Source organism: Streptomyces sp. NPDC048269, from assembly GCF_040652395.1.
GTDB lineage: Bacteria > Actinomycetota > Actinomycetes > Streptomycetales > Streptomycetaceae > Streptomyces.
On the sequence record NZ_JBEZLW010000005.1, the window covers coordinates 173,767 to 284,129 of the forward strand.

General features: G+C 71.1%; 110 protein-coding genes, 3 tRNA genes, 2 pseudogenes and 1 riboswitch (2 of these 116 only partly in view). Of the genes and pseudogenes, 28 read left to right on the forward strand and 87 right to left on the reverse strand.

The annotated features are described in order from the left end of the window. The 3 genes from AB0D48_RS07935 to AB0D48_RS07945 all read right to left on the reverse strand — a co-directional run. Window positions 1–389 carry the 5' portion of a lytic polysaccharide monooxygenase gene (locus AB0D48_RS07935; RefSeq protein WP_362392305.1) on the reverse strand. The gene continues 205 nt to the left of window position 1, outside the view, so 389 of the gene's 594 nt are visible here — the first part of the coding sequence; it begins with the start codon at window positions 387–389; its stop codon lies off the left edge, out of view. Between the two features lie 250 nt (window positions 390–639). Next, the gene (locus AB0D48_RS07940) at window positions 640–3,120 is read right to left on the reverse strand and encodes an SPFH domain-containing protein (protein ID WP_362391982.1); all 2,481 of its coding nucleotides are present in this window, start codon (window positions 3,118–3,120) and stop codon (window positions 640–642) included. An 11-nt stretch (window positions 3,121–3,131) separates the two neighbouring features. Continuing rightward, on the reverse strand, window positions 3,132–4,442 hold the full coding sequence (locus AB0D48_RS07945; RefSeq protein ID WP_362391984.1) for a peptidoglycan-binding protein: 1,311 nt from the start codon (window positions 4,440–4,442) through the stop codon (window positions 3,132–3,134). 216 nt (window positions 4,443–4,658) lie between these two features. On the opposite strand from AB0D48_RS07945, the gene AB0D48_RS07950 reads away from it, so the two are divergent. Then, a tRNA-Lys gene (locus tag AB0D48_RS07950) sits at window positions 4,659–4,732 on the forward strand. An 87-nt stretch (window positions 4,733–4,819) separates the two neighbouring features. Here the strand turns inward: AB0D48_RS07950 and AB0D48_RS07955 are convergent. The 8 genes and pseudogenes from AB0D48_RS07955 to AB0D48_RS07990 form a co-directional block, all read right to left on the reverse strand. Next, on the reverse strand, window positions 4,820–5,479 hold the full coding sequence (locus AB0D48_RS07955) for a class F sortase (protein ID WP_362391986.1): 660 nt from the start codon (window positions 5,477–5,479) through the stop codon (window positions 4,820–4,822). A 128-nt stretch (window positions 5,480–5,607) separates the two neighbouring features. Continuing rightward, entirely contained in the window at window positions 5,608–6,216 is a 609-nt protein-coding gene (locus AB0D48_RS07960; RefSeq protein ID WP_362391988.1) for a hypothetical protein, read from the reverse strand. Between the two features lie 82 nt (window positions 6,217–6,298). Then, window positions 6,299–7,078 carry an HAD-IIA family hydrolase gene (locus AB0D48_RS07965; RefSeq protein WP_362391990.1) on the reverse strand — a complete coding sequence of 260 codons (780 nt, stop codon included), beginning with the start codon at window positions 7,076–7,078 and terminating at the stop codon, window positions 6,299–6,301. A gap of 129 nt (window positions 7,079–7,207) precedes the next feature. After that, on the reverse strand, window positions 7,208–7,522 hold the full coding sequence (locus AB0D48_RS07970; protein ID WP_362391992.1) for a hypothetical protein: 315 nt from the start codon (window positions 7,520–7,522) through the stop codon (window positions 7,208–7,210). Between the two features lie 494 nt (window positions 7,523–8,016). After that, window positions 8,017–8,178, reverse strand: coding sequence for an alkaline phosphatase family protein (locus AB0D48_RS07975; RefSeq protein WP_362392308.1), 162 nt, complete (start codon window positions 8,176–8,178; stop codon window positions 8,017–8,019). A 65-nt stretch (window positions 8,179–8,243) separates the two neighbouring features. Beyond that, window positions 8,244–8,881, reverse strand: a pseudogene (locus AB0D48_RS07980) (GntR family transcriptional regulator); the annotation flags it as partial. Between the two features lie 20 nt (window positions 8,882–8,901). Then, complete coding sequence (locus tag AB0D48_RS07985; protein ID WP_362391994.1) at window positions 8,902–9,648, reverse strand: hypothetical protein; 747 nt, start codon at window positions 9,646–9,648, stop codon at window positions 8,902–8,904. A 630-nt stretch (window positions 9,649–10,278) separates the two neighbouring features. Then, window positions 10,279–11,391, reverse strand: a complete 1,113-nt coding sequence (locus AB0D48_RS07990; protein WP_362391996.1) for an ROK family transcriptional regulator — start codon at window positions 11,389–11,391, stop codon at window positions 10,279–10,281. Between the two features lie 56 nt (window positions 11,392–11,447). Between AB0D48_RS07990 and AB0D48_RS07995 the strand changes: the two genes are divergently transcribed. Both AB0D48_RS07995 and AB0D48_RS08000 read left to right on the forward strand, forming a co-directional pair. Further along, a complete protein-coding gene (locus AB0D48_RS07995; protein ID WP_362391998.1) occupies window positions 11,448–12,560 on the forward strand; it encodes a Gfo/Idh/MocA family oxidoreductase in 1,113 nt (370 codons plus the stop codon). 96 nt (window positions 12,561–12,656) lie between these two features. Further along, complete coding sequence (locus AB0D48_RS08000) at window positions 12,657–13,868, forward strand: ALF repeat-containing protein (protein WP_362392000.1); 1,212 nt, start codon at window positions 12,657–12,659, stop codon at window positions 13,866–13,868. Between the two features lie 259 nt (window positions 13,869–14,127). On the opposite strand, the gene AB0D48_RS08005 is transcribed toward AB0D48_RS08000, so the two are convergent. From AB0D48_RS08005 to AB0D48_RS08020, 4 genes are all read right to left on the reverse strand, one after another. Next, the gene (locus tag AB0D48_RS08005) at window positions 14,128–14,985 is read right to left on the reverse strand and encodes a fumarylacetoacetate hydrolase family protein (RefSeq protein ID WP_362392002.1); all 858 of its coding nucleotides are present in this window, start codon (window positions 14,983–14,985) and stop codon (window positions 14,128–14,130) included. A gap of 122 nt (window positions 14,986–15,107) precedes the next feature. After that, the gene (locus AB0D48_RS08010) at window positions 15,108–15,833 is read right to left on the reverse strand and encodes a YidC/Oxa1 family membrane protein insertase (protein ID WP_362392004.1); all 726 of its coding nucleotides are present in this window, start codon (window positions 15,831–15,833) and stop codon (window positions 15,108–15,110) included. A 114-nt stretch (window positions 15,834–15,947) separates the two neighbouring features. Then, window positions 15,948–16,355, reverse strand: coding sequence for a DUF6412 domain-containing protein (locus AB0D48_RS08015; protein WP_362392006.1), 408 nt, complete (start codon window positions 16,353–16,355; stop codon window positions 15,948–15,950). Window positions 16,356–16,461: 106 nt separating this feature from the next. Beyond that, window positions 16,462–17,259 carry a class E sortase gene (locus tag AB0D48_RS08020; protein WP_362392008.1) on the reverse strand — a complete coding sequence of 266 codons (798 nt, stop codon included), beginning with the start codon at window positions 17,257–17,259 and terminating at the stop codon, window positions 16,462–16,464. 56 nt (window positions 17,260–17,315) lie between these two features. Between AB0D48_RS08020 and AB0D48_RS08025 the strand changes: the two genes are divergently transcribed. The 3 genes from AB0D48_RS08025 (at window position 17,316) to AB0D48_RS08035 (ending at window position 19,685) form a co-directional block, all read left to right on the forward strand. Next, window positions 17,316–18,332: an SEC-C metal-binding domain-containing protein gene (locus AB0D48_RS08025; RefSeq protein ID WP_362392010.1), complete on the forward strand. Its 1,017-nt coding sequence runs from the start codon at window positions 17,316–17,318 to the stop codon at window positions 18,330–18,332. Between the two features lie 95 nt (window positions 18,333–18,427). Then, window positions 18,428–19,228 (forward strand): NaeI family type II restriction endonuclease, encoded by an 801-nt coding sequence (locus AB0D48_RS08030; RefSeq protein WP_362392012.1) that lies wholly within the window; start codon window positions 18,428–18,430, stop codon window positions 19,226–19,228. Further along, on the forward strand, window positions 19,203–19,685 hold the full coding sequence (locus AB0D48_RS08035) for a very short patch repair endonuclease (RefSeq protein WP_362392014.1): 483 nt from the start codon (window positions 19,203–19,205) through the stop codon (window positions 19,683–19,685). Before AB0D48_RS08030 ends, AB0D48_RS08035 begins: the two co-directional genes overlap by 26 nt. Here the strand turns inward: AB0D48_RS08035 and dcm are convergent. From dcm to AB0D48_RS08055, 4 genes are all read right to left on the reverse strand, one after another. Continuing rightward, window positions 19,682–20,890, reverse strand: a complete 1,209-nt coding sequence (dcm, locus tag AB0D48_RS08040; RefSeq protein WP_362392016.1) for a DNA (cytosine-5-)-methyltransferase — start codon at window positions 20,888–20,890, stop codon at window positions 19,682–19,684. The genes AB0D48_RS08035 and dcm overlap by 4 nt on opposite strands. A 123-nt stretch (window positions 20,891–21,013) precedes the next feature. Beyond that, complete coding sequence (locus AB0D48_RS08045; protein ID WP_362392018.1) at window positions 21,014–22,843, reverse strand: DEAD/DEAH box helicase; 1,830 nt, start codon at window positions 22,841–22,843, stop codon at window positions 21,014–21,016. After that, window positions 22,840–24,255, reverse strand: coding sequence for a transcriptional regulator (locus AB0D48_RS08050; protein ID WP_362392020.1), 1,416 nt, complete (start codon window positions 24,253–24,255; stop codon window positions 22,840–22,842). Before AB0D48_RS08050 ends, AB0D48_RS08045 begins: the two co-directional genes overlap by 4 nt. An 83-nt stretch (window positions 24,256–24,338) precedes the next feature. Then, on the reverse strand, window positions 24,339–25,022 hold the full coding sequence (locus tag AB0D48_RS08055; protein WP_362392022.1) for a hypothetical protein: 684 nt from the start codon (window positions 25,020–25,022) through the stop codon (window positions 24,339–24,341). A 226-nt stretch (window positions 25,023–25,248) separates the two neighbouring features. Between AB0D48_RS08055 and AB0D48_RS08060 the strand changes: the two genes are divergently transcribed. Next, window positions 25,249–26,067, forward strand: coding sequence for a hypothetical protein (locus AB0D48_RS08060; protein WP_362392024.1), 819 nt, complete (start codon window positions 25,249–25,251; stop codon window positions 26,065–26,067). On the opposite strand, the gene AB0D48_RS08065 is transcribed toward AB0D48_RS08060, so the two are convergent. After that, the gene (locus AB0D48_RS08065; protein WP_362392026.1) at window positions 26,050–27,075 is read right to left on the reverse strand and encodes a hypothetical protein; all 1,026 of its coding nucleotides are present in this window, start codon (window positions 27,073–27,075) and stop codon (window positions 26,050–26,052) included. The two genes, AB0D48_RS08060 and AB0D48_RS08065, sit on opposite strands and share 18 nt — an antisense overlap. A gap of 903 nt (window positions 27,076–27,978) precedes the next feature. Further along, window positions 27,979–28,515, reverse strand: a complete 537-nt coding sequence (locus tag AB0D48_RS08070) for a GNAT family N-acetyltransferase (RefSeq protein WP_362392028.1) — start codon at window positions 28,513–28,515, stop codon at window positions 27,979–27,981. A 210-nt stretch (window positions 28,516–28,725) separates the two neighbouring features. On the opposite strand from AB0D48_RS08070, the gene AB0D48_RS08075 reads away from it, so the two are divergent. Together AB0D48_RS08075 and AB0D48_RS08080 are read left to right on the forward strand one after the other, a co-directional pair. Next, entirely contained in the window at window positions 28,726–28,905 is a 180-nt protein-coding gene (locus tag AB0D48_RS08075) for a hypothetical protein (protein WP_362392030.1), read from the forward strand. Between the two features lie 54 nt (window positions 28,906–28,959). Further along, the gene (locus AB0D48_RS08080) at window positions 28,960–29,259 is read left to right on the forward strand and encodes a hypothetical protein (RefSeq protein WP_362392311.1); all 300 of its coding nucleotides are present in this window, start codon (window positions 28,960–28,962) and stop codon (window positions 29,257–29,259) included. Between the two features lie 729 nt (window positions 29,260–29,988). On the opposite strand, the gene AB0D48_RS08085 is transcribed toward AB0D48_RS08080, so the two are convergent. From AB0D48_RS08085 to AB0D48_RS08105, 5 genes and pseudogenes are all read right to left on the reverse strand, one after another. Next, window positions 29,989–31,245 carry a DUF445 domain-containing protein gene (locus AB0D48_RS08085; RefSeq protein ID WP_362392032.1) on the reverse strand — a complete coding sequence of 419 codons (1,257 nt, stop codon included), beginning with the start codon at window positions 31,243–31,245 and terminating at the stop codon, window positions 29,989–29,991. Window positions 31,246–32,078: 833 nt separating this feature from the next. Next, window positions 32,079–32,708: pseudogene (locus AB0D48_RS08090) on the reverse strand (DUF1707 domain-containing protein); the annotation flags it as partial. A 202-nt stretch (window positions 32,709–32,910) separates the two neighbouring features. Beyond that, window positions 32,911–33,876, reverse strand: a complete 966-nt coding sequence (locus tag AB0D48_RS08095; protein ID WP_362392314.1) for an ATP-binding cassette domain-containing protein — start codon at window positions 33,874–33,876, stop codon at window positions 32,911–32,913. A gap of 11 nt (window positions 33,877–33,887) precedes the next feature. Beyond that, window positions 33,888–34,658, reverse strand: coding sequence for an ABC transporter permease (locus tag AB0D48_RS08100; protein WP_362392316.1), 771 nt, complete (start codon window positions 34,656–34,658; stop codon window positions 33,888–33,890). A gap of 91 nt (window positions 34,659–34,749) precedes the next feature. Next, window positions 34,750–35,553 carry an ABC-2 family transporter protein gene (locus tag AB0D48_RS08105; RefSeq protein ID WP_362392034.1) on the reverse strand — a complete coding sequence of 268 codons (804 nt, stop codon included), beginning with the start codon at window positions 35,551–35,553 and terminating at the stop codon, window positions 34,750–34,752. A 234-nt stretch (window positions 35,554–35,787) separates the two neighbouring features. Here AB0D48_RS08105 and AB0D48_RS08110 point away from each other — a divergent pair, with 234 nt between their 5' ends. After that, window positions 35,788–38,262, forward strand: coding sequence for a transglycosylase domain-containing protein (locus AB0D48_RS08110; RefSeq protein ID WP_362392036.1), 2,475 nt, complete (start codon window positions 35,788–35,790; stop codon window positions 38,260–38,262). 29 nt (window positions 38,263–38,291) lie between these two features. Here AB0D48_RS08110 and AB0D48_RS08115 read toward each other — a convergent pair whose 3' ends face one another. The 3 genes from AB0D48_RS08115 to AB0D48_RS08125 all read right to left on the reverse strand — a co-directional run bounded on the left by AB0D48_RS08115 (window position 38,292) and on the right by AB0D48_RS08125 (window position 39,481). Next, complete coding sequence (locus AB0D48_RS08115) at window positions 38,292–38,612, reverse strand: multidrug efflux SMR transporter (protein WP_362392038.1); 321 nt, start codon at window positions 38,610–38,612, stop codon at window positions 38,292–38,294. A gap of 31 nt (window positions 38,613–38,643) precedes the next feature. Further along, window positions 38,644–38,715, reverse strand: a riboswitch (guanidine-III (ykkC-III) riboswitch). Window positions 38,716–38,775: 60 nt separating this feature from the next. Further along, window positions 38,776–39,117: a co-chaperone GroES gene (locus tag AB0D48_RS08120; RefSeq protein ID WP_359942254.1), complete on the reverse strand. Its 342-nt coding sequence runs from the start codon at window positions 39,115–39,117 to the stop codon at window positions 38,776–38,778. 46 nt (window positions 39,118–39,163) lie between these two features. Then, window positions 39,164–39,481, reverse strand: a complete 318-nt coding sequence (locus AB0D48_RS08125) for a DUF3618 domain-containing protein (RefSeq protein ID WP_362392041.1) — start codon at window positions 39,479–39,481, stop codon at window positions 39,164–39,166. Between the two features lie 109 nt (window positions 39,482–39,590). On the opposite strand from AB0D48_RS08125, the gene bcp reads away from it, so the two are divergent. The 4 genes from bcp to AB0D48_RS08145 all read left to right on the forward strand — a co-directional run bounded on the left by bcp (window position 39,591) and on the right by AB0D48_RS08145 (window position 41,672). Next, a complete protein-coding gene (gene bcp / locus AB0D48_RS08130) occupies window positions 39,591–40,058 on the forward strand; it encodes a thioredoxin-dependent thiol peroxidase (RefSeq protein ID WP_362392043.1) in 468 nt (155 codons plus the stop codon). Window positions 40,059–40,206: 148 nt separating this feature from the next. After that, window positions 40,207–40,857, forward strand: coding sequence for an HNH endonuclease signature motif containing protein (locus AB0D48_RS08135; RefSeq protein ID WP_362392045.1), 651 nt, complete (start codon window positions 40,207–40,209; stop codon window positions 40,855–40,857). After that, entirely contained in the window at window positions 40,854–41,546 is a 693-nt protein-coding gene (locus AB0D48_RS08140; protein ID WP_362392047.1) for an HNH endonuclease, read from the forward strand. Before AB0D48_RS08135 ends, AB0D48_RS08140 begins: the two co-directional genes overlap by 4 nt. 42 nt (window positions 41,547–41,588) lie before the next feature. Continuing rightward, window positions 41,589–41,672 (forward strand) — tRNA-Leu (locus AB0D48_RS08145). 58 nt (window positions 41,673–41,730) lie between these two features. On the opposite strand, the gene rdgB is transcribed toward AB0D48_RS08145, so the two are convergent. From rdgB to AB0D48_RS08165, 4 genes are all read right to left on the reverse strand, one after another. Beyond that, window positions 41,731–42,345, reverse strand: coding sequence for an RdgB/HAM1 family non-canonical purine NTP pyrophosphatase (rdgB, locus tag AB0D48_RS08150; RefSeq protein ID WP_362392049.1), 615 nt, complete (start codon window positions 42,343–42,345; stop codon window positions 41,731–41,733). Window positions 42,346–42,461: 116 nt separating this feature from the next. Continuing rightward, a complete protein-coding gene (locus AB0D48_RS08155) occupies window positions 42,462–42,857 on the reverse strand; it encodes a hypothetical protein (RefSeq protein ID WP_362392051.1) in 396 nt (131 codons plus the stop codon). A 101-nt stretch (window positions 42,858–42,958) separates the two neighbouring features. Beyond that, window positions 42,959–43,684: a ribonuclease PH gene (rph, locus tag AB0D48_RS08160; protein WP_030717976.1), complete on the reverse strand. Its 726-nt coding sequence runs from the start codon at window positions 43,682–43,684 to the stop codon at window positions 42,959–42,961. A 109-nt stretch (window positions 43,685–43,793) separates the two neighbouring features. Next, window positions 43,794–44,129: a PTS glucose/sucrose transporter subunit IIB gene (locus AB0D48_RS08165; protein WP_362392053.1), complete on the reverse strand. Its 336-nt coding sequence runs from the start codon at window positions 44,127–44,129 to the stop codon at window positions 43,794–43,796. Window positions 44,130–44,343: 214 nt separating this feature from the next. Between AB0D48_RS08165 and AB0D48_RS08170 the strand changes: the two genes are divergently transcribed. Both AB0D48_RS08170 and AB0D48_RS08175 read left to right on the forward strand, forming a co-directional pair. Then, window positions 44,344–45,582 carry a PTS transporter subunit EIIC gene (locus AB0D48_RS08170; RefSeq protein ID WP_362392319.1) on the forward strand — a complete coding sequence of 413 codons (1,239 nt, stop codon included), beginning with the start codon at window positions 44,344–44,346 and terminating at the stop codon, window positions 45,580–45,582. 392 nt (window positions 45,583–45,974) lie between these two features. Beyond that, the gene (locus AB0D48_RS08175) at window positions 45,975–47,186 is read left to right on the forward strand and encodes a PTS transporter subunit EIIC (RefSeq protein ID WP_362392322.1); all 1,212 of its coding nucleotides are present in this window, start codon (window positions 45,975–45,977) and stop codon (window positions 47,184–47,186) included. 78 nt (window positions 47,187–47,264) lie between these two features. Here AB0D48_RS08175 and AB0D48_RS08180 read toward each other — a convergent pair whose 3' ends face one another. Then, window positions 47,265–48,017, reverse strand: coding sequence for an MBL fold metallo-hydrolase (locus tag AB0D48_RS08180; protein ID WP_362392055.1), 753 nt, complete (start codon window positions 48,015–48,017; stop codon window positions 47,265–47,267). Window positions 48,018–48,222: 205 nt separating this feature from the next. On the opposite strand from AB0D48_RS08180, the gene AB0D48_RS08185 reads away from it, so the two are divergent. Both AB0D48_RS08185 and AB0D48_RS08190 read left to right on the forward strand, forming a co-directional pair. Then, entirely contained in the window at window positions 48,223–48,642 is a 420-nt protein-coding gene (locus AB0D48_RS08185) for a hypothetical protein (RefSeq protein ID WP_362392057.1), read from the forward strand. Next, window positions 48,639–48,986: a DUF488 family protein gene (locus tag AB0D48_RS08190; protein ID WP_362392059.1), complete on the forward strand. Its 348-nt coding sequence runs from the start codon at window positions 48,639–48,641 to the stop codon at window positions 48,984–48,986. The genes AB0D48_RS08185 and AB0D48_RS08190 overlap by 4 nt, the downstream gene beginning before the upstream one ends. A 228-nt stretch (window positions 48,987–49,214) precedes the next feature. Here the strand turns inward: AB0D48_RS08190 and AB0D48_RS08195 are convergent, their stop codons facing one another. The 8 genes from AB0D48_RS08195 to clpS all read right to left on the reverse strand — a co-directional run bounded on the left by AB0D48_RS08195 (window position 49,215) and on the right by clpS (window position 54,590). Next, window positions 49,215–50,165 (reverse strand): cysteine synthase, encoded by a 951-nt coding sequence (locus tag AB0D48_RS08195; protein ID WP_362392061.1) that lies wholly within the window; start codon window positions 50,163–50,165, stop codon window positions 49,215–49,217. Beyond that, entirely contained in the window at window positions 50,165–50,452 is a 288-nt protein-coding gene (locus tag AB0D48_RS08200) for a MoaD/ThiS family protein (RefSeq protein WP_362392063.1), read from the reverse strand. The genes AB0D48_RS08195 and AB0D48_RS08200 overlap by 1 nt, the downstream gene beginning before the upstream one ends. A 91-nt stretch (window positions 50,453–50,543) precedes the next feature. Then, window positions 50,544–50,651, reverse strand: coding sequence for a putative leader peptide (locus AB0D48_RS08205; protein WP_312847437.1), 108 nt, complete (start codon window positions 50,649–50,651; stop codon window positions 50,544–50,546). 77 nt (window positions 50,652–50,728) lie between these two features. Further along, window positions 50,729–51,151 (reverse strand): M67 family metallopeptidase, encoded by a 423-nt coding sequence (locus AB0D48_RS08210; RefSeq protein WP_362392065.1) that lies wholly within the window; start codon window positions 51,149–51,151, stop codon window positions 50,729–50,731. A gap of 89 nt (window positions 51,152–51,240) precedes the next feature. Then, window positions 51,241–52,683, reverse strand: coding sequence for an amino acid permease (locus AB0D48_RS08215; protein ID WP_362392067.1), 1,443 nt, complete (start codon window positions 52,681–52,683; stop codon window positions 51,241–51,243). A 356-nt stretch (window positions 52,684–53,039) separates the two neighbouring features. Then, window positions 53,040–53,486 (reverse strand): hypothetical protein, encoded by a 447-nt coding sequence (locus tag AB0D48_RS08220; protein ID WP_362392069.1) that lies wholly within the window; start codon window positions 53,484–53,486, stop codon window positions 53,040–53,042. Window positions 53,487–53,676: 190 nt separating this feature from the next. Continuing rightward, window positions 53,677–54,276 carry a DUF2017 domain-containing protein gene (locus tag AB0D48_RS08225; protein WP_362392071.1) on the reverse strand — a complete coding sequence of 200 codons (600 nt, stop codon included), beginning with the start codon at window positions 54,274–54,276 and terminating at the stop codon, window positions 53,677–53,679. Further along, entirely contained in the window at window positions 54,276–54,590 is a 315-nt protein-coding gene (gene clpS, locus AB0D48_RS08230; RefSeq protein WP_362392073.1) for an ATP-dependent Clp protease adapter ClpS, read from the reverse strand. Before clpS ends, AB0D48_RS08225 begins: the two co-directional genes overlap by 1 nt. A gap of 80 nt (window positions 54,591–54,670) precedes the next feature. Here clpS and AB0D48_RS08235 point away from each other — a divergent pair, with 80 nt between their 5' ends. Together AB0D48_RS08235 and AB0D48_RS08240 are read left to right on the forward strand one after the other, a co-directional pair. Then, window positions 54,671–55,999 carry a nicotinate phosphoribosyltransferase gene (locus AB0D48_RS08235; protein WP_362392075.1) on the forward strand — a complete coding sequence of 443 codons (1,329 nt, stop codon included), beginning with the start codon at window positions 54,671–54,673 and terminating at the stop codon, window positions 55,997–55,999. Between the two features lie 234 nt (window positions 56,000–56,233). Next, on the forward strand, window positions 56,234–56,839 hold the full coding sequence (locus tag AB0D48_RS08240) for an isochorismatase family protein (protein ID WP_362392077.1): 606 nt from the start codon (window positions 56,234–56,236) through the stop codon (window positions 56,837–56,839). Between the two features lie 26 nt (window positions 56,840–56,865). On the opposite strand, the gene AB0D48_RS08245 is transcribed toward AB0D48_RS08240, so the two are convergent. Then, window positions 56,866–57,171 carry a hypothetical protein gene (locus AB0D48_RS08245; protein ID WP_362392079.1) on the reverse strand — a complete coding sequence of 102 codons (306 nt, stop codon included), beginning with the start codon at window positions 57,169–57,171 and terminating at the stop codon, window positions 56,866–56,868. 112 nt (window positions 57,172–57,283) lie between these two features. Then, window positions 57,284–59,638 carry an immune inhibitor A domain-containing protein gene (locus tag AB0D48_RS08250; RefSeq protein WP_362392325.1) on the reverse strand — a complete coding sequence of 785 codons (2,355 nt, stop codon included), beginning with the start codon at window positions 59,636–59,638 and terminating at the stop codon, window positions 57,284–57,286. Window positions 59,639–60,110: 472 nt separating this feature from the next. Here AB0D48_RS08250 and AB0D48_RS08255 point away from each other — a divergent pair, with 472 nt between their 5' ends. Further along, on the forward strand, window positions 60,111–60,440 hold the full coding sequence (locus AB0D48_RS08255; protein ID WP_362392081.1) for a hypothetical protein: 330 nt from the start codon (window positions 60,111–60,113) through the stop codon (window positions 60,438–60,440). Window positions 60,441–60,477: 37 nt separating this feature from the next. Here AB0D48_RS08255 and AB0D48_RS08260 read toward each other — a convergent pair whose 3' ends face one another. Together AB0D48_RS08260 and AB0D48_RS08265 are read right to left on the reverse strand one after the other, a co-directional pair. After that, the gene (locus AB0D48_RS08260) at window positions 60,478–61,209 is read right to left on the reverse strand and encodes an RDD family protein (protein WP_362392083.1); all 732 of its coding nucleotides are present in this window, start codon (window positions 61,207–61,209) and stop codon (window positions 60,478–60,480) included. 87 nt (window positions 61,210–61,296) lie between these two features. Next, complete coding sequence (locus tag AB0D48_RS08265; protein ID WP_362392086.1) at window positions 61,297–62,745, reverse strand: RDD family protein; 1,449 nt, start codon at window positions 62,743–62,745, stop codon at window positions 61,297–61,299. 258 nt (window positions 62,746–63,003) lie between these two features. Between AB0D48_RS08265 and AB0D48_RS08270 the strand changes: the two genes are divergently transcribed. Further along, the gene (locus AB0D48_RS08270) at window positions 63,004–63,483 is read left to right on the forward strand and encodes an SsgA family sporulation/cell division regulator (RefSeq protein ID WP_362392088.1); all 480 of its coding nucleotides are present in this window, start codon (window positions 63,004–63,006) and stop codon (window positions 63,481–63,483) included. Window positions 63,484–63,488: 5 nt separating this feature from the next. Here AB0D48_RS08270 and AB0D48_RS08275 read toward each other — a convergent pair whose 3' ends face one another. Continuing rightward, window positions 63,489–64,871 (reverse strand): FAD-linked oxidase C-terminal domain-containing protein, encoded by a 1,383-nt coding sequence (locus tag AB0D48_RS08275; protein ID WP_362392090.1) that lies wholly within the window; start codon window positions 64,869–64,871, stop codon window positions 63,489–63,491. A gap of 125 nt (window positions 64,872–64,996) precedes the next feature. Between AB0D48_RS08275 and AB0D48_RS08280 the strand changes: the two genes are divergently transcribed. Next, complete coding sequence (locus AB0D48_RS08280) at window positions 64,997–66,535, forward strand: tetratricopeptide repeat protein (protein ID WP_362392092.1); 1,539 nt, start codon at window positions 64,997–64,999, stop codon at window positions 66,533–66,535. 437 nt (window positions 66,536–66,972) lie between these two features. Here AB0D48_RS08280 and hppD read toward each other — a convergent pair whose 3' ends face one another. Then, entirely contained in the window at window positions 66,973–68,118 is a 1,146-nt protein-coding gene (gene hppD / locus AB0D48_RS08285; RefSeq protein WP_362392094.1) for a 4-hydroxyphenylpyruvate dioxygenase, read from the reverse strand. Window positions 68,119–68,251: 133 nt separating this feature from the next. On the opposite strand from hppD, the gene AB0D48_RS08290 reads away from it, so the two are divergent. Further along, entirely contained in the window at window positions 68,252–68,728 is a 477-nt protein-coding gene (locus AB0D48_RS08290) for an Lrp/AsnC family transcriptional regulator (protein ID WP_362392096.1), read from the forward strand. 26 nt (window positions 68,729–68,754) lie between these two features. Here the strand turns inward: AB0D48_RS08290 and AB0D48_RS08295 are convergent, their stop codons facing one another. From AB0D48_RS08295 to AB0D48_RS08320, 6 genes are all read right to left on the reverse strand, one after another. Further along, window positions 68,755–69,552 (reverse strand): S16 family serine protease, encoded by a 798-nt coding sequence (locus tag AB0D48_RS08295; protein WP_362392098.1) that lies wholly within the window; start codon window positions 69,550–69,552, stop codon window positions 68,755–68,757. A 236-nt stretch (window positions 69,553–69,788) separates the two neighbouring features. Next, a complete protein-coding gene (locus AB0D48_RS08300) occupies window positions 69,789–70,430 on the reverse strand; it encodes a helix-turn-helix domain-containing protein (protein ID WP_007264382.1) in 642 nt (213 codons plus the stop codon). A gap of 349 nt (window positions 70,431–70,779) precedes the next feature. Beyond that, complete coding sequence (locus AB0D48_RS08305) at window positions 70,780–72,564, reverse strand: DEAD/DEAH box helicase (protein WP_362392100.1); 1,785 nt, start codon at window positions 72,562–72,564, stop codon at window positions 70,780–70,782. A 136-nt stretch (window positions 72,565–72,700) separates the two neighbouring features. Next, the gene (locus tag AB0D48_RS08310) at window positions 72,701–73,075 is read right to left on the reverse strand and encodes a type II toxin-antitoxin system death-on-curing family toxin (RefSeq protein WP_362392102.1); all 375 of its coding nucleotides are present in this window, start codon (window positions 73,073–73,075) and stop codon (window positions 72,701–72,703) included. 9 nt (window positions 73,076–73,084) lie between these two features. Next, the gene (locus AB0D48_RS08315; RefSeq protein WP_362392104.1) at window positions 73,085–73,282 is read right to left on the reverse strand and encodes an Arc family DNA-binding protein; all 198 of its coding nucleotides are present in this window, start codon (window positions 73,280–73,282) and stop codon (window positions 73,085–73,087) included. Window positions 73,283–73,342: 60 nt separating this feature from the next. Beyond that, entirely contained in the window at window positions 73,343–74,800 is a 1,458-nt protein-coding gene (locus AB0D48_RS08320; protein WP_362392106.1) for an MFS transporter, read from the reverse strand. A 172-nt stretch (window positions 74,801–74,972) separates the two neighbouring features. Here AB0D48_RS08320 and AB0D48_RS08325 point away from each other — a divergent pair. Further along, window positions 74,973–75,044, forward strand: a tRNA-Cys gene (locus tag AB0D48_RS08325). Window positions 75,045–75,127: 83 nt separating this feature from the next. Here the strand turns inward: AB0D48_RS08325 and AB0D48_RS08330 are convergent. The 17 genes from AB0D48_RS08330 to AB0D48_RS08410 all read right to left on the reverse strand — a co-directional run bounded on the left by AB0D48_RS08330 (window position 75,128) and on the right by AB0D48_RS08410 (window position 86,198). Beyond that, window positions 75,128–76,402 (reverse strand): site-specific integrase, encoded by a 1,275-nt coding sequence (locus AB0D48_RS08330; RefSeq protein WP_362392108.1) that lies wholly within the window; start codon window positions 76,400–76,402, stop codon window positions 75,128–75,130. Between the two features lie 81 nt (window positions 76,403–76,483). Beyond that, complete coding sequence (locus AB0D48_RS08335) at window positions 76,484–76,717, reverse strand: excisionase family DNA-binding protein (RefSeq protein ID WP_362392110.1); 234 nt, start codon at window positions 76,715–76,717, stop codon at window positions 76,484–76,486. A gap of 469 nt (window positions 76,718–77,186) precedes the next feature. Continuing rightward, window positions 77,187–78,662, reverse strand: a complete 1,476-nt coding sequence (locus AB0D48_RS08340; RefSeq protein ID WP_362392112.1) for an ATP-binding protein — start codon at window positions 78,660–78,662, stop codon at window positions 77,187–77,189. Window positions 78,663–78,664: 2 nt separating this feature from the next. Next, on the reverse strand, window positions 78,665–79,513 hold the full coding sequence (locus tag AB0D48_RS08345; RefSeq protein WP_362392114.1) for a bifunctional DNA primase/polymerase: 849 nt from the start codon (window positions 79,511–79,513) through the stop codon (window positions 78,665–78,667). Continuing rightward, window positions 79,510–80,196, reverse strand: a complete 687-nt coding sequence (locus AB0D48_RS08350; protein WP_362392116.1) for an SAM-dependent methyltransferase — start codon at window positions 80,194–80,196, stop codon at window positions 79,510–79,512. The genes AB0D48_RS08345 and AB0D48_RS08350 overlap by 4 nt, the downstream gene beginning before the upstream one ends. A gap of 84 nt (window positions 80,197–80,280) precedes the next feature. Continuing rightward, a complete protein-coding gene (locus AB0D48_RS08355) occupies window positions 80,281–80,469 on the reverse strand; it encodes a hypothetical protein (protein ID WP_362392118.1) in 189 nt (62 codons plus the stop codon). A 14-nt stretch (window positions 80,470–80,483) separates the two neighbouring features. Beyond that, a complete protein-coding gene (locus AB0D48_RS08360; protein WP_362392120.1) occupies window positions 80,484–80,726 on the reverse strand; it encodes a hypothetical protein in 243 nt (80 codons plus the stop codon). A 153-nt stretch (window positions 80,727–80,879) separates the two neighbouring features. Next, window positions 80,880–82,943: a cell division protein FtsK gene (locus tag AB0D48_RS08365; RefSeq protein WP_362392122.1), complete on the reverse strand. Its 2,064-nt coding sequence runs from the start codon at window positions 82,941–82,943 to the stop codon at window positions 80,880–80,882. A gap of 94 nt (window positions 82,944–83,037) precedes the next feature. Then, window positions 83,038–83,268: a DUF6257 family protein gene (locus AB0D48_RS08370; protein ID WP_362392124.1), complete on the reverse strand. Its 231-nt coding sequence runs from the start codon at window positions 83,266–83,268 to the stop codon at window positions 83,038–83,040. Between the two features lie 71 nt (window positions 83,269–83,339). Continuing rightward, window positions 83,340–83,531, reverse strand: coding sequence for a hypothetical protein (locus AB0D48_RS08375; protein WP_362392126.1), 192 nt, complete (start codon window positions 83,529–83,531; stop codon window positions 83,340–83,342). A gap of 15 nt (window positions 83,532–83,546) precedes the next feature. Beyond that, entirely contained in the window at window positions 83,547–83,702 is a 156-nt protein-coding gene (locus AB0D48_RS08380; protein ID WP_362392128.1) for a hypothetical protein, read from the reverse strand. Between the two features lie 88 nt (window positions 83,703–83,790). Next, window positions 83,791–84,168: a DUF6251 family protein gene (locus AB0D48_RS08385; protein WP_362392130.1), complete on the reverse strand. Its 378-nt coding sequence runs from the start codon at window positions 84,166–84,168 to the stop codon at window positions 83,791–83,793. Then, window positions 84,165–84,554: an RRQRL motif-containing zinc-binding protein gene (locus tag AB0D48_RS08390; protein ID WP_362392132.1), complete on the reverse strand. Its 390-nt coding sequence runs from the start codon at window positions 84,552–84,554 to the stop codon at window positions 84,165–84,167. Before AB0D48_RS08390 ends, AB0D48_RS08385 begins: the two co-directional genes overlap by 4 nt. Then, complete coding sequence (locus AB0D48_RS08395; RefSeq protein ID WP_362392134.1) at window positions 84,551–85,393, reverse strand: DUF2637 domain-containing protein; 843 nt, start codon at window positions 85,391–85,393, stop codon at window positions 84,551–84,553. The genes AB0D48_RS08390 and AB0D48_RS08395 overlap by 4 nt, the downstream gene beginning before the upstream one ends. Continuing rightward, on the reverse strand, window positions 85,390–85,665 hold the full coding sequence (locus AB0D48_RS08400) for a hypothetical protein (protein ID WP_362392136.1): 276 nt from the start codon (window positions 85,663–85,665) through the stop codon (window positions 85,390–85,392). The genes AB0D48_RS08395 and AB0D48_RS08400 overlap by 4 nt, the downstream gene beginning before the upstream one ends. Then, window positions 85,662–85,931, reverse strand: coding sequence for a DUF6284 family protein (locus AB0D48_RS08405; RefSeq protein WP_362392138.1), 270 nt, complete (start codon window positions 85,929–85,931; stop codon window positions 85,662–85,664). The genes AB0D48_RS08400 and AB0D48_RS08405 overlap by 4 nt, the downstream gene beginning before the upstream one ends. A 96-nt stretch (window positions 85,932–86,027) precedes the next feature. Then, window positions 86,028–86,198 carry a hypothetical protein gene (locus tag AB0D48_RS08410; protein WP_362392140.1) on the reverse strand — a complete coding sequence of 57 codons (171 nt, stop codon included), beginning with the start codon at window positions 86,196–86,198 and terminating at the stop codon, window positions 86,028–86,030. A 434-nt stretch (window positions 86,199–86,632) separates the two neighbouring features. Between AB0D48_RS08410 and AB0D48_RS08415 the strand changes: the two genes are divergently transcribed. Both AB0D48_RS08415 and AB0D48_RS08420 read left to right on the forward strand, forming a co-directional pair. After that, the gene (locus AB0D48_RS08415; protein WP_362392142.1) at window positions 86,633–87,391 is read left to right on the forward strand and encodes a GntR family transcriptional regulator; all 759 of its coding nucleotides are present in this window, start codon (window positions 86,633–86,635) and stop codon (window positions 87,389–87,391) included. Then, window positions 87,361–87,915 carry an ATP-binding protein gene (locus tag AB0D48_RS08420; RefSeq protein WP_362392145.1) on the forward strand — a complete coding sequence of 185 codons (555 nt, stop codon included), beginning with the start codon at window positions 87,361–87,363 and terminating at the stop codon, window positions 87,913–87,915. The genes AB0D48_RS08415 and AB0D48_RS08420 overlap by 31 nt, the downstream gene beginning before the upstream one ends. A 332-nt stretch (window positions 87,916–88,247) precedes the next feature. Here AB0D48_RS08420 and AB0D48_RS08425 read toward each other — a convergent pair whose 3' ends face one another. From AB0D48_RS08425 to AB0D48_RS08480, 12 genes are all read right to left on the reverse strand, one after another. Beyond that, the gene (locus AB0D48_RS08425; RefSeq protein ID WP_362392147.1) at window positions 88,248–88,796 is read right to left on the reverse strand and encodes a hypothetical protein; all 549 of its coding nucleotides are present in this window, start codon (window positions 88,794–88,796) and stop codon (window positions 88,248–88,250) included. Further along, window positions 88,796–91,105, reverse strand: a complete 2,310-nt coding sequence (locus AB0D48_RS08430; RefSeq protein ID WP_362392149.1) for a hypothetical protein — start codon at window positions 91,103–91,105, stop codon at window positions 88,796–88,798. Before AB0D48_RS08430 ends, AB0D48_RS08425 begins: the two co-directional genes overlap by 1 nt. An 11-nt stretch (window positions 91,106–91,116) precedes the next feature. Beyond that, complete coding sequence (locus AB0D48_RS08435) at window positions 91,117–91,539, reverse strand: hypothetical protein (protein WP_362392151.1); 423 nt, start codon at window positions 91,537–91,539, stop codon at window positions 91,117–91,119. Window positions 91,540–91,579: 40 nt separating this feature from the next. Continuing rightward, the gene (gene mycP, locus AB0D48_RS08440) at window positions 91,580–92,755 is read right to left on the reverse strand and encodes a type VII secretion-associated serine protease mycosin (RefSeq protein WP_362392153.1); all 1,176 of its coding nucleotides are present in this window, start codon (window positions 92,753–92,755) and stop codon (window positions 91,580–91,582) included. Window positions 92,756–92,776: 21 nt separating this feature from the next. Further along, window positions 92,777–94,201, reverse strand: a complete 1,425-nt coding sequence (locus AB0D48_RS08445) for a hypothetical protein (RefSeq protein ID WP_362392155.1) — start codon at window positions 94,199–94,201, stop codon at window positions 92,777–92,779. Next, complete coding sequence (locus AB0D48_RS08450) at window positions 94,201–94,698, reverse strand: hypothetical protein (RefSeq protein WP_362392157.1); 498 nt, start codon at window positions 94,696–94,698, stop codon at window positions 94,201–94,203. Before AB0D48_RS08450 ends, AB0D48_RS08445 begins: the two co-directional genes overlap by 1 nt. 174 nt (window positions 94,699–94,872) lie before the next feature. Continuing rightward, window positions 94,873–97,173 (reverse strand): xanthine dehydrogenase family protein molybdopterin-binding subunit, encoded by a 2,301-nt coding sequence (locus tag AB0D48_RS08455; protein ID WP_362392328.1) that lies wholly within the window; start codon window positions 97,171–97,173, stop codon window positions 94,873–94,875. A 35-nt stretch (window positions 97,174–97,208) separates the two neighbouring features. Beyond that, window positions 97,209–99,179, reverse strand: coding sequence for a 2Fe-2S iron-sulfur cluster-binding protein (locus tag AB0D48_RS08460; RefSeq protein ID WP_362392159.1), 1,971 nt, complete (start codon window positions 99,177–99,179; stop codon window positions 97,209–97,211). Next, window positions 99,176–100,066 carry an FAD binding domain-containing protein gene (locus AB0D48_RS08465; protein WP_362392161.1) on the reverse strand — a complete coding sequence of 297 codons (891 nt, stop codon included), beginning with the start codon at window positions 100,064–100,066 and terminating at the stop codon, window positions 99,176–99,178. Before AB0D48_RS08465 ends, AB0D48_RS08460 begins: the two co-directional genes overlap by 4 nt. A gap of 247 nt (window positions 100,067–100,313) precedes the next feature. Next, a complete protein-coding gene (locus tag AB0D48_RS08470; protein ID WP_362392163.1) occupies window positions 100,314–102,002 on the reverse strand; it encodes a beta-N-acetylhexosaminidase in 1,689 nt (562 codons plus the stop codon). Between the two features lie 147 nt (window positions 102,003–102,149). Beyond that, window positions 102,150–102,434: a DUF3039 domain-containing protein gene (locus tag AB0D48_RS08475; protein ID WP_030010729.1), complete on the reverse strand. Its 285-nt coding sequence runs from the start codon at window positions 102,432–102,434 to the stop codon at window positions 102,150–102,152. A gap of 28 nt (window positions 102,435–102,462) precedes the next feature. Then, a complete protein-coding gene (locus AB0D48_RS08480; RefSeq protein ID WP_362392165.1) occupies window positions 102,463–103,023 on the reverse strand; it encodes a YqgE/AlgH family protein in 561 nt (186 codons plus the stop codon). 263 nt (window positions 103,024–103,286) lie between these two features. On the opposite strand from AB0D48_RS08480, the gene murA reads away from it, so the two are divergent. Then, window positions 103,287–104,630, forward strand: coding sequence for a UDP-N-acetylglucosamine 1-carboxyvinyltransferase (gene murA / locus AB0D48_RS08485; protein ID WP_362392167.1), 1,344 nt, complete (start codon window positions 103,287–103,289; stop codon window positions 104,628–104,630). A 386-nt stretch (window positions 104,631–105,016) separates the two neighbouring features. Here murA and AB0D48_RS08490 read toward each other — a convergent pair whose 3' ends face one another. From AB0D48_RS08490 to AB0D48_RS08505, 4 genes are all read right to left on the reverse strand, one after another. Further along, the gene (locus tag AB0D48_RS08490) at window positions 105,017–105,298 is read right to left on the reverse strand and encodes an HU family DNA-binding protein (RefSeq protein WP_007264399.1); all 282 of its coding nucleotides are present in this window, start codon (window positions 105,296–105,298) and stop codon (window positions 105,017–105,019) included. 385 nt (window positions 105,299–105,683) lie between these two features. Next, complete coding sequence (locus AB0D48_RS08495) at window positions 105,684–107,087, reverse strand: NAD-dependent malic enzyme (protein ID WP_362392169.1); 1,404 nt, start codon at window positions 107,085–107,087, stop codon at window positions 105,684–105,686. Window positions 107,088–107,525: 438 nt separating this feature from the next. Beyond that, entirely contained in the window at window positions 107,526–109,832 is a 2,307-nt protein-coding gene (locus AB0D48_RS08500) for a UvrD-helicase domain-containing protein (protein WP_362392171.1), read from the reverse strand. Between the two features lie 93 nt (window positions 109,833–109,925). Beyond that, window positions 109,926–110,363, reverse strand: partial view of an ABATE domain-containing protein gene (locus AB0D48_RS08505; RefSeq protein ID WP_362392173.1) — the 3' portion only. It continues 108 nt past the right edge of the window; 438 of the gene's 546 nt are visible here — the last part of the coding sequence; the start codon falls outside the window, past its right edge; its stop codon occupies window positions 109,926–109,928.

Sequence of the window (110,363 nt, forward strand, 5' to 3'; positions counted from 1 at the left end):
CATCCGTTCTTGGTGACGTAGTACTTGAAGTCGGTGGTGGAGTGGTTGGCGGTGAACTGCCACCGGAAGCCGTAGCTCTGCCCGCTGGTCACCTTGGTGGTGGGCCAGGCGCCGCCGCGGGGGTCGTCGAGTTCGGCGAACTGCGGCAGGCCGGCGGAACATATCCTGCCGTCGGCGGGGCCGGCGGCCGGGAACCCCTTGGGGCCCTCGACGCTCTGCGGCTCCCACTGGATGGCTCCGCAGTTCAGGACGGTCTTGTTGGCGCAGAGCTTCTGCCGGCTGATGGGGGTGTCGGTGTAGCCGTGGCTGCTGGCGCTGGGGGCGCCGAGGAGGGTGATTCCGGCGACGAGGCCGAGGCCGAGCGCGGCGGCGCCCGCCCGTCGGGGCATGCGGAGGTTACGCATGATGCTCCTTGAACGTGGGGGGAGTTCGACGAGAGCGTGCGCACGCGTGGGGATATTTCAGGTCTAGACCAAGTCCCAGATTATTGACGCGAGTTGGCCATGTCCATACCAACGGAAGAACGGGTGGTCCGGTCCGTTCCGGCCACCCGTTCCCGTGTCCCCCGTGTCCCTTGCCTCTCCTACACCCCCCGCTGTCCCCTGTTGTCGCTCGCTGTCCCTTGCTGTCCCCGCGGCCCTACTCGGAGCGCCCCGTGTAGAAGGCGACCGTGAGGTCCTTCACCAGCGCCTTGCGCTCGTAGTCGTCGAGCTCGACGAGCCCGCGCGAGGTCAGCCGGTGGACGGTGTCGTCGACGGCGTCCACGACCGAAGTCAGCACGGTGTCCCGGTGCTTGGCGTCGATCGCCGCGACCCGGCGGCGGCGCATGGCCTCGGCGACCTCGGCCGCGTACTCGATCCGGGTCGGCTGGGCCGAGAAGACCTCGATCCCGACGGCCTCGGTCTCGGCCGCCAACATCCGGGTCAGTGCGTCGCCGACGGCCTCGGCGTCGCGCAGGGTCGGGGCGTCCTCGTGGAAGGCGTCGGCGGGCAGCTGCGACAGCACGCGGGCCATGGCGGATTCGACCTGTTGGGCCAGGTACTCCACGTGGTCCTCGACGGCGAGCGTGGCCCTGGCCGTGTCCTTGACCTGCCAGACGACCTGGACGACGACTTGGAGGGCGAGCCCGCCGGAGTCCACGGCGGGCATGGGGTCGCTGCGCCAGTGGCGCAGCCGTACGTCGACCCGGCGGCGCAGGAGGAGGGGGCTGACCCAGGTCAGCCCGGTACGGCGGACCGTGCCGCGGTAGCTGCCGCAGAGGGTGAGCACCCATGCGTGGCCGGTGCGGATGCGGCCGAGGCCGCCGAGGGCGAGGAGGGCGACGATGCCGAGGAAGGCCAGCGGCGGCCAGTGGGTGGCGCGCAGGCCCTGGTAGGCGCGGGGGGCCGCCCCGAACGCGGCTAGGAGCACCGGGGGGACGACCCCGGCCCGCCAGAGCACGGCCGCGCAGCCCGCGAGGGCGAGGCCGCCGACGCCCACGCCGATCCAGCCGGGCAGCACCGGGCCCCGGTGCTCCCGGAGCCGGTCGTCGCCGCGGGGGGCCCGGCGGCCGGGGGCGGGGCGGGGGGTGACGGATCGGGCGCGTGCGGCTGCGCCTGCGGCGGGCTCGGCGGGGGCGGGGGCGGGCGTGCGGTTCGGCCCGCCGCGGAAGGGGAGGTGCACCGGCACCTCGGTGACCGCGGCGCCGCGTCGCCGTCCGAGGCGGGGGGTGTCCTGCGTGCCGCCCTCCACCGGCTTCTCCAGCCCGCGCGCCACGGCCTGGGCGACGATCTCGGCCACCCCGGGACCGGGCACCCCGGAGCCGGGCACCCCGGTCCCGGAGCGCGGGGCCACGGGCTGGGGCTCGCGCCCGGCCTCGCCCACGCCCCCCGCCTCGGCGGGCTCGCGCTCCGGCTGCGAGCCGGTGCCTTGCGGATGGCTCGGCTCCGGCGCCCGCTGCCGGCCGGGGCCCTGCGGAGGCGCCGCGGTGATCCGGGCAGCCCCCGGCTCCGGCGCCCGCTCCGGGCCGGGGCCCTGCGGAGGCGCCGCGGCGGCCTCGGCTGTAGCGACCCACATGCGCAGGGCCGCGGCGGCCTGCGCAGCCTCCGACTCCGCGGGCTCGGGCTGCGGCACGGCTACGCCGACGACCTCCGGCTCCGCTCGCTGCGGCTCCGCCTGCGGATCGGGGGCCTGCCGATGGGCCGCGGCGGCCCCGGCTTCAGCGGTCCGCATGCGCAGGGCCGCGGTGACCCGGGCAGCCTCCGCAGGCTCGGGCTCCGGCACGGCTACGCGGACAGCCTCCGGCTCCGCTCGCTGCGGCTCCGCCTGCGGATCGGGGCCCTGCGGATGGGCCGCGGCGATCCGGGCAGCCCCCGGCTCCGGCACCCGCTCCGGGCCGGGGCCCTGCGGAGGCGCCGCGGCGGCCTCGGCTGTAGCGACCCACGTGCGCAGGGCCGCGGCGGCCTGCGCGGCGTCCGACTCCGCGGGCTCGGGCTCGCGCTCCGGCACGGCTACGCGGACAGCCTGCGGATCGGGGCCCTGCGGACGCCCCACAGCGGCCTCCGCGCCGGCCATTCGCGGGTGCAGGGCCGCGGCGGCCCCGGCAGCCCTCGGCCCCGGCTCCGCGGGCTGCGGCTGCGACGCCCGCTCCAGGCCGTGGCCCTGCGGACGCGCCGCGGCGGCCCCCGCGTCGGCGATCCGCAGGCGCAGGGTCGCCACCCCGGCATGGGCCGCCTCGTCCTGCGGGTCCGGGATGTCCAGGCTCGTGTGCGCCGGTTCGGGCTCGGCCTGGGCCCGGGCGGCCGGTACGTCGAACGCCTGCGGCAGCGGTGGTACGGCCTGCTCCACCGTGCGGACCGCCGGCACGAAGGCCCAGCCCGTAGAGGTCTCGGCCGCGGCCACCGGTTCCGGCTGCGCCGCGACGGCGGCGCCCACCAGCACCGGCGGGGCACTCGGCTCGAACGCCTCACGGGGCGCGGCGACGCCCCGCACCGGGGCCGGGGCCGGCTCCGCGGTCTCGTAAGCCGGTCCCGTCGGCGCGGTCGGCGCGGCGGGCGCGGTGGGGACGGCCAGGGCCGTGGGGGCGGCCACCGGTGGTACTCGGAGGGTGCCCGTGGTCGAGGTGGTGCGCGTGGGGTACATGCTTGCCTCCGTCATGCGAACAGCCGGCGCCAGGTTTCCGGGCCCGGATAGCCGTTGGCCGAGGCGCCGCGCCAGCCCTGCGCGCGCTGGAAAGCCTCGACGTTGCGGCGGTCCGCCTCGCCCCAGCGGGGCCCCGGATCGGATGTGTAGTAGTTGCCGAAGCCCTTCTTCACCAGTTGGCGGCCGAGGGCTGCGATGGCCGTGTGCGACTTCCCCGGACGGAACACCGAGGCCCCCGGGTAGGCCCGTACGCCGCCCGGCCCGGGCGCGGCGTCCACCGTCGGCGGGATGTCCTTGCCCTGGCGTTCGACCAGCAGGCGCCAGGTCTCCGCGCCCGGGATGCCGTCCGCGTCGACGCCCGTCCAGCCCTGGGCGCGCTGGAAGGCCTGGGTGGCCAGCCGGTCGGCGTCCGTCCAGGTGCGACTGGCCCCCTTCGGGTAGAAGCGGTACGCGCCGCGCTCGATCAGCATCCGGCCCAGCTGGGCCACGTGGTCGTTCGTCGCGCCCGGGCCGAACTTCGCCGCGCCGGGGAACGCCGTCGAGTCCCCGGGCTTCGGGCCCGGCACCGGCTCCTCCGGCAGGATCCCGCCCGTGACCCCGTTGAACCGGTAGGGGAGGTACTTCGTCGCGTTGGCCCAATAGCCGTAGGGCGTGGCCAGCTTCCGCGTCGTGGGCCGCGTCTGCTCGTAGGCGATGTAGCTCGTGCGGGTGTCGTCGACCCAGCCGCCGAAGATGACCACGTGCGAGCCGTTGTTGGGGTCCGCCGGGTTGTGGAAGAGCAGCATGTCTCCCGGCAGGAGGTCGTTCTTGGCGATCTTGGTGGCGAACTTGTCGAGGCTGCCGGTCCACTCGTTCGTACCAAGGTTCCAGACCATGGAGACGAAGCCCGAGCAGTCCTGCCGGTAGCCGTCCGCCCAGTACTCGGACATGCTGTACGGGACTTTCGCGTCCAGCCACAGCTTCGCCCGGTTGATGATCGTCGTCCGATCGATCCGCTTCACGGCGGCCGGCGCCCCGGGCAGGCCGACCGGCCCGCCCTTCGGCCCGTGCAGCGGGGTCCGGCCGCCCTGCGGGGAACCGGGGTCGTCCAGGGCCACGGGCCCGGGTGCCGGCGTGGTCACCGCCACCGCGGCTGCGCCGCCTCCGCCGAGGACCACTCCGGCGGCGGTGGCCAGGACCAGCGCCCGGCGGGCCCCGCGGGCGGCGGGGTGGCCCCCGTCCCGCAGCGGTATGGCCCGGGCGAGGGTGCGGCGGCGTTGGGCGCAGCCCCGGCACGCACAGTCACCCGCGGGCTCGTACTCCTGAAAAACGGGCATCGGCATCGGCACATGCGTCGGAGGCTGCATCGTCATGCGGTTCCGTCCACTCCCCTGCTCGTCCACTGGTCAGCCGGGACCGAATCTGGCGGGCCATCAGATTCGGTACAGCGCAGACATATCGTGCACGATAAACCCGCCAAACATGGGTTAATCGGACAAGGCGGGCGTGGCTGGTCACGAGCACCCGCAGAGGTGGGGTAGAGTTTTCCCTGTCAGCAAGCGCCGCTAGCTCAGTTGGTTAGAGCAGCTGACTCTTAATCAGCGGGTCCGGGGTTCGAGTCCCTGGCGGCGCACAGACGGAGGAAGCCCCTCGCAGCGAAAGCTGTGAGGGGCTTCTTCGTTTCCGCTGCATTTTCGCCCGTACGGAGGTGCCCCGCCGGCTACGCCACCGCGCCCGTCCGGACTCCCGCGCCCGTCAGGTAGGCGGAGACCACCACGTTCGCCGTGTACTCCTTGGCCGCCTTGTCGTAGGAGCCCCCGCAGGTCACCAGCCGCAGCTCGGCCCGGCCCTTGACCCGCTGGCCGTAGGCCTTGTGCGGGTCGAAGTCCGCGCGCTCGTAGACCCGTACGTCCTCGATGGTGAACTCGGCGACCGAACCGTCCGCCCGGACCACCCTCACCTTGTCGCCCGGCTGCGCCGAGCTCAGGCCGTAGAACACCGCCGGCCTGGACTTCGTGTCCACGTGCCCGACCATCAGCGCGGCCCCGGCGGCGCCCGGCCGGACACCGTTGCCCCACCAGCCCACCGTGCCCGGGCTGCCGAACGGGGGCGGCTCGATCGCCCCGTCCGCGTCCAGGCCCCGGGATATCACCGGGGCCTGGACGCCTATGGAGGGCACGTCGACGCGCTGGGGCAGGACGGCGGCCAGGGGTGCGTGCGCGGCGGGCAGCCCGGGGCCGACCGCACCGCCGGCCTGGCCGGTGAGCGGGGCCGGGACCCCGGTGATCTGGCGGCCCCACAGCCACAGGCCCAGCACCAGCACCGACCAGGCGGCGAACGTCAGCAGCCGGCCGCCCCCGGAGGTCTTCCCCTCACTCATCCGGCGCCCGCCCGGTCGCCACCCGGCCGGCCACCACTCGCCCGGTCGCCACCTGCCCGGTCACCTTTTGCCCACCCTTTCGCCCCGTCGCCACTCGCCCCGTCGCCACTCGCTCAGTCGCCATTCACTCAGTCGCCACTGCGGCGGCGGCGCAGCGTCAGCGCCCGGCCGGCGACGGCCAGGGTGGCGGCTGCGGCCAGGATGGCGCCGATCAGCGTGTGGGGCAGCCCCGGACCGTCGTCCCCGTGGTCCTTCTTCGCCGCCGCGACCAGCCGGGACGACTCCGCGATTTCGGCCGACATGCCGCCGCCGCCCGCGTGGACCGGCCATACGGGCGAGGCGTGGTGGGACGGCTGGTGGTGGTGCGAGATCTCGATGGAGCCGGTCACCCTGTCGTGGCCGTCGCAGGTCACCCGGATGGAGTGGGAGCCGGGCGACGCGTGCGAGCTGATGATCGCCTCGCCGTAGAGCGGGCTGCGGCCGCCGTCGCGGCCGTACAGCTCGACGTCCGACGTGAAGACGGCCGACTTGGCCGAGCCCCTGGTGCCGTCGCAGCCGTTGACGCGCAGCTTGACCTGCGCGCCCGGGGCAGCCGGGTTCGGATCGACCGAGACGCTGCCGCCGCGGTCGCCACGGTCCTCCTCGCCCGCGAGGGCGGTGGGCGCGGTCACCCCGGAGAACGCCGTCAGGGCGACGGCCACCCCGGCGGCACGGAGAGCGATCTGGACACTGCGCATGGTGAACCTCCTCAACAAGGAGATTCACGCGCGGGGCGCCGCTCCGCATCCGGAGCGGCGCCGTACGTGTCAGCCGTACGCGTTACACGAGGTCCACCAGGTCGGCGATCGAGTCGACCGTCTTGGTGGGCCGGTACGGGAACCTCTCGGTGTCCGCGACGGAGGTCAGGCCGGTGAGGACGAGGAACGTCTGCATGCCCGCCTCCAGGCCGGCCAGCACGTCGGTGTCCATCCGGTCGCCGATCATCGCGCTGGTCTCCGAGTGCGCGCCGATGGCGTTGAGGCCGGTGCGCATCATCAGCGGGTTGGGCTTGCCGGCGAAGTACGGCTTCTTGCCGGTCGCCTTGGTGATCAGTGCGGCGACCGCACCGGTGGCCGGGAGCGGGCCCTCGGCGGACGGGCCGGTCTCGTCGGGGTTGGTGCAGATGAAGCGGGCGCCCGCGTTGATCAGGCGGACCGCCTTGGTCATGGCCTCGAAGCTGTACGTCCGGGTCTCGCCCAGGACCACGTAGTCCGGCTCGTGGTCGGTCAGGATGTAGCCGATGTCGTGCAGGGCGGTGGTCAGACCGGCCTCGCCGATGACGTACGCGGTGCCGCCCGGGCGCTGGTCGTCGAGGAACTTCGCGGTGGCCAGCGCGGAGGTCCAGATGTTCTCGACGGGGACGTCCAGGCCCATGCGGCTGAGGCGGGCCTGCAGGTCGCGGGGCGTGTAGATGGAGTTGTTCGTCAGCACCAGGAAGGGCTTGCCGGATTCGCGCAGCCGCTTGATGAAGGCGTCGGCACCCGGGATCGGGATGCCCTCGTGGATGAGGACACCGTCCATGTCGGTGAGCCAGGATTCGATCGGCTTGCGCTCTGCCACTGGACTGTTCTCCGCTCTCGGTGGCCTGTGACCTCTGACCACTGACGTCTGACCTCGTGGTCTGTACACCCTATCGGGGCCGGGCCGGGGACGCTCCGTGCGTCCACAGCCCGGACCCGGGGGCCCGGATCAGCCCAGGCGCACGTCGTCGACGGTCCAGTCCCAGTTGTTGCCGCCGCTGTAGCGGAAGCGGATCTGGACGTCGGTCGCACCGGCCGGGACCTGGAGGTTGAGGGCCTCGGAGCTGGCCACCGCGTCCGCGGTGTAGTTCTTGACGACGGTCGGCGTACCGCCGTCGTAGGAGACCAGGACCTGGGCGGTCTGCCCGGCCTCGTGGTGGTAGTGGGTCTGGAAGGTCAGGGTCCGCGTGGTGCCGCCCGTGACGGGCCACTTGGGGGGATCAGGGTGGAGTCGAAGGCGCCGGTGTGGCTCTTGTCGTCCCACTCGCCGGAGTCGGCGACGGCGAAGACGTCACGGGAGCGGACGTTCAGCTCGCGCCACTGGTCACGCTGGGCCCGGCTCCAGAACTCGTCGGTGGCGAAGGCCCAGCCGGCCCATTCGGTGACACCGCCGTGCCCATCTCGGAGTTGTCGACGGACCAGCCGGCCGGCGGGGTGTGGGTGAAGCCCTTCACGCCGGCCGGAACGCCGCTCTCGTCCACGCGGGCCTGGAGGTTGGGGCGCAGGGCGTCGAACGGGTCGTCGTCGTCCGGGGCGTTCAGCGGGAAGCCGCCGATGCCGGGGCGCTGACGCCGAGGTGCGCGAGCGCGGTCGCGGCCACGTCGACGAGCTTCACGTCGTCGCGTACCCAACCGGCCGCGATGCCCGCACCCTTGGCGATGACGAAGGTGCCGCGCTCCTGGGCGGTGGAGCGCCGTGGCCGCCGGAGTCGGTGTGGCCGTGGTCGGTGGTGACCAGGACCTTCCAGGCCTCCTGGGCTTACGTCGGGGGGTTCTTGACGGCGGTCAGCACCTGGCCGATCAGCGTGTCCACGCGGCCGACGGCGTCGAGGTACTGCCGGCTGGCGGCGCCGTAGGAGTGTTCGGCGACGTCGATCTCGCCGAGGTAGACGAAGGCGGCGTCCGGGTTCTGGTCCCGCAGTTCGGCGGCGACCGCGGCGGCGGCCTTCGGGTCCTCGCTGCCGTAGCCGTCGCGGTCGTCCGTGACAGCAGCGCTTCGCGGGGCGTCGCGAGGACCGTCTCCGCTTCTCGTCGGCGTCGCCGAAGGAGATGCCGAGGCTGTCGCGCAGGTATCCGTGGAAGGAGGAGTCGGGCTGTAAATCGCTGTCGAGGCGAGGGGCGCGGGCCCCCCGGATGTACGTGCTCTCCAGGCCGACGCGCTCGTCGTCGGCCGGTAGGACGCGCTCCAGGTGCCAGACCGGTTCGCCGGGTTCGGCGCCGATGCCGGGGGCGAGGTCGGGCGGGCAGGGGAACTGCTCCAGTCCGATGAGGTTCCGGCCGGGCGTGCACCCTTGGCGCCGTACCCCTTCCGTATGGCTGGCGAGGGACAGCGGCTGCTCCAGCTTCGGTCCCGCGACGACGGTCCCGCGGCCGGAGCGGCGCAGCCGTCCTTCCAGCAGCAGCTCGCGCAGGCCTTGGCGGACGGTCTCGCGGGACACCTCGTACCGCTCGGCGAGATCGCGCTCGGTGGGCAGCGATCCGCCCTCGCCGAGCTCGTCGAGGAGCTCGGCGATCCGGACCTTGACGTCGTAGTACTTGGGGATGCGGCCGTGCTCGGGGATCCCGGAGCGGACGGGCGCGCCGGGGCGGTGGCGCCGGGTCTGTTCTTCACGCCGGGACCCCATGCGGGGCGGATGTACGGAGATCAGCGCGAGGGTGTCCGCAGCCGCCGGGCAGCGATCAGGAGACCGCTGCCCGCGATGAGCGCGGCGCCTGCGCCGGTCCCGTACGCCCAGTCGCGGGGGCCGGTGTGCGCGAGGGAGCCGGCTTCGACCGGGTCCTCCGGGCCCTCGACGGAGAACCGGTAGCCGCCGGCCTCGCCGATCCAATCGCCGTCGTCGCCCTTGCGCTGGACGAGCGCGGCGTCGGCGAGGACCTCACCGGTGGGGGCGTCGGGCGCGAAGGCGAGGGCGACCTTGACGGTCAGCGACCCGCCGGCGGCGACGGTGAAGCCGGGGAAGGCGTCGCCGCCGTCGAAGACGGCGATGATCTCGTCACGGTCGGACCGCTCCAGGCTGACGGGGAGGGTGCCGCCCGGAGCGTCGAACTCCATCCGCAGGTGGGCGGGGCGCAGGGCGCGGGCCTTGTCGGTGAAGACGACGACGGGGTGGATGGCCTTGCACTCGGAGTTCGTGGTGTTGGTCAGGTCCAGGTACCAGGTCTGCGGCCCGCCCCCGGTCCGGTAGACGGCGGGGCCGCCGCGGATCCGGGCACCGATCGGGAAGGCGGTGCTCTTCCCGTCTCCACAGGTGGCCTTCGCCCGGGAGGGTTGCGCGGGGGCGGGACGGGCCCCGCCGCCGGTGCCGACGTCCGCTCCGGCGGTGGGTGCGGTGGTGGCGACCAGGGCGGCGGAGAGTACGGCGGTGAGGGCAAGGGCTTTGCGCAGTCGCATGGAAGACCTTCGCTGCTCGCCGGACGGGACGATGATCGGACGAGGTGACAATCACCCCGGCCTGCCCGCACCGTCCCACGCACGCGCGCCCCCGAGCCGCGCACCACGCCTGAGTCGCTCCGGTTTACGCCCGAACGGCGCACGAGGTCAAGCCGGACCCTACAGACCGCGCCCGATGCAGCCCCGCCGGCGTTCGAGGCGCGGGGCCCGGGGCGGAGCCCCGATCCTTGAGCCGCACCGGCTCATCCAACACGGCCCGGCCACACCCAGCCCCGCCGGCGCTTGAGGCGCGGGGCGCGGGGCAGAGGCCCGACCCTTCAGCCGCACCGACCCACCCAGCCCCGCCGCCCCCAGCCTTCGCCGTTCCAGCCCCGCCGACGCTTGAGGCGCGGGGCCCGGGGCAGAGCCCCGATCTTTCAGCCGCATCGGCTCATCCAGCACGGCCCGGCCACATCCAGCTCGGCCGCACCCAGCCCCGCCGGCGCTTGAGGCGCGGGGCCCGGGGCAGAGCCCCGATCTTTCAGCCGCATCGGCTCATCCAGCACGGCCCGGACATATCCAGCCCCGCCATTCCAGCCCCGCCGGCGCTTGAGGCGCGAGCCCGAAGCCAGAGCCGACGGCAACGCCCGTTCACCCCGCCCGCCCAAAGAAGGGGGCAAGGACGAGCTCCGCCGCCCCCTCCGCCACCCCGACCTCGGCAAGGCCAACCACCGGCGGCTCCGAAGCCAGCGCCCGAGCCACGAGCACCGCCCGCACCCCGTCCACGAAAACCTCCGGCGCGGCATCCACCACCCGGCCGCCCAGCAGCACGCGGTCCACATCCAGCAGCGCGACCACGTTCGCCGCACCCTCGCCCAGGATCCGCGCCGCCCCGGCCAGATCCCCGCGGTCCACCGCGGCCAGGCACAGCACCTCCGCGCACCCCCGCGCCCCGCACCGGCACGGCGGCCCGTCGAGCCGGAGCACCTGATGCCCGAACTCCCCTGCCCCCGACCGCGCCCCCCGGTAGACGTCGCCGCCCAGCCGCAGCCCCGCGCCGAGCCCGCTGCCGACGTGCAGATACACCGAGGTCCCGGCGGCCTCGCCGCCGACGCCCCCACACCCAGCCCCACCCGCACCCGCGGCCCCGGCATTCGTGTCCTTGTCCAGCACCACCGGCACCCCCAGCCGCCCCGACAGCACCTCCCGCAACGGGAAGCCCTCCCATTCCGGGAACCCCGTCACCCGCCCCATCACCCCGGCCCGGTGGTCCAGCGGCCCCGGCGCGGCCACCCCCACACCCAGGAGCGGCGGCCCGGCCGGGTCGCGGACCCGCGCGAGCGCCCGTACGACCGCCTCCACCACCTCATCCGGACCGGCCCCGAAGTCCAGCGGGCCCCCGCTCTCGGCGACGACCGAGCCCGCCAGGTCCACCCGTACCGCCCGGAGCTCGTCACGGTCCACGTGCACCCCGACCGCGTGCCCCGCCTGCGGCACCAGCCGGAGCAGGGTGCGCGGCTTGCCGCCGGTGGACGCGGCGCGGCCGGCCTCCGCGACCAGCCCCTCCCCGCCCAGCCGAGCCGTGATCTTGCTGACGGCCTGCGGGGTGAGCCCCGTACGGGCGGCGAGTTCGGCACGGCCCAGCCCCGCGGGCCCGGCGCCGCGCAGCAGATCCAGCAGCAGCGCCTCGTTGTACCCGCGCAACGCCGGCAGGTTCACTCCGCCGCGGCCGCCGTCCCCATTGCCCCTGGTGCCCCTGTTCACCCGCCCATTGTCCACCTTCCTTGCACTTCGACAACACTGTTGCCAAAGTAGTGTCCATGAACGCCACCGCCCCCGCCACCCCGCTCCGCGTCGGCCTCGTCGGCTACGGACTCGCCGGTTCCGTCTTCCACGCCCCCCTCGTGGCGGCCACCGACGGCCTCGCCCTCGACACGGTCGTCACCTCCGACCCGGGCCGGCAGGCCCAGGCCCGCGCCGAGTTCCCCCACGTCAGGATCGCCGCCTCCCCCGACGAGCTGTGGGCGCGCACGGGCGGCGCCGACGCCCTCGGCCTCGTGGTGATCGCCTCCCCCAACAAGACCCACGTCCCGCTCGCGACGGCCGCCCTCAACGCCGGGATCCCGGTCGTCGTGGACAAGCCGCTCGCCGCCACGGCCGCCGAGGCGCGGGAGCTGGCCGAACTCGCCGAACGGACCGGAACGTTCCTGTCCGTCTTCCAGAACCGCCGCTGGGACAACGACTTCCTCACCCTGCGCCGCCTCCTCGCGGACGGCGAACTCGGCGAGATCCAGCGCTTCGAGTCCCGTTTCGAGCGCTGGCGCCCGCAGCTCAAGGGCGGCTGGCGCGAGTCGGGCGCCCCGGAGGAGATCGGCGGGCTGCTGTACGACCTGGGCAGCCACGTCGTCGACCAGGCGCTGACGCTGTTCGGCCCGGCCGTACGGGTCTACGCGGAGGCCGACGTGCGCCGCCCGGGCGCCGAGGCCGATGACGACACCTTCATCGCGATCACGCATGCGAACGGGATCCGCTCCCACCTCTACGTCAGCGCCACCACCGCCCAGCTCGGGCCGCGCTTCCGGGTGCTGGGATCCCGGGCCGGCTACGTGAAGTACGGCCTCGACCCTCAGGAGGGTGCCCTGCGCGAGGGGCTGCGCCCGGGGACGGGCGCACCGTGGGGCGAGGAGCCCGAGCACCTCTGGGGCCAGCTGGGCTCCGGCGAGTCCCCGCTGACCGGTGGCGGGGCCCCGGTTCCGACGGCGCCGGGCGACTACCCGGCGTACTACGCGGCGGTGGCCGCCGCGCTGCGCGAGGGCGGGCCCAACCCGGTCACGGCGTACGAGGCCGCGCGGTGTCTCGACGTACTGGAGGCGGCTCGCAGGTCGTCCCGGGACGGGGTGGTCGTCAAGATCGCCGAGGTCGTCGAGCTGTGAGCCACCCCATTGCGAAAATCGGGGCTCAGGGACCGATAAACGATCTATCCTGCACGGGTTGCCGATCATCACACATGTGAAGAATGGACCCACTCTGTGAAGCTGCCCCGGATCGCGTCGGTCGTGGCCGCCGCCGCGATGGCCCCGGCCGTCCTGCTCGCCTCTCCCGCCTTCGCGGCTGACGCCGCGTCGCCGTCCACGCCGTCGGCCCCGACCGCGCCCGACCAGGCGCCGGAGGGCGCGAAGCCGCCGGAGAAGGCAACGGGAAAGACGGACGGGAAGGCGGAGGAGAAGCCTGCGGAGGACCCCCAGGCAGCGAAGGACCGGGCCGCGATCGAGGCGATCCTGGCCGACCCGGCGAGCGGGCCGGGCGTGCGCGAGGCGGCCGGCAAGGCGCTCAAGGGAACGGCCGCGGACATGCGGCACTTCCTGGAGGTCGTCTGGCAGCAGGAGCAGTACATCGACGACCAGGTCCGGGTCAGTCAGATCCACAGCGCCGGCGGCGTCGCCGTGAAGCGCGAGGCCCAGAAGGCGCTCAAGGCGGGAACCCACGCCGCGCTGAAGGAGTTCCTGACGGTCGGGCAGCACAAGGCCCGGTACGAGGACGACCAGGTGGAGCTCTTCCGCATGCTGAACGGCGCGGGCAGGGGCATCCACGACGCCGTGGTGAAGCTGCTGCGCGACGGGACTCCGGAGCAGGTGCGCCAGTTCATCGAGACCGGCCAGCACCAGGTCCGTGCGAGCGACGACCGCGTCGAGATCTCGCGGATGCTCCTGGACGCCGGCCCGGGCCTGACGGCCGCCATCAACGCACTCCTCGACGGGCACCCGTCCAACGCGGAGCTGCGCGAGTTCGTGAAGACCACGCAGCACGCGCTGCGCGACGAGGACAACAGCGTCCTGATCTGGAGGATGCTGAACCACGCCGGCCCGGAGCTGAAGAAGGCCGCCATCGCCGCCATCAACGGAACGCCCGAGGAACGCGTCGCGTTCCTGAAGACCGGTCAGCACGAGGCGCGCGCGAAGGACAAGGCCGCCGAGGACGCGGCGCACAAGACGGGCAAGGACGAGTCCACCGGCACGGGGACCGGGACCACCGGCACCGGCACCGGCACCGGCACCACTCAGGCCGTCTCCCGGAGCACCGGCAACACGAACGTGACCCCGGCCGGCGGATCCACCTCGCTCGCCGACACCGGCGCCGGTTCCGAGAACGCCTGGATCGCGGGCGGCAGCGCCGCCGCGCTCGCCGCGGGCGCCGGCCTGGTGCTCACCAACCGCCGTCGCCGCACTGCGGCCGAGGGCTGACGGGACCGCGACCGTTCGCGAAGGGGCGGGACTGCCACCGGTAGCCCGCCCCTCGCGCATGCTCCGGGCGGCCCAGGGCCTGTCGTCAACGTAGCCCGGTGCCGTGCGCCGCAAGGCGGAGGGGCACCCGAGTACTGGACGTACGCGGGTGCCGCGACGACGCGGCGAGGCGCGGCACCGGACGCCGGGGCACTGGAGGCCGGGTACCAGAGGCCGGGCACCGGACGCCGCGGCCCAGCCGGGACCGTGACGTCAGGGTCTAGGCGCCCTTGAACTCCTGGCGCTGGCGGCCCAGGCCCTCGATCTCCAGCTCCACGACGTCACCGGCCCGCAGGTACGGCTTCGGCTCCGGCTGGCCCATGGCCACGCCGGCCGGCGTACCGGTGACGATGACATCGCCCGGGTACAGGGTCATGAACTGGCTCAGGTACCGGACGACCTCGCCGACCGGGAAGATCTGGTCCGCGGTGTTGCCGTCCTGCTTGAGCTCGCCGTTGACCCACAGCTTCACGTCCAGGACCTGCGGGTCCGGGACCTCGTCGGCGGTGGCCAGCCAGGGGCCGAGCGGGGTGAAGGTCTCGCAGTTCTTGCCCTTGTCCCAGGTGCCGCCGCGCTCGATCTGGAACTCGCGCTCCGAGACGTCGTTGACCAGCACGTATCCGCCGACGTGCGCGAGGCCCTCCTCGGCGGAGGCCAGGTAGCGGGCGGTGCTGCCGACGACGACGCCGAGCTCGGCCTCCCAGTCGGTCTTCACACTGCCGCGCGGGATCAGCACGGTGTCGTCCGGGCCGACCACGGTGTCCGCGGCCTTCAGGAACAGGATCGGCTCGGCCGGCGGCTCCGCGCCGATTTCGGCCGCGTGCCCGAAGTAGTTCAGCCCGATGCCCACGATCTTGCCTATGCGGCCGACCGGCGCGCCGATCCGCTGCCCCCCGGCGTCCAGGACCGGAAGCTCGCCCGCTTCCGCCGCTTCCCGCACCCGGGAGAGTACGGAGTCGTCGGCGAGGAGAGCGCCGTCCACATCCGTGATCAGGCCGGACAGGTCACGCAGGACCCCGTCCTGGTCGAGCAGCGCGGGGCGCTCCGACCCGACGGGTCCGACACGCAGCAGCTTCATGGGCATTCTCCCGTGGTCGTGGGTGGTCGGCTCATGGACGTGCCACGGGCCGGCCGATGGGTTGCGGCCATCGGAGGATTGGCTGATCCTCCAAGATGTCCGAACAATCCGCAAGACCCTGTTCACAGGCTGGAACGCTTCGCTCCGGCGTCCGAGGCCGAGGCCGCTGCCCCCGCCGCGGCCCGGTGCTGGAGCCAAGCGCGCTCAGCCACCGACCACGCCGTGGTCGTCAGCAGGTAGAGCCCGGCGGCCAGCGGCACGACGGCGGCGGTGATCAGCGTCCCGAACGACAGCAGGGGCAGTACGCCGCCCAGCTTGCGCATGACCTCCTGCTGCTCGGCACTCACCCCGGCCACCACTTGGCCGCCGGCCTTGGCCTTGGCCTTGGCCTTGCCGTTGCCGTTGCCCCGCCCGGCCGTCGGCACCACCGGGGCCGAGGCAGCCGCCAGCGCCGCAGCCCGGCGGCCCCGTACCGCACTCCACGCGGCCACTACCCCGATGGCCGCGAACAGCCCGATGAACACCAGCCCCTGCGCCCCGAACAGGCCGCCCTCCCCCAGCGCCTCGACCCACCGGGCCCCGAGCGGCGCGGCGAACAGCCGGTGCGCCAGCAGCTCGTCCGCCGAGGAGAAGGCCTGGTACATCAGGAAGAACACCGGCAGCTGCAGCAGCACCGGCAGGCAGCCCGCCACCGGGGTCGCCCCGCGAAACGCGGCTCGGCTCAGCGGGTGCAGGGCGAACCGTACGAGCACGGTGAACAGCACGATCGCGGCAGCGGCCGCGGACTCGGCCAGTACCGGCTCCAGCAGCTGGCCCAGCTCAACAACAAGATGGGTGAAAACGGACACGCGGGCCCTCCGAGGGGTCTCGTCGAACGTCGAAAGAGATGCGTTTCGGCGTGACGACCCGCGAGGGGCGACAACAGTGATCAGTCAGCAGAAGGCGGGAGGTACTGCGCGCCCCTACGCGGCCGTCGGAACGGGACGGCCGGGCGCCCTGGGCCGCGACCGGCCCGAAGCGTCGGGATCGCGCTGCGGCAGGAAGGCCGTGCGCTGCTCGCGATCACGGATCGCGGTGCGTATTCGGTGCGGCGGCACGGGCCGCACCAGCCGTGTGACAGCGGCGAGAGCCTCGGCTCCCACGGCGACGGTGGCGGCAAGAGCGACTACGACCGCTCCCAGCCCACCCCCCTCGCCTGCGAACAACCCGAGGACTCCCCCTAGCAGCACCAGCGCCGGCAGCAGCAGGGCCGCCACCCACGAGGCCCGGGAGGCCGGGAATGCCCGGGAGGCCCGAGAGGCCCGGGCGGCCTGGGAGGCGCAGGAGGTCAGACGCGCCCGGGAGGCGAACAGGAGGAAGCGCCGAGCCATGCGGACCTCCCCCTTCCACTCCCGCGCACGAACCTCCGTACGAGATCCGCTACTTGCGATCGATACTAACCGGCCCCACTGACAACGGAACGGAACGGGGGCGGGGTCAGGACTTGAGGGTCCCCCACACCACCAGCCGGTACTTGGAGGTGTACTCGGGCGTGCAGGTGGTGAGCGTGATGTACGGGCCGGGCTCGCTGTACCCCTGGTCCGGCTTCACCACGCTGCGCGGCACGGGCGCGATCACCCCGGTGTCGCGCTCGGTCGTCTCGTTCAAGGTCTTCCCGACCACGTACGTGTAGCGCCGCCCCTGCACGTCGACGATCAGTTCGTCCCCGCCCCGCAGCCGGTTGATGTACCGGAAGGGCTCCCCATGCGTATTGCGGTGCCCGGCCAGCGCGAAGTTCCCCTGCGCCCCGGGCCGGGCGGTCCCGGGGTACTGCCCGGCGTACCCCTTGTCGAGCACGGCTCGCTTGTCGACCCCCTGCGCGACGGGGACGACGAGACCGAGCCGGGGGATGCGCAGGACGGCGTACGCCTGATCCCGAGCCGGCCGGGCCGCGGTCCGCGCGGTGGCGGCGGCCGAGCGCGGGGGTGACGGCGGCGCGGCAGGCTCCGCGTCCCCGGAAGGAGCGGACGGAAGGCCCGAAGGCGGGACGCCGGACGCTTCCGCAGCGGGCCCGCCAGGGGAGCCGACCCACTCCCTCTCCAAGGCCCTGACCTGCTCACGCGCCGCGGCCACGGCCTGCCGGTTGGTCCACCACACCTGGTGCACCACCAGGAGCGCCACCACCACACCCACCGTAGTGATCACCTCGGCGCACACCCACAGCGTCCGCGCGATCACGTCCCGCCGCGCCGGCCCGCCGCGCCCCTGCACCACCCCAGTTATGTGATCCCGCACGGGCCGCACCTTAAGTCCTCCCCCCTCAACTGACCAGCGGCAGTACGCTGCAAACCATGCGCCCCGACACGCCTGCAGAGCACATCGCCGAAGCCGAGCGCCTCATCCGCACGGCGACCCGCTACCCCGAGGACCAGGAGCCGTTGCTCCTCCAGGCCGCGGCCCACCTCGAGTTGGCCGACGCACGCGATCGGGCGAGCACCCTGTACGACCAACTCCTCTCCGCCTCCCCCGCCAACCTGCACCTGATCAAGGCCCTGCAGGCGGCGAACCTCTGGGAGTACGGCCACGAGGCCGAGGCCCGCGCCCTCATCAACGGCATCCGCGCCGCCGCGCCGAAGGACCCGGCGCCGTGGGAGGTCATCGCGGAAGCCCTGGAAACCCACGACGAGCTGGAAGCCTCGCACGACTGCTTCACCGAGGCGGCGACCCTCCTCATCACGGAGGACGCCCCGCTGACCCCCGCCACGACCGCCCTCCTGACGGGCCGCCACCGGGTACGCCGCCTCCTCGCCCTCCCTCACGACGACTGGGACATGGTCGCCGACACCCGCCACATCGGCCCGATCCCGCTCGACGAACTCCACGACCCCAAGCGCATCTGGGCCCTGGGCTCCGACGACCCGGCCGAACTCCGCGCCGAGATCGCCCGCCTGCGCGCCGAACTGGGCGACCGCCGCGCCGCCCTCTCCCGCCCCTTCCCGGTGGCGCTCCTCCACTGGCCCCAGCGCGAACTCTCCGAGCTCCTGACCAGCTACCCCACCCTCGCCGCTGAGTACCCCTCGCACGAGGTCCACCTGACGCAGGTGGAATCCTCCCTCCGTGCCCTCGCCGCCTCGGGCACGACGAACCTCGGCATCGTCACGGGCAGCGTCCCGTCGTACGAGGCGTTCGCGGCCTCGGAGAAAACCTCCCCGGCCTCCCCGTCCCTCCTGGCCGAATACGCCACCACCCTCGCCGCCCGCGGCAAGGCCACCCCCTGGCCCCCGACCCCCACGTCCCCCTGCTGGTGCACGTCGGGCAAGCCGTACGCGGAGTGCCACGGCGAGGCCAACACCTCTGGCAGCAGATGAGCCGGGGCCGACTCGTCCTCCAGGTACCGGGAGAGGTCTGCACGGGCACCGGTACGGGTGAACACGTCCTGCACGCACCGGCTGAGGACACCGAATTGCAGAACGTCCTCGGCTGGCTGCGTCAGCATGACGTCGCCGGGCTGTACACGGGAGCCATCGCGAACGCGATTGACTATGTCCTCGACGGCGCCAGAACAGGCCGCTACGACCTGCAGTCACGCGAGGTGCATCCCGGCGAGAGGGCTTCGGTGGGTGCCAAGCTTGAGTACGAGGTTCTCCGCTCGTTCAGCCTTCCGAAAGCGGCACCGCTCGACACGCTGATCACTGGCGTTCCCGTCGATATCAAGGCGACCGTCGGGTCGAACTGGGCCATTCCATCCGAGGCGCACTGCCAGGTCTGCATATGCACCCAGATACAACTCGGCCAGAACCGTCATCGTTCATGGCTCGTCCGTGCGCACACGTCGTGGCTCTACCGTGGCAAAGGGAACCGGGATGGCAAACGAGGTCTGGCGGTCTACGCACGTGATCACTGGAGCGTTGCCCTTTACGACTGGACCCCTCTGCCAGTCAACCCGCTGACGCTGCTGACCCCGGCGCAGGCCAGCCGTGTCCTCGCGAAGAAGCCCGGACAGGAGCAGCGTTTCACTCTTATGTTCCAGTACCTCGCGGGGCACATCATCCCGCGAAGTGTGATCTCGACTGTGGGCGCCGGAAGACACGATCCGCTGCGAAGGGCGCGGAACGTCAGGAACCGACTCGCCCAGGATGGCCTCACCCTGCTCTGCGGCAAGTTCCCGCAGCAGCGGGACACCGCCGCGGCCCACGCGATTACCCTGGGGCCAGAGGACTGGATTGCGCTGAGGACTGATGGAGAGCACGAGAGTGCAAGATGAGACGCCCTGGCAGCCACCCGAGGGCTCCTGGGCTTCCACTGCGGCGCGTCGGCGCAACATGCAGGCCATCCGGAGCCGCGATACCAAGCCGGAGAAAGCCATCCGACGCCTCGTGCACGCGCAGGGGCTGCGCTATCGCATCGCCGCCCGGCCCTTGCCTGATCTCCGCAGGACGGCCGACATGGTCTTCCGGCCGGCGCGGGTAGCCGTCTTCATTGACGGCTGCTACTGGCACGGCTGCCCAGAGCACTACGTATCGCCGAAGACCAATCCGGGCTACTGGTCGGGAAAAGTTGCCGGGAACATGGCCCGGGACCGCGATACGGACCGGAGACTGGAAGAAGCCGGCTGGCTCGTACTCCGGTTCTGGGAGCACGAGGAGCCTGCCTTCTGCGCTGAGGGCATCGCCACTGCGATCCGGGAGCGGAGTCACCGCCCCCGGACCGCGGAAGCCTAGATGCCGTCTTCCCGTTCACCTACGGTCATCGGACCGGCGACGCGGAGAACTTTCGCGATCTCTTCACCTACGGCCCGGGCTACCGGCGGCGGGAAGGCATTCCCCACCTGCCGGTACTGAGCCGTCTTGCCCGGGGTCTTTTCCAGTTCAGGATCGCCCTCGAAGTCCCACTCCGCAGGAAATCCCTGAATGATCGCGGCTTGCTTGACAGTGAGCATCGGGCCCTCAGGCCTAAAAAGATCACGGTCTTCGCTCTGCTTCTTCTTGCACTCCACAGGAGAGTTGGCGACACCGAGCGCGTTGACACCCAGCTGCTTCCAGGCCGCCTTGGCCCGGCTCGGCCCCAGATCCGCGCCCCCGTGCTTCTTTGACCCGCCCACAAGGGTGGGCGCGATTCCGCCGCTCTTTCCCTGCCAGCGCGCGAGTGCCTCCTGGGCTTTGATCTTGACCTCGCCGCCCTGGTCCAGGAAGGGCTGGTACCTAGCAGTCATCGTCTCGTCGAGAGCCTCACGGACGGTCCAGGCCGTTTCCTGCGGGACAGGCCACTGGAATACCTGATCACCAAGGACATCCTTGTGGATTGCCACGAGAATCGCGCGGGGGCGGAGTTGCGGAACGCCGAACGTACTCGCTTCCAGGACCCGCCATCCACACACCTTGTAACCGGCGCCCTTGTAAAATCGTTCAATCCCGGTCTCGGGATCAACCGCATCACCGCCCTGCAAACGGGCTTCTACCCAGGTGCGGTATTCCTCGAACTTGTCATCCTTGATACCGCGAACATTTTCGATCATGACCGCGTGAGGAAGTACTTCATCCACAAGGTCAAGCATGCGCGGAAACAGGTCGCGCTCGTCATCCTTCCCCAGCTGCTTGCCAGCGTGCGAGAAGGGCGGGCACGGAACGCCACCGGCCAGCAGGCTCAGTTCACCTCGCTGGAGGGGGCGCTTGAAATACTCAAGCGGCTTTTCAAGCTCCACCATAGGCTTGAAGTCATTCACATCATTATGAATGATGTCGCAATACTTCCGCTCAAATTCCCAGCCGTCCCGGTACTCGACGTTGCGCCGCAGCGTCGCCGCAGCGTGCTGGTCGATCTCAACGAGCGCAAGGTGCCTGAAACCAGCCTGGTGGAGGCCGATGGCCTGCCCCCCGGCTCCCGCGCAAATCTCAATCGAGGTCAGCGTGTGGTCGCTGGCTCCCATCGAGTCCTCCTGGTGTGGCAGATGCAGACAGGCAAGTGTCGCACCTGCCACCGACACCGGCTGCACCTCCGCCCATCCCGACCCACCAGCCCCCGGCCGGCACGGCGGTTGTCCACGAGCCCGTCACACCCGGGCGCCTCGCAAGTGATTCAGTAGCGCCTGCACGTCGGCTTCATCCATGCCTGCTGCCACAGGCCGCTCTTCCTGCAGATCGCCCAGCTGGCGTACAGCAGGGTCATCAAGGATGGCGCCCATGAACTCAAGTTTTTCAGCCAGGCGGAGCGTCACGACCTCATCGATGGTCCCGCCGGAGGCAAGCACCGTGACACGCGTCTCAGTGTCCGGGGCCAGCCCGAGACGGTGGATCCGGTCGAGGCTCTGAAGGAAGCGTCCCGCCATGAAGTCGCGGTCCACATAGACGGCATCGTGACAGTCACGGTGAAGGCTGATGCCCTCTCCGAGCGTGGCCGGGTTCGAGATCAGGACGTAGCAATCGGGGTCTTGCCGGAAGCGCCTGATCTGCTCCTCGCGGTCCGGCGTCCCTCCGTGCACGACAGCTGGCTGGTACGCGCTGAGCAGCTGTTCAAGGCTCGTGATGTTCCGGACGAACGTCGACCACAGCAGAGTCTTGCGCCCCGCTGCCGCATTCCGTGAGACGATGTCCTGCACCGCCTGATATTTCGGCGGGATTTCATGCTGGGGAAGATTCTGCAGCAGCGTGAATAGCGACTCATCCTCCGCGGCCTCCAGGGGCGGCACCTGGAAGCTGAGCGGCTCGTATCTGGTGCTGCCTTCCACCAGCAGGGCAGGGCTCGTCGCAGCCATAAGCAGCCGGAGCATCGCCTTGCCCAGGGCGTCGAAGTCATCCCTTGATGCTTCTGCCCGCGTCGTGAAGCGTCCGACCAGCGCGTCATAGATCTCACGGTGCAGGCCGGTCAGCTCTACCGTCCGGATGACCGGCTGGAAGGGCGGCAGCCCGAGCTCATTCTTTGTCGTCCGCGTGAAAAGCGGCCTCAGCACCGAACTGGCGTGCGCGAGATCACCTCCTGCCACGGCCTGCTTGACCACGCGTCGGCCGTGACCGGGCCAGACGAACGACAGCAGGTTCTCCAGATCGCGCGCGCCATTGGGAGCCGGCGTGCCCGTAAGGATCAGGCGGCGGCGGCTGAGCGGCCCCAGCGCCATACAAGCGCTGCCGTACGTCCCCTGCGCCCCCAGCTTCATCCTGTGTGCCTCATCCAGGATGACCATCGAGGGCACTGCGCGCAGCCATCCCGCGAGCCCGGTGAGCGACCGGTCCAACCGCTCATAGTTGACCACAAGGATTTCTGCGTGCGCATCGGGCAGCCTGCCCATGACGCGGATGGCTGGAGGTGTGCCGAAGCATTCCTGGCTCTCTGTCAACCACGACTCGTATGCGGACTTAGGACTCACGACCAAGAGGCGCCGTGCCAGCCCGCGCTCCTTCATCGCTGCGTAGACTGCCAGGCCAACCCGTGTCTTTCCCGCCCCAGGAACGCTGAAGTTCGCGCCGTGCCGCATGGACAGCAGACGACCGATGTCCCTGAGCTGGAATGACGTCAGGCTAGCTCGCCAGTCAGGACCCAGGGCAGCCTCCACGGATTCGGTTCCGGGAGCAGCAGACTCCGCAGGGCCTCGGCCAAGGTAGTCCTCGGCCTGGTCCGCGTCATCAAGTACATCGCTGACCAGCGCGAGGAGATCGTCGTCCCACTGCACTGAATCAGCCGCTGGCCAGTCCGACAACGCGTCAATTCCCGTGAGGAATTCATCGAGCGGAACCTCAACCATCAGCAGGCCCAGCCGGACGCCTTCCGGAAAGCTTGCTGCCAGATGGGTCAGATCGGCGCCGTACGGTGCAGCCGCCTGGAGCACGGCCTTGGTACGGGAGACGTCGAGGCCGAGCCGGAGTGACGGTTCTGCCAGCTCGCTCACGCCTCCTCCTGCCGCATGGCGGCAAGCAGCCAGGCCACTCCATCACCTGGCTCCTCAATGCTGCGCGAGACCTCCCGTGCCAGCTTGAGCAGGCTCGCCTTGAGAGCCAGTACCGCCTCGTCGAGGTTCTCCTCATCGAGGCTGCGCGACGCGCGCGCCAAGGCCATGTCCGTGACGCACTGGTCGATGTCCTGGACCGCATCGTGCAGGCGGTCCGGGGCTGCCTGCTTGCGCTTGCGTACCCGTGCGTCCTTCCCCGCCGGCACCAGTGCCTCCTCGACCGCTTCCTTCGCCTGCTGCCAGATGGCGGCAGCCTCATCAGCTTGCGCCCGGGGTACCGACTCTGGAGCCCTCTCCACAGCCTTAGCTTGCAGCAGCGCATTGGTAAACGCCTTGGCGGCTGCCACCTGCGGGCTTTCGGCCCCCACAGTCCGGTTGAGTCCCGGGATGACACGCGCAGCGGGAGCCGCCGGAGTCTGCTTCAGCTGTTCCGGCAGATGACGGTGCAGATAGCGTGCTCGGAAGTCCACGTCGGCGAGACGGACGTCCGTCTTGGAGAACTCAAGGACGATCAGGGCCAGTTTGTTTTCCTTGAGCAGATCAGCTTGCCCCGGGTTCTGCTTGGACTCCTTGGTGAAGGCTCGGTGCAGCTCACGGAGCTTCTCCTGCTGATCCTCGAAATCCATCAGCTTGAGCTGAACAGCTCCTGTCTTGGAACGGTTCACCAGGTCCTTGAGGGTCGACAGGACCCACTGGTCCTGCTTCGCCGTTTCCGGCCTGATCCGGAAGTCTTTCGCGATATCGGCGAGCGGCCGGCCACTGCCGACCTGCTCTTCAATCGTGAGGAGCCTGTTGATGTACGAGTACGGCCTGCGGGTGTCATGGCGCAGCTGCAGCGAGAGCTCGACCGAGTTGATGTCAGCCCATGTGCAGGTCTCCGGCAGCACGCCCACACGGACACTGCTCACTCCCAGCTCCCGGAGAGCGGCCACACGTGTGTTGCCGTTGACGAGGATCCCGTCCCGCGTGATGAGCCCCGGCTCGTTCTGGCGGTACTCCTTCAGGCTGGACTTGAGGTCATCGAAGTCACCATCGCGCTTGGCTGGGTTAGAAGGCAGCGCCTGCAGCAAGTAGCGAAGGTACTCCTGGCTCTCCTCGCTCCACGCGTCAGCCGTGAGCAAGAGGTCACGCTCGGGGTCGAAGCTGCGCTGCGCTCGAATCCTGTGAGTGGAGGGGTTGAAGTACACCTGGTCGATGGGCATGTCGATGACCTGGACCACCATCGGCTTGGTCCGCCACTCAATGGTCAGCGTCTCCTGGAGTCCCTGGCCGGCGCTGACTTCCTCCAGTCGCTTCGCAACCAGCTCCTGGTTCTCAACGGCGCGGGGCGGCCGGCCGAAGTCCATGCTCACAGTGTGTTTCCTCCAGTACGAGTGCGTGGGTATGCGGGGCCGGGGTGGGGGCTGCAGGCACGGCCCCCACCGCTTGCTCAGCGTCAGGCCGGCGGCAGTGCCAGGGCTTCGCGGACCTTACCCCGGGCGTCAGCCGGCAGAGTGCGGATGTCCGCCCACAAGCGCTCCACCTCTGCGAACTCCCGCGTGTCCGCAAGGATCCAGTCACTGATCGTCTTGCGATCCATGGCGCCGAGCCGGCCCAGCCGGTCAAGAACGGAACCCAGTTCGGCGGTCAGGCCCCGGCCGCCCACCCGGCAGCGGTTGCATTCAGCCACGAGTTCCACGGTGCAGCTTCCGTCGGGCAGCGTCACCGGGCGCCGCGCGATGTCGAGCTGAGCCGACTCGTACGTGCCAGCAAAGGTCTCACCCGGCGTGATCCCGCACGACCGGCAGTGGTGTCCGTCCCGGGCCAGCACCTCGCGGCGGTGGGTGTCCGTGATCGAGCTGGCCGGCCGCGTTCCCTTGCCAGGCTCCCAGACCGGTTCCCCCTGGGCCACAAAACGCTGTTCGTTCTGTCCCAGACTGGCGTCCTCCCGCTGGGTGTCGATCCTCCACCCGAAGTCACGCAGATCGCGCACCCGGCGGTCGGCCTGGCTCACCCCGGGGAATGCAGCCTTTACATCCTCCTTAGTAAACGGATTCCCCTCCCCCACCACGGTGACGAGCCACAGCGCCGCACGCTTCATCGTGCCGAGCTTCTGATCCGTCCACGACGGAAGACCCATTGCGTATCTCCTAGATCCGGTCAGACAAGAACCGCCCAGCTGGACCCGAGGACCGATCCCCCCACCGGCAGCTTCAGCGGATGGCTCAACTCTTGCCGACGCACTAGGCCGGAAGCCAGTTCCAGCCGCATATCGAGGTCAGGAGAAAACCCCGGACGGTTCACCAACGGGCCCGCATACAGGAAGACTTCAGTCTGTGATGACGCCCAGCGCGAATGGAGAAGCGGTGCAGCGCAAGACCAGGTGGAAGGAGCTTCCAGAGCTGCCCGAAGACCACCGGAAGCTCGTAGAGATGCTGCGCAGACTGCGCGAGTGCACACCACGGACCCAAGCCGGGATCGCCGCTCAGGCGTACCTCGTAGCTTCCAGCCTCTCCAACCACCTCAACGGCGGCCGTATACCGGAAGAGTCGCTGCTCAACGCCTTCTTCACCACCGTACAGGCCGATGCCTCCGCTCAGGGTACGGAGCTGCCCTGCACGCTGGCGGAGCTTCTGGAACTGCGCCGCTTGGCCCGTATCCAGCACTGTGACTGCCCGTCTCACACCACCACCAGGCCGACCTCAGCGGGATCGGATGATGATCCGCCGGCTTCAACACTGCCGAGGACCCGCTCTACGCACCCGTCACACTCCGGGAAAAAGCGCCGTGCTGGCCGGTCCGGGGCACTTTCACGATCCGCATTACTGACCGCGTTAAACGGGAGCAGGGTGCCGGTCCCCCCTGGGGAGGGGGACCGGCCGCGTGCGGGACTCGCCAGCGCGGCATGGACGGAACTGGAGAGGGTGACTCGTTTCCTCGCCGAAGGCAGGAATCGGGACGCTGGCTTCCTGCTGTGGCGTGCCGGTAGGACGCTGAACGCGCACCAGGTCATCGAAGCGGTGACTTCATGCAGGGACGCCGGGCTGGACGAAGCCGCGGACTCCGTGCTGTCGGGTGTGAGTGAGCGTGCCGACAGACAGGCGGTGCTGAACATCACCGCAGCCTTCCAGAGTGCGGGTCGGCATGAAGACGTCGGCTTTCTCCTGTCAGCCGCGGTCAAGTAACGGGTATGGCAGAGGGAGCTGTTGGTGGCCGCGGGCTTGGGCTGTGGGTGGGGCGGCGCGGGTGGCGGCCAGGGTGAGGAGGGTGCGGAGGGCCGCGATGACCTCCGTGGGGGTGTCGCGGATCATCGACGGGGTGGCGCTGACCACCAGGATGCCGTGGGACTCCAGGCGGAGGCGGCGGCGGAGGGTCGCGTGCCAGGCGTCGCGGGTGTAGTGGTACTCCGCCGAGTCGATCTCCAGGGCGACGCCCTCGTCGGGCCAGTAGGCGTCCGGGCTGGCCAGGAAGGTGCCGTCAGGGGTGTAGAGGCGGGCGTTCCACAGGGGGGTCGGGAGGTCCGTCGTGATGAGGGTGTCGCGGGCTTGGGCCTCGGCGATCGAGCGGACTCCGGCGAGGAGTTCGGCTGCGGCGGCGCGGATCGGCGGGCGGGTGAGGAGGCGGGCGGCGCGGAGTTCGGCGTGCAGGTCGTCCGGGTGGCACCAGCCGGCCTGGACGACGTGGGCCAGGGTCGACCGGATGCGGTCGGGGTCCTGGGTGCGGGCCGCGAAGTCGGCCGCCGCGCGGACCGGGCGGGTGCTCGGGATTCCGGAGACCGTCATAGTGCGCGGCCAGCGCGAGGTGGGGAGCGGCCGGACTTCCGGGGTGCCGGTGAGTCGGCGCGGGGCGCGGATCAGGACGTCGGCCGGGGTGTCCGGGGTGTGCCCGGTGTACGGGGCCTCGCGGATGCCGAGGAGGGCGAGGGCGGCGCCGCCGGTGAGGGCGGCCGTGTCGCCGGACAGGGGGTCGGCGGTGGGCTCGGCGGCGTACAGGACGGCGGCCAGGGCGCGTTGGCGGTGGTCGGGGGGCCCGGTCTGGAGGAGGTAGACCCGGGGCAGTAAGCGCTGCCAGGGGCCGCCCGTACGGCTCCGGGAGGTGATCGTGCCGTCGGGGACGCCGGCGGCGGTGAGCTGGTGGCGCGTGGCCAGGTTGAGCTGACGGCGGGGCGCCGGGGTCTGCTGGACTGTGATCATGCGGCCGGTATGCCCGGCCGGCATCTACCGGACACCCGAGCACTTGTCCGGTCGGTCGGGCTGGCTGCCAGCTGGGGTGGCTCGTCGGCCGGGGTGGCTGGCTGGCTGGGGTGGCTGTCCGGCTGGGATGGCTGGCTGGGGTGACTGGGTGGCCGGGGTGGCTGGCTGGCTGGCTGGGGTGGCTGTCCGGCTGGGATGGCTGGCTGGGGTGACTGGGTGGCCGGGGTGGCTGGCTGGGATGGCTGTCCGGCTGGGATGGCTGGTTGGGGTGGCCGGATGACCAGGTGCCGGTCGGCCCGCCGGGGTGAGGGTCGCCGGGTTGCTGGTCGCCGGGTGGCTGGCCGACTGGGGTGGCCCGTCAGCCGGGCGGCCGGTTGGGGTGGCCGGCTCAGGTGGCTGGATGACCGGGTGCCGGTCTGCCCGCTGGGGTGGCCGGGGTGCCGGTCGGCCGGGGTCCTGGCTGACTGGGGTGGCCCGTCGGCCGGGGCGGCTGGATCGCCTTGGGACGAGGGAGTGCGTCGTGGGTCTCCTCAGGCCCGTAGGGGCCAGGAGAAGATCGCATAGCCGGGGGGAGTGGCCCGGCGACGGCGGGGGCGGGCCTCGGTGGTCGCGAGGAGGTGGCGATCACGCCGTCGGGCGAGGGGTACTTCATGGGCACGGAGGTGGACGGGCACTGGCGGTGCGCCGCTGAGGGGCTCGGCCGGGCCCGCCCGGGGCAACTGGTGGGCCTGCGCTGGGGGCACCTCCCAGTAGTAGCTGGGCGACGGGACGAAGGGGATCGTCGACGACGTGGGGGCACCTACGTGCGGGGCTCCCGGGCGAAGTCCGGGGGCGGGGGGACGTAGTGGGGGGCTTGCCCGTGGGCCCACGGGCCCCTGGGCACGGCCTGGTCCGCCGGCTGGCCTAGCGGTTCGGGTGGTCCGGGGACAGGAAGACGATCACGCCCGTCTCCGTGCCGGGGCGGGCCGCGACCTCGTGCCAGCCGAGGCGGCGGTACGTGGCCACGGTGTCGGTGGCCAGGCGGGAAGTCAGCAGCCAGGCGCGCCGGTCCGGGGCGTCGGCTGTGATCTCGGTGAGCAGGGCCCGGCCGGTGCCGTGGCCGCGGGCGTACGGGCGTACGGCGAGTTCGTCTATCTCCAGGGCCCCGGTCAGGAGCTCCTTCACACGGTGCGGGCCCAGTTGTGCCGCGACCTGGGCGTACGCGCGGTCCTTGGGGAAGGCGGCCGGCGTGATCCAGCCCGTGGCGAAGCCGTCGATGCCGGTCGCGGACTGGGCGAGGGCCGTACGGAATCCACGGCGCCGGGAGTCGGCCTGGAGGCGGGTGGCGAACTGGCGAATGGTTTCTTCGTCCTCGTTCCACGGTGGGGCGGCGAAGACGTCGGCGTAGGCGTCGACCAGTTCGTCCGCGAGGTCGAGGACGGCCTGTCCGTAGCAGATCACGATGTCCTGGCTCCTGTGGGTGATAGCGGGTGCGGGTGTGGGGTGGGGTGGGATGGGGGCGGGGGAGTGGGAATTTCCCCTTTGGGTGAGGAGAGCGAATTTATGCGATTCGGGTTCCTGGGGCGGACATCGCACGGATCCGGCGAGTGTGCGACAAATCCCCTCCCCGCCCTCCGTGTCGGCAAGCCGGGCACCCGCGTTGAGCAGCCCGTGGACAGACTGCTTCGCGCGGCCGGCCGGTGCGCGCTCGCTTTTCTTCTCGTCCTGGGCGTCGTGGCGTTGCTGCCGCGCGCGCTGCGGGACGCGGTGCCTGATGCCGTGATCGGCGGAGCCGTGCTCGTGCTGGGGTGGGCGCTGGGCGCCCGTCGGATGGCCGGGCGGCCGCGTTAGCCTCGTAAGGCATTCGATATGACGAAACGAGAAGACAGACCCGAGGAGTTCGACATGGCGCGCGTACCGAGTTCCGTGGTGGCGGCCGCCGGGCTGGTCGGCGGATACGCCGTCGCCCGGTGGACCAAGAAGCGGCCCCTGGGCGGTGTCGTCCTGGGCGCCGCCGGGCTCGCGGCCGGACGGGAGTGGCACCGCCGGGGCGGCGCGCCCGCCGCGGCCGGGCTCGGGGCGCTGTACCTGGCCGGGTTCGCGGGAGCGCACCCGCTGGCCAAGAAGGTCGGCGCGTGGCCGGCCGTCTTCGGGGCCGCGGGGGTCGTGGCGGCGGCATCCTGGGCGGTCGCCGACCGCGGCTGAGCCGCCGGGGCCGTGGCCACCGCGGCCGAGCCGTCGCAGCCTGGCCGTCTCCTACACCGGTCCGAGCCGCCGGGCGGCGCGCCCGCCGCGGCCTGGGCCGTCGCAGCCTGGGCCGCCGCCCACCCCGGCCGAGACGCCGGATCGTGCTGCCGCAGCCCGGGCCGCCGAGCCCACCGCAGCCGATCGGCGAGACGGACGGCGCGTAAGCGGACGGCGCGGGCGACCGCACGACGGCCGGCGGACCTGCGCCCGCCACCAGGTACCCGCCCACCGCAGCGGATCGGCGAGACGGGCGGCGCGTAAGCGGGCGGCGCGGTCGGCCGCGCGACGGTCGGCGGACCTGCGCGCGCTCCCGGGCGCCCGGTCCGACCGCCGAGGCGCCGGGAACGTGCCGCCGCAACCTGAGCCGTGGCAACCCGGGGCGCCCCCCAGCCCGGTCCGGGCCACCAAGATCCCGGCCGCCGCACCCCGGGCCGTCGAGCCCACCGCAGCCCATCGGCGAGACGGGCGGCGCGTACGCGGACGGCGCGGGCGACCGCACGACGGCCGACGGACCCGCGCCCGCCCCCGGGCGCCCGGTCCGACCGCCGAGGCGCCGGGAAGTGCCGCCGCGGCCTGGCCGCCGCAGCCCGGGCCGCCGCCCACCCCGGTCCGAGCCACCACGTTCCCGGCCGCCGCAGGCCGGGCAATCGCCCGCAGCCGATCGGTGCCCGGTCCGACGAGCGGGCCCTACGCCCCGAGTGCCCGCGACACCGTGTAGATCAGCAGGCCCGCCAGGGCGCCGACCACCGTGCCGTTGATGCGGATGAACTGCAGGTCCCGGCCGATGTGGGCCTCGATCTTCCGTGAGGTGTGCTCGGCGTCCCAGGCCGCCACCGTGTCCGTGATCAGCGAGGTGATCTCGGTCCGGTAGGTGGTGACCACGTACACCACCGCGCCCTCGATCCAGCCCTCCACCTTGGCCTGCAGACGGCCGTCCGTGGCCAGCCGCGCCCCCAGGGCCATCAGCGAGGAACGGACGCGCAGGCGCAGCTCGCTCCGCTCGTCCTCCGCCGCCGAGATGATCATCGAGCGGATCGCGGTCCAGGCGGAGGCGATCACCTCCTGGATCTCGCCGCGCGCCAGCAGCTCGGACTTGAGCCGTTCGACCCGGGCCCGGGTCTCCGTGTCCCCCTGGAGGTCGGCCGCGAAGTCCGTCAGGAAGCGGTCCACCGCGCCGCGCGCCGGGTGCTGGGGCATGTCCCGCATCTCCGTGACGAAGCGGAGCAGCTCCTTGTACACGCGGTCGCCGACCTTGCGGTCCACGAACCGCGGGGTCCAGCCTGGCGCCCCGCCCTGGATCGCGTCCACGACCGACGCCCCGTGGGTGACGAGCCAGTCGTGGACCTTGGCGCACACGAGGTCGACTGCGCGGTGGTGGCCGCCGTCCGCGACGACCCGCTCCAGGGTCTTGCCGATGCCGGGCGCGATCTCGGCCGTCTCGGCGCGCCGGGTGATCGCCTCGCCGACGACGGCCTGCACGTCGGAATCGCGCAGTACGGTCAGGGCTCCGCGCAGTGCGGTGGCCAGCTCCGCGGTGACCCGGTCGGCGTGCGCGGGTTCGGCCAGCCAGGTGCCGAGGCGGCCGCCGATGCCGAGGGCATGGAGGCGGGCCTTGACCACGTCGGAGGAGAGGAAGTTCTCTCCGACGAACTCGCCGAGGGAGATGCCGAGCTGGTCCTTCTTGGTCGGGATGATCGCGGTGTGCGGGATGGGCAGGCCGAGGGGGCGCCGGAAGAGGGCGGTGACGGCGAACCAGTCCGCGAGCGCGCCGACCATGCCGGCTTCGGCGGCCGCCGCGACGTAGCCGGCCCAGCCGGCGGCGCCGGCGTGCTGCGCCCACGTGGCCAGTACGTAGATCAGCGCGACCAGGATCAGGAGGCTGGTCGCGGTGGTCTTCATCCGGCGGACGCCGCGGCGACGCTCCTCGTCGGCGGCGCTGAACACGAAGGCTCCGCGAGTGGGCGGGGTCGGGGTCTGTGCGGTTGCCGCTGCCGCGTGGGGTGGCGGTGGGGCGGCACCTCCGACTGTGGGGCGGTTGTCCACGAGCTCCTGCCTTCCCCCGGGGGCGCCGGTTTTGTCTGCATAGCATCCGACTATTGAGAGGCGCGAGGAGTTCCCGGCACGCCGTTTCGCTCCCGCGAGGGGGTACGGGTCCCACTGCCGCGGCCTCGCCGACCCCGGCGGCCGGCACCGCGCCCGCGCCCGCGCCGGGGCCCGGGCGGGTCTGGCCCGGGCGGCTCTGGCCCGGTGGCCATGGCCCGTTGCAGCCGGGCCGCGGGCCGACATGCCCGGGCTGGCCCGGAAACCCAGCCCCCGCGACGTGTAGCCAGGCAGAACGGCCGCAGGCCGACATACCGAGGGCCGCCACCCGCCACACCACCCGGCTCAACCACACCCGACGTCGAACCGCCCCCAGGCCAGGCCCGTATACCCGCAGGACGAACGCAGCCCGAGCCACCGCAGGCCCCGGGTCCCCCGACCCCAGGCCACCCCCGTACGGCCGCAGACCCGAAGGGGCGAAGCCACCCGAGGCCCCGACTCCCCCAGCCGCCGCCCACGCCGTACCTGGGCCCAGCCCTCCGGCCGCGGCCGGCGTGGTCTGCCCGGTCCCAGCCCCCCGCCCCGCGGGTCGAGCCACGCTCCGTCCAGGCCCCCCGCCCCGCGGGTCGAGCCACGCTCGTCCAGGCCCCCGACCACCCCCGGCCACCCCCGCGCCCGAGCCGCGCTCGGCCCGCGCGAAGGCAGCCAGGCTCCCGGCCATCCCGCTACAGCTGCTTGCGCAGCTTCGGCGACTTGGGAGGTTTGACCTTGATCTCCACACCGCCCCAGAAGGCGAAGCCCGTGACGGTCACGCGGGGGGCGCCCGGCTGCGTCGGGCCGCTGGCGACGCGCTGGTCGAAGGCGCCCATGACGCCGATGCCCCGTACGTCGACCTCCACGCCCGGCGGGACCGTGATTTGGATACCTCCCATGATCGCGACGCAGTTGATCACCACCTCGCGCTGCGCGAAGTTCGCCTCGCGCAGGTCCAGCTCGCCTCCGCCCCAGAACGCCACCGCGTCGAAGCGGGCGGGCACCGTCCACGGGCCCTTGCGCTGGAACCCCGACATGACCGCGACCGCCGTCGCGGACGTCGCCGACCCGCCGATCCGCCCCGGCCAGGACGAACCGGAAGCCACGGGCGCCGACAGCGGCGCCGCGCCCCCCGCCACCGGCAGGTCCCGTGTCAGCGGCTCCAGTTCCGCGTACGTCCGGGACTTGTACGCCGCCTCCAGCCGCTCCTCGAACTCCTCCATGTCGAGCCGGCCCTCGGCGACGGCGTCCCGCAGACGCTCCACCACCCGGTCCCGGTCGGCATCCGACGCCCTCAACTCCGGCAACGGCTTCTCCGGCCGCTCGTCACTCATGCGGACCAGACTATGCAGGGAACACCGGGAGTTGTACGGCCTGAACCCCTGTCCGACTCCGGGTTGCCCCTGATTTATCCCGCCCCGAACCCGCCCCGAACCCGCCCCGAGCCCACTCCGGAACCGCGTCGCCCCGAACCCGCCCCGACTCCACTTCCTAAACCGCCCTGGGCCCGCCCCGAACCCACCCCGGCTCCCGCCCTCACCCCCGCCCCGCGTACATCCGCGCGATCACGTCCTCGATGTCCGGTTCCCGCACCGACAGGTCCACCAGCGGGTACCGCGCCGCCACCTCCGCCACCAGTGGCGCCGCCGAAGCCCCCGCCGGGAACGCCAGCCACTGCCGCGGCCCGTCCACCCTCACCACCCGCGCGCCCGCCAGCTCGATCGGCGCCAGCTCCCGCTCCAGGTCCACCACCAGCGTCCGCTCGCTCTCCCCCACCGAGCCGGCCGCGTGCAGACCGCCCAGCGACCCGTCATACATCAGCCGCCCGTGGTCGATCACCATCACCCGCTCGCACAGCTGCTCGATGTCCTGGAGGTCGTGCGTGGTCAGCAGCACCGTCGTGCCGAGCTCCGCGTTCAGCTGCCGCAGGAAGCCCCGTACCTTCGCCTTGCTCACCACGTCCAGCCCGATCGTCGGCTCGTCCAGGTACAGCACGTCCGGATCGTGCAGCAGCGCCGCCGCGATGTCCCCGCGCATCCGCTGCCCCAGCGACAGCTGCCGCACCGGTACGTCGAGCAGCTCGGCCAGGTCCAGCCGGTCCACGCAGCGCTCCATGTTCTCCTCGAACCGCGCCCGCGGGATCCGGTACATCCGCCGCATCAGCCCGTACGAGTCCTTCAGCGGCAGGTCCCACCACAGCGTGGTGCGCTGCCCGAACACCACCCCGATCCGGTGCGCGAGCCGCATCCGCTCCCGCGCCGGGTCGATGCCCGCGACCCGCAGCCGGCCGCCGCTCGGCGTCAGGATCCCGGTCAGCATCTTGATCGTGGTCGACTTCCCGGCACCATTGGGCCCGATGTAACCGACCACCTCGCCCCGCGCCACCTCGAAGCTGATCCCGTCCACCGCCCTGACCTGGCGTTTCTCCCGACGCATCAGCCCCACCCGGCGCCGTACGTCAAACACCTTCTCGACCCCGTCCAGCGAGATCAGCGCATCCACCACGGCCACGGCTAGCTCCCCGTGCTTCGGTACGAACGGACTCCCGCGCGCCACGCCAGCGACGCGGGCAGGAACACGGCGAAGGCCACCAGCGGGCTCAGGTACGCCGCCCACCCCGGCAGCCCCAGCGGATCGGGCCGCCCCAACACGTGCAGTGCGGGCAGCCAGTTGACGAAGGCCAGCGGAATGACGAAGGTCACCCCGCGCAGCAGGTCCTTCGCGAAGACCGTGGGCGGGTACTGCAGCATCGTGCAGCCGCCGTACGTGAAGGAGTTCTGCACCTCCGCCGCGTCCCCGGCGACGAACTGGAACGCCGCCCCGGCGACCATCACCGCCCCGAAGATCGCCGCCCCGGCCGCCACCATCACGGGCACCAGCAGCACCTTGCCCGGAGTCCACTCGACCTGCGGACCCAACGCCCACACCGCCCAGGCCAGCACCCCCACCCCCTGCCCGACGCGCCCCAGCCGGCGCAGCGCGAACCGGTCCGCCGCGACCTGCGCCAGCACCGGAACGGGGCGCACCAGCATGGTGTCCAGCGAACCGTCGCGGATCCGCACGCCGATCCGGTCGGTGTTGCCCAGCAGCAGGTCCGCCAGGCCCAGGGAGGCCGAGCAGGACCCGTAGAGCAGGGCGATCTCGGGCAGCGTGAAGCCACCGAGGACATCCACGTGGGAGAACATGATGTAGATCGCGACGAAGTCGAGGAGAGTGATCGCCGCGTTGCCGACGAGCGACAGGACGAAGGACGTCCGGTACGTCATCGTCGCGCGGATCCACATCGCCACGATCAGCCCGTAGCCGCGCAGCCCCTCCCGCACCCGCCCGCGCCGGGGCACCACCACGGCGGCGAACTCCCGCTCCAGCACCGCCTCAGCCACCCTGGACCACCACCTTCCGCGTCGCGGCCGACTGCAACAGCCGCCCCGCGCCCAGCAGTACGAACGCCCACCCGGCCTGGAACCCCAACGCCCCCGCCGCGCTCCCGGACCCCGCGTGCCTGCCCAGCAGCACGTCCATCGGAACCTGGAGCATCGCCGCCCACGGCAGCGCCTGCACGAACTCGCCGAAACCGCCCGGGAAAACGGTCAGCGGCAGCAGCATCCCGGAGAAGAAGACGGTGACGACGGTCGCCATCATGTTGATCCCGGACCCGTCCATCAGCCAGAACGCCGCCAGCCCCAGCAGGTAGCGCACCGCGAAACTCACCGTCAGCGCGAGCAGCACGGAGACAAGGAACAGCAGCCAGCGCAGCGGATCGGCGGGCAGCGCCAGCCGGAACGCCAGCGCCCCCACCGCCAGCGGGACCACCCCCCGCCCCACCAACTGGAAGGCGGCCCGCCCCAGGTCGGCCGCGAGCCACCACATCTGCAGGTCCGCCGGCCGGTACAGGTCGACGGCGATGTCCCCCGTACGGACACGCTCCTGGAGTTCCTCCTGGAAACCGCCCCCGATCAACGCCCCGGCGGCGAGCATCGACTGGCTCACCCATACGAAGGTCAGGGCCTGTGCCTGGTCGTAGCCGCCGAGTCCGGGCCGTTCGTCCCACAGCGCGATGTACGTGTACGCGACGATGAATCCGAACACGGTGTTGGTGAACACACCGGCCGCCGTCGCCGTCCCGTAGGTGGCGTAGCGACGGAATCCGCCTGCCGCGACCGCGAGGTAGAGCCGCACTCTCCGGCGCCCCGTCCCACGCGCCGCCCCGAGCGTTGTCCCACGCTCTGTCTGACGCACCGTATCCCTCCGTTTCCCACGTCGTTCCTACGTCGGCCAAAGCGCGCGAGCTTAGTGCGGAGGGGCGAGCCACGCGACCGATTTACCCCCGTCCGGCGCGTAATCACCGGTCATCGGGTAGACACCATGAGGTACAGAAGTGGATATTTCGCACGGCGTCGAGGAGTCCTGGAGATGAGCGACCAGTCACCACCCCCGGGCTGGACCCCTCGCGACCCGGACACGCCGCCCGAGGGACTCCCAACACGGCCGCAGAGACCAGGAAGTACGGCCCGCCGGGAGCGGACCGGCTGGCGCCGCGCCCTCCCCACCTGGCGCATGGTGCTGGGCGCCGTCCTGCTCCTCGCCCTGCTTCTGAGCGGCGCCCTCATCGCCGGCTACCTGCTGGTGGACATCCCGCCGGCCAACTCCGCCGCGACCGCGCAGTCGAACCTCTACCTCTACTCCGACGGCTCCCAGCTCGCCCGCGACGGCGAGGTCAACCGCGTCAACGTCCCGCTCTCCCAGATCCCCCGGACCGTCCAGGAGGCCGTACTGGCCGCCGAAGACCGGGACTTCTACTCCGAACGGGCGGTGGACCCCAAGGCGATGGTCCGCGCCGCCTGGAACACCGCGACCGGCAAGGGCACCCAGTCCGGTTCGACCATCACCCAGCAGTACGTCAAGAACTACTACCTGGGCCAGGAACAGACGATCAACCGGAAGGTCAAGGAGTTCTTCATCGCGATCAAACTCGGTCGCGAGAAGTCGAAGGACTACATCCTGGAGGGGTATCTGAACACCAGTTACTTCGGCCGCAACGCCTACGGCATCCAGGCCGCCGCCCAGGCCTACTACGGCAAGGACGTCGCCGGCCTCACCACCGCCGAAGGCGCGTACCTCGCCACCCTCCTCAACTCCCCCAGCGCCTTCGACGTCGTCTCGCATCCCCAGGGCCGCCCCCGCGCACTCGCCCGCTGGAACTACGTACTCGACGGCATGGTCAAGAAGAACTGGCTGCCCGCCGCCGAACGCACGACGACGCGGTTCCCCGAACCGGGCAAGGTCCGCGCCGCCGCCGGACTGTCCGGACAGCGCGGGTACCTGGTGGAGGCCATCAAGGACTACATCGTCGACCGCAAGATCCTCGACGACAAAACCCTCGCCAAGGGCGGCTACCGCATCACCACCACCATCGACAGACGCCGCCAGAACGCCATCGTCGAAGCCGTCGACGACCAGATGGTCAGCAAACTCGACCCGCAGAAGCGCAAGGCGGACCGGGTGGTCCGGGCCGGCGGGGTCTCCATCGACCCGGCCACCGGCAAGGTCGTCGCCATGTACGGCGGCATCGACTACACCAAGCAGTACGTGAACAACGCGACCCGGCACGACTACCAGGTCGCCTCCACCTTCAAACCGTTCGTCTTCGCGGCCGCCGTCGAGAACGACTCCCGCACCCAGGACGGCCGCCGCATCACCCCGAACACCCTCTACAACGGCGACAACAAGCGCCCCGTAGTCGGCGGCCGGATCCGCTTCGCTCCCGAGAACGAGGGCCAGGTGTCGTACGGGAACATCACCGTCAACACCGCCACCGACCTCTCCGTCAACGCCGTCTACGCACAGATGGCGGTCGACGTCGGCACCGTGAAGGTCAAGGAGACCGCCATCGCCCTCGGCATCCCCGAAGACACCCCGAACTTCCCGCCCGTCCCCGCCATGGCGCTCGGCACCATGCAGGCCAGCGTCCTGGACATGACGCAGGCGTACGCGACCCTCGCGGACCACGGCCGCCGGACCCCGTACACCTTCCTCGAAAAGATCACCAAGGGCGACGACACGATCGGCCTGCCCGAGCGCACGCCCACCCAGGCCGTCAGCCGCGAGGCCGCCGACACCACCACGTCCATGCTGGTCAGCGTCGTCGACAACGGCACCGGCACGGCTGCGCTCGCCGCCGGCCACCCCGCCGCGGGCAAGACCGGGACCGGCGAACTGGACCGCTCGGCCTGGTTCGCCGCCTACACCCCGGGCCTGGTCACGGTGATCTCGATGATGGGGCAGGACCCGGACACCGGCGCACTGGAGTCGCTGTACGGCGCCCTCGGGGAGCCCCGCAACGGCGGCGGCGGCTACCCGGCCCGGATCTGGGCCGGGTACACGAAGACGGCGCTGGAGGGCAGCGACCCCGTCGACTTCGACCTGGAACTCCAGCCGGGCGCGGCCGAGCCGCCGCCCCCGCCGCCGGCCCAGACGGGCCGGCCCGAGGAGTCGCCGGGCGAGGCGACGCAGCCCCCATGGGTGCGGCCGACCCGGCCCGTACGGCCCACTCCGCCGACGGGCGGGCAGGACAACGGGGGCCGGGACAACGGCGGGCAGGACCAGAGAGGCCAGGACAACGGAGGCCAGGACAACGGAGGCCAGAACCAGGGAGGCCAGGACAACGGAGGCCAGGACAATGGAGGCCGCACGCAGGGCGGGCAGACCCAGGGCGGGCAGACCAACGGCGGCACCACACAGGGTGACCAGCGCGGCACCACCGCGGGTACGACGGGCACCACGGGCGCGACGGGCACGACGGGCGCGACGGGCACGACGGGCGGCCGGGGCACGGACGGCGGCCGCACGCCCGAAGGCGCGCGCCCGCCGTCGGCGTTCCTGGAATGACCCGGGGCCGGGGGCCCGGGGACCCCGGCTCAGTGACCGGACGTCGCCTTGAGCCCCACCACCGCGACCAGCAGCAGGGAAATGAAGAAGATCCGGGCGGCGGTGACGGGCTCGCCCAGCACCGCCATACCGAGCACGGCCGCCCCGGCGGCGCCGATGCCCACCCACACCCCGTACGCCGTACCGATGGGCAGGGACTTGGCGGCGTAGGAGAGCAGCACCATGCTGGCGACGATCCCGGCGCCCGTGAACACACTGGGCCACAGCCGGGTGAAGCCCTCGGTGAATTTCATGCCGACCGACCAGCCGACTTCGAGCAGACCGGCGACGAGCAGCAGAACCCAGGCCATGACGGCACCTCCGAGACATCGAGCGGTACGGGGTGCGTCGTCTTGTCGTACCCGGTACGGCGCGTCTCGTCGGGTTCTCCTCAACCGTAGCAAAGGAAGGCGAAAGGGGCTGGTGGCCTCGGCCACCAGCCCCTGCTCCCGTGCTCCGGATCGGATGCGAAGGTCAGAGGTACAGACCGGTGGAGTCCTTCGCCCCCTCCAGGCGCTCGGCGGCCACGGCGTGCAGGTCCCGCTCGCGCATGAGCACGTACGTCGCACCCCGCACCTCGACCTCGGCCCGGTCCTCGGGGTCGTACAGCACCCGGTCGCCGGGCTCGACGCTCCGTACGTTCTGCCCGACCGCGACCACTTCCGCCCAGGCCAGCCGCTTGCCCACCGCGGCCGTCGCCGGGATGAGGATGCCGCCGCCGGAGCGGCGCTCGCCCTCCGGCAGGTCGGACTTCACGAGCACGCGGTCGTGGAGCATGCGGATGGGCAGCTTGTCGTGGGTGGTGTTCTCGCTCACCCTCCGAACCTACCCGCCCGCGTCGGCGCCGCGCTCCGCAGGGTCATCAGCGCTTGCGCCGCACCGAGAACGCCAGCAGCCCCACGACACCCGCCGCGACCAGCGCGACGGGCACGAGCCGCTCGATGCGCGGGGCCCCGTCCTCGTGGCGCAGGCCGCTCTTCACGTCCGTCACGAGGCGGTTCACGGCGACGAAGGCCCGCCCGACGGTGTGGTCGACCGTCGAGGCGACCCTGGCCTTCGCGTCCCCGATGATCGTCTTCGGGTGCAGGCGCACGCCGATCTCGTCGAGCGTCTCGGCGAGCTGCTCCCGGCGGCGGACGATGTCCGCCTCGATCTGTGCGGGGGTCCTGGCTTCCGGCACCGCGCTGCCTCCGTCGTCGTTTCGTCTGTGGGGGCGTAGTCCGCCATGAACAGTCTGTCAGCAGCTTAGTCTCGTGCCATACCGATCCCCTCTTGAGGAGACTGCCGACATGAGCGAGCGACTTCAGCCGGGCGACCCCGCCCCCGCCTTCACCCTGCCCGACGCGGACGGCAACGAGGTCTCGCTGGCCGGCCACAAGGGCCGCAAGGTGATCGTCTACTTCTACCCGACCGCGATGACGCCGGGCTGCACCAAGCAGGCCTGCGATTTCACGGACAACCTGGACGTGCTGGCGACGGCCGGCTACGACGTCATCGGCGTGTCCCCGGACAAGTCGGAAAAGCTCGCGAAGTTCCGCGAGAAGGAGCACCTGAAGGTCACGCTCGTCAGCGACCCGGAGAAGGAGACCCTGACCGCGTACGGCGCGTACGGCGAGAAGAAGCTCTACGGCAAGACGGTGACGGGGGTCATCCGCTCGACGGTGATCGTGGACGAGGAGGGCAAGGTCGAGCACGCCTTCTACAACGTCAAGGCCACGGGCCACGTAGCCAAGATCATCAAGGACCTGGGCATCTGACCCGCCCTCCCCCGAACGTAGCGGCCCGCACCCAACCGGTGCGGGCCGCTCGGTTTATCGGACGAAATCAGCCGTAACCGTCCGACTATCGGTCCGTTACTCCGTACGAGGCCCGCACGCGTGGCCGGGACAACGAAGGGGGACGCGGATGCCGATCAGTCCGTACACGAGGGACCGCCTGGCGGAGGCGGCGGAGGGCTCACGGACGCTGTCCGAGGCGCTGCGGAAGTTGGGGGTGGACCCCAAGGGTGCCTCGCGGCGCTACTTGCACCACCGCATGCGCAAGCTGGGGGTGGACACGTCGCACTTCCAGGCGGAGGGAGCGAAGTGGACGAGAGAGATCCTGGCGGAGGCCGTCGCTGCGTCGACCACCATGTGCGAGGTCCTGAGGCGCCTCGGCCTTGAGGTCGTGGGCGGTCACCACACACACATCAGCCGCCGCGTGAAGGCATACGGCATCGACACCTCTCACTTCAGGCTGCCCTCGCCTGCGGGCCGACCCCAGACCCGGCGGACCCCGGAGTCGATCCTCATCAGACAGACCGATTCCCATGCTCGGCGCCGGCAGAGCGAGCAGCTCAAGAGCGCACTCGCCACACTCGGCGTCGCCGAGCACTGCCAGATGTGCGGGATCGAATCGATCTGGCAAGGGGAGCCACTCCCCCTGGAGGTCGACCACATCGACGGTGATTGGCGCAACAACCAGGCGGACAATCTCCGCCTCCTGTGCCCCAACTGCCACTCCACGACCGACACGTACCGCGGACGCGGCAAGCGGCGCCGGGCGAAGGCCGCGTGAACAGCGGAATTCGCTACACCCGCGATCTGCTGACCGAGGCCGCAGCGCGCTGCGCATCGGTCGACGAGGTCATCGCCTTCTTCGGCACGACGCCGTACCCCTACCTGAATCGCTACCTGATGCGGCGGTTCGCCGAGTACGGGATCGACGTCTCGCATTTCAAACGGAGCCGACGAAGCTACACGAGGGCATCGCGCCCGAACAGTGCCGAGCTGCGCGACGCGATCGCGGCGTCCCTCTCGCTGGCAGAGACCCTGCGGCAGCTCGGCCTGCCGGACAACAGCACCCAACGCGGGAAGCTGCACCAGTGGATACAGGAAGAGGGGTTTTCGACCGCACATTTCCTGGGACAGGCCCATCAGAGGGGCAAGCCCGGCACTACGCCCGTGAAGCCCGCCGAAGAGATCCTCGTCAAGCACGAGGGAAAGCGGCGCACCCGCACGAACCTGCTCCGACGCGCCCTGCGCGAGATCGGCGTCCCGGAGTGCTGCGACAGATGCGGGACGCCGCCCCAGTGGCACGGGCGTCCCATGACGCTGGAGGTCGACCACATCAACGGTGACTGGAGCGACGACCGGCAGGAGAACCTCCGCCTCCTGTGCCCCAATTGCCATGCGCTGACTGACACGTGGTGCGGAAACCGTCGACGCGAGTCAGTCGCAATGCAGACCTGGACGGCCTTAGACTGACCGCAACCAAATCAACCCGGTGTCCAAATTGGGGCGATTTAGGCGGTCGTGGCGGAATTGGCCTACGCGCAACTTTTAGGTAGTTGTGGGAGTAATCCCTTGAGGGTTCGAGTCCCTCCGGCCGCACTCGAAGCGAGGCCCCGGTTCAGCAGCACGGTGAACCGGGGCCTTCGGCGTACCGGGCTCAGCCCAGCAGTTCCCGGACCACCGGGACCAGGGCGCGGAAGGCCTGGCCCCGGTGGGAGATGGCGTTCTTCTCCGCCGGGGTGAGCTCCGCGCAGGTGCGGGACTCGCCCAGGGGCTGGAGGATCGGGTCGTAGCCGAAGCCGCCCGTGCCCGACGGGGTGTGGCGCAGGGTGCCCAGGAGGCGGCCCTCGACGACGCGTTCGGTGCCGTCGGGGAGGGCCAGGGCCGCCGCGCAGAAGAAGTGGGCGCCCCGGTGCTCGTCGGAGATGTCCGACAGCTGGGCGAGGAGAAGATCCAGGTTCGCCTTGTCGTCGCCGTGGGCGCCGGACCAGCGGGCCGAGAAGATGCCGGGGGCGCCGTTGAGGACGTCCACGCACAGGCCGGAGTCGTCGGCGACCGCCGGGAGGCCGGTGGCCTGGGCCAGGGCGTGGGCCTTGAGGAGGGCGTTCTCGGCGAAGGTGACGCCGGTTTCCTTGACGTCCGGGATCTCGGGGTACGCGTCCGCGCCGACCAGCTCGTGCGGCAGGCCGGCGTCGGACAGGATGGCGTGCAGTTCAGCGATCTTGCCCGCGTTGCGGGTGGCCAGGATCAGGCGGCTGGGCGTGGAAGTCATGTCCGCCATTATTTCCGGCCCGCCGGGGCCCCCGAGGCCCTCGAGGCTCCAAGGCCCCGAGGCCGGCCATTGTTTCCGGCCCCGCCGACGCCAAAGTCGCCGAGCCCGCCGCCACGTCAGCCCGGCGTGCAGACCTTGGAGATCTCGCTCGCCGCGTCCGCGACCGGCTGGATGTCCGGGGTGGCGTCGCCGTTCTGGATGGCGGTGCGGACGTTCTTGACCGCCGTGTTCATCGAGTCGATGGCCTTGCCCAGGTCGGCGTTGTCCGTCTGGTCGCCGATCTTCTTGAGGTTCGTCTCGATCTGGTTGAGCGCGTTCTGGGCGTCCTGCGGGCTGTTGCCCGCCTGGGAGACCGCCTGCTGGAGGTCGTTCGCGCCGTCCGTGATGGCCACCGCGGTGTTCGCGCAGTCCATTGCTGTGGAGATCGCGTCGCAGGCCGTGAGGGCGGGGACGGTCAGCGCGGCCGCCACGACTATGGCGGCGATGCGGTGCTTCGGCTTCGTCGTCTTCATCTTCGGGTCCCCCAGGGAATCGGATACGTGGACGGGCGCACGGCTTTGACACCGTGCGCCCGTACCAGGGCAGACGCGAATCCGCGCGCCGCGGTTGCCGCTCAGAGCTCCAGCGCGCCCAGCTGGATGGCTTCCAGGTCCGCGCAGCCGCCGGCGGCGAGGTCGAGGAGGGCGTTGAGTTCCTTGCGGTCGAAGGGCTCGCCCTCGGCGGTGCCCTGGACCTCTACGAAGCGGCCGTCGCCGGTGCAGACCACGTTCATGTCCGTCTCGGCCCGCACGTCCTCCTCGTAGCAGAGGTCGAGGAGCGGGACGCCGTCGACGATGCCGACGCTGACGGCGGCGACGGTGCCGGTGAGCGGCTTGCGGCCGGCCTTGATGAGCTTCTTCTGCTGGCCCCAGGCGACGGCGTCGGCGAGGGCGACGTAGGCACCGGTGATCGCGGCGGTGCGGGTGCCGCCGTCGGCCTGGAGGACGTCGCAGTCCAGGACGATGGTGTTCTCGCCGAGGGCCTTGTAGTCGATGACGGCGCGCAGCGAGCGTCCGATGAGGCGGGAGATCTCGTGGGTGCGGCCGCCGATCTTGCCGCGTACGGATTCGCGGTCGCCGCGGGTGTTGGTGGAGCGGGGCAGCATCGAGTACTCGGAGGTGACCCAGCCTTCGCCGCTGCCCTTGCGCCAGCGCGGGACGCCTTCGGTGAAGGAGGCGGTGCAGAAGACCTTGGTGTCTCCGAAGGAGATGAGGACGGAGCCCTCGGCGTGCTTGCTCCATCCGCGTTCGATGGTGACCGGGCGGAGCTGTTCGGGCGTACGGCCGTCGATGCGAGACATGGCTCCGAGCCTAGTCCCTGTGGCCGAACGCGAAGACCCCGTCCGGGTGTATCCGGAACGGGGTCTTACGGGCTCGTGTCGTAGGGCGGGCGAGCCGTGGGGGCTCAGCTCACATCATGTCTTCGATCTCGCCGGCGATCGGGTCGGCGTCGGTGCCGATGACGACCTGGATCGCGGTGCCCATCTTGACGACGCCGTGGGCGCCGGCGGCCTTCAGGGCGGCCTCGTCGACGAGGTCCGGGTTGTGGACCTCGGTGCGCAGGCGGGTGATGCAGCCCTCGACCTCGTCGATGTTGTCGATACCGCCGAGCCCGGCGACGATCTTCTCAGCCTTGGTGGCCATGTGTTTCTCCCTGAGTGTTACGAAGAACGAGTCTCGGCGGCCAGGTATCCGGATACCCACCTGTGTGATCCGCTTTGTCACGGTAACCCACGGTTGGCCCATCTATGCGGGCATATGGTTGCCGGCTGCCGAATGATGACGATCAGCAGCAACCTGCCCACGACTGGTCTACACCAGTGTGCAGCACATGCCGCAACTGCCAAAAACGGGCCGGTCAGGGAGGACGCCGATGAGCGCGAGCAGCAGTGCGAGCGGCAGCGCGAGCAGCGCCAAGGCGGCGCCGCAGCCGCAGTGGTGGAACGGTTTGTTCCAGCAGATGCAGAAGATGGGGCGGAGCCTTCAGCTGCCGATCGCCGTGCTGCCCGCCGCGGGCATCCTGAACCGCCTGGGCCAGCCGGACGTCTTCGGCAAGGACGGCCTGAACTGGACGGACGTCGCCAAGGTCATGGCGGGCGCGGGCGGGGCGCTGCTGGACGCGGACCTCGGGCTGCCGCTGCTGTTCTGCATCGGCGTCGCGATCGGCATGGCCAAGAAGGCGGACGGCTCGACCGCGCTGGCCGCGGTGGCGGGCTTCCTCGTCTACCGCGGCGTACTGCACGCCTTCGCCAAGACGTGCCCCCGGGGCACACGGGACATCGGGGGCGGCTGTCTGGGGCCGAACGACACGTTCGTCGAGTACACGTACCAGAATCCGGGGGTTTTCGGCGGCATCATCATGGGCTTGCTGGCTGCCTGGTTCTGGCAGCGCTACCACCGGGTGAAGCTGGTCGACTGGCTCGGCTTCTTCAACGGCCGCCGGCTCGTCCCGATCATCATGTCCTTCGTCGCGATCGCGTTCGCCGTGCTGTGCCTGTGGATCTGGCCGCCGGTCGGTGACGCGCTCGAGAGCTTCTCCGACTGGCTGGTGGGCCTGGGCTCGTGGGGGGCGGGCATCTTCGGCGTCGCGAACCGTGCGCTGCTGGTGATCGGTCTGCACCAGTTCCTGAACGTGCCGGTGTGGTTCCAGTTCGGCAGCTTCACGACGCCGGCGGGCCAGGTGAAGCACGGTGACATCAACATGTTCCTGGCGGGCGACCCGGAGGCGGGGCAGTTCCTGTCCGGCTTCTTCCCGATCATGATGTTCGCGCTGCCCGCGGCTGCGCTGGCGATCACGCACTGCGCGAAGCCGCTGCGGCGCAAGGAGGTCGGCGGGCTGATGCTGTCGGTCGGCCTGACGTCCTTCGTCACCGGCATCACCGAGCCGATCGAGTATTCGTTCCTCTTCGTCGCTCCCCTCCTCTACGCGGTCCACGCGCTGCTGACGGGTGTGTCGATGGCGGTGACCTGGGCCTTGGGCGTGCACGACGGCTTCAGCTTCTCGGCCGGTCTGATCGACTACGTCATCAACTGGGGTCTGGCGACGAAGCCCTGGCTGATCATTCCGATCGGCCTGTGTTTCGCGGTGGTCTATTACGCTATCTTCCGGTTCGCGATCACCAAGTTCGATCTGGCCACCCCGGGGCGGGAATCGGACGAGGAGATCGAGGAGATGCAGAAGGAGAACGTCAAGGCGTAGGCCCGCCCGGCCCGGCGGTACGCGCACGCTTCAGCCCGGCGGTACGCGCCCTCGGCCCGGCGGTACGCACCCTTCGGTCCGGCGGTGCGCCGGCCCTTCGACCTGCCGCCCGTGGCCTCGGATCCTCGGATCCGAGGGCTTCGGCCTTGTCCGAACCTCCTGTGGTGTAGACCACAAGAAATTGAAGGTTCCTTATCTAACCCTCACCGTGTTACAACTGGTCTACACCATCAATTGGTGTAGACCACGCGGGCCTGTCTGCGCCCGCGTTCCCCCCTTATACGAGACGTCGCCGTCCCCCGGCTCACCCCCTGGCGGCGCCTTGCCCACTGGAGGAAGTTGTGACCACGGCTGCCGCCCCCGCGGCGGAAAAGAAGAAGGGCGCAGGCGTGATGGCCGTCATGCAGCGCATCGGCCGGAGCCTCATGCTCCCCGTTGCGGTGCTGCCCGCCGGTGCGCTGCTCATCCGCCTCGGCCAGGACGACATGCTCGGCAAGGCATCGCTGCCCGACTTCGTCAACAAGATCGCCACGTACATGGCGGCCGGCGGAGAAGCGATCATCGTCAACATGGCGCTGCTGTTCGCCGTCGGCATCGCGATCGGCTTCGCCAAGAAGTCCGACGGTTCGACCGCACTCGCCGCGGTCACGGGCTACCTGGTCTTCTCGAAGGTCCTGGCCACCTTCACGGACTCGAGCCTGCCGCAGATCGAGAAGGTCGTCGACCACAAGGTCGTCCTGGTGGACGCCCCTGTTGACGCCAAGGTCCTCGGCGGTGTCGTGATGGGCATAGTCGTCGCGCTCCTCTACCAGAGGTTCTACCGCACCAAGCTGCCCGACTGGGCGGGCTTCTTCGGCGGCCGCCGCCTGGTTCCGATCCTCTCCGCCTTCGCGGGCCTGGTCATCGGCATCCTCTTCGGCCTGATCTGGCCGGTCCTCGGCACGGGTCTGCACAACTTCGGTGAGTGGCTGGTCGGTTCCGGCGCCGTCGGCGCGGGCATCTTCGGTGTCGCCAACCGCGCGCTGATCCCGGTCGGCATGCACCACCTGCTCAACTCCTTCCCGTGGTTCCAGGCCGGCGAGTACAACGGCAAGAGCGGCGACATCGGCCGCTTCCTCGCCGGTGACCCGACCGCCGGGCAGTTCATGACCGGCTTCTTCCCGATCATGATGTTCGCCCTTCCGGCGGCCTGCCTCGCGATCGTCCACTGCGCCCGCCCCGAGCGCCGCAAGGTCGTCGGCGGCATGATGTTCTCCCTCGCGCTCACCTCCTTCGTCACCGGTGTGACCGAGCCGATCGAGTTCACCTTCATGTTCATCGCCCCGATGCTCTACGCGATCCACGCGGTCCTCACCGGTATCTCCATGGCGCTGACCTGGGCCCTGGGCATGCGCGACGGCTTCGGGTTCTCGGCCGGTCTGGTCGACTACCTGCTGAACCTGGGCATCGCCGACAACCCGCTGGGCCTGGCGGGCGTCGGCCTCTGCTTCGCGGTCGTCTACTACTTCGTCTTCCGCTTCGCGATCACCAAGTGGAACCTCCCCACCCCGGGCCGCGAGTCCGACGAGGAGCTCGCCGAGCTGGCGAAGGCCGAGGCCAAGTAGGCCTCACCTCCTCGGATACGACGAAGCCCCCGCTCTCCCGGAAGGGAGGAGCGGGGGCTTCGTCGTACCTCGGACACCTCAGACCTCGTACACGGCGCCCGAGTACGCCAGGTCGACCGGGCCGTCGTAGACCGCGCGGGCGTCGGCGAGGTTCTGCCGCGCGTCCGTCCACGGCGGGATGTGGGTGAGGACGAGGCGGCCGACCCGGCCGCCGCGCGCGTACTCCCCGGCCTCGTGGCCGTTGAGGTGCAGGCCGGGGATGTCCTCCTTGCCGTGGGTGAAGGAGGCCTCGCAGAGGAAGAGGTCGGTGCCCTCGGCGAGGAGGCCCAGCTCCGGGCAGGTACCGGTGTCCCCGGAGTACGTGAGCGAGCGGCCGCCGTGCTCGACGCGGATGCCGTACGCCTCGACGGGGTGGCTGACCCGCTCGGTGCGGACCTGGAAGGGGCCGATCTCGAAGCTGCCGGACTTCAGCGTGCGGAAGTCGAAGACCTCGCTCATCGAGCGCTCGTCGGGCACGTCGTCGTAGGCGGTGGTCAGGCGCTTCTCGGTGCCCTCGGGGCCGAAGACGGGGATCGCGCCGCAGCGGCCGCCCTCGTGCCGGTAGAAGCGCGCGACGAAGTACGCGCACATGTCGATGCAGTGGTCGGCGTGCAGATGGCTGAGGAAGATCGCGTCGAGGTCGTAGAGCCCGATGTGGCGCTGCAGCTCGCCGAGGGCACCGTTGCCCATGTCGAGGAGCAGCCGGAAGCCGTCGGCCTCGACGAGGTAGCTCGAACAGGCCGATTCCGCGGACGGGAACGACCCCGAACAGCCGACGACGGTGAGCTTCATGGAGCGTGAACCTCCGTGGACGGTCCGTGGACGGAATGCGGGCCGTGCGTGCGTCGAGCGTAAGGCGCGAAACGGCCGGTCGCTCCTCCACGGCGGGCCGTTGTGGGGGGAATCACCTGCCCTGTCACCCGTGGGAGCGACGGCGGGCAGGGGTGTTGCCACACGTTGCCATGCCGGGGCGTTCCCGTACGGCTACGGTCGAAACATGGACACGTCCTGGTGGCCCGCGGTGGCCGCGGTCGTGGCCGTGGCGCTGGTGGTGCTGGTCGCCGGGAAACGACCGGAACTTCCCCGCCGGGCCCCGCCCGCGCACGGCGCCGGTCCGCCGCCGCGGCCGCGGCCGGGTGAGCTGTGGTCCCTGGTGGACGGGCGGGTCTGCCTGGTCCTGGCGGTGGCGCAGGTACGGGGCCACCGGGTGCGGGTCGCGTGGATCACCGGCAAGTACGACGACCGGCGCGCCGGGGTGATCCCGCTGCCGCCGGGAACGGTGGGGGCGCAGGGCCGGACGAGCTTCCTGGAGGCGGACCGGCCGGCGGAGCTGTCGCTGTGGGAGTTGCGCGGCCGGGTGGGGGTGCTGGATCCGGCGGTGTGGGACGAGGTCAAGGGGCTCGGAGGTGGCAGGTGATCCGTTTGCGGCGTGTGTACGACCCGCCGGAGCCGGAAGCGGACGGGGTCCGCGTGCTCGTGGACCGGCTGTGGCCGCGGGGCCTTTCGAAGGAGGCGGCGGGGGTGGACGAGTGGCCGCGGGCCGTTGCCCCGTCGACGGAACTGCGGAAGTGGTTCCACGGGGGCGGCTCCGCCGGGGAGTTCCGGCGGCGGTACGAGGCGGAGCTGGCCGAGCCGGAGGTGGTGGCGGAGCTGGACCGGCTGCGTGCGTGGGCCGCGGCGGGGCCGGTGACGCTGCTGACCGCGGTCAAGGATCCGGCGTCGAGTCACGCCGCGGTGCTCGCGGAGCTGCTGCGGGACTAGGCGGCGCCGGCCGCTGCGCGGGGCCCGTCCGACCGCCCCGCCCCTTCCCGAGGCCGGGCTCCGGCCATACCCGCGCCTCGAACGCCGGCGGGGCTCAAAGACCCTGGGGCTCCGCCCCAGACCCCGCGCCTCAAACGCCGGCGGGGCTGGATTGCGTGCAGCGCAATTTCAGCCCCGCCTGCGTTCGAGGCGCGGGGGTCCGGAGGCCGGCCCCCCGGCATCGGCCGGCTACGCCCAGAGCTGGCCCTGGAGGACGTCGATCGCCTCTTCCGTCGTCGCGGCCGTGTAGACGCCCGTCGACAGGTACTTCCAGCCGCCGTCGGCCACGACGAAGACGATGTCCGCCGATTCGCCCGCGGCCACCGCCTTGCGGCCGACGCCGATCGCCGCGTGCAGGGCGGCCCCGGTGGAGACACCCGCGAAGATGCCCTCCAGCTGCAGGAGCTCCCGGGTCCGGGTGACCGCGTCCGCCGAGCCCACCGAGAAGCGGGTGGTGAGGACCGACGCGTCGTAGAGCTCCGGGACGAAGCCCTCGTCCAGGTTGCGCAGGCCGTACACCAGGTCGTCGTAGCGCGGCTCGGCCGCGACGATCTTGATGCCTTCGACGTTCTCGCGCAGGTAGCGGCCGACGCCCATCAGGGTGCCGGTCGTGCCCAGGCCCGCCACGAAGTGGGTGATCGAGGGCAGGTCGGCGAGGATCTCGGGGCCCGTCGTCGCGTAGTGCGCGCCCGCGTTGTCCGGGTTGCCGTACTGGTAGAGCATCACCCAGTCGGGGTGCTCCGCCGCCAGTTCCTTGGCCACCCGCACCGCGGTGTTCGAGCCGCCGGCGGCGGGCGACGAGATGATCTCGGCTCCCCACATGGCGAGAAGGTCCCGGCGCTCCTGCGAGGTGTTCTCCGGCATCACGCAGACGATGCGGTAGCCCTTGAGCTTGGCCGCCATCGCCAGGGAGATGCCGGTGTTGCCGGAGGTGGGCTCCAGGATGGTGCAGCCGGGGTACAGCCGGCCGTCCTTCTCCGCCTGCTCGACCATGTGGAGCGCGGGGCGGTCCTTGATCGAGCCGGTCGGGTTGCGGTCCTCCAGCTTCGCCCAGATGCGGACGTCGTCCGAGGGCGACAGCCGGGGCAGCCGGACGAGCGGCGTGTTGCCGACCGCGGCCAGCGGGGAGTCGTAGCGCATTACTTCGATCCGCCGGCGACGGCCGGAAGGATGGTGACGCTGTCGCCGTCCGTGAGTTCGGTGGTGATGCCGGCGAGGAAGCGGACGTCCTCGTCGTTGAGGTAGACGTTCACGAAGCGGCGCAGCTCGCCGCCCTTCGATTCGTCGACGATGCGCTCGCGGATGCCCTTGTGGCGGGTGTCCAGGTCGGTGAACAGCTCGTCCAGGTTCGCGCCCTCACCGGACACGGACTTCTCGCCGTCGGTGTAGGTGCGGAGGATGGTGGGGATGCGGACCTCGATGGCCATGGCTGGCTCCAGTCGTGAAGGATCGTGAGGGAGGGCGTGACAACGTCAGGCGCGCGGTTCGTCGGCCCCCCGCGCTACGGGGCTCTGGTGCTCAGACGGCAGGACAGATGGCGCTGGCGAGGCGGCACAGGTCGACGTGCAGCCGCGCCACGAGCAGCAGCCTGCCGGGCGTCTCGATGCTCACGTCGTGGGAAACCATGCGGTCATGTTAACGATTCCCGCTCCCCGGTTTGGAGTGGGATCCCGCATCATGGACGCCGACTGCTCACATACTGGTCAGTAGGCTTCGACGACCTGCACTTCTTCCTCCGTGATCACACCGTCGACGATCCGGTACGAGCGGAACTGGAACTCCCCGAGGCCGTCCTTGTCGGCCGTCGACACCAGTACGTAGTGCGCGCCGGGCTCGTTCGCGTACGTGATGTCCGTACGCGAGGGGTAGGCCTCGGTCGCCGTGTGCGAGTGGTAGACGATCACCGGCTCTTCGTCACGGTCGTCCAGCTCGCGGTAGAGCTTCAGCAGGTCCTTCGAGTCGAACTCGTAGAACGTGGGCGAGCGGGCCGCGTTGAGCATCGGGATGAAGCGCTCCGGGCGGTCGGTGCCCGCCGGGCCGGCCACGACACCGCACGCCTCGTCGGGGTGGTCCTGGCGGGCGTGCTCGACGATCTGGTCGTACAGGGCCTGGGTGAGGGTCAGCATGAGCGACAGGATAAGCAGACGGGCCCACCCGTACCGAGGCGTGGTACGGGTGGGCCCGAATGGTGGACAGACCTGCGGTGGGACCTGGGTCAGGCGGCCTTGTTGAAGGCGGCGCCGGCCGGGTTGCGGGCCTTGAGGACCAGGTAGGACACACCGAGGATCAGACCCCACAGCGGGGCGCAGTACAGCGAGACGCGGGAGTCCTTGTCGATGCCCATCATCACGATGACCATGCCGATGAAGAGCAGCGCGAACCAGCTGCTCCACGGGGCGCCGGGGGCGCGGAAGGCGGACTGCGGGAGCTCGCCGCGGTCGGCCTTGGCGCGGTAGCGGATCTGGCAGACCAGGATCATGATCCAGGCCCACATGCCGGAGATGGTGGCGAAGGAGACGACGTAGTCGAAGGCCTTGCCCGGGGCGACGTAGTTGATCCAGACGCCCACCAGCATCAGCCCGGCGGAGAAGGTGGTGCCCACGAGCGGGGTGCCGCTCTTGGTGAGCTTGGTGAAGAACTTCGGGCCCTGGCCGTTGAGGGCGAGGTCGCGCAGCATGCGGCCGGTGGAGTACATGCCGGAGTTGCAGGAGGACAGGGCGGCGGTCAGGACGACGAAGTTGACGATCGCGGCGCCGACGCCGAGGCCCATCTTCTCGAAGGCCAGCACGAACGGGCTCTCGCCCGCCTTGAAGTTCGACCACGGGATGACCGACATGATCATGATGAGCGCGCCGACGTAGAAGACGGCGATGCGCCACGGCACGGTGTTGATGGCCTTGGGCAGGGTCTTCTCGGGGTCCTTGGACTCGCCGGCGGTGACGCCGACCAGCTCGACCGCGAGGAAGGCGAACATCACGATCTGCAGCGTCATCAGCGTCTCGCCGATGCCGTTGGGGAAGAAGCCGCGGTCGCTCCACAGGTTGGAGACGGAGGCGGTGGCGGCGGCGTCGGAGAAGCCGATGGTGAGGATGCCGGCGCAGATCAGGATCATGCCGACGATGGCGGTGACCTTGACCATGGAGAACCAGAACTCCAGCTCACCGAAGAGCTTCACGGAGATCAGGTTGGCGCCGTAGAGGATGACGGTGAAGATCAGCGCGTACGCCCACTGCGGGAAGCTGTCGTGGGTCCAGTACGACATGTACTTGGCGGCCGCGGTGACCTCGGTGATGCCGGTGACCACCCAGAAGAGCCAGTACGTCCAGCCGGTCGCGTAACCCCAGAACGGGCCCAGGAACTCGCGGGCGTAGTCCGAGAACGAACCGGAGACGGGGCGGTACATGAGCAGCTCGCCCAGGGCCCGCATGATGAAGAAGATGACCAGGCCCGCGATCGCGTAGGCCAGGATCAGGCTCGGTCCGGCCTTGGAGATGGCCTTGCCCGCGCCCAGGAAGAGGCCGGTGCCGATGGCTCCGCCGATCGCGATCATCTGGATCTGGCGGGCGCCGAGTGCGCGGTGGTAACCCTCGCCGTCGCCGTCGCCCTGAGTGCCCTCGCCGGGCGTCTTGCCGTGCTGCTCGACCTGCACAGAGGTCATTCTTGGTGCGCCTTTCTCCACGCCGACCCGCGCCTGCTGCAGGCTGCGGATCGGGTCCTCGATCCCCCCGGATACGGATGGAGTTGCACCCGGCGGTCAGCCGGTTCAAGCAAGCCGCGGGACATGGGTGGCGTCCCGTCGGCGGTCGTGAAGATTTATCACGTGCTTACGGGGACCGAGGGCGGGGAATGTGACGCAGGGCACAGGCATTTCAGGACAAGGGTCCTGAACTGGATCAGATCACCGCATCACGGTGATCTGATCGTTATCCGGATTTGAGCGTCCGCTGAGCGAACGGTGGCGGGAGTTCACGGAAGATCGTCGAGCGGTCGCTCAATCAGAGGCCGCCACCGCTGTCACTCGTCCGCCCCGCCGCTGTCCGCGCTGCCGTCGTCGTCCGAGGCGCCGTCGTCCGAGGCGCCGTCGTCCGAGGCGCCGTCGTCCGAGGCGCCGTCGTCCGAGGCGCCGTCGTCCGAGGCGCCGTCGTCCGAGGCGTCGTCGTCGGTCACCGTGTCCTCAGCGGGACCCAGACCGTCCTCGAGGATCGTCTCCGGACGGATCTCCTCCCCCGTGGTGTCGTCCTCCGCGGGACCCAGACCGTCCTCGAGGATCGTCTCCGGACGGATCTCCTCGCCCGTGGCGTCGTCCTCGTCAGGGTCGTCGGCGGCCGGGGCCACGCTCACCGCGGCCGATGGGGCCGCCATCGCCGTCGTGGCGGGGAGGACGGCGCCTCCTGCGGCCGCCGCGGCCACCATCGCCACGATGCTCAGACGGACGGACCTCTTCCGGGTGATGCGAGACATGGACTTCCTCCCACTGGCGGTGATTCGGCGCCTTGTGCGCCCGGTGCCTCTGTTCCTTCCGGGGATTCCGGTGAGGCCCGCACCTCCAGTAGGCCGGAGTCACCCGCCAGGGTCATGCTCCGACATCTCGGGGCTTGACGCCGCCGGGGGCGACGGCTGAAAGGCCGGCGCTACGGGGCGCAGTCACTTCTCAGAGGGTCTCGATGAGGGTCTCCTGGAGACCGCCGAGCCAGAGGTACGCCATCACCATCGGCTTGCGCGGATCGTCGTCCGGCAGCCGGAAGAGCGCCTCGCTCTCGTCGTCCTCGGTGATGTCGAGCCGGGCCGCGAGGGTCAGCCGCAGGTCGTTGAGGGCGCCGAGCCAGCGCAGCGGCAGCTCCCCGGTCAGCTCCAGGACCGCCGCCCCGTCGCCGGCCGGCGTGAGCCCGTCCAGGCTGCGTACGACGGCCAGCGCGTCCTCCCGCTTGCGGGTGCGCAGGTCGTTCTCGGTGAAGCGGCGGAACTCCGCCGAGCGGGCGCGCAGCTCCTCGGGGTCCTCCGCGGGCTCCGCGCCCGGCCCGCCGTACGCGTCGGGGAAGAGCCGTGCCAGTGCCGGGTCGGACGGGGGCTCGGTCGGGCCGTCGGCGGCGAACAGAGCGGCCAGCGGGTCCGCGTCCTCGGCGGGCTCCGGCTCGCCCGGCCCGATCAGCTCCAGCAGCTGGACGGCCAGGGACCGCAGGATGGAGATCTCGATCTCCTCGAGCGCGATGGTCGCGCCGCCGCCCTTGCGGGACTGGAACGTGCCGCCCATCAGGTGCGGTCCTGGGAGAGGGTCGCCCACAGGCCGTAGCCGTGCATGGCCTGCACGTCGCGCTCCATTTCCTCGCGGCTGCCGCTGGACACGACCGCCCGTCCCTTGTGGTGTACGTCGAGCATCAGCTTGTGCGCCACGTCCTTCGAGTAGCCGAAGTACGCCTGGAACACGTACGCCACGTAGCTCATGAGGTTGACCGGGTCGTTGTGCACCAGGGTCACCCAGGGGACGTCGGGTTCCGGGACCGCGAAGGTCTCTTCGGCCGACTCGGTGCGTTCGATCTCTACGGGAGCAACACTCACTTGTCCCATGCTGCCACCGTGACGGCCCGGTCGCACAAACGGGTCCTACATCTCGTCACTTTGACGAAATGTGCGCTAGCATCCGTGTCATGAACCCTGCGGACCTGGGCCTGCCGGTGGACGTGCCGTCGACAGCGCTCTTCACGGACCATTACGAGCTCACGATGCTGCAGGCCGCCCTGGCGAACGGCACCGCCGGCCGCCGCTCGGTCTTCGAGGCGTTCACCCGCCGGCTGCCCGAGGGGCGTCGCTACGGCGTGGTGGGCGGCACCGGCCGGGTGCTCGACGCGGTGGAGAACTTCCGCTTCGACAGCGCGGTGCTGGAATTCCTGCGCGAGCGGGCCGTCGTCGACATGCGGACCCTGGACTGGCTGTCCTCGTACCGCTTCTCGGGCGACATCTGGGGCTATCCGGAGGGGGAGGTCTACTTCCCCGGCTCGCCGATCCTGCGGGTCGAGGGCAGCTTCGCCGAGTGCGTGCTGCTGGAGACCGTGATCCTGTCGATCCTGAACCACGACTCGGCGATCGCGGCGGCGGCTTCCCGCATGTCCTCGGCGGCCGGCGAGCGCCCGCTGATCGAGATGGGCGCGCGGCGCACGCACGAGCTGGCCGCGGTGGCCTCGGCGCGGGCCGCGTACGTGGGCGGCTTCACCTCGACCTCGGACCTCGCGGCCGGCTTCCGGTACGGGATCCCCACGGTCGGCACGAGCGCCCACGCCTTCACCCTGGTGCACGACAGCGAGCGCGACGCGTTCACCGCGCAGGTGGCCTCGCTGGGCGGCGGGACGACGCTGCTGGTGGACACGTACGACGTGGCCGAGGCCGTACGGACGGCCGTGGAGATCGCCGGCACCGGGCTGGGTGCGGTCCGCATCGACTCGGGCGACCTGCTGCTGGTGGCCCACCGGGTGCGGCAGCAGCTGGACGAGCTGGGCGCGACCGGGACGAAGATCGTTGTCACCTCGGACCTGGACGAGTACGCCATCGCCTCGCTCGCGGCGGCACCGGTTGACGCGTACGGGGTGGGCACGCAGCTGGTGACGGGCAGCGGGCACCCGACGTGCTCGATGGTCTACAAGCTGGTGGCGCGGGCGACGTCGGCGGACCCGAAGGCGCCGCTGCTGCCGGTGGCGAAGAAGTCCACCGGCGGGAAGACCTCGATCGGCGGGCGCAAGTGGGCGGCCCGGCGGCTCGACGCGGAGGGCGTCGCCGAGGCCGAGGTCGTCGGGACGGGGCCGGTGCCGTCCGCCCTGGCCGACTCGCAGCTGCTGGTCGAGCTGGTGAAGGGCGGCGAGGTGGTCGCCCGCGAGCCGCTCGAGGCCGCGCGTGAGCGCCACCGCGCTGCCCGCGCCGCGCTTCCGCTCTCCGCGATGCAGCTCTCGCGCGGCGAAGCCGTGATCCCGACGGAGTACGCGTAGCGGCGGACGCGACACCGGCGCCGGGGCTCCGCCGCAGGCCCTCCGGGCCTCACACGCCCCAGGACTCCGTCCGGGGCCCCGGGGGCTGAATCGGCCCGCGCGGCGTTCGGGGGCGCGGGCGCGCAGCGCCGTACGGGCATGGGGCAGAGCCCCAGTTTCGGGAAGGGGCGGGGTGGGGGAAGAGCCCCCGCGGGGCCCCGCCGCCGCACACCACCACGAGCCGAAGGACACGTCATGCACCGCGCACTGATCGTCGTCGACGTACAGAACGACTTCTGCGAAGGCGGCAGCCTCGCAGTCGCCGGCGGGGCCGACGTCGCCGCCGCCATCACCGAGCTCATCGGGCAGGCCACCCCCGGTTACCGGCACGTCGTCGCCACCCGTGACCACCACATCGACCCCGGCGGCCACTTCGCGCACCCCCCGGCCGAGCCGGACTACGAGACCTCCTGGCCCGTGCACTGCGTCGCCGGGACCGAGGGCGTGGGGTTCCACCCGAACTTCGCCCCGGCCGTGGCATCGGGCTCCGTCGCCGCCGTCTTCGACAAGGGCGCGTACGAGGCCGCGTACAGCGGGTTCGAGGGCACCGACGAGAACGGCGTCGGGCTCACCGACTGGCTGCGGGAGCGGCACGTCACCGAGGTGGACGTGGTGGGGATCGCCACCGACCACTGCGTCAGGGCCACCGCCCTGGACGCGGCCCGCGCCGGCTTCACCACCCGCGTGCTGCTGGACCTGACGGCCGCCGTGGCCCCGCACACCACCGCACGGGCCCTGGACGAGCTCCGTGCGGCCGGCGTGGCCCTGATCGGCGGCCAGACGGGCCAGGGCGCCCTCTAGGGGGCCACGGCCCGGCCCGGGGCCCTCTAGGGGGTGCCCAGCAGGGCCCGGATGGGGTGCCAGAGCTCCTGGGCGCGGTCGGGCGCGCCGCGCCACAGCAGGCCGTCCGGGTGGTGCAGGACGGCCGTGACCTCGTCCGGGGTCGGAGGCTGGGCGTTGCCCCGCAGGTACACCGCCCGCATGCCGAGGTTCCGCAGCCTGGTCAGGGCGCGGGCACGGTTCGCGGCATGCACCAGCACGCGGACATTTCCACACTCTCCGGACGGCCTGGGCAGCGTGAGCGCGACCACCACGCTGCCGCCTGGCAATCTGACGAAACCTCCACCGGGCACGGCAGTCATCTCCCCCGTCAATAAGAAACTCGTACCGCGCATCTAAACGCGATCGGCCGCCGCCCGCTAGGGGGCGACGGCCGATCATGCTTTGACCTGCGGTTTTACCGAATTACTTCGAGGAGGGGCCGACCTCGACCGTCATGACGAGACCGTCGTAGGTCTCCTTGGCGATCTTGATCTTGGTGTTGGTGTCAGTGACCTTCACCGAGCCGGTCGGGTTCTCGTCGTAGTAGTACTTGCCCTTGTGGTCGTCGAAGACCAGGTTGGCGGGCTTCGGCTTCAGGAACAGCGCCTCGCCGTTCTTGTGCAGCGTGAACGCGTCCGTCGAGTAGGCGCTGAACGTCGCGTCGTACGGCTGGATCTTGTTCCGCAGCAGGGTGCCGTCCGCCCACTTCATGGGCTTGGCGTTGGCGTCGATCGGCAGGATCAGACCCTGGCCCGGGTGCTGGCTGGTGTTGTTGTCCTTCTGGGAGGTGTCCCACTGCCAGATGAGCAGACCGTCCTGGTACGGGTAGTGCTCGACCCAGTCCGGCTTGGTGTTGCCGAAGCCGAAGTTGTACGGGCCGACCTGGAGGGTCTTGTCGTACGAGACGTAGCGGCGGTTCTCGGCCAGGTAGTACTGCGCGTACTCCTTGGTGAAGCCGGCGCCGATGCGCGAGAAGCCCTTGCCGGTCCAGCCGTTGTCGCCGTTCTCGGCGCCGTCGGTGAACAGCGCGGAGCCGTCCGCGGTCAGGGTGACGGCGTCGGCCGTGAAGCCCTTGCCGCCCGCGCCGCCGTCCGTCTGGTAGCGGAAGCGGAGGTCGATCTTCTTGCCCGCGTAGGCGTCGAGCGGGAAGTTCAGGTTCTTCCAGGCGCCCGAGACACCGGTCAGCGACGGGCTGCCGGAGGCGTCGGCCGGGATGGCCGTGCCGTCGGCGGTGCCGGCGAGGGCGGTCCAGTTGGCGCCGCCGTCCGTGGACACCTCGGTGTAGAGGAAGTCGTAGTCGGCCTCGATGTCCCACCAGCCCTTGAGGGACAGCGCGGCGGACGTCTTGCCCGTCAGGTCGACCGACCGGGTGAGGGTGTTCTTGAGGTCGTCACCCATGTTGCTCCACCACTGCGAGGAGCCCTCGGCGGGAGCGACGACGTCGGTCTTGACCTGCTTCTTCGGCAGCTCGACGACCAGCGCCTGCTTGTCGCTGGTGTTGAACTCCGAAACGCCCAGCTTGTGGGTGGACTTCGTCGCGGCCTTGGCCTTGTCGTAGTTCAGCCAGCCCAGCTGGAGCTTGTCCCAGGCGGTCATGTCGCCCGGGAGGTCGCCTATGGAGTCCTTGCCCGTGCCGAGCCAGGAACCGGCCGACATCAGGGACCAGAAGCCGACCGAGTTGTCGCCGCCACCGGAGGTGTCGTAGAGGTCCGGCAGACCGAGGTCGTGGCCGTACTCGTGCGCGAAGACGCCGAGGCCGCCGTTCTCCGGCTGCATCGTGTAGTCGCCGACCCAGATGCCGGTGTCACCGATCTGGGTACCGCCGGCCTTGTTGTTGTCCGGGCCGGTCTTGCCGGCCGCGGTGCCGTAGGCGTACCAGCGGTGGGCCCACAGCGCGGTCGTGCCCTGCACGCCGCCGCCGGCCGACTCGTCCTCGCCCGCGTGGACGATCTGGAAGTGGTCGATGTAGCCGTCGGGCTCGTTGAAGTTGCCGTCGCCGTCGAAGTCGTAGCGGTCCCACTGGTCGTACTGGGCCAGCTGCGCCTTGATCTGGGCGTCGGTCTTCCCGGCCTTCTTCTGGGCCTCGGTCCACGCCGTGACGCCGTCCTTGACGGTGTCCCAGACGTTGGAGCAGTTGGTCTGGCCGCAGTAGTTGGAGCCGTAACGACCCTCGTTGTACGGGACCTTGACCCAGTCGGCGACCTCGCCCTCGACCGAGTAACGGCCCGAGGAGGTCTTCTCGTAGTAGGTCTTCAGCGAGTCCTTGCCCTGACCGGTAGCGAAGTACAGGTCCTGGAAGTAGTCGCGGCTGAAGTCCTTGCGCCAGGCGGTGCTGTTGTCGCCGGCGCGGTCGGGCTGGGCGATCGTGTTGTGCATCGGCCCGGGGGTGCCGCCGTACTTCGGAACGGCAGGCTTCGGGCCGGGGCCGTCCGGGTCGAACATGGTCGTGTTGTCGACCTGGTCGCCGAACTCGACGAGGATCGTGAAGATCTTGTCGGTCTTCTCACGGCCGAGCTCGACGTACTTCTTGTCGTCGAGCTTGACGACCTTGGAGGCGCCGCGCTGCTCGACGCCCTTCTTGCCGGCCAGCACCTGGTCGAGAGCAGCCTTGCGCTGCGCCGCCTGCTGCTCGCTGAACGGGCCCTTCAGGTCGTGCTCGACGACCTTGGCAGGAGCGGTCGGGTCCTGCCGGTCGGCGGCGGGCGCCCCGAGCGGACTGGGGTTGGCCTGGGCTGCGGTGACGGTGAAGAAGGTGGCACTGGTCGCGCAGGCGGCCATGGTCACGGTGACGGCGGCAGCACGAAGCGCACGCCGACGGGCGGAATTGCTGGTCACTTGATGTCGTTCCCCTCCCGCGGCCGCAACGTAGGTCGGAACTTCTCCATAGGAGCGGGGGGTTCCGCGCGGCGCGCGTCTCAAGTGACGACATTTGACCGGAGAGTCGAGAGAAAAGACAGACCTTGACTTGTTCCTTACAACTGCACTATGCGGTCAGCGAGTTCCGCTATTCGGACGTTCGGCCGCCATACGGGGCGAAGGGTGCTTCCCGCCCGCCCCCCACATGCCTCAGCACGGCATTTCGGGCAGGGCGCGGTGCGAAGAATGACCCCGTGCGCCCCCCGTGCTCCGGCACCGTGGGTTAGGTCACGCTTACCGGCGGTTCCTCTCGGGCATTCCCCGTCGTAGAGTCACTTGACGCGCGACCTAGTTGAGCCGACTCCCCCTCCCCTCCCTGAGGACGGATATCGCCATGCCGCGTCCGACTGCCGCACAGCTCGCCTACGGGTCCGCCACCGTCGTCGTGTCGACGATCGCCATGCTGCTGCTCTCGCAGACGAGTACGGGGCTCGGGATCGCGGTCATCTCCGCGGCCGCCCTGGGGCTCGGTCTGCTCGTCGCCGTCACCGTGCCCCACCCCAGGCGCCGCGGCCGCCACGCGGCCCCTACGGGCGCTCCTGCGGCCACCGCAGCCCCGGCCCCCGCGTCCGCCCCCTCCCGCGTCTCCTACGCGGACGCGCCGGCGGCCACCCGGGTACCGGAACCCCGAGCGGCCGCCGCCGAACACTCCGTTCACCACTGAGCCCTGAACTCTGAGCCCGACAGGGCCCCGGCGGGCCTCAGGTCGCCTGGACCACCACCGTCCTGCCGACCTTGTCGTGCAGGCCCTGCTTGTACGGCTTGTCGACGAGGATCGAGATCACCAGCGCGATCGGCCACAGGCAGAAGCAGCAGATCAGCGTCGGCAGCCAGAGGACGGCGGCCCGGGCGAGCGCCGGGTTCGACTGCGGGACGCTGCCGTCGTTGAGCATCGCCACGCGCAGGCCCATCGCCTTCTTGCCGACGGTCTGCCCGCTCTTCTTGGTGAACCACCAGTCGTAGCCGACGTACGCGACGATCGAGATCAGCGTCATGATCAGGCCGCTGCCGCTGTAGGACTTGGTGATGACCTCGGTGACGTCCTCGCCCTTGTTCGTCTCGACGGTGTACCGGTTCGTGCCGAACGCCAGCTGGATGAGGAACAGCGGCACGGCGATGATCACCACGTCGATGATGCGGGCGGCGAGCCGCTTGCCGAAGTCGGCGAGCGGGGGCATCCCGGCGAGCGGATCGGGCATGCCGTAGCCGCCGCCACCGCCGTACGGGTCGCCGCCACCTCCGTACGGGGGCGGGGGTGGCGGGTATCCGCCACCACCGCCGCCTCCGGGGGGCGGGGGCGGATACCCGCCACCGCCACCGGGTGGAGATGCGTCGTACGGCGAACCGCCCGACGGAGGCGTCGGTTCCTGGGGCTTCTTGAGGAACGGGTCTTCCTCGGGCGGCTCGCCGGGCGGCGGCTGATCGGTACTCATGGCCCGAGTCGAACCCGACTCCGCCGACCCCGCAACGGGAGGCTGTCCATCCGGGGGACGGGCCCGTCCCGGGGGGCTCGGCGGGGCTCAGCGGGCCACGTACGTCTTGGCCGCCTTGTCGTGCCAGGCCTGGCGGCGCGGGCGGTCCACGAGGCACCAGAGGCAGCCCGGGAGGCCGAGGAGCGCGAACACCAGCCAGCGGCGCAGGGCCGCGCCGAAGGTGGGCGGGCGCAGGGTGGCGGTGGCCAGCACCCGGACGCCGAGCAGCTTCTTGCCCGGGGTGCGGCCCCAACGGGCGGTGGGCAGGGCCTCGTAGAAGACGCCGAAGAGCAGGACCGCGCCGAGGACCAGGCCGATCTGGCCGGCGATGGTGCCGTCGAACAGCCAGACGGTGGTGGTGCGGCCGCTGGTCCGGGCGGCGTCCACCTTGTCCTGGATGTGGGCGGTGGCGGCGGGCAGGAGGGGCCGCGCGGCGGCCGCCGCGACCGCCGCGAGGACCAGGGAGTCCAGGGCGCGGGCCACGGCCCGGCGCACCAACGCGGCGGGGCGTACGGCCCGCTCGGCCATCCGCTCGAACACGGCCCGGGGCGTACGGGTCTCCTCGGACCGGGGCTCGGCCGGGGCGGCCGGCCTGCTCGCCGGAGCCGAGGGACGGGCTCCGCCGGTCCGGGGGTGCCAGGGCTCGGGCCGGGACGCCTCGGCCGGCGGGGCCTCGGCGGGGGCGGCGGCCCTGGCGGGGCCCGGCCGGGACGCGGCCGGGGCCGGAGCCGGGGAGCGTCGTACGGGCGCTTCCCGCCGGGACGGTTCGGCGGGCTCGGCGGGCTCGGGACGCGGCCGCGCCGGACGGACCGACTCGGACGGGGGCGCCGCCGGGGCGGCCGCCGCCTCGGGCCAGGAGGTCGTCAGGCCGGACCCGCCGGAGCCGCTGCCACCGGGGGCGTCGGGCCACGCCTGAACAGGGGCCCGGGTGGAAGCCGGTGCCTGGGTGGAAACCGGTGCCGGAGAGGGAGCCGGTGCCGCCGCCGGGGAGCGGGCCGACAGGATCCCGGCCGCGGCCTGGGCCGGGAACCGCTGGACCGGTGCGCCGTCCGCCGCGGCGGACGGCGTACGGGCCAGGGAGATGCCGGGGCCCGGGGCCGGAGCCGCGGCCGCCGGTTCCGGCGGGCTGCCCCACGAGACGCGGTGGTCGCGCGGGCCGCCGAATCCGGCCTGGTGGACGCGGTCGGCCTGCCACACTGCCTGCTCGGCGACCCGCTCGGCGACCGGCCCAGCGACCGGCCGAATCTCCGGTTCCGCCTCCGGTTCCCGTTCCGGTTCGGGTGCGGGCGCCGCCGGCGCCTCCGTCACCGACGTCCGGTCCAGGAACACCGGCCCCGTCTCCTCGACGGGCGCGGCGGGGGCAGGGGCAGGGGCAGGACGGCTCGTACCCGGAACCCAGGCGGCACCGTTCCAGTACCGGACGTACCCGGGGATGGAGGGATCCGGGTAGTAGCCCTCGCGGGCCGCGTGCTCGCCGTCACCAGGGGAGGCCGTCAATGTCCCCAACTCCGATCGTGGCTTGAGGCATGTGCAGGGCAGGACCATAGCCAAGAACCGCCCCCCGAGAGCCCGGGTAACGGGAGATTGTCAACCTTTGAGCGAACCTCGGGCCATGCGAATGTTTTCGGTCACCCGACAGAATTCGGCCAACCTTCGATTCCCCACCCGAAGTCGCGTCATACCCGGGTACACCAGAGCTCTCTCCGGGTGTGGGGCGCTATCCGGCCCCGGGCACCGAACCGAAGTGAGGCCGTCATGCACCACCCCGTCATCGAGCGCGAGCTGGAACTGAAGCTGGTCCTGTCCCCCGAGCGCAGCATCCCCGTACCCGCCCGGCTCCTCTACCTCACGGACGACCCGTACGCCGTCCACATCACCTTCCACACCGGCTCCAGCGCCCCCGTCAACTGGACGTTCGCCCGCGAGCTGCTGGTCGAGGGCGTGTTCCGCCCGTGCGGGCACGGCGACGTCCGGATCTGGCCCACCAAGATCGACAACAAGGCCGTGCTCTGCATGGCCCTCAGCTCGCCCGACGGCGACGCTCTGCTGGAGGCCCCCGCCACCTCCGTGTCGGCCTGGCTGGAGCGCACCCTGCGCATCGTCCCGCCCGGCACCGAGGCCGAGCGGCTCGGCCTGGACGCGGCCCTGGCCGAACTGCTCACCCCGGCCCCGGCCGACGAGCTGTGGCTGCGCGACCCCTGGCCGTCGGACGAGTCGGCGGACGGGGAGCTGTGATGCCGTCAGAAGAGCTTGCCCGGATTGAGCAGGCCCAGCGGGTCGAAGGCCTGTTTGACGGCGCGGTGCATCTCCAGGCCGACCGGGCCGAGTTCGCGGGCGAGCCACTCCTTCTTCAGGATCCCGACGCCGTGTTCGCCGGTGATCGTCCCGCCAAGCTCCAGTCCGAGCGCCATGATCGCGTCGAAGGACTCGCGCGCCCGTCGCGTCTCGTCCTCGTCGGCCGGGTCGAAGCAGACCACGGGGTGCGTGTTGCCGTCGCCCGCGTGCGCGCAGACCCCGATGAGCAGGTCGTGCGAGCGGGCGATGGCGGCCGTCCCGTCCAGCATCTCGGCGAGCCGGGAGCGCGGTACGCACACGTCGTCGATCATCGTGGCGGGCCGTAGCGTCTCCAGGGCGGTCAGCGACATCCGGCGCGCCTGGAGCAGCAGTTCGGACTCGGCCTCGTCCTCGGCGGGCACCACGGCGGTGGCGCCGGCGGCCGTGCAGAGCTTCCCCACCGCCGCGAGGTCCTCGGGGGCGTGCGGGGTGTCGAAGGCGGCGAGCAGCAGGGCCTCGGTGGTGTCGGGCAGTCCCATCTTGCCGAGCGCGTTGACGGCCCGGACGGTCGTGCGGTCCATCAGCTCCAGCAGGGAGGGTGTCAGCCCCGCTTCCATGACGGCGCAGACGGCCGCGCAGGCGGCCGCGGCGGAGGGGAACTCGGCGGCCAGCGCGAGCTGCCGGGGTGGCGCGGGCCGCAGGGCGAGGACGGCCTGGACGACGACGCCGAGGCTGCCCTCGGAGCCGACGAAGAGCCGGGTGAGGTCGTATCCGGCGACGCCCTTGGCGGTACGCCGGCCCGTGCTCAGCAGCCGTCCGTCGGCCAGGACCACGTCGAGGCCGAGGACGTACTCGGCGGTGACCCCGTACTTGACGCAGCACAGCCCGCCGGAGGCGGTGCCGATGTTGCCGCCGATGGTGCACTGTTCCCAGCTGGAGGGGTCGGGCGGGTAGTACAGGCCCTGTTCGGCGACGGCCCGCGAGAGCACGGCGTTGACGACGCCCGGCTCGACGACGGCGATCCGGTCGACGGCGGAGACCTCCAGGATCCGGTCCATCTTGACGAGCGAGAGCACGATGCAGCCGTCGGAGGCGCTGGCGGCGCCCGACAGGCCCGTGCGGGCGCCCTGCGGGACCACGGGGACCTGTAGGGCGGTGGCGGTGCGCATGACGTGCCGGACCTGTTCGACGGTCCGGGGCAGGACGACGACGGCCGGGGTGCCGGCGGCGCAGAAGCCGGCCATGTCGGTGGCGTAGGAGGCGGTCACCTGGGGATCGGTGAGCAGGGCCTCGGCGGGCAGCCCTGCCAGCAGGCGTGTGCGCAGACGGGCGGAGAGATCGTCATCCATGGGTCCAGCGTGGCACCGGGTGGGGGCACCTTCCCAGTGGTAGCTGGGGGACCATCGGTGTGAACACGGCCGCGACCGGCTTCGGACATCTCGGCGTGCTCTTCATATTGACGCACAGTGAGCGCATGGACCGTATCGACCGTATCGACGAGGAAGCGCAGACCCCGGCGCCGCCCGTGACCTTCACCGGCCGCAAGACGCTCGTGGCGGCCGCGGTCGCGGTGGTCCTGATCGCGGGGGCCCTGCTGATCCGGCCCGCCCGCGGCGGTGACGACGCCCGCCCGCCGGGACCGAGCGAGCGGGCTGCGGCGGCGGTCGGCATGGGCGCGCCCGCGGCCGCGGTGGACCTGGCGGCGCTGGTCGCGGACCGGGAGAAGTGGGTCGCGGCGCACCCGGACGACGAGGCCGCGTGGGCGGTCCTCGGCGCCGCGTACCTGGAACTGGCGCGGCGCTCGGCGGACTCGGGCTGGTTCCCGAAGGCGGAGAAGGCGCTGAAGCGGTCGCTGGAGGCCCGCCCCGCCGAGAAGGGCAACTTCGACGCGATGACGGGCATGGGCGCGCTGGCCAACGCCCGGCGGGACTTCGGGACCGGCAAGAAGTGGGGAGAGCTCGTACGGGCGCAGGCGCCGAAGCGGTGGGCGGCGTACCCGCTGCTCGTGGACGCGTACACCGGTCTGGGCGACTACAAGGCCGCGCAGACGGCGATGGAGCAGCTGATGGAGCTCCGGCCGGGCCTGGCGGCGTACATCAGGGCCTCGCAGGTCTACCGGGACCGGGGCTGGCGCGAGGACGCGGCGATGTCGATGGAGCACGCGGCGGGCGCGGCGAAGGCCCCGGCGGAGAAGGCGTACGCGCTGTTCCGGCTCGGGGAGCTGGCCTGGGAGCGGGGCGACGCGGCGGAGGCACTGGCCCAGTACGAGGGCTCGCTGCGGACGGATCCGGGGCAGGCGGAGGCGCTGGGCGGCCGGGCCAGGGCGCTGGCCGCGCTGGGGCGGCCCGGGGAGGCCGTGCGGGACTACCGGCTGGCGCTGGGGCGGACGCCGGTGCCGCAGCTGGCGCGGGAGCTGGGCGAGCTGCTGGAGTCGCTGGGACGGGAGCAGGAGGCGCGCGTGCCGTACGACATGCTGGGCGCGCTGGCGGCGCGGGACAACACGAACGGCGTGGACGACGACGTGGTACTGGGCCTGTACGAGGCGGACCACGGGGATCCGGCGGCGGCGGTGCGCCGGCTGTCGGAGGAGTGGGAGCGGCACAAGAGCATGCCGGTCGCGGACGCGCTGGGCTGGGCGCTGCACAAGGCGGGCGAGGACGTGGCGGCGCTGGAGTACGCGAAGAAGGCGACGGAACCGGGGCTGCGGAGCGCGGAGTTCGCTTACCACCGGGCGATGATCGAGCGCGGCCTCGGCGACGAGGCCGCGACGCGGCGCCACCTGGAGGAGGCGATGCGCACGAACCCGCACTTCTCGCCGCTGCGGGGGCCGCTGGCGAAGGAGGCCCTGGCGGCGATCGGGCAGCCGCCGCCGGGCGGTCCGGAACACCTGCAGCCGACCGCGCCGTGGGTCGCCCCGGAACTGCCGAAGGCCGCCAAACCGACGCCGACGCCGCCGCCACCGGCGGACCCGACGCCGAAGCCGTCCGCGTCGGCCTCGGCGTCGTCCGCCTGACGATCCGCCGCGCAGGGTCCCGCGGCGCTGCCCGTACCCCGCCTCGATCGCCGGCGCGGCTCGAAGACCTGGGGCTCCGCCCCGGACCCTCCCCCAGACTCCGTCGGGGGGACCCCCGGCGCCTCAAACGCCGGCGGGCTGGATTTGGCTGACGCCGCCTGCCTGGTGCGGGCTGGATTGCCCTCCGGGGACCGCGCCGCACCCAGCGTGGCGGGCGCCCCCGGCCCGCTTCAGCCCCGGCGGCGTTTGAGGCGCGAGGTCCGGGGCGGAGCCCCGGCCACGGCGCCGCACCGGCGCCAGGTGGGCGGCGTCAGGCCATCCCGCCCCCGCCGGCGTTCGGGGCGTGGGGGTTCGGGGGCAGCGCCCCCGGCAACGGCGCTCGACCCGGACCCCCGGCGGAGCCGGAGTGGCGGGAGCCGGGGGCCGGGCTTCGCTGCCTAGAGGTTGCCGCGCTTCGCCTGCTCGCGCTCGATCGCCTCGAACAGGGCCTTGAAGTTGCCCTTGCCGAAGCCCATCGAGCCGTGCCGCTCGATCATCTCGAAGAAGACCGTCGGCCTGTCCTGCACCGGCTTGGTGAAGATCTGCAGCAGGTAGCCGTCCTCGTCGCGGTCGACGAGGATCTTGAGCTCGCGCAGGGTCTCGACGGGGACGCGGGTCTCGCCCGCCCACTCGCCGAGCGTGTCGTAGTACGAGTCGGGGGTGTCGAGGAACTGCACGCCCGCGGCCCGCATGGACCGCACGGTCGCCACGATGTCGTTCGTGGCCAGCGCGATGTGCTGGACGCCCGCGCCGCCGTAGAACTCCAGGTACTCGTCGATCTGCGACTTCTTCTTCGCGATCGCCGGCTCGTTGATCGGGAACTTCACCTTCAGGGTGCCGTCCGCGACCACCTTGGACATCAGCGCCGAGTACTCGGTCGCGATGTCGTCGCCCACGAACTCCTTCATGTTCGTGAAGCCCATGACCTTGTTGTAGAAGGCGACCCACTCGTTCATGCGGCCGAGCTCGACGTTGCCCACGCAGTGGTCGATGGCCTGGAAGGTGCGCTTGGCCGGCGGCTCGACCATCGGGTCGACGGCGACGAAGCCCGGCAGGTACGGGCCGGTGTAGTCCCCGCGCTGGACCAGCGTGTGGCGGGTCTGGCCGTACGTGGCGATCGCGGCCAGCACGACCGTGCCGTGCTCGTCCTTGACCTCGTACGGCTCGTCCAGGCCGCGCGCGCCGTGCTCGACGGCGTACGCGTACGCCGCCCGCACGTCGGGGACCTCGATGGCCAGGTCGATCACGCCGTCGCCGTGGTCGGCGACGTGCTCGGCGAGGAAGCGGCCGCGGTCCGTCGTCGCCTTGATGACGGAGGTCAGCACGAAGCGGGCGCCGCCGTTGGTCAGGACGTAGCTGGCGGTCTCGCGGACGCCGTTCTCCGGTCCGGAGTAGGCGACGAGCTTCATGCCGAAGGCGGTCGAGTAGTAGTGCGCGGCCTGCTTGGCGTTGCCGACGGCGAAGACGACCGCGTCCATGCCCTTCACCGGGAAGGGGTCTGCCTCACGCGCGGTGTGCGGGGTGGTGTCGAGGGTCTCAGTCATGACCGCAGAGTCCCGCCGATCCACAAGCTGCGCAATAGTTTCCTGTTTGGCTGTACAGAGTGCCCAGCTTGAGCGGAGGATGGTTGAAACATCTGTGCACTATGACCACCTCTGAGGACACCGGAGCGTACTCATGGGAATCGACGACCTCGACGGCCGGCTGATCGTCCTGCTCGCCCGCGAGCCCCGCATCGGCGTCCTGGAGGCCTCGCGCCGCCTGGGGGTGGCACGCGGGACCGTGCAGGCCCGTCTCGACCGGCTCCAGTCGAACGGAGTCATCTGCGGCTTCGGCCCGCAGGTCGATCCGACGGCCCTCGGGTACCCGGTGACGGCCTTCGCCACCCTGGAGATCAAGCAGGGGCAAGGGGCCGACGTACGGGCCCACTTGGACGGTGTGCCGGAGGTGCTGGAGCTGCACACCACCACGGGGCACGGGGACATGCTGTGCCGGCTCGTGGCCCGGTCCAACGCGGATCTCCAGCGGGTGATCGACCGCGTTGTCGGTTTTGATGGCATCGTCCGGGCCTCGACGGCGATCGTCATGGAGAATCCCGTGCCCCTGCGGATCATCCCCCTGGTCGAACAGGCCGCCGAGGACGACAGTCGATAGGACGAGGTGACGCGGTGTGAGCTTCGTCAGCAGGACGGAGCCGGCTCTCCCCGGTTCAGTGCGCGAAGGGCGTCCACCGCATCTGTCAGCGAGGTGACGGGGACGAGTTGGAGGCCGTCGGGGAGTTCCGACCGCGCGTCGGAGCACTCGGCCTTCGGTACGAGGAACACGCTCGCCCCGTCGCGCCGCGCGGCCTGGGTCTTCAGGGCCACTCCGCCGACCGCGCCGACCGCGCCGTCCGCGTCGATGGTTCCCGTACCGGCGATGGTGCGTCCGCCGGTGAGGTCGCCGCCGCTGCCGTCGCCGTCGAGCTTGTCGACGATGCCGAGGGAGAAGAGGAGCCCGGCGCTGGGACCGCCGACGTCGGCGAGGTTCAGCTCGACCTTCACGTCCTTGGGGTCCTTGCGGAGGTAGCCGAGGGCCGCCTGCGCGGCCGTCGACTGGGATTTGGCCATTTCCTCCAGATTGTGCTGCTCGATCTCCTTGTCGGTTCCGCCCGAGGAGTAGACGGCCTCCTTGGGCAGGACGGCCCGGGAGGCGTCGAACCAGTTGTCGAGGAGTTCGGGCAGGTTCACCGTCGTGGACGGGCCGGTGGCCTGGATGGTGGTCATGCGGAGCTGCCCCGTGGTCTGCCGGGCCGGGGCGCCGCTGACCGCGATGACGGCCTTGCCGTCCCGCTCGCCCAGCACGTCGGCCGTGAGCCCCGGCTGGGCGACCACGAAGGGCAACGGCGCGAAGACCGCGACGGCGAACAGCCCGAGCACGGGCACGGCGCAGACGGCCAGGGCGGCGGAACGCCGCAGACGAAAGAGACGAGAGAGCACGCCCCCAATCTATCGGCCCGTCCACCCACCCCCCGGCCGGGCACGTCCAGCCCCGCCGGCGCTTGAAGCCGGGGCCCGGGGCGGAGCCCCGATCCCCCAGCCGAGCCACACCCGGCCCGCCGGCGTTCGAGACGCGGGGGCACGGGGGCAGCACCCCCGGCAACGGCGCCGCACCCGGCACCGAACCGGCGGCACCGAACCGGCGGCGGCACCGGGAGACACCGCCGGGCCCGCGGCTAGCGAAGGGCGTCCGCGACCTCACGCGCCGCGTCGACCACCCGCGGCCCGACCCGCTCGGGCACCGCGTCGGCCAGCATCACGACCCCGACACTGCCCTCCAGCCCGGTGATCCCCACGAGCGGCGCGGCAGCGCCACTGGCGCCCGCCTCCAGCTCCCCGTGGGTCAGCGTGTACCCCGGCTCGATCAGCGAGCCCTGACGGGCGGCCAGAATGGCCCGCCCGGCGGCCCCGCGGTCCAGCGGGTGGCGGAAGCCGGCCCGGTAGGCCACGTGGTAGTCCGTCCAGGTCGGCTCCACGACGGCGACGGCGAGCGCCTCGGTGCCGTCGACGAGGGTCAGGTGCGCGGTGGCGCCTATGTCCTCGGCGAGGGACCGCAGCGCGGGCAGGGCGGCCTCGCGTACGAGCGGATGCACCTGCCGGCCGAGCCGCAGCACGCCGAGCCCGACCCGGGCCCGGCCGCCGAGGTCACGACGGACCAGGGCGTGCTGCTCCAGGGTGGCGAGGAGCCGGTAGACCACGGTGCGGTTCACACCGAGGCGGTTGGAGAGCTCGGTGACGGTCAGACCGTGGTCGGTGTCGGCGAGCAGTTTGAGGACTCTGAGCCCTCTGTCGAGAGTCTGGGAGGTTTCCGCGGTCACGACGCCTCTCCCTCTTTCGGTGGGCGGCGGTGACTCTCGGGGTGGCACGCCGCCGGTCCCGCGGCGGCGCACGGAGAGGCCGCCGGTAGCGGCCATTGCACCGGCTGCGCTCCCGCGGCGGCGCTGCCACGGTGCGTTCGATGCGGGGACAGTAGCGAGCAGGTCCGCTCAGCGGAAGGCCTCGTCCAGAATCCGGGCGCGCACTACCCCTTTATGCCGTTTCCTGACCGCCTCCGGAGTCGTTTCGTGACCGCCTCCGGAGTCGTTTCGTGACCGCGGATTTCCACGGGGTCCGTACGAAGCTCCGTACGGACCCCAACTCACTCCTGTGGGAAGCCGCGGGAACGGATCACCGCATCCGGGTGGCCCACTCCTGCACCTTCTTGATCCGCTCGCGCAGCTGACCCGCCGTCGCCTCCGCGCTCGGCGGCCCGCCGCACACGCGGCGCAGCTCCGTGTGGATGACGCCGTGCGGCTTGCCGCTCTGGTGGACGTACGCGCCCACCATCGTGTTCAGCGACTTGCGCAGTTCCAGCAGTTCCTTGTGCGAGACCACGGGCCGCCGGTCGGCCGGCAGCTCCAGCAGGTCCGCCTCCGCGTCCGGCTTGCGCCGGCTGTGCGCGATCTGCCGCGACTGGCGCTTCTGCAGCAGCATCTGCACCTGGTCCGGCTCCAGCAGTCCGGGGATGCCGAGGTAGTCCTGCTCCTCCTCGCTGCCCGGGTGCGCCTGCATGCCGAACTCGGCGCCGTCGTAGAGGACCCGGTCGAAGACCGCGTCGGACTCCAGCGCCTCGAAGGACATCTGCTCGTCCTCGCCGGTGTCCTCGTCCTCCTGCCGGTTCGCCTCGTCCATCTCCTTCTCGGACTCGGCGTACGGGTCGTCCTCACCCTGCTTCTTCGGCTTGTCGAGGACGTGGTCGCGCTCGACCTCCATCTCGTTCGCGAAGCCGAGGAGGTAGGGGATGGTCGGAAGGAACACGGACGCGGTCTCGCCACGTCTGCGCGATCGCACGAAGCGCCCGACGGCCTGCGCGAAGAACAGCGGGGTGGAAATGGTCGTGGCGTACACCCCGACGGCCAGCCGGGGCACGTCGACGCCCTCGGACACCATCCGGACCGCGACCATCCAGCGGCTGCCGTCCGCGCTGAACTCGTCGATCCGCTTGGACGCGCCGGTGTCGTCGGAGAGCACGACGGTCGCCTTGCTGCCGGTGATCTCCCGCAGCAGCTTGGCGTAGGCGCGCGCCGAGTCCTGGTCGGAGGCGATGACCAGGCCGCCCGCGTCCGGGATGCCCTTCCTGACCTCGGTCAGCCGCTGGTCGGCGGCGCGCAGCACGTTCGGCATCCAGTCGCCGCGGGGGTCCAGGGCCGTGCGCCAGGCCTGCGAGATGGCGTCCTTGGTCATCGGCTCGCCGAGCCGGGCGGCGATCTCGTCGCCCGCCTTGGTCCGCCAGCGCATGTTCCCGCTGTACGAGAGGAAGATGACGGGCCGGACGACCCCGTCCCCCAGCGCGTTCCCGTACCCGTAGGTGTAGTCGGCGGAGGACCGCCGGATCCCGTCGTTCCCCTCTTCGTACGTGACGAAGGGGATGGGGTTCGTGTCGGACCGGAAGGGGGTGCCGGTCAGGGCCAGGCGGCGGGTCGCCGGGTCGAAGGCCTCCAGGCAGGCCTCGCCCCAGGACTTCGAGTCGCCGGCGTGGTGGATCTCGTCGAGGATCACCAGGGTCTTGCGCTGCTCGCAGCGGTTGCGGTGCAGCATGGGCCGTACGCCGACACCCGCGTACGTGACCGCGACGCCGTGGTAGTCCTTGCTGAGCGGCCCGGCGGAGTACTCGGGATCCAGCCGGATGCCTATCCGCGCCGCCGCCTCCGCCCACTGCTTCTTCAGGTGCTCGGTCGGCGCGACCACCGTCACCTGCTGCACGACGTGGTGGTGCAGCAGCCAGGACGCGAGGGTCAGCGCGAAGGTGGTCTTTCCGGCGCCGGGCGTGGCGACCGCGAGGAAGTCCCGTGGCTGGGTCTGGATGTAGCGGTCCAGCGCCCCCTGCTGCCAGGCACGCAGCGCGCTGGCGGTACCCCAGGGGGCACGGCCGGGGAAGGCGGGTGAGAGGTGGTGGGAGGCGGTAGTAGTCACGGTCTCCGGTTCGGGCTCTCGGCGTACTCGCGTACTGGTACGGGCAGTCGTACGTAGGACAACCGGGCCACCCTACCGGGACGGGCCCGCCCCTCGCGGAGGGACAGGCCCGTGACCTCGGCGGGTGCGGCGAGCGTCACATCGTTTCGTGCAGGGCCCTCAGTCGGCGCGCGATCTGCGCCACGTCCTCAAGACTGCCGGTGGCCACCTCGATCACCAGTTTGTACGCCTCGTCCTGATCGACGTCGACCATGTCGGTGCCGTTGACGTCGAGGAAGACGACCGTGCACATCCACGCCATGGGCTTGTTGCCGTCCACCAGGGGGTAGTTCACGGCGAGCGACTGGAGTAGTGCGGCAGCCTTCTCGAACAGGTCCGTGTACGCCTCGACACCGAACATCTGGGACTGCGGCCGGTGCACCGCAGAGCTGAGCAGGCCCAGGTCGCGCACCGCGACATGCTGCCCCGCCATGGCAAGCTCAGCCAGGTCCAGGGCTTCCTGGACGGTCAAATACTTCGCTCACTCCCCCAGGCGGCGCAGCAGGTCGGCGTGCGCCTTGGCGTACTTCTCGCCCAGTCGGCGGACCGTCTCGCGGTCCGCCTCCTGCTCGAGGTAGCGGTCGATCGCCTGGAGCACTATCGCGTGCATGCTCCGGCCCTCCTCCTCCGCACGGAGCTTGAGGGCCTCTTGCTGGTCGTCACGCAGACGCAGGTTCATCGCCATACCAAAGCGGTACCGCTGGTGGTAGCACCACTGGTGGTACCAGAGTGGTATCGCTCAGCGCGAGGGCTCCAGCCGCGTCGCCACCCAGGCCCCCGCCAGCGCCACGCAGGCCATCGGCAGGAACACGACGGCGAATGCGGCGGGGTGCGAGGCGCCCGCCCCCTCGGCGGCGGTCACGGCGTGCGCGGCGCCCACCGCGCCCCCGCCGAGCGCGGCGAACGCCGCCCCACCACCGGCCAGCAGCACCACATTGGCCAGCGCGTCCGAGATCTGCAGGGCGGCGGAGTTCGCCCCCGCCTCCTCCGGCGCCGACAGCTTCAGCAGCAGCACGCTCGTGGAGCCGATCACCAGTCCCATGCCGAGGCAGCCCACCGCCCAGGCCAGCGCCAGCGTCCACACCGGCACCGAATCGATCAGCACGGCCGGAGCGGCCGCGATGGCGGCGGCCACCATCACCATCCCGCCCACCATCAGCCGCTCCCGGTACGGCGCCATCCGCCCCTTCGACTGCACCCAGGACCCCGCCGCCCAGGTCAGCCCGCCCAGCGCGAGCGAGAAACCGGCCAGCGTCGGGCTCAGCCCGCGCTGGGTGACCAGCATCAGCGGTACGAAGCTCTCCGCTCCGATGAACGCCCCCGCCGCCAGACCGCGCAGCAGCACCACGGACGGCAGTCCGCGCCGGGCCAGGTAGGTGCCGCGCGGCAGCAGCCCCAGTACGGCGGGCACCAGCAGGGCCACGCCCGCGGCGCCCGGGAGCAGCGACAGCCACCGCAGGTCCTGGGCGGCGTACTGGAGCAGCCCGGCGCCTACGGAGATACCGAACGCCAGCCGGATGCGGCGCCGGTCGAACGCCACCGGTCCGGCCCCTGTGTCCACCGGCCCGGACGCGGTCCGGCGTATCGCCGGCAGCGCGATGACGAGCGGTACGACGACGAGGGCGGGTATCCCGAGGAAGACCCACCGCCACCCGAGGTGCTCGGTGACCGTCCCGGCGGCGAGCGGGCCGACGATGGAGGGGACCACCCAGCTGGCGGCGAAGGCCGCCATGATCGCGGGCCGCAGCCGTTCCTCGTACGCCCTGCTCACCACCACGTACAGGGCGACGATGACCAGCCCGCCGCCGAAGCCCTGTACCGCCCGGCCGAGGACGAACACCCACATGGCTCCGGCGGTCCCGGCGACCACGAGCCCCGTGGCGAACGAGGCGATCCCGACGGTCAGCGGCCGCAACGGCCCCTGCCGGTCGGCCCACTGCCCGGACAGGACCATGCCGAAGAGGCTGGTCGTGAAGTAGGCGGAGAAGGCGAAGGCGTAGAGCCCGATCCCCTCCAGCTCCCGCGCGGCGACGGGCATGGCCGTGCCCACGGCGGTGGCCTCGAAGGCGATCAGGAAGATGACGGAGATGATCCCGATGCTGAGCGTCCGGTACGCGGGCCCGAGGATCCCCGCGCGCGGCGGTGTCGGGGGGACGGGTGCGGTCTTCTCGGGCACGCGGGGTTCGAGGGCGCTCATCGCCCCAGCGTAAGGGGCGTATCCCGGTTTGGTCCCTGTCAATTCGACGGATCCCGCCTCGGCCGTCGGACCTAGGACTGTGAACGCGGCATGGCAGTCACATTGCACCCACCGCGCACCCCTTCCCCGGCCCCCGACCCCGCCCGTACGGTCGTGCACATCACCACCACCCAGCCGTGTGCCCGAGTGGTTGAGGGACTCGCCTGCAAAGCGAGTTACGCCGGTTCGATTCCGGTCACGGCTTCGATCTGGTCTGACCAGGCAGAACGACAGGGCGGCACCCTTCCCAGGGTGCCGCCCATTTCGCTGTCCGTCTCAGTTTCCGTCTCAGTTGGCCGGTACGAGGGCGCCGGCCGATCCGTCGTCGTCATCGGATCGGCCCGTCTCGGCCTTCCAGATCAGACCGTCCACCTGCCGCGCGATATCCGTCCGGACCGCGTCCACCATGTGCTGGTACCGAGCGGCCATAGCGGTGGTCGACCAGCCCATGAGACCCATGACCGCGCGCTCGGGAACCCCGAGGATCAGCAGCACCGTCGCGGCCGTGTGCCGGGCGTCGTGCAGGCGGCCGTCCCGGACGTTCGCCTCCGCCAGCAGAGCCTTCCACTCGGCCCAGTCCCGGCGGTGGGACGGACTGCGGCCGTGTTCGTCGGGGAACACCAGCCGGTTCTCCTGCCACCGCTTGGCCGCCGCCCGCTCCTTCTCCTGCGCCTTCAGATGGTCACGAAGCAGGTCGACGAGTTGGTCGGGCAGACCGACGGCGCGGCGGCCCGCGCGGGACTTCGTGGTCGACAGCTCCGGGTTCGTGCGCCGCCGCTCCGCGCAGTAGCCGGCCGCCTTACGCCCGCACGGTTCCGCGCACCCGTGCGCGTACTGCGGTCGATGGCGGCTACGACGGACCACGAGGAACCCGCCCTCAAGGTCGACGTCGTCCCAGATCAATCCCAGCACCTCCCCCTGGCGCAGCCCGAGGGCGAGAGCAACCGCCCACCGCGCCGAGTTGCGGTGCCTCTCGGCGGCGCTCAGCAAGCGCTGCACTTCCTGCACGCTGTAGGGCTCCACCTCGTAGTCCCCCGTCTTCGGTGCCTTGGCCAGCTGAACCGGGTTCTTACCGAGATGCCCGCGCCGTACGGCTTCGTTGAGGGCGGTGCGGAACGTTCGGTGCACCTGATGCGCGGTGGCCGACTTGCTGCCGTTGGCCTGCATCTTGGCGTAGAACGTCTCGATGTGTTCGGGCTTGAGTCTGTCGAGTCGGTGTGCCCCCAGGCCAGGGATCAGGTGCTTTCGCACGGCGACGCGGTACCCGACCATGGTGTTGTCGTTGACCGTTAAGGGCGCCACGTTCTCCACCCAGTGCGTCAGCCACGTCCTGACCGTCCACGCCTTTCCCGGCTTCCGCACCGTCTTCGCGTCGCGCTGCTTCTCCAACTCCCTGACAGCAGCGGTCACCTCGGCGCGGGTCTTGCGTTCGACGTGGCGTCGGTCCGGCGTGCCGTCATCACGGATGCCGACGGTCACGCGGCCGTGCCATTTGCCGTCGCTGCCCTGGTAGATGGAGCTGCGGCCGTTGGGCTGTCGAGTGCGCTTCTTGTCTTCCGCCACAGGCGGGCTCCTTCAGTTCGGGAAGGGTGGAAACGGCCGGAGCGCTGCCCGTAGTGGGACAGCGCTCCGGTGAAAGATGGGTCAGACGGCCAGCCGCTCAGCACGGCGCCGGGCGAGGTACGCGGCCGGCGCATCGGCGGGAACCCGCCTCAGCCCGCCGACCAGCAGCGACTCCAGCTCTCCGCTGCCGATGAGGGCGAAGCAGGTGGTCCGCCCGACGCGGAGGCAGCGTGCGGCCTCTTCGACCGTCAGGAGAACCGGAGCCAGCTCGTTGCTCTGGGCGGTTCTGGCGTCGTCCAGGTGAGTGATGCTCATGTAGGCAGCCCTCCGGGCCTGTACCGGGTATGGGTGTGTGTCCGAGGCTGGGATTTCTGCGTCACCGTCGTCGTCCGCGTCATTTACGGGTCTGACCAGCGGTTTTTGATGACGTAGCGGTGTGGTGGCTGTGTCACCGGTCTGCGTTACCGTCACCGGGGTGACGCGGTGCGGTGACGTGGGTGACGCGTGATGACACAGCCGTTAGCCGTCTGCGTCACCGGTGTAGCCGCAGGTCACGGGGCATCTGGAGCCCTGCCGTGACGCGGGTGACGCAGCATGTCTTCTCTTAGGAAAAAGAGAAGGGGGGTGTCTGTTGTCGTGCGCTGTGCCTTCGAGCGTGAAGAGGGAGCCGCTGCGCGGCACGTCCCTTGCAGCGGCGGCAAGCCGCCGGAAGAGCAAGAGGAGCACGCCCCCCCGGGCGCGGGTGCTCTTCTTGCTTGCAGGCGAGTGGGCGTGGCGGTGCCGGTTAGAACATCGGGTCCGGCTGGTCGGGCGCCGGGGCAGCGGGGCGGGTCATCTCGATGTAGCGGGCGGTCCTGGTGCGGCCCCAGTCGATGAGGACGCCGCGGGCGGCGAGGGTCGGCTGAAGCCGCTTGAGGCGGTCGGAGAGGACCTTCCCGGTGGTGGGCCAGCCCTTGGGCACGGCACGGAAGTCCTCGCCGGTGTAGAGCTGGGTGAGGGCGTGCAGCCACTCGCTGGAGGTCATCCGGACCTCCTCGCCGGGGTCGAGGCCGGCGGCGTGCTTGAGGACGGTTTGGGCGAGGAGATCGCCTTCGATGACGTCGTCGTTGAGGTCGTCGAGGCTGGCCCGGTAGGCGTTCAGCGCTCCAAGGCCGGTGGCGGTGTCGAGCTGGGCGCAGAGGTGGGCGAAGTCGGCCATGCGCAGATCGGTGGGGATGTCAGCTTCGGTGGCCCGCACCTTCACGGTGAGGTCCAGAAGCGAGCCGAGGATGACGGGCAGCACCTGCGCGAACTCCGCCCACAGCTCGGCCTCCGTCCGCCGCACCCGGGGGCGTTCCAGGCGCAGGGGCAGGAGACGTTCGGCGAGGTCGGGGCGGACCACGCCGACGTCGATCCCGGTGAGCAGGAGGGGGCGGCGGTAGCGGGAGCGGACGACGTCGCCGTCGGTGAACAGGGCGCGTTTGATGCTCTCGGCTCCGGTGACGATGCAGCACATGAGGTCGGAGAGGTCCGGGGGCAGGTGGGAGAGGTTGTCCAGGGCGGTGACCCATCCGGCGGCGACGGCCGTGATCAGGTTCTCCTCGTCCTTCGGGGCGCGCCGCAGGTCACCCGTCATGCCTTCGATGATCCGCACCAGCATCCGCCCGCCGGTCGACTTCCCGGCGCCCTGCGGGCCAGTGAGGAACGGCGCGGGGACGGGTACGGACGGCTCCAGGCAGCCGATCAGCCACGCCACAGCCATGCACTCGCTCTCAGCGTTCGCGAAGTTGCACAGCCGCAGCAGAGCGTCGATGCCCTTGCCGTCGGTGTCTTTCTCGGGGAGGGGGAGTTCCCCGGTGAGCTGGGTGCGCCGCCAGCACACCTCTTCAGGCTCGGGGGTGAGGATGTCCCAGCCGGTGGGGTGGATGCGGACGGACTGTCCGTCGGTGCGGCCGAGGTCGAGCCAGGTCGCACCGTCGAACCCCGGGGCGACGCGGATGTGGGTGGCCTGTACGTCCTGGCTGAGTGCGAGTGCTTCGATCAAGTCCAACGCCTCCTTCAGGGCGGTTCCGTTGAATACGCCGCATCCGTCGTTGTAGAGGCCGACCATGAGTTCCTGGCGGTGGCTGCCCGTGGTGCCCTGGGAGCGGATCGGTCGGGCGACGGGGTGGGCGTTCTTCTGCGCGTACACGGTGCCTTCGGTGGTGCGGAAGTACCGGAAGTGGGCCTGCGCGTAGTCGGTGATGATCTCTCGGGCCGGAATCTTCTCATCCTCGGGCATGGCTACATCCCCAGCGTCGTGCGGGCGTTGGACCAGGCGTCCTCGCAGTGCCGCAGGGATTCGCCCTTCTCCTGCGCGGCGGTGAACAGCCGCTTCACGTGGGCTTCGGTGAGGCAGCCGCACCGGCCGTGCTTGGCCAGGACCGCGAGGAAGACCCGGTACACGCTCGTGTGGATCGCTTCCTGCGCCCCGGAGATGGACTCCTCCGCCATGGCGATACCGCGTTCCAGATAGGCCGGGCTCCGGTGTCGGCATTCCCCGCCACCGGCCCCCGCGGGGACGCTGATCCCCTGTGCGGCGGAGGGGGAAGCGGACTTCTTCCCCACGGCCAGTGCCCGGACGGCGTCCGGCAGGGCGGTGATCGGTCCGTCGCCCGTGCCGCGCCACACGGTGTAGGACATGAGGGATTTGATGTCGACGCCGGGCCGCACCTTGTTGGAGGACTGCATGGCGCCCCGGTAGATCCAGTGCTCGCCCCGGGTAGTGGACACGGTCTTGGTGGCGGGCAGGGTCTGGCGGGCCCATGTGACCGCGTCGGCGTGGTCTAGGTCCACGACGGTGAGGCGGGCTCCGCCGGGGTGGTAGGCGACCGCTCCGGCCTGGCGCCAGGCCCTTGCCCAACCAGGTCCGGCGAGGACGTCAGGGTCGGTGGTGGCGGCGGCCCAGGCGTGGCAGGGGGCGGGGCATTGGCAGGTACCGGCGGCAAGCATGTGCGGTCGGTCCCCGCATGCCGAGCGGGTGCAGCCCAGGCAGTTCCCGAAGGGGAGCTTGCCCTCCCGCAGGGGCAGGGCCGGGATGCCGAGTTCGGCGAGCCACAGCGCGGTTCGCAGGTGCCCGGTGGCGGCGCTCACGCGGCCACCGCCCCGGCTGCTGCGAGGTGGGTGAGGGCCTGGCGGCCGATGTGCTCCGCGTAGGCCGGGGGGATGCATTCGCGGATCCCGTCGCGGTTCATCCACGGCACGCCCATGACCCTGCGGGCCAGGTCGACGCCGGAGAAGTTCCCCACGAACTGCCCGTAGTGCCCAGGCGGGATGGGGCGGCCCATCTTCGCCTGCGGGGCCGTGTGGGCGGGGTGCGGGAGCTGGGGCAGGGTGAAGCCGCCGCCGGTCTCGAAGTACCGGTGCCGGTACGTCTTGAGCCCGAACATGGCCCCGCAGAGCATGACCGGCTGGTGCATCTTATGGGCGGCGCCGCGGACGTTCTCCATCACCCACGGGCGGCCGGTCGCGTTGAGCGCGTCGCGGGTGGGGGCGATCAGGTCGGGGTGGTCGTTGCCCTGGATGCGCTGGCAGTCGGTGTCGTGCTGGCAGGGCGGGGAGGCGTGGATGAAGTCGAAGCCGTCTCCGAACTTGCGGATGAAGGCGACGGCGTCGGCCTGGTGGAAGCCGAGGGGGTAGCGGGTCTGGGCGTCCTTGTCGACGCCGGTCACGTCGAACCCGGCGTAGTGGTAGCCCATGCCGGCTCCGCCCTGGCAGCAGTAGAGGTCCGCGAGACGGCGGCGGCCGTCTCGCCGGATCGGGGTGGGATGGGTCATGCTGGAGTCCTCCAGGTCTTGAGTCGATCGGGAGATCAGGACGGCCCCGGCTTTGGCGAGACGGGGGCCGCCCTTCTGCATGCGTCAGAGATTGGGGATGGCCTGCACGAGGGCGGTGGCCATCTGGTTGATGGGACCGGCGGCGCCGGTGGAGGCGAGGAAGAAGCCGAACCCGGCGGCGGTGAAGGCTCCGCCGTAGCTGAGGGAGCCGTTGCGCAGGAGGAAGTACAGGACAAGTCCGAAGAGCGCGACGAGCGAGACCGTTACGGCCATGCCGGTACTTCCTTTCAGCGGGTGCCGACGCGGTGGATGTCGCGGCTGTGGTTGAGCAGGCGGCGGCCGAGCCGGAGGCGCTTGCCCTGGCCGTGGCAGCGGCGGCAGACGCTGGTGGCCTTCGGTCGGCCGTGGCGGTCGGTGGTGATGCGGGCGCCGAGTCCGTCGCACTTGCGGCATGTGCCGAACGGGCTGATCGCGCACAGCGTGGCGTAGATGCCGAGGGCGAGGATGGCCAGGGAGCTAGCGGTGAGCACGGGGGTTCCTTCCGGTCGGCGGGGCGTTTCCGGGGGTCTGAGCGGGGGTGCTGCTAGGCGCTAAATCGCAGGTCAGAGCGGTCCTGGGGTGCTAGCGGGGGTGCTAGACCTAGCAGTGGTGGCTGCTAGGTCTAGCGGGGGTGCTGGGGGTGTTCAGGCGGCCCGGTCGGCGTCGCGGCGGGTGATCGCGGCGGTCAGGTCGGCGCGGTCGATGCCGCGCCGGTTGGCGCCCTTGCCGTCGTCGGTCTGGCCCCAGACCTGCCCGGTCTTGATCCCCCACGGCTTGAGTGCGGCGGTGACGTTCTCGCCCTTCCACCCGGTGTAGGTGTCGGGGCGAAGTTCGGCGAGGCGGGTGGCGATCCGCTCGCACCACACCGACTTCTCCGAGGCCGGGACCACCTTCAGCACGTCGCCGAGGATGTCCGCGCCGACGCTGTTCTCGGGGCCGGCGCCGGTGGCGTGGCCGGTGATGTTGCCGTACTCCTCACGGGCCGCACGCGCCCGGGCCACGACAGCTTCGGCGGCCACGGCGTCCACGAATGCGGAGGCGACGATGCGGGGGTCGTCTCCCTCACCGGCCATCCAGCAGATGCCGCGGTCGGAGCGGGAGAACATCGTGGCCCGGTATCCGGCCTTGTACATCGAGGTGCCCAGGATCATGTCGTTGGCGGGCTGGCCCATCACCTGGAGCGCGAACCTGAGGACTGCGTTCGCGGAGATGCCGGTGGGCAGGGACTTCGCGTCGGGCCGCTGAGTGCCGAACATGCCGACCATGCCGAGGGCCGGGCCGCGCTTGGTGATGTCGGTGCAGATGTCCTCGATCTCCTGGCCGTACTTCTCGTGCTCGAACGCCACCTGGCACTCGTCCAGCCCGACGACGATCGGGTGCAGGCCGAGCGACTTGTCCGAGGCCAGCGACGGGGTCACCTTCGACTCCGGGCAGCGGGTGCGGGGCAGGGACTTGATGACCTTCGCCCGGCGGCGCAGTTCGTCCTTCAGCTCCCGCAGGGACTGCACGACGTACTCGATGTCCTCGTCCTCCTCGCCGGCGCGGTAGCGGTGGCAGACCGGTTCGAGGGCGGAGAAGTCGCCGGTGCCCTTGAAGTCGAACGCGTGCAGTTCGGCGCGCGGGTCGAGTGCGGCGATCAGGAGCAGGAGCCGCATGAGGAAGGTCTTGCCCATGCGGGGGATGGAGCCGACGACGACGGCGGCGAACATGAGGGTGACGGACACGTCGCGCATGCGCTGGTCGTTGCCGAACACGACCGGCTTGAACAGGTCCACCGTGCCGGACTTGGCGAGCGGCCAGGCGGGTTTGGTGGTCTCGTTCATCGGCTTGTCCCCGACCCACAGCACCAGCCGCCCCTCATGCTCGGACGGGTCCGGGGAGGGCCACACGCAGCCGACCTTCCGCCGCAGACCCGAGGCCAGGGGCTTGCGGGCCTCCATGATGTCCTCGGGGGTGACGCCGTAGGGCAGGTCGAGGTCGGCCCGGTAGCCGGGCCCGTCGCGGACGATTTCCGAGGTGAAGCGGAGCCCGTTCATGTCGCCGCCCTTCTTGATGGCGGCGGAGATCTTCGCATTGCCGATGCTGTCCAGGCCGCGGAGCACGATCGACCCGGTCAGCTTCTGAAGCTCCGTCTTCAGGACGGCGGGGCCGATGACCTTCTCGTCCGGCTGCTGCCCGCCCAGACCGAGGAGCAGGACGCCGCCGGCGGCGAACGCGTACAGGAAGCCGGGAGCCAGCACGTACAGCCACAGGGCGAAGGACAGGCCGAACACGGCCGTGACCAGGGTGACCAGCCCCCGCAGCTTCACCCGTCCCGCCCGCAGGCTGGACAGGCGCATGTACTCCTCGACGTCCTCGTTGCGGACCGCGAACGCCCGCAGCGGGGCCGCCTCGCGGTCCCACACCCACCGGTTCGTGGAGGAGACGAACCGACAGGCGCCGCGCGGCGAGCGGGCCGCCAGGCGGGCGGTGTAGACGGGGATGCGCACCCCGTGGAACAGGGCGGCGTAGCCGAGGTTGGCACCCGCGTGGCGGGCGGTGGCAGTGAAGTCCCGCCGGTTGGTCAGCCACCCGGCCAGCACCGGCTTACGCCGCTCGCTGCGGACCTTCGGATCGGGCAGGTTCGGGTTCTCGACCATCTTCGGTATCACCGGCTCGACGTCCTCGTCGGGGACGGCGCGCAGGTGCGGGGTCGGGCTATCGGTCATGCTGGGAAGCTCCTGCTCTGACTCACTACGGGTTGGGTGGGGCCCGGGGCGGCCGCGATTCTTTGGCGAGAGGGGCGGCCGCCCCGGGGCACAGCTACTTCTTGACGTTCCGGGCGCGGGCCTTGCGTGCGGCCTTGTCGGCGGCGGCCTGATCGGCGGCCTGCTGCTGCTCGCGTTCGCGGGCGCCGTCGATGATCCGGTCGACCTTCTTCTGCAGGTCGCCGAGGTGGACGGTCTGACTGGCGATTCCACGTTTGGCCATCCGGGCGGTGTACCAGCCCATCTGGGCGATCTCGCGGGCGGTGAACTTCGGGTCCTTCGCCATGACGCTCCCTCCAAGGGCCGGGCTGTCCGGCTCCCCTCACCACCCGCACGGGCGGGTGGATCGGGCAGCCGTCAGGCGGGCCGCAGCTGTTCGGGGCGGTAGGCGGGCAAGCCGGTCAGGGCGTCCATGAATCCGCTGCTTAGGCCCTCCACGAGAAGCAGGCCGTCGGTCTGGACGAACACGACGGAGCCCGTCTTGCCCTTCGTCCACCGGTTGTTGCCTTCGTCGACCACGACCACGCGATCGCCCACGTTGAAGCTCATGCCGGACTCCTGTCGTCAGCGGGAAAGGCCGGAGAGGTTCCAGCGGGGGTGCTTGCGGGTCATGTGGACCTTGCGGTCCTGCTCGGCCTTGTCGGGGCTGTTGCGGAGGGGGCCGAGGGCTCCGCAGTCACACTTGAACTTCCACCCGGAGTAGTGCTTTGACGTTGTCACGTACGACGCCACAGGAATCTCCTCATCCGGGCCGGGGCTGTCCCAGCTCCCCTCACCACCCGCACCGGGCGGGTGGATCGGGCAACCGTCAGCCGCGACGGCGGCGGGCCTTGCGCACGTTCTTCACAGCCGCAGCACCCTCGGGACGGCCAATCGACTTCACGACCGTGTGGACACCCCAGCCGAGGACCAGGGCGAGGAAGGCGAGCATCGCGATGTTCGCGGCCATCGCGGTCAGCGCGGCGACCAGCAGCGGGCCGTAGTACACCCCGGCCGCGACCGCGCCGGCGCCCACTCCGGAGCCGAGGGCGATCCGCTGCAGGGTGTGGTCGGGCGGGGCCTGGTGGATGTGCTGGTGCACGACCTGCGGCCCCTGGAACGCAGCGGGCAGCGTGGTGGAGTCGGCGTAGACGTGGGTGCCGTCCGGGAGCTGGACGACGCGGACGGGTTCGGGCAGGTGATTCACGGGCGTATCCCGTCAGGAGGGGTCGGGTAGGCGCAGGGCACGCACATGCCGAGCGAGGCGGGGATGACGTATCCCGCGTCGCTGCGGCACTCGGGGCAGGTGCGGCGGGCCGCGTTCGCTTTGGCGAGCGCGGCAGTCTTGGCCGGGGTCATCGGCCGCACCGGCTTCGCGCGGTCGACGCGGTACAGGAACGCGGTCAGCGGACCGCGCCGAAACCGCGGGCGCAGTAGCTGACCGGCGATGTCCTGACCACCCGGCCGCAGCCCGAGGGCCCGTAACTGGCGTCGGGTGGCCAGACCTTCGGGGGCCAGACGCCACGGGAAGGTGGGCAGGCCGTGGACTTTTCCCGCCGGGTCGAAGCAGTCGGCGAACTTCCTCAGGCTCATCCGGCCACCACCACGGCCGCGGCGTCACGCTCGCGCTCCGCCCTCAGCACTTCCCGCACCACACGGGCCTTCGCCGGAGACGTGCGCAGGGCCTTGCGGATCCCCTCGCCGGTCAGCTTTTCGACCGGCCACGACTCCGTCAGACTCCGCGCCTCAGCGAGCAACTCGACTTCCGTGCGCACCGTCCGGGTCGACCGGGCCGCCTGAGGTACTCGACCAGTCGCCCGACGCGGGCGCGACGACTCAGCCGCCACCGCGAGCTGCGGCCGGGCCTCGATCGCGTCGACCGGAGCCCTGGGGGAAGAGACGACCTCCGCCCCCGGATCCGGTTGCTCCACCCCGGTTTCGTCCTGCTCAGGCATGGACCGGTTTGCCACGATCTGAGTCGATTCATCAGTAATCGACTCGATCGGAGGGTGGTGATGAAGGACCTTGGCAACGAGATCGGATCCGAAATAGATCGACCCGACCGGAAGAGACGTCGCCAGCAGCACGAGCGTGTAGTGCGCCGGATTCCAGTCGGCCAGTCGAGTCCAGTCGACCGACTCGCCATGGAGATCGGGCAGCAGTCCGTGCACGTAGTTCAGGGCCAGCGAAGCGAGCGTGTACGAAGCGAGGACCCGCAGGGCGAACCTGCGGGCCTCGCCGGTCAGCACGAGAGCGGCAACCAGGGCAAGAGCCATCAGCCCGTCGACCACGAACGGGTACAGCGTCGCCGCAGTGCTGTCCGCGCCGATCGCCCGCGCCACGTCCCGCAGTGCATTCCAGGAGACCCGGAACGCCATGCCGACCACGGCCACCAGGGCCAGTACCAGCAGCGTCTTGGCCTGGCGGTTCACCGGTCCTCTCCGTCCCAGGCGAACTCGAACGGCGTGTAGGTGACGGGTTCCTCGGCGGTCCGCTGGCGGATCGCACTCGCCGCCGGCCACGGGTCACGGCGGCCGGACAGCATCACCGCGAGCACGACCCGCAGGTCGCTCACCCGACGCTCCAGCAGCCGGTGGTAGAGCCGCTCGTCCGCGGCGACGAGCGACGGCAGGGGCACGTCGAGCGCGGCCACGATCGCGGTCAGCAGGTCGGTGTGCGCGGCCTGCAGGGTGCGTTCGCTCATGCCGCACCGCCGGGCAGGTGAGCCGCGATGGCCTGGTTGGTCAGCGTCAGGCGGGCGGTGAGGACCTTGCGGCGGGCCCGACGGATCCGCCGCTTGTCCAGCTCGGACGGCGTCCGGTCCAGGACGGTGATCTGCGCGTCGAGCAGGTCGACCTCCGCCAGGATCAGCGGCATCTCCCACTCGATCGCATCCAGCTCCGCGTCCGTCGGCTCCAGACCGACGGGCAGCGCGGTAACGAGGTTCTGAAGTGCAGCGATGGACTTCATTGGGCCGTGCTCCTCTCAGACAGGAACGGGACCCGAACAGCAGCCCCCGGCGTTCCAGCGCCGGGGGCTGCACCTTGTTCGGGGATGAAGCGAGAGCTAGCTGGCCTTCTTGCCGGCGCCACGGCCGTGGGCCGCGTCCAGCTCCGTACGGGCGTCCTTGCACTTACCGGACGTGATCCGGTCGTAGACCTTCTGGCTCTTCGCCACCGACGACGGCGACGACAGGTCAGAGGAGGAGGACTGCGAGGAGGACTTCTTGCCGAACATTGAGAACTCCCTCGAAGTAGGCGATGGAGCAGCCGGACGAACCGACCCCGCTCCCCTCAACCCCGCCCGTACAACCGAAACCGGCTGGACAGGCGGAGGAGGCAACGGGCCGCAGCGCGACACCGAGGGTGTGTTGTTGTGCGTGTCTCCTTCAGGACTACGGCTCCCGTATGAGGTAGAGCCGCCATGCCTGGCGTAGGCGTATGGAGACGTGACCTTTCGGTCTAAGCCCTCCGGAGTGACCAGGGTCCGGCGCGCCCTCGGCCCGCTCTGTCCCGGGCCCCTTGACCTCGAACGACCCATGACTCAGGGCATATCGAGGTCCCGCCCCCTCCGTCCGGCGGACCGCCCGGCGGGGACATCCCTAGGGTTCCCTGCGGTGTCAAGCGGTAAGCTAGGGAACCCCAGGGAAGTCGTCGCGAGGAGCGGACAACATGGCAGGCCAGGCCGACAATCGGGCGCCTTACGCGAGGATTGCCGCCCACTACTCGGAGCTGATCACGTCCGGTCAGCTACAGCCGGGGACCCTCTTGCCGAGCATCAAGAACCTGTCGGAAGAGTGGAAAGTGAGCACGGCGACAGCGGAAAAAGCGCTGCGCAAGCTGCGCAACGAGGGGCTTGTCCGTGGCATCCACGGCATTGGGACCGAAGTGCTGGACCAGCCGGCCCCCATGTCGTCGGGGTCCCAGCGACAGGATCGGGGACGCCGTACCGGGTCCAGCTGGGGGGCAGGCGAGCGGTCCGACTCGCACCAGGCGGCCGTGGTGCCCGCGCCCGAGGATGTGGCGCAGGCGCTGGACATCCCGCCTGGCTCAGACGTGGTTCGGCGTAGCCGCGTGTACCGGGATCGACACGGCATCGTCGCTCACAGCACGTCGTGGATCCCGGCTCGGTACGGGAAGCTGATCCCCCAGCTCGCAGAGAGCGAGCGGCTGACCGGGGGCACGTCGCTTGAGCTCATTGCCCAGGCAACCGGCCACCCGATCAGCCACCGTATCGACACCGCTTCAGCCCGCCCTCTGACGCCGGAGTACGCACAGCTCTTGGAGCTGGACCCCGGCAACCCGCCGACGGACCCGGTAGTCGTGATGACGGCCAAGTTCGTGGACAGCGAGGGCAACGTCGTTGAGTACGGCGTGGACCTCGGAGGTCCGGGCCGGACATGGCGAACAGAATCAGAGGTGACCGCGTGACGGTCTGCGTCCTGATGGCCGGCCTTCCCGGCTCTGGCAAGACAACCCTCTCCCGCACTCTCACCGCTCGCGGCTTCGTACGGATGTGTCCGGACGAAGAGATGTTCCGCCGGCACGGTGTCTACGGGGTGGACTTCCCGCGGGGCGTCTTCCCCACCCTTGAGCGCCCCGTCCTCGAAGACGTGGCCGCCGATCTACGAAAGCAGCTCAAAGCCGGGCACGACGTCGTGGTGGATCACGGTTTCTGGACGCCGGATGACCGGGCGAAGTGGAGCGCGATCGCTGCGGAGGCGGGCGCAAGGCCCGTACTCGTTTACCTTGCCGCCAGCCACGACGAACTGTGGGCGAGGATCAGTAAGCGCAACGAGTTCCACGCCAGCGATCCCAACTCGATCTACTTCTCCGAAAGCGACCTACAGCGGTACCGCACGAGGTTCGTTCCCCCAGCGGCAGACGAACCACATGTGCTGTACGACGGCGATCCGGCAGCTGTGATCGCAGCTCTGGACGACCCTCCCGCCTGACCCCAACCGGGGCGGAAACACAGGTCAGCCTGACGGTACTCCGTCTCAGTTTCCGTCTCATTCACCCCCGTCCGGAGCCGTTCACAACGGTCCACACGCCGGACGGGGGTACGGGGATGAACGAGGTTGAACGGCAACGACTCGCCCGCCGACCAGCATGGACAAACCTGCAAAGCGAGTTACGCCGGTTCGATTCCGGTCACGGCTTCGCGGCGGGCCGCTCGGGGGCAGGCGCTCCCCTGAGCGGCCTTCGCCATGTCTACGCTTTCCATCACGGCTATCCCGCCGGGACCTCTCGCACGATCAGGTGATCCTCAAGGCCAGTACAGGGGCTAGACGCCGCAGCCGGTCTGCTGCTTGGCGGCGTCCAGGTACTTCGTCATGAGCGTGGTGAACAGGGGGCGTGATGTGCCGGGCTTCATCTGGTCGATGGAGCCACTGATCGACAGCTCCAGCGCGAAGGAGTCCTGGGACCCCTTGCACGTGAGCGCGACGCGGGCGCCCGTGTTCCAGACGATCCCCTTGTCGCCGAGCGGCAGCGGATCCGGCGCGGGCTGGTTCTGGTCCATGGGCGGCCAGACGATGCTCTGTCCCAAGGGCTTGCGCGTGGCGCTGACCAGGACCCGCCCCTTGCCGTCCACGTCCACGTTGCAGGTCGCCCCACGGCGCTCCGCGGTCAGCCGGAGATCGGTCGGCGCGGTCTCCTTCACCGTCTCACCGGCGCCCAGCAGAGGCTCCAGGTCGGACCGGGTGAAGATGCCGAAGCAGGTCCGCTCCGGCAACTGCGGGGCCGCAGCCTTCTTCTCCTCGGCGCAGCCGGTGAAAACCGCCGCCGCGGCCAGCGTGAGGACGCAGGCGAGAGGGATACGAGCGGTGCGCATCAGGAGCCGCCGTTCGACGTGGCGACCTGCCCGCGACCGACCGCGTGCGCGTTCGCCGTCTCCGTCGAAGCCACACCCGCAAGGGCGTCGATGGTCCTCTGGCTCATGCCCGTTCCCTGCACGGCCTTGCGCACCGATTGCGCCGCGGACTCCCCGGCCTCCATCTGCGCGTTCGTGTAGTCGAGCACCGCTTTGTGATCGGCCTCGCCGGTCTTCTCCGCCTGGTCCTTCTTCGCCCGCTCCACCACGCCCTCCGTGATGTCCTCCTGGAGCCACTCCACGACGTCTCCGGCCAGCGGCACCATCTCCAGGTACTTGCCGCCCGCCGCACTGATGCCTCGGTTGATCCACTTGGCGTTTTCCTCGACGCCCTTGACGTACTCCTCCGCCTTGTGGCCGTTCTCGGCGAACGTGCCCTCGGCCCGGGCCTCGGACAGGATGCCGGCGATCTGACCGCCGGGGTGCACGGCGCTCTTGATCGCCGCGTCCAGGTCTTCGTACTCGGCCCGGTGGGCGACGACGTCGTTGATGAGTGTCGTCGTGAACGCCCGCTGGGAGTTGGTGATCGCCCCGTACGCGTCGGGGTCCTGGCCCACAGCCCCGATGAACGCAGCCATGTCGGCCTTGTGGAACTCGGCCATGACTCCGTTGACCTTGATCATCCGACTGCCGTTCTCGGCTGACGCCTGCATGTCCGGCATGTACTCGGCCGCCATCTGCCCGAAGTGACCGGACAGTCCCTTCAACCGGCCCTCGTTCTCGCCCGGCTCCGCCGCAACCAGTTCCGGCTTGTCGCCGATCTTCTCGACGACCCGTTCCATGACGGCCGCCATCTCCTTGGTGTGCGGCACCGGCTTCGCGTCCTCGTCGCCCGCCGCGCGGCCGCTGACTGCCGTCTCCAGGGCGGAGCCGAGCGCCTCCTGGGCCGGGCCCGCTTCGCCGTAGGGGTGGTCGGGGGTCCGGTCGAAGGCGTCGGCCCACGACTCCTTGTCGAGCATGTAGTCGACCATGCCGCGGGCCTTGCCGTGCTGGCCGTCCACGACCTTGTCGGCCGTGGTGACGATGCCGTCGCCGTTGCTGTCCTGGCGGACCGGCTCGTTGAAGAAGGCCGTCGCCGCGTCCGGGTTGTGGGACATCGCGTCCATCAGGCCCGTCAGCGGGTAGAAGCCCCGGCTGCCGTCCTTGCCCTGGCTGAGCACCGTTTTCGGGTCGTACGGCGACCCGTGCTCCCAGGCTTTCGGGTTCTCGCGGTCGAACGCCACCATGTCCCGGCCGACCGAGGTCAGGAAGTCCTTGTCGTACTTGCCCTCGTGGAGCAGCGCGCCCAACGCCTGGTAACCGTAGATCTTGCTCGTCAGATCGCCGGTGACCTGCATCTCCTTGCGGCCGGCCTTCATCAGGTCGGTCGTCCACGCCGCATCCAGGTAGTTCGGCGCGCTCTTCTGCGTGGCGAGCCCCAGCATCGCGCCCATGTCGTTCTGGATGTTGCCGACCATCGCCAGGCGGTCCTTGCCCGCCTCACCCAGGGTCGACGCGTCGATGGACAGCTTCGCGTACGCCTCGAGCGTGCCTTCGGGGCCGAGCTTGCGGTAGAAGTCCGTCGAGAAGTCGGCGTCGTTGCGGTTGTCGTCGAGCAGGTCCTCCAGCTCGCGCAGCGCTTCGGGGTTGCGGGCGACGCCGCCCGGCTCCTTGCTGAGCTTCTTCATCAGCTCGGCCGCCCGGTCGGCCTGTTCGCCGTCCAGGGTGGTGTACTTCGGCGCGGTGAAGTTGTGGTCGTCCGACACGTTGGCGCGCAGTGCGCGGGCCAGGGAGTCGTCGGCGTCCGCGCAGTCCTCGACGAGCCGGTCCACCCTCGCCTGCCAGGCCTTGCGGTTCTCTTCCTGCTTGCGCAAGAACTCGGGATAGTCCGGGTCGTGCCGGGCCGCGAACTCGGTCTTCGGGTCCATCGGAACGGCCGAGACCTTGCCGGCCGCGTCCACCCGGAACCCGGCGGCGGGGGCCTCCTCGTCGGCGGCCTTCTTCAGGGCGTCCCGAGCCGTCTTGATGGTGGTGTGGCCGTCGCTGAGGAGCTGGTGGACGCCCTTGGCCTCCTTGGCGGCGTCCTCGAACTCCTTCGCCGTCTTGTCGACGAACCCCCGCCCCACGCCGGCGGTGACGCCGCTCCACTCGGCCTTGTCGGCCTTCGCCTTCATGCCGTTACGGGCCGCCTCGGCGAGCTCGTCGAGCTTGTCGACCATCGCCTTCCAGTCCGTGATCGCCGTCTGGACCTTGTCCAACGGCGCGTTCATCACGTTCTCGTACGTCAGCATCCGAGCGCCGCCTACTTCAGGTATTTGTCGATCGCGGAGGCGGTGAGGTCAGCGTGCAACTGCGCCTCGTCCTTCGCGTGGGACTTGAGCGAGTAGTTCAGCCCGTTGGAGATGTTCGCGCAGGCCGCCACGAGGGTCTTCACCTGGCTCTCCCACATGGTGTTGACCTTCAGCAGCGCCGCCCCGCTCGCGAAGCCCTCCTTGCTGAGCGCGCCCGCGGCCTCGGCGGTGGCGGTGGCGGCGTGCTTGCCGTCGCTCTGGAGGCGGGAGTGCAGCTTGAACGCCTCGGAGCCGATGGCACCGATGTGGTCCTGGTTGAGATCGAGGTCACCGCCACCGCCACCGGCGGGTTCCACGGGGACGTGGTTGAGCCGCATGGAAACGTTGGCGGCGGCCGTGGCGCGTGCCGCCGACCATTCCTCGTCGAACGACATCGCGTGAACTCCCGAGTCAGGTCGGACAGATCAGGTCAGGTCAGCGGTTGCGGCGCACCACGACTACGGTCACGGCTCCGCCGATCAGGACGCAGGCTCCCAGACCAAGGGCGATCCAAGGAAGGGAACTGCCGCTCTTCTTCTCCCCCGCCTGGGGCGCGGGCTTGGACGCCGCGGCGTCGGGCGCCTTGCCGTCTGGGGAGGCCGAGGGCTTGCCGGCGGCGGCCGCCAGGTCGGGCAACGGGTAGACGTCGGCCGGGCCGGGGTCGCCGGGGGTGGGGACCGCGATACGGGGGCGGACGACGCCGTAGCCGACGTAGTCGTTGCGCTGCGAGCCGTCGGTGGGCTTGCCGGCGGTGTTCAGGAGGACGCGGAGTACTTGGTTGTTGGTCCAGTCGGGGTGCGCGGACCAGAGCAGGGCGGCGGAGGCGGAGGCGAGGGCGGAGGCGTCACTGGTGCCGTGGGTCTTACACAGCCCCGTCTTGCCCTTGCATGCAGTAACGATGTCGATGCCCGGCGCCGACAGGTCGATCTGCGAGCCGTGCTGCGACTCCTTGGTCGGATTACCATTGACGTCCACCGCGCCCACGCCAACCACTCCGGGCGTCGCAGCAGGGTAGTTGATCTCGTTGGTCGAGTCCCCGGAGTTACCTGCAGCGGCGAAGATCAGTTTGCCCTTCGAGAGCGCATACTTCACTGCGGCTGCCCGCTCTCGATCAGCCTCGGGCTTACCGGACCTACCTTGAGAAATATTGATGATCTTGGCATCTGAGTCTGCCGCGTAGCGGATGGCTGCAACCCAAGCCGGGGTCGTGTCATCCTCCAGCATGTCTGGCACGCGGATCGGGAGGATCTTTGCGCCGGGCGCAAGTCCGAAAGCGCCATCACCACTCGGGTGCTTTCCGGTTCCGGCGATCATTGCAGCCATGCCGGTACCGTGGCCGAAGTAGTCGTTATCCCGGCCTCCCTCGGCATCACCGACAGGGAAGGCTTTGCCGGGGAGGACCTGTCCTTCGAGTTCCGGGATCTGGTTGACTCCGGTGTCGATCACCGCAACGGTGACGCCCTTGCCCGTGCTGGTCTTCCAGATGTCGTCCGCCTTCATGGCGTCGAGATGCCACTGCTGCGATCGAATGGTCTCTGCGTGGGCCGGGGTCGCGGCGACCCCGGCCAGCAAGAGACCCATCAGGGCCGAAGTCGCCTTACGCATGCGCATCCCGTGCAATGTCCGTTCTGCTCAGTCGATCACCGGCGGAACAACACGACGGTTGCCCTGCCAGGTCTCTTCGTCCTCGGCCAGGTAATCGGGACGCTCGCCCGCTTGGTCATCGCGTCGACTGCCAGGAGTACGCGCACCCGCGCCGACGCCACCGGCGTTGTTCCGCACGAGGCCCGAGCCACCCTGGGTGAACGGCGTCGAGCGGCCGCCCGTCGCAGGCTGACGACCGCCGACGATACCTCCCGGCTCCGAGGCCAGCCGACGGCCCACCGGGGAACCACCCTGGGCGCCATGGGAGCCATGGGAGCCACCGGCACCGTGGCCCATGCCGCCGCCCATCATGCCGCGGCCGGCCTGCGCGCCTTCGGTACCGATGACCGTGCCGCGCGGGATGCCCGCGCTGGGGCCGGTGGACGTCACCGGCCGGCCGCCCATGATGCCGGTGTCACGCGGGGACGGCATGCCTGGCATACCGAGCTTGCCGAGGGGACCGCTCGTGCCCGGGACCGGGCCGCCGGGAGGCAACCCGAGGGGGCCGATGCCGGGGATCGTCTTCATCCCGCCGATCGGCGGCAGAGGTACAGGCGGGACAAGGTTGACGGGATTGGGGCCGCTGGGGCCTGTGGGCAGCGGGCCGCCAGGCGTAGTCGTCGGGGGCAGGGTCGGGTTCGGAAGCGTGGTGACCGTGTCCAGGTCCACGTCCACGTCGCCGTCCGGAGTCACCGGCAAGGGCGGCACCGACACCGTCGGGACGGTGTTGTCCAGCTGCGGCGGGTGTCCGGAAACCCAACCCGGTTCGTTCGCAGAGCCACTGCCGACGGGTGCCGACGGTGCGTGCGACGAGCTTCCCGAGTAGTTCCCCTGACCGGAACTGCCGCCCGGGCGGGCCATGTCCACTCCGCCGTAGTAGTCCGACGGCACGAACCGCTGCGGCGGCGGCGGAAACGTCGGGATCTGAGCCTTGTTCATCTGCGTCGAGGACTGCTCGTACGACTCGGCCAGGGCCTTCATCAGCTTCACGGCCTCGGTGTGATCCGCATTCAGCTTCGAGTGCGCCTGCTGGCCCATCTGCTGCGAGTCCGGGTCGTTGTGGTACTTGCGAGCCGCCTCCAGGTTTGCGGCGGCGCCCGTGTCGTAGGCGGGCATCTTCGACGCCTCGACCATCTTCTGGACGGCGTCGGTCATCCACTTGGAGCCCTCGGCGCTGTACTCGCTCAGTCGCAGCGTCGCGTTCCCTGCCCGGCCAACCCACTCCTGGAAGGCGACGGCTGCTTCGCCCTCCCAGCCCTTTACACGGTGGTTTTTGAGCTTCTCCGCGATCTTCGCGATGTCGTCGGAGGCCTTCTTGAGCTGCGCGGCCCTGGTCTTCGCCGTCTCAGGGTCCAGCGAGGCGATCATCGCCTTCAGCTGCTGGTGTGTGTATCCCTCGAAATCCGTTGCCATCAGACCGTACCGCCCGTTCCGTGGGCGTTCTTGCGCTCCTCCAGGTAGGGATCGCGGTCCGGAACGTAGTGTTCCTTCGCCTCCTTGGCGATAGCAGCCATGCGGCGCTTCGTCTCCTCGTCGACCTCCGCGATGCCCTTGCCCGCCGACAGAACGGCGATGCCCAGGGCCTCGATCTGCCCCGCCAAGCCCTTCGAGAGCTTCTCCAGCTCCGTGATGACCGTCGTGTACGACTTGTAGAGGGCGTCGGCCTCCGGGAAACCCTTGCCCAACGAGCCTTCGCGCAGGGTGCCGTGGGCGAGCTTCTTGTGGTCCGCGTCGGAGCCGCTCAGCTCTTCGAGCAGGACATCCACCATGCCCTTGTATTCCTTCAGGGAATCATGCTCGATCGCAAGCGCCGCAGCCTTCGCCTGCGCGTCGGCCTGCGCCCTGATCGCGTCCGCCAAACCCGTCGTAGGGCCTGCTCCGAACAGGCTTGAACCGTTCTCCGCTGCCACGATGGCCTCCCCGACTCCCCGTCTCCCCGTGGTTGCGGCGTGAGTTACCGCCGCTCCCCGTCCCCGTTCGCACCCGTTCTCACGCGCGCGTGCACACTCTCGTCGATCACTCTAGCGACCGGCACCGACAGCCCCAAGTCCGGGGTTGCACGTGCAATGCGGGTCACACGGTCACTAGTTGGACGTCACGACCGCCGCCGATGGCCGGATCGGGAGCCTGTTCACCGGGCGGCCCGTGGCCGACCGTACCGCCGACGCTACTGCCGCGGGTGCCGTCACCACAGGGATCGCGCTCGCCGCCTTCGCGCCGAAGGGGGCCACCACGTCGCGCTCCTCGACCAGTTTGACGATGCGCACCGCCGGGGCGTCCAGCGAAGTCGGCAGGGCGTAGCCCGTCAGGTCGGGGTGGCGGACCAGGCCGGAGACCGTGCGGAGGTTCTCCGTCAGGGCCGCGCCCACGCCCTGCGTGACGCCCGCTTCGATACGGGCCGCCAGCTGGCGGGGGTTGAGGACGCGGCCCACGTCCTGGGCCACGGCCAGTTCGACCACGCGCACCGAGCCCAGCTCGATGTCCACGTCCACCACCGCGCGGATCGCGCAGAACGCGAGGCCCACGAAGGCGTCGCCCTGGCCGTCCGCGTCCAGGGGTTCCGTCGGGTGGGGGCGGCACTGGGCCGTCGCCCAGAGTTCCTTGCCCTCCATCGCCTCCGTCACCGTGGTGGAGAACGCGCCGTCGTACGACGTGATCCGGCCATCCGCGATCTGCAGCAGTTCGGTGGACATGCCGAGCTTGTGCGCCATCGGCTGGAGGAGTTGGGTGCGGACCATCTTCGCCGCGCGCTCCACCGCGCCGCCCGACACCCACGTGTGGCGGCCGTGAGCCGACGGGCCCGCCGGCGGCTGGTCGGTGTCGACCGGAGCGGTCGTCACCTCGTCGACGCCCAGGACCTCCTGGACGATCTGACGGGCCAGCGTGGCGAAGCCCTGGCCGGTGTCGACCGCCGCGCAGATGACCGTCGCCACGCCGTTGACCACCTTCACGGTGGCCGTCGCGACCTCGTCCGTGCCCTCCGCACCCAGCATGTGCACCATGCCGACGCCGTAGCCGACCCCGCGCCGCACCGCGCCCGGCTCGCCGGCGCCCTCCGGGCCGCCCGGCAGCAGCCACTCCTCCTCCGGTGTGTCCTTCGGGAGCGGGGGGAGCTCGTAATCGCGTACCGCGCGCAGGAGTTCCGCCACCGGGGCGGGGCACGTCACCGTCTGGCCCGTCGGGAGCAGGTCACCCGTCGCGAGGACGTTGCGCATGCGGAGTTCCGCGCCGTCGATGCCGAGGGCGGCGGCCAGTTTGTCCATCTGGCCCTCGTACGCCGCGCACACCTGCATGGCGCCCTCGCCCCGTACGTGGCCCGACGGCGGGTTGTTCGTACGGACCGCCCAGCCCTCGACGAAGGCGTGCGGGACGACGTACGGGCCGCAGGCGAACGCCACGGCCGCGGCGAGCGACTCCGAGGACGAGTCCGCGTACGCGCCCGCGTCCATCAGGATCTGGGCCTCGACCTTGACCAGCCGGCCCTCCGCGTCCGCGTGGTGGCGGTAGCGCAGCAGGGTCGGGTGGCGGTGGGTGTGGCCGAGGAAGGACTCCTCGCGGGTGGCGGCCAGCTTGACCGGGCAGCCCGTGCGCAGGGCGAGGAGACCGAGCGGGAGCTGGAAGGCCGCGTCCTCGCGGTCCGCCGTCGCGCCCGGGACTCCGGTGACCACGACACGCACGCGGTCCGGTTCGAGGCCGAAGCAGGCCGCCGCCAGGTCGCGGTCGGTGTGCGGGTCGGTGGAGGCGGTGTACAGCTCCACGCCGCCGTCGGGGCGCGGCACGGCCAGTCCGGCCTCGGCGCCGATGGGTGCGGGGTCCTGGCGGCCGATCCTGTACAGGCCCTCGACGACGACCTCGCCGGTCGCCTCCGGGTCGCCGTAGCGCAGCGGGATGTGCCGGATCAGGTTGCCGTCGGGGTGCAGGGCGGGAGCGCCGAAGGACTGCTCGGGGTCGGTGACCGGGTCCAGGAGCTCGTACTCGACGGCGATGGCGGCCGCGGCGAGCCGCGCCGTGTCCGGGTGGTCGGCGGCGACGGCGGCGATGGGCTCGCCGTGGTGGCGTACGACGTCGTGCGCGAAGACCGGCCGGTCGGCGATGCGGCGGCCGTGGGTGGTGGCGCCGGGGACGTCGGCGTGGGTGACGACGGCGCGAACGCCGGGCATCTCGGCGGCGGCCGAGGTGTCGATGGAGAGGATCCGGGCGTGGGCGTGCGGGGAGCGCAGCACGGCGGCCCACAGGAGGCCCTCGGCCCACAGGTCGGCGGCGTAGGGGAAGGTGCCCTCGGTCTTGGCCCGGGTGTCGGCGGCCGGGACGGAGGCTCCGATTCCGCGTGGTACCTGCTGGTCCGGGACCTCGGGGGCGGCGGAGGCCGTCACCGTGGCGTTCATGGTCGTCGTCGTGGCCGTCGCCGCGTCCTGCGCGCTCACGCCGTGCCTCCGTGGTGGATGCCGCCCTCGCCGGGCGGTGCCTGATGCGGAATGCGCGGCTCAGTAGGACCCTGAGCCGGAGCCTGACCGGCGAACTCGGCCGCCGACGCCGACGCCGAAGCCGACGCCGCCGTCCCCGCAGCCGTCGCCTCGCGCTCGGCCACGACCTCGCGCACGGCGTCGATGACCCCCGCGTAGCCGGAGCAGCGGCACAGGTTGCCGCACAGCGCCTGACGGGTCTCCAGCTCGCTGGGGGCGTGATTGCCCTCCAGCAGGTCGTGGATGGTCATGGCCATGCCGGGCACGCAGAATCCGCACTGCACCGCACCCGACCTGCACAACGCCTGCTGCACGTCGGAGAGTTCCCCGTTCGTCGCGAGACCCTCGACGGTACGGACCTCGCTCCCGGCGGCCGTCGCGGCCGGCACCAGGCAGGAGGCGACGAGCCGGCCGTCGACCTGCACCGCGCAGGCGCCGCATTCGCCCTGCGAGCAGCCGTCCTTGGCGCCGGCGAGACCGAGGCGCTCGCGTAGCACGTAGAGCAGCGATTCGCCGATCCAGGCGCCGGTGACGGGCCGGTCGGCGCCGTTGACGCGCAGGACGTAGGAAGCCTGCGGGTGCTCGTGATGGGCGACGGCCCCGGCTGCCGCCGTTTGTTCTCCGTACGCCGGCACCTCGGTCGGGAAACCTTCGGCGGTGTCCTCGGCCGGCGGTGCCACAGCGATGTCGGCGGTGTCGCCGGTCGGCGTGGGCCCGGTCGGGATCCCGGCCGGGGCAGGGGCGGCTCCGGCGAAGCCGTGCCCGTCCGCGTCTGCCGACTCCGCGTCGGCCGATCCCGCCACTGCGGGCTCCGCCTCGGGCTCGGCCTCCACCTCGGGCTCCGCCTCGGGCCCAGGCTCGCGAGCCGCCTCCGGCGCATGCCCGAACGCCTCGAAGCCGCGCCCGTCACTCTCAGCTTCCGCGGGCACAGCAGACACAGCGGACACAGCAGGCTCGGACGGCGCGGGCTCGGAAGGCGCGGATTCCGCCGCCGCCTCGACCCTCACTCCCCCGAAGAGATCCAGGCCGCCGGCCGCCGCCGGCCGCTCCGCCGCCTCGGCCACCGGGTGCGGCCGCTCCCCCTCGACCGGCATCGCCGCCGCGCCGTGCGCGGCCTCGATGTCGTGCGGGGCCGGGTGCACCGGCTCGCCCGCCTCCGGGAGCGGGGTGCCCACACCGGGGCCGCCCAGCACGCGCGGCCCGCGCGGCGGGGTGCCGACCCCGGGGCCGCCGAGCAGCCGCCCGGCGGCCGCCGCCGTGGCAGCGGCCGCCGATGCCGCGACCGCCTCGTCCGTACCCGGCAGGGTCCCCTGAGCCTGCTGCTGCGCCGCGAAATCGGGGTGGTTCGCCCAGGGTGCCGGGGCCCCGCCCGGCAGCGTCGCCGGGGCCTGGCTCCAGTCGGCGTCCAGCGAGCTCTGCCGGAAGTCGGCGGGCTGTTCGGCGGGTTCCGGCACGGCCCACTGCCCGGTCGCCGAAGCCTCGTCCGTGAACCGCCACTCGGCCGTCGCCCCCGGATCGGGCTCCGGCTCCGCCTCGGCGAACGCCGCGGCCACCGATGCCGGGATCGGGATCGAGGCCGGGATCGGCCCGCCGACCGGCGCCGGGGCGGGAGCCTGGGCGGGCGCGGAAGCCGAGTCCGCCGGGACCTGGGACCCCGCCTCCGGCCACTGCACGGGAATCGTCCACGTACCCGTGGCCGCCGGATCGGTACTGGCCGAGCCGAGCGGCACGATCATCGGCGGCGGCACGTACCCGTGCCCGGGCGCGGCCAGCGGCTCGCCGGTGCCGAGTGCGTCCAGCATGTCCTGCGGCAGCTTGACGAACGCCGTCGCGTCGGAGTCGTACTCGCCGCCCTGCGGGACAGGTTCCCAGCCCCAGCCCGCCGTACCGTTCCCCTGGGTCACGTTCTCGTTCTCGTTCTCGCTCATGAGGTCAGTGCCCTCCCGAGGGCCCTGCGTGCCAGCACGGCCACCGTCCGCCGCAGATGCAGTACACCGGCGGCCACCGGTTCGCCCTGGTCGGGCACGCACGCGGCCGCGACGTACTCGCCGAAGGCCTCCAGGGCTTCGGGAGCCAGGCTCCGCTCCCCGTCCCAGTCGATCAACGAGGCCACCCACTGTTCGGCCTCCAGCGGCCGAAGCGGCATCGGGGCCACCGCGCCGATCGCGCAGCGCACGCCCCGGCGCGCGGGGTCCAGTACGAGCCCCACGGACGCCACCGCGCGCCCCGGGCCGGTTCGCCCGGTGGCCTTGAGGAACACCTGGGGCGCGTGCAGCAGCGGCACGCGGACGAAGCCGATCAGCTCGCCCGGGCTCAGCATCTCGCGGCCGGCCAGCAGGTGGGACACGGGGATCTCGCGCGATCCGCCCGGACCGACGATGACGAGTACGGCCTCCAGCGCGGCCAGCACGGGCAGGGCGTCACCGGTGGGCGCGGCGGTGGCGATGTTCCCGCCGAGGGTGCCCGCATTGCGGATCTGCGGGGGTCCGGCGGCGCGCGCGGCGGCCGCCAGCGCGGGGATCAGAGCGGCGAAATCCGGCCGCCCCATCCGCGCGTGGGTCAGACCGGCGCCGAGCAGCGCGTGACCGTCCTGGTACTGCCAGCCCCGGATCTCGTTGATGCGCCCCAGGCCCACCAGCGCGGCGGGCCGCAGCAGTCCGGAGTTGACCGCGGCCATGAGGTCGGTGCCGCCCGCCACGGGCACGGCGGCGGGCATGGCGGTGAGCGCCGCCACGGCCTCGTCGAGCGAGACCGGCAACGTCACGGACTGCGCCGCCGGCGGCCCCTGAACTGAATGCGGTGCGTGCGTGGTCAACCCAGCTGCCCCTTCCCGATGTCCCGGTCACGGCGCTCACGCCTGTCCGCCGTACGGTACGTGCTCACCGCCGGGACGTGGCAACTCTGGCACATCTTCCCGGCCGCCCGGCGCGAGGGTCGGCCGCTTGCCCCAGGGCCGCCCCGCTGTCGGATTCCCTCCCCCGGGCAGGGTCCGGGCCACCGCCCCCAACTGCCCGGTTTTCCCCGTATCGGCAGAAATCCAGCCAGAGTTCCCGATCCCGTTGTCACACGTTCGGGGGTGCTCCCTCCTTCGGCCGCCCGAGCACCCCCGGACGCCGCTGCCACGGCAGCGGGCCGGCCGGCGGCCGGTAACCGACCCCCAGCGCGTCCAGCCGCGCGTAGTGGGCCGCCGCCATCCGGTCCTCGAACCGGGCGAAGTCCCGCTCCTGCGGCTCCGCCAGCGGCGACCACACCACCTCCGCGAAGGCCGCCAGCCGCGGGAACACCTGGTAGTCGACGCGGCCCTGGTCCTCCATCACCTCGGTCCATACGTTGGCCTGCGCGCCGAGCACGTGGGCGGCCGCCGCCTCCGACAACTTCGGCGGAACCGGCTCGAACCGGTACACGTCCTCCAGCGTGCGCACGTACGCGATGGGCATCGGCTCCTCGGCGCCGCCCGCCTGCCGGTAGTCCAGGTAGACGTGCTGCTCCGGGCACATCACGACGTCGTGCGCGGCCTCGGCGGCGGCGATGCCGCCCCCGTACCCCCGCCACGAGGAGACGGCCGCCCCGGGTGCGAGCCCGCCCTCCAGGATCTCGTCCCACCCGATCAGCCGCCGCCCGCGCTCGGCGAGCCAGGCGTCGAAATGCCGGATGAACCAGGACTGCAGCCCGTCCTCCCCGTCCACGCCCAGCTCGCGGATCCGCTCCTGCGCCGCCGCGGAGGCCTTCCACTGCGCCTTGGGGCATTCGTCGCCGCCCACGTGGACGAAGGGCGAGACCTCGGCGGGGAACAGCTCCAGCAGCTCCTCGAAGACCCCCTCGTAGAACCGCAGCACGGCCTCGGTCGGCGCGAGCACGTTCTCGCTGATCCCCCAGTCGTCCCACACCTCCAGCGCCCCGGTGTCGACCACGTCCGTGTTCCCCAGCTCGGGGTACGCGGCGATCGCGGCCTGCGAGTGCCCCGGTACGTCGATCTCCGGGACCAGCCGGACGTGCCGCTCGGCGGCGTACGCGACGATCTCGCGGATGTTGTCCTGGGTGTAGTAGCCGCCGTGGGGGGTCTCGTTCCACAGCGGGGAGGCCCGGTGGCCCCACCGGCTGCGGGCCCGCCACGCGCCGACGCCGGTCAGCCGCGGATAGCGCTTGATCTCGACCCGCCAGCCCTGGTCGTCGGTCAGGTGCAGGTGCAGCACGTTCAGCTTGTGTGCGGCGAGCAGGTCGATGTACCGCAGCACCCCGTCCTTGGGCGTGAAGTGCCGGGCCACGTCGAGCATCATCCCGCGCCACCCGAACCGGGGACCGTCCTCGATCGCGGCGTACGGCAGGGACCACGCGCGCCCGGGCAGCGGGGCCTTGCGGCAGGCGTCGGGCCCGAGCAGCTGACGCAGTGTCTGGGCGGCCCAGAACAGCCCGGCCCCGCTCGCGCCGGCCAGCTCGACCCCCGCGGCGCCGACGGTGATCCCGTACGACTCGGGCCCCGCGCCCGCCCCCGTGCCCCCGCCCGCCCCCGCGTCCGTCCCCGTCCCGTTTCCCCGCCCCCGCTCCGCGTCGACGCGCAGGCGGATGTCCGCGGCCGCGCCGGGCCGGGCGGCCGGCAGGCTCCAGCCGGTGGCCGCGCCGAGCTCGCGGCGCAGCCAGCGTGCGACGCCCTCGCCGCCCGGCCCGGCGGCGAGCGTCGGCTCGGGTCCGAACTCGAAGCGGAGCCCGTCCTGGTGGAAGACGGCGAGCCGGGGTGCGGGAATCAGGTCCATGCGTCAGCCCTTCGCAGCAGCCTGTTGCGCCCTGCGCAACGCCCGTTCCGCAGGGTGCTCGTCACGCCGACCCTAGTACGCCGAAGGCCCCCTGGGTACGCCGATGCGTACCCAGGGGGCCTTCGGTCCTGCGCGGGTGGAGCCGGACTACTTGTCCTTGCCGCCCTTGTCCTTGTCCCCGCCGGGGCCCATGGACTCGTAGATCTCCTTGCACATGGGGCAGACCGGGTACTTCTTCGGGTCCCGGCCCGGTACCCAGACCTTGCCGCAGAGCGCGACGACGGGGGTCCCGTCGAGGGCGCTCGCCATGATCTTGTCCTTCTGGACGTAGTGGGCGAAGCGCTCGTGGTCGCCGTCACCGTGCGACACCTGCGGCGTCGGCTCTACGAGGGTCCCCGTGCCAGTCCCGCGCTCGGGCTCAAGAGTGCTCATGCCACCAGGGTACCGATCCCCGTGCGCGTCAGTTCAGCGACGGGTCGTCCGGATAGGTGGCGACCATCGCGAGGTCGCTGCGCTGGCGGCGCAGCACCGCCCGCCAGAGCCGCTCGGGGTCCGGGAAGGACACGTCGCCGGGCTCCGACTCCACCACGTACCAGGCGCCGTCGCCCAGCTCGTCCTCCAGTTGGCCGGGACCCCAGCCCGAGTAGCCGGCGAAGATCCGCAGGCTGCCCAGCGCCGCGGCCAGCAGCTCCGGCGGCGCCTCCAGGTCGACCAGGCCGATCGCCCCGTGCACCCGGCGCCAGCCGAGGGGGCCCTCCTCACCCGGGATGACCGCCACCCCCAGGGCCGAGTCCAGTGCGACGGGGCCGCCCTGGAAGACCACGCCCGGGTCGCCCGCCAGGGCCGCCCAGGGCAGCAGGACGTCGCCGACGCCCACCGGGGTCGGCCGGTTGAGGACAACGCCGAGCGAGCCCTGCTCGTCGTGGTCGAGCAGCAGCACCACCGCGCGGTCGAAGTTCGGGTCCGCGAGGGCGGGGGTGGCCACGAGCAGCCGCCCTGTGAGGGAGGACACCTCGGTCATGCCGCCATGATCCCCCACATTCGCCTCCCGCGGGGAGCGGGCGACGGGATTCGGTCTCGCGCAGCTCAGGGCGCACGGCAGCAGGAGGGAGGGCGCGCGGGCCAAGTGAACGGAATGCGACACTCCGCCATGAGGTGGATACGGAGGGTGTTGTGCCGAATTCATGACAGTCCTACGGCCGCGTCAGCCATACGAACAAAGGGGTGGTGGCCCTTACTCTTTTCTCTGGCCCCCTGCCCACCCCACTCCGGAACGCGAGATTCATGACCGGCATCAGTGACGATGTACTGCTTGTCCACGGCGGCACCCCGCTTGAGGGCGAGATCCGAGTCCGCGGTGCGAAGAACCTCGTGCCCAAGGCCATGGTCGCCGCGCTGCTCGGCAGCGAACCCAGCCGGCTGCGCAACGTTCCCGACATCCGTGACGTGCGCGTCGTGCGCGGGCTGCTCCAGCTGCACGGGGTGACGGTCCGTCCCGGCGAGGAGCCGGGCGAGCTGGTGCTCGACCCGACCCACGTCGAGAGCGCGAACGTCGCCGACATCGACGCCCACGCGGGCTCGTCGCGCATCCCGATCCTGTTCTGCGGCCCGCTGCTGCACCGCCTCGGCCACGCCTTCATCCCGGGCCTGGGCGGCTGCGACATCGGCGGCCGGCCGATCGACTTCCACTTCGACGTGCTCCGCCAGTTCGGCGCGACCATCGAGAAGCGCGAGGGCGGCCAGTACCTGGAGGCCCCGCAGCGCCTCCGCGGCTGCAAGATCCGCCTCCCGTACCCGTCGGTCGGCTCGACCGAGCAGGTGCTGCTGACGGCCGTCCTGGCCGAAGGCGTCACCGAGCTCAGCAACGCCGCGGTGGAGCCGGAGATCGAGGACCTCATCTGCGTCCTGCAGAAGATGGGCGCGATCATCTCCGTCGACACCGACCGGACGATCCGCATCACGGGTGTCGACCGCCTCGGCGGCTACAACCACAAGGCGCTCCCGGACCGTCTGGAGGCCGCCTCGTGGGCTTCCGCGGCCCTGGCGACCGGCGGCAACATCTACGTGCGCGGCGCCCAGCAGCGCTCGATGATGACCTTCCTGAACACCTTCCGCCGGGTCGGCGGGGCGTTCGAGATCGACGACGAGGGCATCCGCTTCTGGCACCCCGGCGGCCCGCTCAAGGCCATCGCGCTGGAGACGGACGTGCACCCCGGCTTCCAGACCGACTGGCAGCAGCCGCTCGTCGTGGCCCTCACGCAGGCCTCCGGTCTCTCGATCGTGCACGAGACGGTCTACGAGTCCCGGCTCGGCTTCACCTCGGCGCTCAACCAGATGGGTGCTCACATCCAGCTGTACCGCGAGTGCCTGGGCGGCTCGGCCTGCCGCTTCGGCCAGCGCAACTTCCTGCACTCGGCGGTCGTCTCCGGCCCCACGAAGCTGCAGGGCGCCGACCTGGTCATCCCCGACCTGCGCGGCGGGTTCTCGTACTTGATCGCGGCGCTGGCGGCCGAGGGCACCTCGCGGGTCCACGGCATCGACCTGATCAACCGCGGCTACGAGAACTTCATGGAGAAGCTCGTCGAGCTCGGCGCGAAGGTCGAACTGCCGGGCGGCGACCTCGTCTGAGCATGACCGGCCGTCAGAAAGCCCCCCGGGGCCCGCAAGGGCCCCGGGGGGCTTTCCCGTGGTCTCCGGGGGGCGCACAACGGCGCCCCAGCGGCCCATGTCGGCCCCGTACGGCCCCGTACGGCCCACTGCGGTCCAGTACCGGCAACGCGGCCCAGTACGGCCCAACGCGGTCCAGTACGGCCCCGTATGGCCCATGACGACCCGTCGGCGGTCACGACGGCCGCAACAGCCCGCAACGGCCCGGGCAGGCCGAAGGGCGGCCGCCCCACCCGGGGGTGACCGCCCTTCGGCGTTCTACGCTTCTGCGCGACTGTCTGTGCGACCGGCACGCGCACTGCTCACCGTTCCAAAGGCCTGTGCGGCCTTCGGCGCCGGGGGCAGGACTACTTGCCCTTGGCGGCTTCCTTGAGCTTGGAGCCCGCGGAGACCTTCACGCTGTAGCCGGCCGGGATCTGGATGGGGTCGCCGGTCTGCGGGTTGCGCGCGGTGCGAGCGGCACGGTGGGTGCGCTCGAAGGTCAGGAAGCCGGGGATGGTGACCTTCTCGTCGCCCTTGGCGACAATCTCGCCAACGGTCTCGGCGAGCGCGGCCAGAACGGCGTCGGCGTCCTTGCGGGTCACCTCGGCGCGCTCGGACAGAGCGGCCACCAGCTCACTGCGGTTCATGTTGTACTCCCGTGTTCAACTTGCCTTAGAGGCGTGAGATCGAAGCCGATGCTGCCAGGGCCCTCGGACAGTCCCCGGACCCGGGTCTGAACGTCAGACCCTCTCGCCCGGTTACGCATCCTGCCCCCACCAGCGGCGGGAAAGCCAATCCGGCACCCGCCGGGGTCACACGAAAAGCGCCACAGTCACGCCGCGGTGACCCTCCGTCCACGTCCTCGCTCAGACTCTGCTGAGGACCGCGGACCTCGCGGGCATCCCCGCAACCCTAGAGGCGGCCCGCCGGGCCCGCATCTCGCGACGCGCCGGGATCAGGAGTCCGTGAGGGCGGTCACAGCGCGGGCACAACGGCGTCGCGGCGCCCTCACGGCGGTGGTCTCCGGCGCCGTCAGACCGCCGAGGCGGCCTTGCGGACGGCGCCCGCGACCGCACCCGCGACCTTGTCGTTGAACACCGACGGGATGATGTAGTTCGCGTTCAGCTCGTCCTCGCCGACGACGTCCGCCAGGGCGGCCGCGGCGGCCAGCATCATGTCCGTGTTCACCGTCCGCGACTGGGCGTCCAGCAGGCCGCGGAAGACGCCCGGGAAGACGAGCACGTTGTTGATCTGGTTCGGGAAGTCGGAGCGGCCCGTGGCCACCACGGCGGCGGTCTGGCGGGCGACGGCCGGGTCCACCTCGGGGTCCGGGTTCGCGAGCGCGAACACGATCGCGCCCTCCGCCATGGCGGCGACGTCCTCACCGGACAGCACGTTCGGGGCCGAGACGCCGATGAAGACGTCGGCGCCGACCACGGCCTCCTTCAGAGTGCCCGTGTAACCCTCGGGGTTGGTGTTGTCGGCGATCCAGCGCAGCGGGGAGTCGGGGGCCGCGTCGACGAGGTCGGGGCGGTCCGCGTGCACCACGCCGTGGATGTCGGCGCTGACGGCGTTCTTGACGCCGGCCGCGAGGAGCAGCTTCAGGATCGCCGTACCGGCCGCGCCGGCGCCCGACATGACCACCTTGACGTCCCCAACTGCCTTGCCCACGACGCGAAGTGCGTTGGTGAGCGCGGCGAGCACGACGATCGCGGTGCCGTGCTGGTCGTCGTGGAAGACGGGGATGTCGAGGGCCTCGCGCAGCCGGGCCTCGATCTCGAAGCAGCGCGGCGCGGAGATGTCCTCCAGGTTGATGCCGGCGAAGCCCGGGGCGATCGCCTTGACGATGGCCACGATCTCGTCGGAGTCCTGGGTGTCGAGGCAGATCGGCCACGCGTCGATGCCGGCGAACCGCTTGAAGAGGGCCGCCTTGCCCTCCATGACGGGCAGGGCGGCCATCGGGCCGATGTTGCCCAGGCCCAGCACGGCGGAGCCGTCCGTCACGACTGCGACGGAGTTGCGCTTGATGGTGAGGCGGCGGGCGTCCTCGGGGTTCTCGGCGATCGCCATGCACACGCGGGCCACGCCCGGGGTGTAGATCATCGACAGGTCGTCACGGTTGCGGATGGGGTGCTTGGACGCCATCTCGATCTTGCCGCCGAGGTGCATGAGGAAGGTTCGGTCGGAGACCTTGCCGAGGCTGACGCCCTCGATCCCGCGCAGCTTCTCGACGATCTCGTCCGCGTGCGCGGTGGAGGTCGCGGCGATGGTGACGTCGATCCGGAGCTTCTCGTGGCCGGAGGCGGTCACGTCGAGGCCGGTGACCGAGCCGCCGGAGGACTCCACGGCGGTGGTGAGCTGGGAGACCGCGGTTCCGCTCGCGGGCACTTCCAGACGGACCGTCATCGAATACGAGACGCTGGGCGCCGTTGCCATGGCCGTGTTCCTCTTCTGTCCCTGGTTTTCGCTGTACACACAGGGCCCGGCACACCGCTGGTGTGGCAGGACCTGTTGTCCGATCGTCCCACCTACCCGCCGGTACAAGGTAACCAGCTACAAATTTCGGAAGAACACTTCCACCATACGAGATAACCATGGCCGTCGGAATGGTGGGTCCATACAAAACAGGTCCGCGCCCCCCACGGAGTGGAGGGCGCGGACCTGTTGTCACCTACGTTTATGACACCGACCCGCCATGCTCGCCTCGCGGCAAGTGGTCGCTCTAAGCGACGAAGGTTGGGCCCGGGGGCTTGGATCGAGTCGGTGCCTTCACCAGGCTAACAAAGGATCGCCGGATACGGTCCCCCTCCCGCCCGCCGGTTCCGTGCACCACGCTCCTGGCCGCGGACCATACGGCCGAACGGCCCGGGCGCCCTACGGAAGCAGCAGCTCCGGCACCCCGTCCGCGTCGGGCTTGTCCCGGTCGCCCGAGACCACCGTGAGCTGCTGCGTGGCGCGCGTCAGCGCCACGTACAGCACCCGCAGGCCCGCCGGCGACTCGTCCGCGATCTCCGCCGGGGAGACGACCACTGTGGCGTCGTACTCCAGGCCCTTGGCCTCCAAGCTGCCCAGTGCCACCGCCCGCTCGCCGAGATCGGCGAGCCAGCCCACCGCCTCCGCGCGCCGGTCCATGGCGACGACCACGCCAACGGTGCCGTCGACCTGCTCCAGCAGCCTGCGGGTCTCCTCGCGGACCGCCGTGCCCAGATCGCCCGGCGCGGCCGTGAAACGGGGCTCCAGGCCCGTGGAACGCACCGCGGACGGCGGTTCCATGCCGGGCATCGCCAGGCGCAGCACCCGGGAGGCGACCTCGGCGACCTCGGCCGGGTTGCGGTAGTTCACGGTCAGGGTGAACCGCCGGCGCGGCCGGGACCCCAGGGCCTCGTCGCGGGCCGCGGCCGCCTCGTCCGGGTCGGTCCAGGAGGACTGCGCCGGGTCGCCGACCACCGTCCAGGTGCCCATCCGGCCCCGGCGGCCCACCATCCGCCACTGCATCGGCGTCAGGTCCTGGGCCTCATCGACGATGACGTGCGCGTACTCGGTGCGTTCCGCCGCGAGCCGCTCGGCCCGCTCCCACTGGGTCTCCTCGCGGGTCGGCATCAGTTCCTCCAGCCCGCTGAGCTGGTCCAGCGGGTCGAACTCCCGCCTCCGCTTCGGCCGTGCGGGGGCGCCGAGCAGCTGCTGGAGCTCGTCCAGCAACGCCACGTCGTGCACGGACAGGGCGCCCTTGCCGTCGGGGCCGACCCGGCGCAGCGACCGGGCCAGCTGTCGGGTCTCGCGCGGGTTCAGGTCCCGGCGCGACCAGCGGCCGAGCTTGCGCTCGTCGGCCATCGCGGCGAGCACCTTGCGCGGGGTCAGCTCAGGCCACCAGGCGTTCAGGAACTCGATGAAGGCGTCCTCGGTGGAGATGTCCTCGTCGAAGGCGGAGCGCAGCTCGGCGGCCAGCTCCGGGTCGCTGTGCCGGCCGGCGCCGCCGGACTTCGCGTACAGCGCGTCGAGCAGCAGCTTGCGGGCCCGCGGGCGCAGCAGGTTGACGGGGGCGGTGCCGCTGAGCACGTTCTGCCGGATCCGGTTCAGCTCGTCGGCCTCCAGCTCCTGGCGGCGGCCGAAGGCCACGACCCGGAGCCGGTCGGGGGCGTTCCCGAGCTCGAGTGCGCCCCGTACGGCCTTGCGCAGGACCTTCAGCATCCGCGAGGAGCCCTTGATCCGGGCCACGGCCGGGTCGTCGTACGTGGTCGCCTCGGCGCCGTCGACCAGCGAGCCGAGCGCGCGGATGGCGACCTGGCCCTCCTCGCCGAGGGAGGGCAGCACGCCCTCGGTGTAAGCGACGAGCAGCGGGGTCGGGGAGACGATCAGGATGCCGCCGGAGTAGCGGCGCCGGTCCTGGTAGAGCAGGTAGGCGGCGCGGTGGAGGGCGACGGCGGTCTTGCCGGTGCCGGGCCCGCCCGCGACCTCGGCGACCGAGGCGGCGGGCGCCCGGATCACCAGGTCCTGCTCGGCCTGGATGGAGGAGACGATGTCCCGCATGGAGTGCGTACGGGCCCGCCCGAGCGCGGCCATGAGGGCGCCGTCGCCGAGGGCGGGGAGCTCCTGGCCGTCGAGGAAGGCGGTGACCTCGGGGCGCATCAGGTCGTCCTCGACGCCGAGCACCTTGCGGCCCTTGGAGCGGATGACGCGGCGGCGCACGACGCGGCCGGGTTCCTTGGGCGTGGAGCGGTAGAACGGCGCGGCGGCCGGCGCGCGCCAGTCGATGACCAGCGGCGCGTAGTCGGAGTCCAGGACTCCGATGCGGCCGATGTGCAGCGTCTCGGCGATGTCGGCCGTGAGGTCTTCGCGGATCGCGTCGTCGGCCGGCTCGACCGACGTGTAGGCGCCGTCCGGCCCCTTCTCCCCGTCCTTGCCCAGCACCAGGTCGATGCGGCCGAAGAGGAAGTCCTCGAACTCGTTGTTGAGCCGGTTCAGGTGGATGCCTGCCCGGAAGACCTGCGCGTCTCGCTCGGCGAGGGCCCCGGGGGTGCCCACCTGCCCGCGTTTGGCGGCGTCGTTCATCAGGAACTCGGCCTCGTGGATCTTCTCCTCGAGGCGTCTGTACACCTGGTCGAGATGCGTCTGCTCGACCGCGATCTCCCGATCGCGGACGGAATCCGCCGTGCTGTCGACAGCGGCATTCTGCGCGGCCACCAAGGCCCCCTTCTGACGTGCATGGGCGACCGTCAACCGTACGCGAATCGGCACCCTGTCCGCACGCCCGTTCCGGAACCGGCGGGGCGGTGCCTACACCGGCCCCGCGGCCAGGGCCCGGCGGCGGTGCCGGGCGACGCGCTCCCGGTTGCCGCACAGCTCGCTGGAGCACCAGCGGCGCCGGTGCCCGCGGGAAGTGTCCAGGTAGACCCGGGTGCAGCCGTCGCCCTCACAGGCCCGCAGCAGTGCCAGGTCTCCGGGGTCGGTCAGCAGCTCGACGGCGTCGCGGGCGACGGCCGCGAGCAGCGCGCCGCACTCCACGCCGCCGCACAGCTCCCGTACGAGGTGGCCCTCCTGGTCCCTTACGGCACACAGGCCCGGGGGTGGTCCGGCGGCCAGCGCGTTGACCCGGGCGAGTGCCTGTTCGTCGGGGCCGGTGGCGTCCAGCTCCGCGCGTACGAGGCTCTCCACATCGGCGCGCAGGTCCCGGAAGGCGGCGGCCCAGTCGGGGCCGACCCTGGTGAGCGGCGT

Excerpts from the sequence above, each read along its gene's own strand:
- AB0D48_RS08180 (WP_362392055.1), bottom strand. The coding sequence starts at position 48,017 with ATGAAGCTCACCGTCGTCGGCTGTTCGGGGTCGTTCCCGTCCGCGGAA.
- AB0D48_RS08065 (WP_362392026.1), bottom strand. The coding sequence starts at position 27,075 with ATGATCACAGTCCAGCAGACCCCGGCGCCCCGCCGTCAGCTCAACCTG.
- AB0D48_RS08215 (WP_362392067.1), bottom strand. The coding sequence starts at position 52,683 with ATGACCTCTGTGCAGGTCGAGCAGCACGGCAAGACGCCCGGCGAGGGC.
- AB0D48_RS08480 (WP_362392165.1), bottom strand. The coding sequence starts at position 103,023 with ATGACCGAGGTGTCCTCCCTCACAGGGCGGCTGCTCGTGGCCACCCCC.
- AB0D48_RS08280 (WP_362392092.1), top strand. The coding sequence starts at position 64,997 with ATGGACCGTATCGACCGTATCGACGAGGAAGCGCAGACCCCGGCGCCG.
- AB0D48_RS08445 (WP_362392155.1), bottom strand. The coding sequence starts at position 94,201 with ATGGCAACGGATTTCGAGGGATACACACACCAGCAGCTGAAGGCGATG.
- AB0D48_RS08355 (WP_362392118.1), bottom strand. The coding sequence starts at position 80,469 with ATGGCCGTAACGGTCTCGCTCGTCGCGCTCTTCGGACTTGTCCTGTAC.
- AB0D48_RS08275 (WP_362392090.1), bottom strand. The coding sequence starts at position 64,871 with ATGGATGACGATCTCTCCGCCCGTCTGCGCACACGCCTGCTGGCAGGG.
- mycP (WP_362392153.1), bottom strand. The coding sequence starts at position 92,755 with ATGCGCATGCGTAAGGCGACTTCGGCCCTGATGGGTCTCTTGCTGGCC.
- AB0D48_RS08315 (WP_362392104.1), bottom strand. The coding sequence starts at position 73,282 with ATGAACCTGCGTCTGCGTGACGACCAGCAAGAGGCCCTCAAGCTCCGT.
- AB0D48_RS07955 (WP_362391986.1), bottom strand. The coding sequence starts at position 5,479 with ATGAGTGAGGGGAAGACCTCCGGGGGCGGCCGGCTGCTGACGTTCGCC.
- AB0D48_RS08005 (WP_362392002.1), bottom strand. The coding sequence starts at position 14,985 with ATGAAGCTGCTGCGTGTCGGACCCGTCGGGTCGGAGCGCCCCGCGCTG.
- AB0D48_RS08390 (WP_362392132.1), bottom strand. The coding sequence starts at position 84,554 with ATGAGCCTGAGGAAGTTCGCCGACTGCTTCGACCCGGCGGGAAAAGTC.
- AB0D48_RS07945 (WP_362391984.1), bottom strand. The coding sequence starts at position 4,442 with ATGCCGATGCCCGTTTTTCAGGAGTACGAGCCCGCGGGTGACTGTGCG.
- AB0D48_RS08025 (WP_362392010.1), top strand. The coding sequence starts at position 17,316 with ATGCGCCCCGACACGCCTGCAGAGCACATCGCCGAAGCCGAGCGCCTC.
- AB0D48_RS08320 (WP_362392106.1), bottom strand. The coding sequence starts at position 74,800 with ATGAGCGCCCTCGAACCCCGCGTGCCCGAGAAGACCGCACCCGTCCCC.
- AB0D48_RS08220 (WP_362392069.1), bottom strand. The coding sequence starts at position 53,486 with ATGTCTCGCATCACCCGGAAGAGGTCCGTCCGTCTGAGCATCGTGGCG.
- AB0D48_RS08205 (WP_312847437.1), bottom strand. The coding sequence starts at position 50,651 with ATGGTTTCCCACGACGTGAGCATCGAGACGCCCGGCAGGCTGCTGCTC.
- AB0D48_RS08455 (WP_362392328.1), bottom strand. The coding sequence starts at position 97,173 with ATGAACGCCACGGTGACGGCCTCCGCCGCCCCCGAGGTCCCGGACCAG.
- AB0D48_RS08430 (WP_362392149.1), bottom strand. The coding sequence starts at position 91,105 with ATGCTGACGTACGAGAACGTGATGAACGCGCCGTTGGACAAGGTCCAG.
- AB0D48_RS08225 (WP_362392071.1), bottom strand. The coding sequence starts at position 54,276 with ATGGGCGGCACGTTCCAGTCCCGCAAGGGCGGCGGCGCGACCATCGCG.
- AB0D48_RS07960 (WP_362391988.1), bottom strand. The coding sequence starts at position 6,216 with ATGCGCAGTGTCCAGATCGCTCTCCGTGCCGCCGGGGTGGCCGTCGCC.
- dcm (WP_362392016.1), bottom strand. The coding sequence starts at position 20,890 with ATGGGAGCCAGCGACCACACGCTGACCTCGATTGAGATTTGCGCGGGA.
- AB0D48_RS08365 (WP_362392122.1), bottom strand. The coding sequence starts at position 82,943 with ATGACCGATAGCCCGACCCCGCACCTGCGCGCCGTCCCCGACGAGGAC.
- AB0D48_RS08015 (WP_362392006.1), bottom strand. The coding sequence starts at position 16,355 with ATGGCTCGGCGCTTCCTCCTGTTCGCCTCCCGGGCGCGTCTGACCTCC.
- AB0D48_RS08035 (WP_362392014.1), top strand. The coding sequence starts at position 19,203 with ATGGAGAGCACGAGAGTGCAAGATGAGACGCCCTGGCAGCCACCCGAG.
- AB0D48_RS07995 (WP_362391998.1), top strand. The coding sequence starts at position 11,448 with ATGAACGCCACCGCCCCCGCCACCCCGCTCCGCGTCGGCCTCGTCGGC.
- AB0D48_RS08185 (WP_362392057.1), top strand. The coding sequence starts at position 48,223 with ATGGACACGTCCTGGTGGCCCGCGGTGGCCGCGGTCGTGGCCGTGGCG.
- clpS (WP_362392073.1), bottom strand. The coding sequence starts at position 54,590 with ATGGGACAAGTGAGTGTTGCTCCCGTAGAGATCGAACGCACCGAGTCG.
- AB0D48_RS08110 (WP_362392036.1), top strand. The coding sequence starts at position 35,788 with ATGAGCGACCAGTCACCACCCCCGGGCTGGACCCCTCGCGACCCGGAC.
- murA (WP_362392167.1), top strand. The coding sequence starts at position 103,287 with ATGACCGGCATCAGTGACGATGTACTGCTTGTCCACGGCGGCACCCCG.
- AB0D48_RS08100 (WP_362392316.1), bottom strand. The coding sequence starts at position 34,658 with ATGTGGATCCGCGCGACGATGACGTACCGGACGTCCTTCGTCCTGTCG.
- AB0D48_RS08410 (WP_362392140.1), bottom strand. The coding sequence starts at position 86,198 with ATGTTCGGCAAGAAGTCCTCCTCGCAGTCCTCCTCCTCTGACCTGTCG.
- AB0D48_RS08250 (WP_362392325.1), bottom strand. The coding sequence starts at position 59,638 with ATGGCCGCCTGCGCGACCAGTGCCACCTTCTTCACCGTCACCGCAGCC.
- AB0D48_RS08155 (WP_362392051.1), bottom strand. The coding sequence starts at position 42,857 with ATGAAGACGACGAAGCCGAAGCACCGCATCGCCGCCATAGTCGTGGCG.
- AB0D48_RS08210 (WP_362392065.1), bottom strand. The coding sequence starts at position 51,151 with ATGCTGACCCTCACCCAGGCCCTGTACGACCAGATCGTCGAGCACGCC.
- bcp (WP_362392043.1), top strand. The coding sequence starts at position 39,591 with ATGAGCGAGCGACTTCAGCCGGGCGACCCCGCCCCCGCCTTCACCCTG.
- hppD (WP_362392094.1), bottom strand. The coding sequence starts at position 68,118 with ATGACTGAGACCCTCGACACCACCCCGCACACCGCGCGTGAGGCAGAC.
- rdgB (WP_362392049.1), bottom strand. The coding sequence starts at position 42,345 with ATGACTTCCACGCCCAGCCGCCTGATCCTGGCCACCCGCAACGCGGGC.
- AB0D48_RS08475 (WP_030010729.1), bottom strand. The coding sequence starts at position 102,434 with ATGAGCACTCTTGAGCCCGAGCGCGGGACTGGCACGGGGACCCTCGTA.
- AB0D48_RS08490 (WP_007264399.1), bottom strand. The coding sequence starts at position 105,298 with ATGAACCGCAGTGAGCTGGTGGCCGCTCTGTCCGAGCGCGCCGAGGTG.
- AB0D48_RS08115 (WP_362392038.1), bottom strand. The coding sequence starts at position 38,612 with ATGGCCTGGGTTCTGCTGCTCGTCGCCGGTCTGCTCGAAGTCGGCTGG.
- AB0D48_RS08195 (WP_362392061.1), bottom strand. The coding sequence starts at position 50,165 with ATGCGCTACGACTCCCCGCTGGCCGCGGTCGGCAACACGCCGCTCGTC.
- AB0D48_RS08260 (WP_362392083.1), bottom strand. The coding sequence starts at position 61,209 with ATGAGTACCGATCAGCCGCCGCCCGGCGAGCCGCCCGAGGAAGACCCG.
- AB0D48_RS08165 (WP_362392053.1), bottom strand. The coding sequence starts at position 44,129 with ATGGGCCAACCGTGGGTTACCGTGACAAAGCGGATCACACAGGTGGGT.
- AB0D48_RS08290 (WP_362392096.1), top strand. The coding sequence starts at position 68,252 with ATGGGAATCGACGACCTCGACGGCCGGCTGATCGTCCTGCTCGCCCGC.
- AB0D48_RS08435 (WP_362392151.1), bottom strand. The coding sequence starts at position 91,539 with ATGTCGTTCGACGAGGAATGGTCGGCGGCACGCGCCACGGCCGCCGCC.
- AB0D48_RS08370 (WP_362392124.1), bottom strand. The coding sequence starts at position 83,268 with ATGGCGAAGGACCCGAAGTTCACCGCCCGCGAGATCGCCCAGATGGGC.
- AB0D48_RS08495 (WP_362392169.1), bottom strand. The coding sequence starts at position 107,087 with ATGGCAACGGCGCCCAGCGTCTCGTATTCGATGACGGTCCGTCTGGAA.
- AB0D48_RS08135 (WP_362392045.1), top strand. The coding sequence starts at position 40,207 with ATGCCGATCAGTCCGTACACGAGGGACCGCCTGGCGGAGGCGGCGGAG.
- AB0D48_RS07940 (WP_362391982.1), bottom strand. The coding sequence starts at position 3,120 with ATGTACCCCACGCGCACCACCTCGACCACGGGCACCCTCCGAGTACCA.
- AB0D48_RS08415 (WP_362392142.1), top strand. The coding sequence starts at position 86,633 with ATGGCAGGCCAGGCCGACAATCGGGCGCCTTACGCGAGGATTGCCGCC.
- AB0D48_RS08080 (WP_362392311.1), top strand. The coding sequence starts at position 28,960 with ATGGCGCGCGTACCGAGTTCCGTGGTGGCGGCCGCCGGGCTGGTCGGC.
- AB0D48_RS08470 (WP_362392163.1), bottom strand. The coding sequence starts at position 102,002 with ATGGACCTGATTCCCGCACCCCGGCTCGCCGTCTTCCACCAGGACGGG.
- AB0D48_RS08200 (WP_362392063.1), bottom strand. The coding sequence starts at position 50,452 with ATGGCCATCGAGGTCCGCATCCCCACCATCCTCCGCACCTACACCGAC.
- AB0D48_RS08375 (WP_362392126.1), bottom strand. The coding sequence starts at position 83,531 with ATGAGCTTCAACGTGGGCGATCGCGTGGTCGTGGTCGACGAAGGCAAC.
- AB0D48_RS08400 (WP_362392136.1), bottom strand. The coding sequence starts at position 85,665 with ATGAGCGAACGCACCCTGCAGGCCGCGCACACCGACCTGCTGACCGCG.
- AB0D48_RS08240 (WP_362392077.1), top strand. The coding sequence starts at position 56,234 with ATGCACCGCGCACTGATCGTCGTCGACGTACAGAACGACTTCTGCGAA.
- AB0D48_RS08460 (WP_362392159.1), bottom strand. The coding sequence starts at position 99,179 with ATGAGCGAGAACGAGAACGAGAACGTGACCCAGGGGAACGGTACGGCG.
- AB0D48_RS08170 (WP_362392319.1), top strand. The coding sequence starts at position 44,344 with ATGCAGAAGATGGGGCGGAGCCTTCAGCTGCCGATCGCCGTGCTGCCC.
- AB0D48_RS08055 (WP_362392022.1), bottom strand. The coding sequence starts at position 25,022 with ATGGGTCTTCCGTCGTGGACGGATCAGAAGCTCGGCACGATGAAGCGT.
- AB0D48_RS08235 (WP_362392075.1), top strand. The coding sequence starts at position 54,671 with ATGAACCCTGCGGACCTGGGCCTGCCGGTGGACGTGCCGTCGACAGCG.
- rph (WP_030717976.1), bottom strand. The coding sequence starts at position 43,684 with ATGTCTCGCATCGACGGCCGTACGCCCGAACAGCTCCGCCCGGTCACC.
- AB0D48_RS08335 (WP_362392110.1), bottom strand. The coding sequence starts at position 76,717 with ATGAGCATCACTCACCTGGACGACGCCAGAACCGCCCAGAGCAACGAG.
- AB0D48_RS08175 (WP_362392322.1), top strand. The coding sequence starts at position 45,975 with ATGGCCGTCATGCAGCGCATCGGCCGGAGCCTCATGCTCCCCGTTGCG.
- AB0D48_RS08270 (WP_362392088.1), top strand. The coding sequence starts at position 63,004 with ATGCACCACCCCGTCATCGAGCGCGAGCTGGAACTGAAGCTGGTCCTG.
- AB0D48_RS08340 (WP_362392112.1), bottom strand. The coding sequence starts at position 78,662 with ATGCCCGAGGATGAGAAGATTCCGGCCCGAGAGATCATCACCGACTAC.
- AB0D48_RS08420 (WP_362392145.1), top strand. The coding sequence starts at position 87,361 with ATGGCGAACAGAATCAGAGGTGACCGCGTGACGGTCTGCGTCCTGATG.
- AB0D48_RS07985 (WP_362391994.1), bottom strand. The coding sequence starts at position 9,648 with ATGCGACTGCGCAAAGCCCTTGCCCTCACCGCCGTACTCTCCGCCGCC.
- AB0D48_RS08255 (WP_362392081.1), top strand. The coding sequence starts at position 60,111 with ATGCCGCGTCCGACTGCCGCACAGCTCGCCTACGGGTCCGCCACCGTC.
- AB0D48_RS08425 (WP_362392147.1), bottom strand. The coding sequence starts at position 88,796 with ATGCGCACCGCTCGTATCCCTCTCGCCTGCGTCCTCACGCTGGCCGCG.
- AB0D48_RS08350 (WP_362392116.1), bottom strand. The coding sequence starts at position 80,196 with ATGACCCATCCCACCCCGATCCGGCGAGACGGCCGCCGCCGTCTCGCG.
- AB0D48_RS08405 (WP_362392138.1), bottom strand. The coding sequence starts at position 85,931 with ATGAAGTCCATCGCTGCACTTCAGAACCTCGTTACCGCGCTGCCCGTC.